This window comes from Pseudalkalibacillus sp. NRS-1564 (assembly GCF_050467905.1).
Classification (GTDB): Bacteria; Bacillota; Bacilli; order Bacillales; family Guptibacillaceae; genus Guptibacillus; species Guptibacillus hwajinpoensis_B.
In genome coordinates, this window is the sequence record NZ_JBITPM010000032.1 from 1 (window position 1) to 115,343 (window position 115,343).

The following is a 115,343-nucleotide window of genomic DNA, read 5'->3' on the forward strand; positions in this document are numbered from 1 at the left end:
TATTTATGTCCCAGCCTCTTCTTTATTTTGTTAGCACTTCACTCATGATGGCATGTGTGTTTTGCTCACTATCTTCAAAAAACGCCATCCACGTTTCAACGTCATCTGTTTTCGCAACTAGGTGAGGTTTACTAATGAAAATCACCCCATTCTTCATTAAACGTTCGTAGCTTTTCTCAATATGACTTACTTCAAAATAAAGAACTGAGCTTGCATGTGCGAAAGTTTCTTTCTCTGGAATACTTAGTAGCAAGCGCAGCCCATTACAATCAAAAAAAGCCATCTGATTTGTTTCAAATAATAATTTAAGTTCCAAATGCTCTTTGTAGAATTGGACCGCTCGCTCCATCTTTTTGACGGGAATCGCTATTTGGCTCACCTGTTTGATCATAAGAGAAATCGTCCTCCTAATTATCTGGTTATTTTCTATTTCTCTCCAGTCCGTTGAATCTCCTCTAATCTTTCGTTTAGGTAATAAGAAATCGGGAATAAAGGATAGTACTAGAGGAGGGTATCCTTTTATGAGAAATTTGATTAAAAAAGCGATTAAATACGGTCCCATTATTTATCCGATTGTAAAGAAAATGCGAAATAAAAGAAGAACAAGGTAACCTAAAAATCCCCGGGAAATTTTTCCCGGGGATTTTTAATGATAGTTAATATGTGGTTACTTGGAATAATTTTTGAAGAATATACATGACATATTTATAGGGGGAAAGAGAGTTTTGATATTTTTCGTAGTCAGCTGTATAGGTTCCATCTTTATTTGACCAAATTCGCTCAAAATAGCGGTCAACATCCTGGACGACTTTAGTATCGTTAGGTGCTTTTAAATGAATATTCGTTTCCATATTGTAATCATCCAGGTTTCTAGAGGTATAGTTGCCTGATCCACCGATGATTGTGCTCTCTTTATTTCCTTTTATATACAATAGTTTTGTGTGAAATTGCTCTTTATTTGTGTCATACCAGCGGATTGTAAGATGCTCACTTCCTTGTTTCTCTAGCTCAGCTGTCACAGGAAGGTTAGGTAAGCCGATTTTTTGCTGTCCAAAGGCATTTTGATTGGGATCTAGTACGAGACGTACGTCGACCTCTCGTTCGGTTGCGTCAACAAGCGCATCAACGATATCCCGGTCTGCCAGATAAAACATTCCAATATAGATCAGCTCTCCTTTTTTGGCATCATCAATAGCTGTCACAACACTATCCTGAATTTTACTTTCTGTCACAATTTGAGCTTTAACATTAGAAGCAGCCTCGGGACTCTCATCGGTCAACTTAGTGTCTGGAAATGACGATACGTTTCCTCCAGAATAGGCAGCAACTGCTTTTTCAGTTTCGATAAGGTCATTTAGAATCTCGCCTTTCACTTTAAAGGCAATGTTAGAATGAAAACCGCTCGCATCATGAGGATTTGCAGACATGATAATACCCGCATCTTCTGTAGTCACCGTTTTACGATGGTTCGCTTTCACATTAAGCAATTCTAGATAAGATCGTGCAGTGACTTTTGGTGCTGAAGGTGCCATTGGGTTTGGAAGCCATCCTTTGCCTTCTTGCCCAAACCAGGTGATCCCCATTCTCCAAAGCCCTGAATAAAATAAGTTTGGATCTCGCAGCCGATCAAGATCAGTGAAAATAACTTCGGCGCCCATTTCCTTAATTTTATTTATTTGGTCAGCCTCGTGAGATCCATATGTTGTGTTCACTTCATCGCTAATGAGGACAACCTTCAGGTTAGGCTTCGCCTTCATTACTTCAACTACTGTATTCGCTAAGTCTTCACTGATTTTTGGATAATCTCTTTTCCCGTCCGTGTATCCGTTAAATAAGAAAAGGTCTAAAATAAGGAAATCATCGGCTTCTTGAATCGTACTGTTGATTTCATCAAAAATACTATGATCATAAACTTCTTTCTCCTTTTTGTCGTAAGTTAAGTCAAAAAGAAACTCGATGTCTTCATCATTTATTTGATGAACTTCACCTGCGTAGGATACGCCTTCAGGTAAAGGCTTGAAGCGGTGATAAGTGATAACGCCTACATAAATAACTAAAAATATAATGAATATCATCCAACGTTTTTTGCGATACCATGATCGTTTCTTCAATTGTAGTGCTCCTCAATTTCTATTTTCTCTTTATATACCCCGCGCCGTACAAATGTATCCCTCCTCTGAATGTGTTTTTTTGCATGCTGTAAGGTTGTTTCCATACCAAATTCCGCCGTATACTGTTGGATAAACAGCTGAAAGACAGAAAGCGGGTTTTGCATAATGACAGTTGAACATCATACTTATCATTTTGATGCCTATCCGATGTTTGCGTTTGTCCCAATGGGAAAGAAAAATAAACGAATTAGAACGGTAGGTCAGAAAGTACAAAAAGGCATGATTCATCGTCTTCACGAACATGTGAAACGGAAGGTTGGCGCTCTTACCCAGGAAGAGAAGCAGAAGTTGCAAACGTTTCTTGAACAGGAAAACGAAGCCGTTTTACCTATTCCTTTAAATAAAGAAGATGAGCTTTACCCACATCTTATCAAACCAAAGCAATTATTGTGGCAAACTTTTTCACCGATGCATGGCCTCCCCATCCATAACAATTCTACTTATCAAGAGTTTTATTTACAGTTATCAACGGAAGATCTTGATCGTCATCTCGATCGGGTTATTCGAGATTACCTTTTTGCGCGGAGTTAGCTGAAAAGTCTCGTGTAGAATGGGAAGAGCGCATTATAGAGGCGTATCAACTTCATCCGTTTCTTCAATTGGCTAGAGAGAAAGAAAACGTTGTAAAAGCGGTTGAAAGGATGAATCACTCGCCTCTTATCTCCCTTTTAAATTCTCCTGAAGATCTTGCTTACTGGCGACACCGAGTCGACATTGTGATGAGACCTTACCGCGAAGTTCCAGATGAATGGTTATGGTCCGAAAAGGGAGTTTGTCATCATGAGAAGAAGATGATGCTTCACCCTTCTAGTGGTGATGTTGAATTTTATTGTGAGGCCTGCGGATATGCGATTTATTATGATATAGAGGAAAACCTTGTCCATTTTAACGAGGAAATTGACATTGACCGTGCGAAGAAACGTATCGGAACGATTGAACGACAATTCAATGAAATGGTAGACAAGACTCCACGTTTAGTAGAAAAAATAGAGGAAGTGTCTCAAGCGATTCAAGCATTCAAGCCGTATGCACCGCTTTATGCTGAAGTGCTACAAGTTCAGCATACTTTATCAGAAGAAGAACTTGCTTTATTTGAAGCGCCATCTACGGTTACGGTTTATCAGCAGCTCAAAAGCGTGAGACTGCCAGAAGATCGAGCAGGCTCACCACTTATTTGGTTTTCCCATGTATTAACCGATACCATAGCACCTTTTAAGCCTCGGACAGTTTTTCCGGATTTGGATCAAAGAGAAATCACCTTTGTTCGAGACTACCTGGAAAAAGTAAAGTCAATCAGTCAAAATGTCCCTTCGAATGAGGAAGAGTACATGAATGTAAAGCAACATACGATGACAATTGGCGAGATGAAGTTATTGCTTCACTTCATTATCGGGCATGAAAATGAGCCACTTCATGTGCTCTCAAAAGTCTTTACCGGACAAGCAACAAATGCGATACGAGCACAAAGACTACATGAAAATGAGGTGTTCGGTCTTTTACAGAATTGGCAAGAAAAACATGTTGTCAAAGGGATCAAATACATGGAGAAAGACGGCTTGCTGCTTAAGATCTCCAAAGGCTATGGGCTGACAAAGAAGGCCAATCGAATGTTAAGTAGAGAGGGCGAATAGCTCAAAAAGACGATGTGAGTATCATCGTCTTTTTTTTGACGAAATGAATTTTCGGTGTGAAAGGACCTGATTATACTACCTAAAGGGTTTGTGGACAGGATGAAACCTTTTATCGTACGTTTCGTAGAAATAAGTAGAAGTTTACATATGGAGGGGATTGTATGGAACACGGACCGGGAAAAGTACTTTCTTTGAAAGGATTGACGAAGTGGTACGGAGAAAAGCTCGTTCTAGATAATATTGATCTTGATGTTTATGAAGGGCAAATTATTGGTTACATTGGTCCGAATGGGGCTGGTAAGAGTACCACTGTTAAAATCATGCTCGGATTAGAAGCTACTTACGCTGGTGAAGTTGAGATATTTGGAGAAAATATTAAAAAGAATAGCGTTGATTATAAAAAGAGAATCGGGTATGTTCCAGAATCGGCGGACCTTTATGATAACTTATCTGCCCAGGAGTACCTAACGTTTACAGGTGAACTCTACGGATTAGATGCTGATACAGCGGAATATAAAGCTAGATTGCTGATGAGAGTGTTTGAGCTTGAAGACGTTTATGAATCTCGTATTTCATCCTACTCAAAAGGTATGAAGCAAAAAGTCTTACTGATTTCTAGCTTGCTTCATGACCCTGATATTCTTTTTCTCGATGAACCGATCAATGGTCTTGATGCGAATAGTGTCATGGTATTTAAAGAAATCCTTGCTCAGCTTGCGGCTCAGGGGAAAACGATTTTCTACTCTTCACACATTATGGAGGTCGTTCAGAAAATTAGTAGCCGTATTCTCCTTCTAAATGATGGCAAGATTGTTGCGGATGGAAGCTTTGAACAGCTTCGTCAAAAAAATAAAGAGGGCTCACTTGAGGAGATATTTAATCAATTAACAGGTTTTAATGAGCATCAAAATCTTGCGGGAGATTTTGTGCAAATCGTGCAGCGTGAAGATGTATGAAGAACTTTCCAACACTAAAGATTCTTGACCTCTTTCGGTTCCTATTTGAGCGGCTGGATATTGATTATCCAACCTTGCGTCGAATACTTCAGGTAAAGCTAACGATGGATGGGAGACGCCCTACTACGATAATGAGCCAGAACATGAGTGGGAACAAAAAGAAAGATTCCAACCAGTTTCTTAAATCACTCTGGTTTTATGCTTTTATTGGGCTAACGTTGATTCCGATCCTGTTTTTTGGTGACAATTTTATGTTTCAGATGAGCTTGATTTTCGGTGTTTTAATGTTTTTAATTATGACGGCGATGATCTCAGATTTCTCTTCTGTTCTTTTAGACGTTCGAGACCAAACGGTTATTGGCACAAGACCTGTCGATCGTCGAACGATTAGTGCAGCACGGGCTGTCCACGTTACGATATATTTATTTTTCTTAACGGCTGCGATTGTTGTTGTTCCACTTATTGTAGGAACTGTGCAGTATGGAATTTTATTTGGAGTGTTATTTGTCGTTACAGTGTTTTTTAGTGATTTGTTAATTGTGGCGCTGACAGCGCTGCTGTATTACATCATCTTAAAATTTTTTGGCGGAGAACGCTTAAGAGATGTCATTAATTATGTGCAAATAGGGTTATCGATCACCATCGTAGTCGGTTATCAAGTACTTGCTCGTGCTTTTGAATTTGCGGGATTACAGGTAGGCTTTTCACCAACATGGTGGAATCTCCTTTTACCGCCAGTTTGGTTTGGCGCACCGTTTGCTGTAGTGTTGAATGGGGCTAACGGAGCTTATTACTATATCTTTATCGCATTAGCTATTTTGATACCACTAATCGCTCTGTGGCTATATTTATCATTGTTACCTACGTTTGAGAAGAACCTTCTTAAGCTCATCGATCAGACTGGCCCATCGAAAAAGAAGACATTTAAGGGAATGGAACATTTGGCTTCATTTATCACGCGAAGCAGAGAAGAGCATGCGTTTTATCAATTTGCGGGGAGAATGCTAAAGAATGAACGTGATTTAAAACTGAAGATCTATCCTTCTCTTGGGTTTGCTATGATCTTTCCTTTTGTTTTTCTGTATAATAGCTATTCTGCTGGGCAGTCATTTGAAGCCCTTACTTCAGGTAACTCCTATTTAACGATTTATGCGAGCATGATGATGGTTCCGGGAATAGTGATCATGCTTCAATATTCGAGTAAAAGTAAAGGGTCATGGATTTATCATGTCACACCTATACAAAATTCTGGCGTGATTATTAAGGGTACGTTAAAGGCTTTTCTACTTCGCCTATTTGCACCTGTGTTTGTGGCTATCAGTGCGATTTATACCTTTTTATTCGGTGTTCGAATTATTCCAGATTTGATCATCGTATGCTTAATCGCTCTTATTTATAGCGTCATTTGTTTTCGAATATTGAAAGGCACGCTTCCTTTTTCGGAGCCTTTTGAATCAGCCGGGCAAAGTGATGGTTGGAAGACTATCCCGTTTGCGTTATTGATCCCTGTATTCTGGGTCGTACACTTCATACTAACCAAAGTTCCATTCGGTACCTGGGCGTATCTCCTTGTTCTTGCGTTTATCTTACCGCTTATTTGGAATAAGGGATTGAAACATAGCGAGTGACAGGCACTCCCCGATTCCTGTCGAATCAATAACCCACCTCATCATGAGGTGGGTTATTTAGTCTCCTAGTGCTAAGATGATCTATACTGAGGTTTTCAATTTGCGGGCGTATATCCACATGATGATGGCTGATAGTGCCATTAAGATAAATAAGAAGATATACGTTAGCTGGAATGATTCTGTACTATATGTTAATCCGTTAAGTTCAAGCATGATCCCACCAGCTACAGATCCTGAGGCGCTCCCAACAAATTGTATGAGCTGCTTCATACCAATGCCAGTGGCGATCTCTTCAGAAGGAAGAATGCGCGACACCTCGTTCGTTGTACTAGATGAAAGGCTTGAGAAGCCGAAACTTGTGAACATATAGCCAATCATAATCATGTATTCATTTAGAGGTGATAGGAAGTAGAAAATCACGGTGGAGATGAGAAGCAGACCGTGAGCAAGATAAATCACTTTCATGTTTCCGTATCGATCAAGTAGTCTTCCAACATAAATAGCGGCAACTGCTGAAAGCATGGCGCCTGGAAAAATAATATACCCTACGACAGAAGGTCCTTTTTCATAAACGTTCTGAAGCATGAGTGGCATAAGAAGTAAAATGGCAAAGTGGGTTGTGAACCCAAGATAGCTCATATACAATAGCTTTCGATATCCTTTGTTTTTAAAAAGAGACGGTTGAATAAAAGGAATATCTGTTCTTGTAATTCGAAGCCAGAGGAGTCCGCCTACGATAATGCCCAGAGCTAAAAACAGCCAATTAAAAGTTGAAATATAGAGTAGAAAGCTTGTAACAGTAGCCCCTGTCAATAGTCCTCCTATAATGTCAAAGCTTCCTTTACGAACCTCCTCTTCCGGAAGACGACGAAAGAGAATTGGTATGAGTAAAACTACAAATAAAGTTACAGTGAAAAGATAATTCCAATCAAGATACTCCGTTACGACGCCCCCAACAACAGGGCCAAGTCCGAACCCGAGAGATGATGCTGAAGCAATCATGGCCATCGCCCGTCCGCGACTTGAAAATGGAATGAATCGTCCCGCAAACACCATAGATAGTCCAGGAATTGCAGCTGCTCCGGTTGCTTGTAAAAGACGTGCAGCTAATAGTAGTGGAAATGTCTCTGAAAAGAAGCCAAGAACTGATCCGAGTCCAAATATGACAATCCCTGCAATTAAGAGGCGTCTGATCGGTAGATAATCCGATAGACGAGTATACGTAATCGTGAAAATTGCGAGGATAATGGAGTATCCAGACACAATCCAGGCGCCATCTGCAGGGGAAAGGTTAAATTCAGTTAATACATTTGGTAAAGCAACATTAAACATTGTTGTATTCATGACAACAAGCCAGACCGCCACACTTAAAAGAAGAATGGTTTTGAAATAGCTTGAAGTTGTTTTCTCGTTCATTAAAACCCTCCTGATGCGTTAGTAAAGCACCAGCTTATTGTAAACGATAAGCGCATGATTCGTCTCATTTCACGGTTTCAATGAAATTAACTCTTTTCTTTCTTCATCTTTTTAGCCAACATTTCTTTTGCCTGGTTATAGGTAAGCCCTGAATTTGCATTAAGACGTTTCACTGTCTCAATATCCGTTCCTGTTTTCGTTTTCACCATTCATCACCACCTTTCGTCGTTAGTTTCTGAATGAATCAATCCAATTATCCAGAGGGAAGTTCGGTTTATGGAGCAGGTAGGTTACGTGATATAATGCAAGCAGATAAAAAAACTCGAAAAGTTAGGATGACACGATGAGGAACGAACGAAGCGTGCAGGTGCAAGCAAAGCATCAAAAGAAATTTTTTAAAGGATATCCCCTTATATTCAAGGAAGCGATTGAGAATGCAGACGTCTTGAAAGAAGAAGGGACGATTCTAAGACTAGAAGATGAGAAAGGTCAGTTTATTGCAAGAGGCTATTATGGAAGGCAAAACAAGGGGTATGGCTGGGTGCTCTCACAAAATGAACAAGAAGCAATTGATCAGGACTTTTTTGTGAGGAAAATCCAGCAAGCCCTTCGTCATCGTACTTCGTTCTTTGAAGATCCAACAACAACGGCATTTCGTGTGGTGAATGGGGAGGGAGATGGCCTGGGAGGCGTAACCATCGATTATTTCGACGGTTATTATCTTATTAACTGGTACAGTGAAGGGATTTATTCGTTTAAAAATGTTGTAGTAGAGGCGTTAAAACAGCTTGTGGATTTTAAAGGTATCTATGAGAAGAAACGCTTTGACGCGAAAGGTCAATATGTAGAAGATGATGATTTTGTTGAAGGAGAACGTGGCGAATTCCCGCTAATTGTGAAAGAAAATGGTGTGAACTTTGCTGTGTATTTAAATGAAGGTGCCATGGTTGGAGTATTTCTTGATCAGCGCCCTGTTCGAAAGTTAATCCGTGATCAATACGCGAAGGGGAAAACAGTATTAAATACGTTCTCCTACACAGGTGCTTTCTCGGTATTTGCGGTTGAAGGTGGCGCGACGGGTACAACAAGTGTTGATCTTGCTAATCGAAGCTTGAATAAGACGATCGAGCAGTTTAGCGTTAACGACATTGATTATGAAGAACAAAACATCCTCGTGATGGATGTATTTAAATATTTTAAGTACGCCGTTAAAAAGAATTTATCTTTTGATATGGTGATTCTTGATCCTCCAAGCTTTGCACGTTCTAAGAAACATACATTTAGTGCTGCTAAAGATTATAAAGATCTGTTGAAAGATGCGATTTCAATTACGGAAGATAATGGTGTGATTGTCGCTTCAACGAACTATAGCGGCTATGATATGAAGAAGTTTAAAGGGTTTGTTGATCAGGCATTTAAAGAAACGAACGGTAAATATGAGCTGCTAGAAGAATTTACACTACCTGAAGATTTTCGTACGATTAAAGAGTTTCGTGAAGGAAACTATCTTAAGGTTGTTTTCATAAAGAAAATTAAATAGGGTATTTGCGTTTCACTGATATCTATTAACGGGGATAAAAAGATAAAGATCGTTGAATAGAGGGAGAGGTCGTACTCATGAAACTAATTGTATTCGGAGCTACAGGCGGTACAGGAAATGCTTTTGTGAAACAGGCCATTGCAGCGGGCCATACCGTCACTGCATTTGTTCGAACACCTTCAAAACTTGAAACGACTCACAAAAATTTATCAGTTGAAATTGGCGATGCGATGCAGTCTGCTGATGTGAAGCAGGCGATAACTTCTGACGTTGATGCCGTTATTTCATGTTTGGGTGCTAATGGACTTGGAAAAACAACAGATCTTTCTACAATGACGGCAAATATCCTCGATGCGATGAGCATTCATGATGTAAAGCGGATCGTTTATATGGCTTCTGCTGGGATTAATAAAGAGATTCCTGGAGTGACAGGGTTTGTTGCAGGCAAACTGTTGCAGAACGTCCTTGCTGATCATCGAAGAGCAGTCGACCTTCTTGCTGCAAGTGAAGCAGAGTGGACAGTGGCTCGTCCAATAGGATTAACGAATGATGATCGGACTGGAGAGTATCGGAAAGCGCGAAGTGGCATTCCAAAAGGCGGACGTCGCATCGCTCGATCAGATGTAGCTGATTTTATGCTTCATACCGTAACAGATCATCTCTACATTCGAGAATCGATCGGACTTGCATACTAAGAACCGTGAAGCTTAAGCTTCACGGTTCTTTCGTTATACGAATACCTTCTGGGAATGAATGACGCGCTCGCCAACTGCGCGAATTAATTCTGGTGGAAGTGGATAATTGAGAGCAGCAGGATCCATTTTTACCGCTGCGATTGTAGCGTCAAGTGCATCAAGCTTAATGTCATAATCTTTGAAATTAGCTGGAAGACCAACGTTCTGCTGCATTTCTTTTAGTTTATGAATGACAGCTTGTAGCAACGTGTCATTATTCTTGCCGGTTGTCTCTAAATGAAGGGCACGAGCAAGTTCCTTTATTTTTGGGAGATAGAGATCAGGGAGCATTTCCATTACAACCGGAAGAAAAACGGCATTCGCAAGGCCGTGTGGAATGCGGAAAAGAGCTCCGTACGCATGCGCAAAATTATGCACAGGAATGGCATTAAGGGCGAAGCTAAATGCCGTTATACCCATCATACTCGCTTGGAGCATTTCCATACGTGCTGTGAGGTTATCTCCCTGGTTGACGGCAGTTGAGAGATGTGACTCAATCAAGCGAATAGACTGGAGGGCATAAGCATCAGTTAGCGATGTGGCTGATGGTGAGGCGAATGCTTCAATTGCGTGAGTTAACGCATCAAATCCAGTAAAAGCCGTAATAATAGGTGGTAATCCCGTTGTCAATTCTGGATCCAATATAGCCATATCGGCATTAATAAATGGATGAATAATGTTTGTCTTCATCTTGATTTCTTCGTTATAAATCACGGCAATAGGAGATACCTCTGATCCTGTACCAGCGGTTGTAGGGATCGAGATGTGGGGAATTGGTATATGAGTGGCCTCTGGCCAGGATAAATAGAGAAGTCCTCCTGGAATAGCTTCTTTAATATCTGTTAATCCGTTGTGAAGGGCGTATTTCACCCCTTTTACGGTGTCCATCACGCTGCCACCGCCAACAGCGAGTAGCCCATCCGCACTTACTTCCCTGGCAAATTTAAGCGCTGCATTAACATCATGACTCCCTGCATCTTGATTGATATCAAGATAAATCCCTGCAAGTTCAGGGCCAGTCCCATGTGGTGTCAGATCGAATATCTCTTTGATCTTTTCAACGACACCAGCTTTTTCAAGTCCGTGGTCACTAAAGAGAACCACACGCTTTGCTTGAAGTCCTCTGAACAGATCGGGTACAAGTGCCCGAGTGCCTGCCCCGCTATGAATGGCCGTTCGAAGCAAATATTGAGAATATGTTAATGTCATACGGTTTTACCTCCTTTATTAAGATTGGTTAGAAAAGAGAAGACTGTACCAATTTCTCCGTTCGATTTCTGGCACCATGGAGGTGTGCACATGCTTCACCTGAGTATATGCGTCAAGAGAATGCTTGCCCATTTCTCTACCAATGCCACTTTGTTTGTATCCGCCAAACGGTGCATCATTTCTGAGCATATGCCAATCATTTATCCAAACAACACCGGCACGCAGTTTTCTTACGACCTTAAAGGCTTTATTCACATCAGTTGACCAAACACCTGCTGCTAGTCCGTAAATCGTATCGTTCGCCATACGGATGGCATCATCAACATCGCTATACCGGATAACAGAAAGCACAGGCCCGAAGATTTCTTCTTGGGCGATCGTCATGTCGTTCGTGACATCGGCAAAAATTGTTGGAGAAATAAAATGTCCTTTCTCACAGCCCTTCACGTTAACTTCATTCCCGCCACATATAAGACGAGCCCCTTCCCGCTTACCTTTCTCAATGTAAGATAAGATAGCTTCTTTTTGCGTAGCAGAAACCACCGGACCCATATCTGTCGCCGGATCAATTGGATTCCCAATCACAAGCTTCTCAGAAAGCTCTTTGAGTCCATCGATTACCTGATCATACAGTTTATCTGGAACAAAGAGTCTCGTTCCGGATTCGCACAATTGACCAGAGTGAAGGAAGACACCGAACAGACTGCCAGGAAGGGCGATTGAAAGATCTGCATCATCCAGGATAATGGAAGGTGATTTCCCACCAAGTTCAAGCGTTGTGTTCTTCACTGTTTTAGAAGCTAAACTCATAATGTGACGTCCCACTTCAGTAGAACCAGTGAAAGCTATCTTATCGACTTTGGGGTGCGTAGCGAGTGGTTCACCAACGTCTTTTCCACTACCCGTGACAACATTTATCACTCCTCTGGGAACTATTTCAGAAATAATTTCAGCGAGACGGAGCGTTGTAAGTGGTGTATAACTCGCTGGTTTAATAACGATGGTGTTCCCCATGGCAAGCGCAGGTGCGATCTTCCACGTTGCAATAAGCATAGGCATGTTCCATGGCGTTATGGCGGCACAGACGCCGATTGGCTCACGCCAGATAAAGTTATGAGCTGGTCCTGGAAACGGAGGAGATGGCAGTGTTTCTGAATAGGTGTAATCGAGCACAAATTTACCGAGAGTCTGGAATAGATCCACCATCTGAATGATGTCATTGGATCCAAGTCTTCTAACGGTGCCACCTGAAGAGAGCGCTTCTAAGGCAACAAGTTCTTCTGCATTTTCCATGATTTTCTGAGCGATGGAGTAAAGGACTTTCGATCGCTCTTTTGGAGGCATCTCCCGCCATTCTTCATTATCGAATGCTTTGGATGCTGCCTCTACAGCCCGGTCAACATCTTTAGCGTTACCGCTCGTTACTTTTGCGATTACATCTCCAGTAGCAGGATTCATCACCTCGAACAGTTGACCACTTTCTGAAGGAGACTATTCTCCATTAATAAAAAGCGGAAATGACTTTATTTCTACGTTTACTGACATAGCTCTTCCTCCTTTACTTTAAAGAACGCCAACATCGGATTCAGAAGTACGGTAAATCTCGTTGATGTCTTTTCCTTTTGCGCGTGCAAGGATGTCCATCCTTACCGATAGCTGTTTCATAGAAAAGGCCATTGTGGCATCAAGTGTATTTCCGAATGCGCTATGTGTTTTTTCTCCTATTCCTTCCTGTGTTAACTGATCTGCAAGTGGGGCGAGCTGATTCATCTTATTTTGCACAATCTCAAAGAGGTGGGGATGTTCAGCAATCAGGCGCTGTAACAAGAAGGTGCCATAGCCGATATGACGTGATTCATCTTTTTTCAGCAATCCAACGCCTTTCATTAATCCTGGCATAACCTTGGCTTTATCAAGAGATTCGTAGAAAGAAAAATAGCCTGTTTCAGCAAGAACCCCTTCCACAAACATATTGTAGACAGTAGAAGCTTCAGCTAGCGCTTCAGGAGAATGGTCCTGTTGGAGTTTCCCCATTGCTTCCGGTAATATAGAATAAAAAATTTTCCGATAGGTGTCGGAGTGAAAACGGGACAGGTCCCCGGTTTGACCAATCTCATTTAGAAATACACGAAAGAATTCCGTGTGCTTTGCTTCCTCAAAAAGAAAAGTTGTTAAGTACATCTCTTCTTCTAATCTTCCTTCTTTTGCGATCACCATGATTAATGGCAGAAGGTCCAATGTGACTGCTTCTTTACCAGCCTGAAATTGAGAAATAAGTCTCAGTATCTCTTCTTGTTGATTCCCGGTTAGAAACTGCCGATCTTTTACGTCTTGAGTAAAATCAATCTCTCTTGGGTCCCATCCGCCAAATTTCTTCGCTTTTTGATAAAGACGAAATGGCAGGGAATCTTCCTGAAGTCCGCGGTTGCTTGTCGTTATCATTTCTTTCCGCATCTTTGACCACCTTTCAATACTTGCGATTTAATCTAGCAAATTTTATAATGAAGGAGCTATCTTAGAAAGCGCTTACATATACAGTTTAACGATTTTTGTACGGCAGTTCGATTCCTGAAAAGATAGGGGTGAATCATGTCGATGCATGAGGAAACGTGGATGCGATCTTTTCATCGGATGTTAGAGATGAAAGATCCAATCCAACGTTGCGAAGTAATGATTAAACAATGTCTTGCCCATTTTCCATTCATGCGTGCCAGTCTCTTTACTTTTTCCTATTTTACAGGTGTTGGAGAAGGCATTCTTCGCGTTGATCGTAGTGGAGTGTTTTCTATGAGCGCTATACGTGAGGATATACGGCGCATCCCACCCATTCAACGAGTCCTTCTAAGTAACAAGCCTTCTTTCCTGGTGATGGATCAGCATCATCAGCTCTTCCCCACAGAATATATCGAAGCTTATGATTTAACATCTGTCTTAATTATTCCATTAAGCATTGAGCGAATTGCTATTGGCTGTGTCCTAATTGATAAAAACGAAGAGGGTGTTACGGTTCATCAAGGGCTTATTGATGATGTGATGATTTATTTTCAACAGGCACTTGCTTATATGCTCCCACCAATCTCTCGGTCACCCAATCCCTTAAGCAAACGTGAAACAGAAGTTCTTCAATATGCAGCTGATGGCTACAGTACGAAAGAAATGGCCAGGTTATTACGAATCAGTGATTTTACAGCGAGAGATTATATAAGTACGGCGATTCGAAAGTTACAAGCTAATCATCGTGCCGAAGCAGTTGCAAAAGCATTAAGAGAAAAATGGATTCTGTAACTAACGGAATCCTTTTACTTTCCCTTGAATAGTGATGGAATTTTCAGTAAACTTTAAATACTAACCAGTTGGTATTTAAACGAACATAAGGAGGAATATGCGATGACCACTGTTGAGGAGAAGATTCACTACCGTACTTGCCCGCTCTGTGAAGCCACATGCGGCTTAGAAATTCACACGGTGAATGGAGAAGTAACGCATATTGAGGGTGATAAGAAAGATCCTTTCAGTAAGGGATATTTGTGCCCGAAAGGATTTAGTTTAAAAGAACTTCATCATGATCCAGAGCGCATTCGAGAGCCAATGATTCGAAAAGGAACAGAGTGGTTTACAGTAAGCTACGAGGAGGCTTTTAAGGAAGTTAGGAAAGGGCTTCGTCGTGTGATTGAAAAGTATGGTCGCGATGCAGTGGGCGTCTACCTCGGTAACCCTAATGTTCATAATCTCTCAGGTTTACTTTATTTACCTCTCTTTCTTCGTGCTCTCGGTAGTCGAAATCAATATTCAGCAAGCACAGTCGATCAGATTCCAAAGCAGCTAGCAGCTGAGTTTATGTATGGTAGTGATTTCAGTATACCGATCCCTGATATCGATCGAACACAGTATTTTCTTGTGATTGGAGCGAATCCAATTGTTTCAAATGGTAGCTTAATGACAGGACCAAATATGAGAGGAAGGCTGAAGGCATTACAAGATCGCGGTGGGCGTCTTGTGGTTGTTGATCCCATTCGTACAGCCACAGCTAAAGTAGCAGATGATCATCATTTTATTAAACCAGGAACAGATGGTTATTTTTTGTTTAGTATCCTCCATACGTTGTTTGATGAAAAGTTAGCGAAGGAAACTCACCTATCGGGTCATGTGAATGGACTTGAAACAGTGAAAGAGCTCGCGAAAGATTTTCCACCTGATAAGGTTGCTTCGATATGTGGTCTCGATTCAGAAACGATTCGCGCCATTGCAAGGGATATTTCTTCCGCAACGTGTGCTGCTGTGTATGGAAGAATGGGGACATGTACACAAACATTTGGCACAGTAAATAGCTGGTTGATTGATGTGATCAATGTTGTGACAGGTAATCTTGATCGCGAAGGTGGTGTTATGTTCACAACACCTGCAGCCGGTGGCAAGACATCTAAGAAAAAAGGCTACCGATTTGATCGCTTTAGAAGCAGAGTGAGCGAACTGCCAGAAGTACTCGGTGAGCTTCCAGTTGCGTGTTTAGCCGAAGAAATGGATACGCCAGGGGAAGGACAGATCCGTGCATTTGTAACTGTAGCTGGTAATCCTATCTTGTCAACACCAAATAGTAAGCGTTTACAAAACGGCATTGAAAATCTCGACTTTATGGTAAGCATTGACTGTTACCTGAATGAAACAACAAGAAATGCTAACGTGATTCTTCCAGCTCCTACACCACTTGAACGCTCACACTATGATCTTTCATTTTATCAACTGTCTGTTCGAAACATTTCTCACTACTCGCCTCCTGTTTTCGAAAAGAAAGAATCCCAGCTGGATGAGTGGGAAATCCTCCTAAAGCTCGCGACATTAGTTGGAGAAGAAGAGCCTGATGACAATGCAGCAGCGAAATTAGATGAGAAATCGATTCATTACCTCATTAAAAAAGACGTGCAAAATGAACAATCGCCCCTTTTCGACCAGGATCCGAAAGAAATTATTAGCGTCCTTCAGGTCGGAATTGGTCCAGAGAGAATGCTTGATTATATGCTTAGGTCAGGTCCTTATGGAGACCATTTCAAAAAGCAAGGTGGTTTAAGTCTAAATAAACTTGAACAAAACCCGCACGGAATTGATTTAGGAGCGTTAAAGCCAAGAATTCCTGAAATATTACTGACTCACACAGGTAAGGTTGAGTTAGCCCCTGAAGTCATTGTAAAAGACGTCGCAAGGCTTAAAGAAGAATCATCTGAACAAGTAGATATGGTATTGATCGGTCGAAGAAATTTACGATCAAACAATTCCTGGATGCATAATTTGCCTGTTCTTATGAAGGGGAAGGATCGCTGTACGTTATTGCTTCACCCAGAAGATGGCAAGCGACTTGATCTTCATGATGGTGACCTCGCACAAGTTCAATCAGATACAGGTAGTCTTGAAGTAAATGTAGCATTAACAGAAGACATTATGCCTGGAGTAGGCAGCATCCCACATGGATATGGTCATAACCTAGATGGGACGAAAATGACGGTGGCTAAGGAAAACAAAGGCGTCAATACGAATATATTAAGTAATGAAAAAAGACTTGATGCTGTTTCAGGAACAGCTGTATTAAATGGTATACCGATTGTCGTTAGAAAAGCAAAAAGTGGGAGGAATGAACATGGCTTTGTACGCTCTGAATCTATTTAACGTAAAAGATGGAGAAGAATATGCTGAATACGCAAAAAGGGCAGAGGAGCCAGTACGTAAATACGGAGGGAAGGTTGTTGCGATTGGCAAGCTACATTCATCACCAGAAGGGGATATCGAGCCGAGACAAGTGATGATGCTTGTTGAATGGAAATCCAAAGAAGGTATATACAAATATGTAAGTGATCCAGATCTTGAGGATTTGCATCCACATCGTGAGCTTGGGGTCGATGATTTTGTCTGGCATTTATTTGAGAAGTTAGATGATTTGAGACCCGTCCTAAAATAAGCAAAGCCCCCGCACTTTAAAATGCGGGGGCTTTGCTATTTTCTATTCTTCGATTGGGAACCAGCCTGGTACGCTAAAAATGGCATTCCAAAGTGGATCAGGTAATACAAGTTCTTGCTGAGCGTCTTTTCGTAACGTCACTCGAATGCTATCTTCGTCACCGTTTTGAACTTTCTCAACCCAGTTCGGTTCCATAATCATTTCACGGCCAAGAGCGATAAGAGGTACACCAGTCTCAAGCGCTTCTTCCACTTCAACAGGGGTATGAAGTGAGCCGACACCAATGACAGGAACGTTGTGACCAATTCGTTCTTTAATCATCTCCATGCGTGGTGTAGCATCTTCTTCGCGCATTGAACCTTGATAGAAGTCGGATAGTGAAACGTGAACATAGTCCAAGTTCCGTGAAGCAAGTTCATCAACAAACTGAAGCGTATCATCCATTGAGATTCCAGGATTTTCGCGTTCTTCAGGTGAGATCCGATAGCCAAGAACGAAAGCGCCATTAGCATGTTTTTTGATTGCTTCCTGAACAGATTCTAGAACAGCTAATGGGAATTTCATACGATTTTCAAGGCTGCCACCCCATGTGTCTTCTCTGCGGTTAGAATGCGGAGAAAAGAACTGTTGAAGAAGGTACGTATTGGCACCATGAAGCTCAACACCATCAAACCCAGCTTCGATAGCTCTTCGCGTTGCTTCGCCGAAAGCACGAATTGTTTCTTGAATTTCGTCTTCTGTCATTGCACGAGGAGTTTTCGAACCTTCACGCTCAGCGGGTACAGCACTTGCGCTAAGAATTTCTTCATTCGGAACGAGCTCAGGAGGGCACATTCTACCTCCGTGGAATATTTGTAGAATCGCCTTTGCACCTTCTGCATGAATGGTGTCAGCTAATTTCTTCAAACCAGGAATCTGTTCATCACGGTTAGCGCCAATTTCACCAGCAAAGCCTTTCCCGTGTGGGAGCACATAAGCACATGCCGTAATAACTGCGCCAACTCCACCAGAACGCTTTTCATAATAAGCAAGCTCTTGTGCGGATACTGTACCATCATCATTTGATAAGAAGTTTGTCATTGGAGCAAGCATGACACGGTTTTTTAATTCTACGCCAGAAGGTAGAGTATAAGATTGAAGCATTTTTCGATTCATAGTCATTGTTGTCCTCCTTTTAATACACGTACTGTAATTCCAACTCTTACAGTTTAGCATGACAGCTCATTTCTTGTCTTTCAAAGTGCTTTTATGATGTGTCAGTAAAACCTATAAAAAAACCCGCCAATGATGGCGGATTTTAGTATGAGGCTATATTCGTTTAGAAGAGATTGCCTCTCGCATAAGCTGAAGAGAGTGCTTAGATTTTTCTTTTCGAGCGATCATGACGTTCACATAAAGCGCATCAACAAGACTTAGCTGTGCAATTCTTGATGCGAGCGCTTCAGAGCGGAAATCGGTTTCTTGTGAAACAGTATAAAGAGGAATATCAACCTTTTTACTTAGTGGAGATGTCGCCAGGTTTGTGATGGCGATCGTCGTTGCACCTGTTTCTTTTGCGATGTCAGCAACACGAAGCATATCTTTGTTCGTTCCAGAATGAGAAATTAAGACAGCCACATCGCTACTTGATAGCTGAGAAGCGGACATGATTTGTAAATGTGCATCACTGTATGATGTGGAGCGTAATCCTGTTCGAATAAACTTATGCTGGGCGTCCATCGCAATAATCCCAGAACCACCATTTCCGTAGAATTCAATATGAGTTGCATTTAATAAAATCTGCACAGCTTGATCAATGGTTGCATTATCGAGTATGTGATACGTATCTTCAAGCGTTCGTATGTTGGAACGGAGGACCTTTTCTGCTACCTCTTTCGTTGAATCCGTTTCTGTGATGGTCTCATGGATATCCTGAATGGGATTCACGATTTCCGCAGCAAGGGCAATTTTCATCGCTTGAAAGCCTTTGAAGCCAATTCGCTTACAAAAGCGGAAAACGGTTGCATCTGCAACGTTTAAATCTTCTGCCACCTGATTAATGGTACTATGGATAATTTTATTAGAATGGTTCAAAATATAATCCGCCACCTGTCGTTCTTTTTCGCTAAATTGCGAATAGGAAGAGCGAATTCTTGGAAGGCAGTGACGGGTTTCCGTATCGGACATTTACATTCTCCTCTCTATCAATCCTGATTGTATAATTGTAACCGATTACAATTAAGATGAAAATAGATTCCACTCAACCAATTGAAACAAAAAATATTTAATGTATAATTAAATTATAGGAAAAAATATTTCATTCACTTAAGGAGTTTTTAATATGAACGTCGGATTAATTGGTTTAGGTAAAATGGGATACAACCTTGCTTTAAACTTACGTGATCATGGACATAACGTTGTTGTAAATGATGCTAATGATGAGCAAGTACAAAAAATGAACGAAGAAGGTTTTAATGGGAAGTCTTCTCTTAAGGATGTTGTAGAAGCGCTAGAAACGCCTCGGATTCTTTGGATGATGGTTCCTGCAGGTGAGATTACTCAAGCTGTGACAACAGAATTGTCGACACTTCTTGATCGTGGTGACATTGTCATTGATGGAGGAAACTCTCACTACAAAGATTCAAAAAGCCGAGGTGAGATGCTCCTAGAAAAGGGAATTTCTTTCTTTGATGTTGGGACAAGCGGTGGTAAGTCAGGAGCTCGTAATGGCGCTTGTACAATGATTGGTGGAGATAGCGAAGTTTTCAAAACGATCGAACCACTGTTTAAAGATATTTGTGTAGAAGATGGTTACCTTTATGCGGGAGAATCAGGTAGTGGACACTTCCTAAAAATGGTTCATAACGGCGTCGAATACGGTATGATGCAGTCCATTGCAGAAGGATTCGATCTATTAAGCAAAAGCGAATATGATTTTGACTACGAGAAAGTAGCGCGCGTATGGAATAACGGTTCTGTTATTCGCTCATGGTTAATGGAATTAACAGAGCAGGCATTCTCTAAAGATGCTAACCTTGATGAGATTCGTGGTGTTATGAACTCATCAGGTGAAGGGAAATGGACAGTAGAAACAGCTCTTGATCTTCAGACAGCAACGCCTGTTATTGCTCTTGCATTAATGATGCGCTATCGTTCTTTAGAAGACGATACATTTACAGGTAAAGTTGTAGCCGCGCTTCGTAATGAGTTCGGCGGTCACGCAACTGAAAAAAGCAATTGATTTGGAAGATAAAGGAGGAAGCATGTTTGTATAAACATGCTTCCTGATCTTTTCTTACCAAAATATCTTGCGTTAATTGAACACGCTTACAGATTACCATCTTAGGCAAGTTCGTAATAAGGACTACGAAAAGCTATACTAGTCAGTGAATAGGTCGATTACAATAACGATGTAGGAGGAATGGCTCATGACGATGAACAAGCAATATATGATCGGTGTAGATATCGGTACGACGAGTACAAAAGCCGTTCTATATAAAGAAAATGGGCAACCCGTTTCAAAACATAACGTGGAATATCCATTGTATACACCAACACCAGCAACAGCTGAGCAAGATCCTGAAGAAATTTTGTTAGCTGTAGTGGAGTCGATTCGAAAAGTGATTCAAGATAACTCATTAAAAGGGGAACAGGTAAAGTTTGTTTCATTTAGCTCAGCTATGCACAGCTTAATTGGGGTAGATGAAAAAGGAAAACCACTTACAAACTGTATTACATGGGCAGATAACCGAAGTGCGAAGTGGGCAGAGAAAATAAAAAATGAGATGGACGGTCACGAAATTTACCGCCGCACCGGAACGCCTATTCATCCAATGTCTCCCCTGTCCAAGCTTGTTTGGCTAAAAAATGATGAAACAGAATTGTTTCAATCAATATCAAAGTTTATTTCCATTAAAGAATATGTTTTCTACCGCTTTTTCGAGGAATATGTCATTGATTATTCCATTGCTTCAGCAACAGGATTATTTAATTTGGAGCAGCTCGACTGGGACGTTGAAGCATTAAAAATCGCTGGAGTGACAGCAGATCAACTATCAAAACCCGTTTCAACTACTCATATGATGACTGGTTTAAAAGCGCCTTATATTGAAGAAACAGGATTAACTTCTTCAACGAACTTTGTAGTTGGTGCAAGTGATGGTGTGCTTTCAAACCTTGGCGTTAACGCAATTGAGCCAGGTGTCGTTGCTGTAACAATTGGAACAAGCGGAGCGATTCGAGCGGTAACAGATCGCCCTGTAACAGACCCTAAAGGACGAATTTTCTGCTATGCATTAACAGAAGATAAATGGGTAGTTGGCGGCCCTGTGAATAATGGAGGAATCACATTCCGCTGGGTTCGTGATCAATTCGCCGCATCCGAAACAGAAACGGCGAAACGACTTGGGATTGATACGTATGAAATCCTAACAAGAATTGCAGAGCAGGTTAACCCAGGTGCCGATGGACTTCTATTCCATCCTTATCTTGCGGGTGAACGTGCACCACTATGGAATTCCGATGCACGCGGAAGCTTCTTTGGTCTTGCCATGCACCATAAAAAAGAACATATGATTCGAGCAGTACTAGAAGGCGTAATTTATAACTTATATAGCGTTCTTCTTGCATTAGAAGAACTAATAGGAGAGCCTAAACAAATTAAAGCAACAGGCGGCTTTGCGCGATCCGCACTATGGCGTCAGATGATGGCTGATATCTTTAACCAAGAAGTAACCGTTCCAGAAAGCTACGAAAGCTCCTGCCTCGGTGCAATCGTTCTCGGTAAAAAAGCACTCGGCGAAATCGATTCACTAAGCATCGTATCCGACCTCGTCGGAGACACATTCAGCCATCAACCAAAAAAAGAAAACGTAGAAACCTACGCCGAACTACTACCAATCTACATCAGAATCTCAAGAAATCTAACCGAAGAATACACAGCCATAGCCAACTACCAAAATAAAAAATTGGGGAAAAACTAAAGCGGCAAAACCCCGTTTAGACCCGGCAGACACTGGAGCCTTTCAAAATGAACACGTCCTTTGTGTTCAGGTTGAAAGGTGAAGTGGCCGAGGGTCTGGGGTTTTGCAGCTAGCAGAAACTAAAGCGGATGTGCCACGCTTAGACCCGTCAGGCACTGGAGGCCTTCAAAATGAACACGCCCTTTGTGTTCAGGTTGAAGGCCGAAGTGACCGAGGGTCTGTGGCACAGGAGCTGGATGAAAACTAAAGCGGAAACACACCGTTTAGGACCGGCAGGCGCTGGAGCCTTTCAATATGAACACGTTTTTTGTGTTCAGGTTGAATGGTGAAGCGACCGAGGTTCTGGTGTGTTGTAGCTGGATGAAACTAAAGCGGCAAAACCCCGCTTAGACCCGTCAGACACTGGAATCCTTTCAACACCACACAAAAAGACAGCCCGATTGGGCTGTCTTTTGTTATCCATCGAGCATTAATGCTTAATGGCTTCCTTCAATATTACCGTTGCTTGATCTAACTCGACGTCTTTCGTCAAAACGATCTCGCTTATGAGAAACTGCTGGGCATTCTCCAGTAGTTTTTTATCGTCGGTTCCGAGCGGTCTTTTCTTGTTAAGGGCAACGAGCTCACGGATCACTTCCACGTGATTGTGGATGTCTCCCGTTTTAAGCTTGTTCATATTATCCCGGTAACGCTGGTTCCTATTAGCACTGGGCTCTTCTACGTCAACTTCTTCATTAAAAGAAGTTAGCACTTCGTCCATCGTACTGACATCAGACACTTCACGAATCTTCAGGTTTTCCGTCTTACCTTTTGGAATCATCACCTGAATATCACGAAAAGGCATATTAAGAATATAATAGATCTGAGTTTCGCCCAGTATTTCTTTTTCCTCAATTGCTTCGACTATACCTGCACCGTACATGGGATAAAAAATCTTATCGCCTACCTCAAACAAGCGCCCACCCCCAAATTTATAAATTATAGCACATCTACTATTATAACATAAACAATTAATTTGTACGAATGTAATATTTTTTTCGTTGTAGCGGTATGTTTGATTGATCAGTGTCAACTCCATTACAATAATAGACATATATGGGCTTAACTAATAATGGAGGCGTTTACAAAATGAGGATTGGAATGATTAGTTTCTGGCACGTTCATGCAAAAGATTATGCCAAAGAGGCGCAGATTCATCCTGATACAGATATAAAAGCGATCTGGGATGAGAACGAAGAACGTGGAAGAAAAGAAGCGCAGGAAAGAGCGGTGGAGTACATAAGTGATCTAGACGTCCTTCTTAATCGAGAAGATATCGATGCTGTTGTAGTGAGCTCACCTACAAACATGCATAAGGAGATCATCATTCGAGCAGCGAGGGCAGGAAAGCATATCTTTACTGAAAAAGTCCTAGCGGCTAAAGAAAATGAGGCGCTGGAGATTCTAGAAGCGGTGAATGAGGCTGGGGTAAAGTTATTTGTTTCTTTGCCCCGCGTTTATGATGGTTATACGGAAGCTATTCAGCAGTTGATTGAATCAGGTGATCTTGGCGACATCACACAGACACATGTACGCCTTGCTCATAATGGAGCGACTGCTGATTGGCTTCCACAGCATTTCTATCAGAAAGAAGAGTGTCAGGGCGGAGCATTAATCGACCTTGGCTGTCATCCATTGTACTTAACGAGGCTATTCCAAGGAATGCCGCAACGTGTCACAGCTCAGTTCGGTTATGTAACGGAGAAAGAAGTAGAGGACCAGGCTGTCGTGACATTTGGATATCAAAGCGGTTCCTACGGTATTGCAGAAACAGGGTTTGTAAATGATCACTCCCCATTTACCATTGAAATAAATGGCACTAAAGGATCAGCGGTATATGGCATGCCAGAGAAGGTTTTACTAAAGAAAGTATCTGATCAGTGGGAAGAGGTAGCGGTTCCAGATGACCGCCCATCCCCATTCTTTCAGTGGATCGACCACATTCAAAAGGATATCAAAACTGATGAAAACCTAGGACTTGCCCTTGAATTAACAGTGCTGATGGAGGCTGCTTATCGTGCGGAGGAGCAAAGGCGTGAAGTCGTCATCACTAACCGATAGTTTAACGTACGTTTTTAGGAAGTGAATGTGTTACACTAACTTCGACTAACGATAATGAGGTGTCTTATGAATACATTTTTACAATACAATCCAACTCGTCTTTATTTCGGGAAAGATCAGATCACTCAATTGCAAGGTGAACTTAAATATGGTGCGAAAGTTCTTGTTGTATATGGTGGAGGAAGTATTAAACGAAACGGCGTATATGATGCTGTCATGTCAGAACTTAAAAAAGTAAATGCAGAGGTGCATGAGCTTTCTGGTGTTGAACCAAACCCACGTTTAACAACAGTTGAAAAAGGTTCTGCCATCTGTAAGAAAGAAGGAATAGACTTCCTTCTAGCCGTTGGTGGTGGTAGTGTAATTGACTGTACGAAAGCGATCGCGGCAGGTGCCCATTACGAAGGTTCTGCATGGGATTTAATCACGCAGAAGGAGCCGATTGAATCAGCTCTCCCATTTGGTACGGTATTAACTCTAGCTGCAACTGGATCTGAGATGAATTCAGTTTCTGTTATTACAAATTGGGAAACAAAAGAGAAGCTCGGTTGGGGTTCTCCTCATGTATTTCCGACGTTTTCGGTACTAGATCCTACTTATACATTCTCGGTTCCGGAGAATCAAACGGTGTATGGCATTGTTGACAGTATGTCACATGCGCTAGAGCATTACTTCCATCGTACAAACAATACACCAATGATCGATGGATTTATTGAATCACTTCTTCGCACGGCAATTCAAACTGGTCCTAAGCTACTAAATGATCTTGAATCATATGAACATCGTGAAACGATGATGTACATTAGTACAACAGCCTTTAACGGAACATTAAGTAATGGTACAGATGGTGGGGACTGGGCAACACATCGAATCGAGCATGCGGTATCTGCTGTTTACGATATTCCTCACGGAGGCGGATTGGCGATTCTATTCCCGAACTGGTTAGAACATGTTCTTAAAGAAGATCCTTCCCGCGTGAAACAGCTAGCGGTAAACGTTCTTGGCGTTTCATCAGAAGGGAAAAGTGATCAAGAAGTAGCAGTTGAAGGGGCGAAAGCGCTTCGTGAGTTCTGGAATTCACTTGGCGCTCCATCACGTCTTGCTGATTACGAAATTGACGATGCTGAATTTGATGGTATGGTTGAAAAAACATTTATTAAGCCAGGCGTTGGCACTTATAAAGAACTGGATCGTGAGAGCGTTCGAGATATTTTACAACGTTCTCTATAATTCAAAAGCAGCATGGCGATTTTGCCATGCTGCTTTCTTCATATCGTCTATTCATCTATATTAATATGGCGAAACTCTCCTACATGAAAAAGTCCGAGGTCCGTTAATTTTAGCTCCGGAATAACAGGGAGGCTTAAAAACGAAAGGGTAAGAAAAGGATTGAAGTGATCTGGAGCACCAATTTCCTTTAATGCTTTTTCGATTTCTTCAAGTTCCTCTATGACAGTAGGATAGTCTTTATCCGAAAGTAGTCCAGCTATTGGCAGCGGTAGCTTACCAATCACTTTCTTTCCTCGAATAACAGCCAACCCACCTTGCATTTCCTGAATAACTTCTGCAGCCTTAATCATGTCTTCATCGTTCGTTCCTGCCATAATTAAGTTGTGCGAATCATGACCGACGGTTGTTGCTATTGCCCCATCATGAAATTGAAAACCTTTCACGACCCCAAGGCCAATGTTGCCTGTATGATGATGGCGCTCAATCACAGCAAGCTTCATAAGGTCTTTTCTAGAACAAGAAACAAACCCACCATTTTCATCATGATCAACCGTTAATTTTCTGGCCTTTGTAACTATTTGATTAGGAATGAGTTCAATAACATTCGCTTCTTCCTTCGAAACGGCTAGGTTCAGGTGATCTTTTCTTAGTGTGGGGAGATGAACAGAGCTTGTAATTCGATTCGAAGGAGTAACCTTTGTTCCCATTTTTGTCTTTCCAGACTCTGCAACAAGTTCTCCAGCACGATAAACATGAGAGATAGAAAAGGACTCAATGTCATCGAGCAAAAGAAAATCAGCATCAAGGCCGGGCGCAATAGCCCCTTTCGTTGATAACCCAAAACATTCAGCCACATTTAATGATGCCATTTGAATGGCAAGAAGTGGATCTACTCCTTCTTGAATAGCAAGTCGAATATTATGATCGACGCTTCCTTCATTGATCAGGTCATCGATATGTTTATCGTCTGTACAAAACATGAATCTTCTAGCGTTTCGTTCAGTTACAGCGGGAATGAGTTGTTTTAAGTTTTTGGCTACGGATCCTTCGCGAATGAATACATACATCCCACGTTTTATCCGCTCGAGCGCTTCTTCAGCCGTGATGCATTCATGATCCGTCGTAATTCCTGCCGATTTATAAATGTTTAGAGCATTGGAATGGAGCCCAGCGGCATGTCCGTCTATTTTCTTGTTTTGCGCATCGAATAACTTTTGTATCATAGAAGGTGAAGTATGAGCGACTGAAGGATAATCCATCACTTCAGCTAGGCCAAGGACGCGGCTGTGCTCATAGAAAGGTTTGAGATCTTCGGCAGAAAGGGTGGCACCTGAATTCTCAAAGGAGGTAGAAGGCACACTTGAGGGAAGCATAAAGAATATATTCATCGGAACGTTTTCAGAATCCTGAAGCATATAAGAAATACCTTCGGATCCGCAGACATTCGCTATTTCATGGGGGTCAGTGACAATTGTCGTCACTCCACAAGGAAGAACAGCATTGGCGAATTCGGAAGGGGTGACCATTGCGGATTCGATATGAACACGAGCATCGATTAGTGATGGTACGATGTATTTCCCATCCGCATCAATAATATGATGACCTTCGAAATCTCCAAGTCCAGCAATCACACCATCAACAATAGCTACATCTGTCTTAATCAGCTCTAGGTTGTAACTATCTAATACAATTCCATTTTTAATCACAAGATCTGCAGGGCGTTTCCCCGCAGCTGCTTGAACTCTTCTGGTTAACTTCTCCATTATTATTCTCCTCTCATTTAGACAGAGGATGACATATTCGCATTGCCAGAATTGTCATCGTAGTCAAACCATTTACGGTAGTTTGGTAGAAACCTTTGGACCTTATCTCCAAATTTATACGAAACCTGGTACGCATTATTAGCGTATTCTATAGATCTCTTGAACTCTCGTCAATAGCATCTGTCATCATCTCGAAAAAATACTTTCATATTCATATTGATAAATGGGTGGAATACAAGTAAACTACAAGTAAGAACATCTAAATAGACAAAAGAAAGCGTTTTTTTTATCGAAAATTAGGCAAACGTTTGCACTTTACTAACTTTAATTAAAAGATGAGGGTGTAGAGACATGAATAGAATCTGGTGGAAAGAAGCAGTGGGCTATCAAATTTATCCTCGTAGCTTCCAGGATTCAAATGGTGATGGTATAGGTGATTTACAAGGGGTTATTCAAAGACTCGATTATATAAAAAATCTTGGCATTGATGTAATTTGGATTTGTCCCATGTACAAATCTCCAAACGATGACAATGGATACGACATTTCTGATTATCAGGATATAATGGAAGATTTCGGTACAATGAAAGATTTTGATGCGCTTCTAAAGGAAGTGCATAAGCGAGATATGAAGCTGATTATTGATCTCGTATTGAATCACACAAGTGATGAGCATCAATGGTTTATCGAGTCACGGTCCTCGAAGGAAGATCCGAAGCGTGATTGGTATATTTGGCGTGACGGTAAGAATGGCAAAGAACCGAATAACTGGGAAAGTATCTTTGGCGGTTCAGCATGGGAATACGATAGGAAAACAGATCAGTACTATCTCCATGTTTTCTCAACAAAGCAGCCAGATGTAAATTGGGAAAATCCCGCTGTTCGTGGAGCGCTTTATGATGCGGTGAATTGGTGGCTTGATAAGGGGATTGATGGTTTCCGTATTGATGCCATTAGTCACATTAAAAAACGCCCAGGATTCCCGGATATGCCCAATCCTGCAAATGAAAAATACGTCTCTTCCTTTGATATGCATATGAATCAGAAGGGTATTCAAGAATTTCTTCAAGAATTTAAGGATGAAACGTATTCTAATTATGACGTGATGACGGTTGGAGAAGCCAACGGCGTAAGCATTGATGAAGCTGATCAATGGGTCGACGAAAAAAATGGGAAAATGAATATGATTTTTCAATTTGAGCATCTTGGGTTATGGGATGCAGTAGATAAACCTGAACTTGATATCGTATCTCTCAAGTCGGTGCTGACACGCTGGCAGAAAGGGCTTGAAAACAAAGGGTGGAATGCATTGTTTGTTGAGAACCATGATAAGCCACGTGTAGTATCAACATGGGGGAACGACAAGGAATACTGGCGAGAAAGTGCGACTTCAATGGGAGCGATGTACTTCCTCATGCAAGGAACGCCTTTCATTTATCAGGGACAGGAAATCGGCATGACAAATGTTCAATACCCTTATATTGAAGATTATGACGATGTTGCAGATAAAAATCGCTATCGCATCCAACGTGAAGCTGGTGTATCACACGAATCGATCATGAAAGTGATTTGGGCTTCTTCTCGTGATAATAGTCGCACACCAATGCAGTGGAACAGCGACTATAATGCTGGGTTTTCTTCAGGGACCCCGTGGCTAAAAGTCAATCCGAATTTTGTAGATATTAATGTACAAAAGCAAGAGAATGATGCCAACTCTATTCTAACTTTCTACAAAAAAATGATTCAGCTGAAGAAAGAAAACCTAGTTTTCACTTACGGGACCTATGATTTGCTTCTTGAAAAGCATCCGCAGCTTTATGCCTATACGAGAACAACAGAAGAAGATCAAGTTCTTGTTGTGACGAACCTATCAATAGAGCCAGCTGTATTTGAAACAGGACTGGTTCTAGAGCAAGATCAATTGCTTCTGAATAACTATCCTGTTGTGCAAGAAGTAAATGATTCGATTAATTTAAAGCCTTATGAAGCGAGAGTTTATCGAATAAATCGCTAATACAGACAGCCGATTCAATCGGCTGTTTATTTATTTTATAGAAATCATTTACATTTATAAATGATAAATGCAATCTAATAATTTCCAAAAATGTAGAATAAAGAGGGTAAAAAAGAATAGATTTCTTGAAAAATTTACCGTATAGTGTTGATTAGTGGGAAGTATGACCCAATTCTATCTTTTCACAGAATACGAGTTTACTAGGGGAGGATTAAAATGAAAAAGTTAATCGTAGCTTTATTCTCAGTAGTTGCACTATTTATGTTCATGGGTACTGGAACTTTTGCAGCAGAAAATGATCACAGTGATATTTTACAGAAAATTGAAGAAACAAATGTTAAGATTGAAGAAGAGATTCAAACAGCACAGGTTAAAGGTAACAAACTATTGTCAACGCTTTCTCTTGAAACAACTAAGCTTGATGCAACACTCGCTACCGCTCGTCAGGATGGGAAATCAGACGCTGAAATTGCTAAGATAGAGAAAGAAGTAAAGACTAAGAAAGCTGAACTTACTTCTAAATACAATCAAGAACTTGATAAACTAATTGACAATCTAATTGATAAAACAAACAAAATGACTGCAGACATGATTGCAGAAGCTGCTAAAGAGGGCATTCAGGCTGAATGTTCATGGGTGTACGTACAAATTGGAGACCGCTGGGTATGGGTTGATCCGATTCAAATCGTAGGAGTCTAATTGAAAAGCATCTCTTCTGAGATGCTTTTTATTATATGCATTGTACTATATAATAAGTTACATAAGAAATGTATGTTCATGGGAGGGGGGATAACTTGGATGGGCTATCTATAGGACGTAAAGAAGATTATTTGGAAGAGGTAGTACAAGAATCTGCAAAGCTAAGCTTGCTGGCAAGAGGATCTGGAATAGAGGTTATGAAACAAGTAGTTTACGAAGGAACTGTTTTTTATTTATACCCAGGGAATAATCCGGATAGTTTTGAGTTTTTCTATATATTAGAAGGAGAACTTGTGTGTGAAGATTTATCATTAACCCTAAAAAAAGATGATTACTTTTTTGTAAAAGATCTTAAAGAAATAGCGTTCTTTGAGGCGGCTTCAGAAGTTTCAATGATTTGGATGATAAATGAATCTGTTTTCCACCTTATTAGTCAAAAAGTTTCTAAGTTGCTTGAGGTAGTTAGTAAAGTTGAAGAAAAAGATCGCTATACCTTTAAACATAGTATTAGAGTTCAAAATTCAAGTATAAAGATTGGAAAAAAACTGCACCTTTTAAAAGGTGAATTAGATACTTTAATTGTAGCATCTGTCCTCCACGACGTAGGTAAAATTAATGTTCCTGAAGAGATTCTCAACAAAGCCGGCGGGCTAACAGATGAAGAATATGACATTATCAAAAAGCATCCAGCCGATGGAGCAGAGATGGTAAAGGATACGTATTATTCTGATATTAGCACCATCATTCACCAGCATCATGAGCGGTTAAATGGTTCTGGCTATCCAGATGGTTTAAAGGATGAAGAAATTACAATTGGCGCGAAGATCATCGGTGTCAGCGATTCCTACGACGCGATGACAGATGATCGTTCATATCGAAAAGCGTATACGCCGGAATATGCAGTGAATGAATTAAAGCGTCTGTCAGGTGTCTTATACGACGCTGAAGTGGTTAATGCTCTTGAAGCAGTTTTAATAGAAGAAGGCATTTTGAATAGCAACTAGTCGAAGGAAGATGGGGTACATCTTCTTTTTTGTTTGTTAAAAAGGCGATTATATTTCCATTGTTTCACGTGTAACATCGAAGCTGGTATGATAGTAAATAGAAAAGAATCGATATTTGAGGAGATTGGTATTGTGGGTAAACAGCTTATTCTTGCAGAAAAACCCTCTGTTGGACGTGATATTGCGAGGGTATTGAATTGTACAAAAGGTGGAAATGGTTTTCTTGAAGGAGACCGTTATATCGTCACATGGGCGCTTGGTCATCTTGTGACACTAGCTGATCCAGAAGTTTATGATGAAGCATACAAGACGTGGAAGCTAGAGGACTTACCGATGCTTCCTGCCCCACTGAAGCTAGTTGTTATTAAAAGAAGTGGGAAGCAATTTAGCGTTGTAAAAACGCAAATGAATCGGAAAGATGTTAGCGAAATTGTTATTGCCACTGATGCGGGACGAGAAGGGGAGCTTGTGGCACGATGGATTATTGAAAAAGCACGTGTCCAAAAACCGTTAAAAAGACTTTGGATTTCTTCTGTAACGGATAAAGCGATTCGTGATGGTTTTAAGAATTTGAAAGAGGCAAATCAGTACAAGAACCTATACCAGGCAGCTGCAGCTAGGTCTGAAGCGGATTGGTATGTAGGTCTTAATGCAACTCGAGCGCTTACGACAAAATACAATGCACAGCTTTCTAGTGGCAGAGTACAAACACCAACGCTTTCGATTATTGCAAAGCGAGAGGAAGAAATAAAAGCCTTTGAGCCTGAACGCTATTATGGGATTTCTGCTGTTGTGGATGGTTTTACATTAACTTATCGCGATGCGAAATCGAATGATTCGCGCGTATTTGATCGAGACAGAATAGATACTTACCTAAAGAATTTATCGGGCAAACCAGCTCAGATTGAAGAAGTGAAAAAAGCTAAAAAAAAGACGTTCGCTCCAGGTTTATATGATTTAACGGAATTACAGAGAGACGCTCACAAACGCTATGGCTTCTCTGCAAAGGAAACTCTTTCAGCTACACAACGCCTGTACGAGCAGCATAAGCTCGTCACATATCCTCGAACAGATTCTCGCTTTTTGTCTTCTGATATGAAGGATACGTTAAAAGAACGACTAGAAGCAGTGGCACCTTATGAGAAAACGGCTAGAAAAGTACTTGGGAACCCAATTCAAACTGGAAAGCACATTGTTGACGATCGAAAAGTTTCTGATCATCATGCCATTATTCCTACGGAGCAAACACCCATTATTCGCGAACTTAGCGATAAGGATCGTAAGGTTTATGATCTCATAGTAAAGCGATTTGTGGCAGCACTATACTCTCCATTTGAATACGAACAAGTCACGGTTGTTGCGAAGATTGGCCAAGAGCGTTTTGATGCGAAAGGCAAACGTGTTCTTTCAGCTGGTTGGAAAGAAGTTTACGATACTGAAGAAGCGGATGTCATTCTTCCAGAGCTAAAAGAAAAACAGGAACTTCGAGTTCTTTCTCTTACAAGAACCGAAGGAAAAACAAATCCGCCGTCTCGTTTTAATGAAGGAACTCTTTTAACTGCAATGGAGAAGCCAGCTCAATTTCTTGGTAATCAGGATAAGAAGCTAGCCCAAACCCTTGGTGAGACAGGTGGGCTAGGAACCGTTGCAACGCGTGCAGATATAATTGAGAAATTATTTAATAGCTTTTTGATTGAAAAGAATGGCAAAGACTTAACAATTACATCTAAAGGAAAGCAATTGTTAGACATTGTCCCAGACGAATTACAATCCCCGGCTCTAACGGCAGAATGGGAACAAAAGCTTGAAGCGATTGGAAAAGGCGAACTATCGAAGCAGGCATTTATTGAAGAGATGAAGGCTTACGCAAATGAAACGGTTCAGAAGATCAAATCAAGTACGAAGAAATATAAGCACGATAACGTGACGGGAACGAAATGCCCCGAATGTGGTAATTTAATGCTCGAAGTGAAAAGTAAGAAGGGGAAAATGCTCGTTTGTCAGGACCGAGAATGTGGGTACCGTAAAGGGAAAAGTAAAGTAACGAATGCTAGATGTCCTAAGTGTAAGAAAAAGCTCGAGCTTCATGGACAGGGAGACGCACAGACATTTATATGTAAGTGCGGTCATCGTGAAAAGCTATCGACGTTTAATGAACGACGGAAAAAGGAAAAGAATACCAAAGCAACGAAGAAAGACGTATCAAAATATATGAAAAACCAGGGCCAGGATGAACCAGTTAATACAGCTCTTGCTGATGCTTTAGCGAAATTAAAACTTGATCAAGATAAATAACAGGAAGCAGGGGGACCTGCTTCTTTTTTCATAGCGATGTTAATATTGTAATGACAAAATAATAAGATGGGGGGAATAGGTTCGTTTTGTAGTTTAGAGGGTAATACTCCATTCACAGTACATCCCTTGTCAGTAGGAATTCATTACTAATAAAAGAGTAGATAGTTGCCTTTAACAGGTAATTACGTATAAAATGACGGCAGGTAATAGACTTTCCATCTTTTTTACTAATATATACAAATTAGAGCATATTTTCAAACATTTCTGTTCACTTCGATTATAGTGAAGTTATATACAAAGGACAGAATAGAAATGAAGAACTAGCAGTTGTTAAACATAAGGAGGCTATCCATGGTCGATTCGATTTTATTTAATATTATGCTTGTGGGTGCCCTTGGCATCTTTTCACAGTGGATTGCCTGGCGTTTTCACTTCCCTGCCATTGTCGTTATGTCCATCATTGGATTGCTTGTCGGTCCGCTTTTTGGATTACTTCATCCAGAAGATGTATTTGGTGACTTATTTGACCCGTTTGTATCTATCGCAGTTGCTATTATTTTATTTGAAGGAAGTCTAAATCTTGATTTTCGTGAGATTAAAGGGCTTGGAAGACCGGTTGGAAGAATTGTAACGATAGGAGCTTTTCTAGCGTGGCTCCTTGGTTCGTTATCAGCCCATTACGTTGCAGGTCTATCTTGGGGCGTAGCATTTGTTATTGGTGGATTATTTATTGTCACTGGCCCTACGGTCATTTTGCCGTTATTGAGGCAAGCCAAACTAAAACCAAGACCCGCGAAAATATTAAAGTGGGAAGGGATTATCGTTGATCCACTTGGGGCTCTTCTCGCTGTATTTGCATTCGAAATTATTAAATTCTTAAAAGTAGAAGAAGCAACGGCAACCGTCCTACTTGTCTTTTTCTTAGGATCCCTTTTTGCGACATTATTTGGCTTCTTATGTGGTCGCGGAGTAGGTTGGATGTTCGAGAAAGGTTATGTACCTGAATTCTTGAAATCTCCAGTCGTGTTCGCAGTGGTGATTCTTTGTTTCGCAGTGGCTGATGAAATCACGCATGAAACTGGACTGCTTGCTGTTACGGCAATGGGTATTACTCTTGCCAACATGCATATCTCTTCGATTGATGATATGAGGCATTTTAAAGAAAATATATCAGTGCTATTGATCTCGACGATTTTCATCATGCTAACAGCTTCTTTATCAGTTGACACTTTGCTTGAAATTTTCCATTGGCAAATACTGGTATTCGTAATTCTGATGTTATTTGTAGTAAGACCACTATCCATTTGGTTATCAACCATTGGAACGGATTTATCATGGCAAGAAAAAACGCTTGTTGGCTGGATTGCGCCGCGAGGTATTGTAGCATTAACCGTAGCGAGCTATTTTGCTAGTGTTTTACTTGATGCAGGATTTGAGGATGCAAAAATATTAATGTCGCTTACGTTTGCATTAGTATTCGCTACTGTTGTGGTTCACGGCTTTTCTATTCGTTGGACTGCTGAGAAGCTTGGACTAGCGAGTGATGGCCAGCCCGGCGTTCTGATTGTTGGGGGTAGTACGTTCTCTACGGCATTATCCAAAACGCTGAAAGACCTTAAAATCCCTGTATTAATTACAGACTCATCATGGCAAAGGCTGCTTACAACGAGAAAAGCAGGAGTACCTTTTTATAGAGGAGAAATACTCTCTGAGCAAACAGAGTATCGCCTTGATCTCACCCCTTACGAGTATATGCTTGCAGCTACGGAGCTCGATTCTTACAATGCGCTCGTTTGTACGACGTTCGTTCCGGAGATTGGTCGTAATAACCTCTTCCAGTTAAGCTTACGTAACGATCGAGGAGATGACCTTGAGGAGCTTGTTCACACGATCGGTGGACGTGTAGCCTTTAAAGAAGGAGCTACATGGGAAAGCCTGAATCGTAAGGTAGAAAGTGGGTATGTTTTGCGTAAAACAAACATCACTCAGCAATATGCTTATGATCAATACCTTGAAGAAAGAGACGATGAAACGATCATGCTCTTTGTGAAAAAGCCATCTGGAAGTTTGGAGTTCTTCGCCCATGACTCTCAAACGAGAGCTGAAGCAGGTGATGTTATTGTTAGTTTGATGCCACCTAGTAAAGAATTTAATCGGATTAGAGAAAAGCTTGAGAAGCAGCGATCCGATGAGAAACTAGAAAAAGATAAAGAACAGAAGAAACAGAAGGAAGAAAATGAGTAACAGCCCCCATTTGGGGGCTTTTTGGTTATTTTCATTTAGTGTTTAGGCTCATTAGAGTGACAGGCACCGGCTAAAAACCCCTCTAAAAATCGGCCAATTCTTTCTTTATAAAATTCACTCGGTCTCGGATGTATTGAAGTATAAAGTCAGGTTCGGAATCAAAGTAGCTTAGTTTATTTTTTAGAAAAGTATCGTTAAGGGCATAAGGTCTCAAAGTCTGGTGAAGTTCATTGATCTCTTTTTCAAGTTCTTTGGTGGTAAAGAATGTTTCGATTGTTTGCTCAAGTTTTAATTTGTATCGAGCTCTAAAGGTAGGACAGGCTAGTAGTCTCGCTGTAAGCGTATTGTAGCCACTGATGGGGATATAGTCATGTTCCATCATTCTTCCGTTAATATCTCGCCCCCACGTAGCGTCATAATCCCATGGAATAACTTCAAACCGATTGGTCTCCCTGTTTTGATAAAGGGCGTAGTTTTGAATAAAGGCGTCAAAGTTTTGTGTGCAAACGACGCCACATAGCCAGCTCAAATATTTTTCAACGTCTATTAAATTGTTTATTTCAGTTATAAACTTTTCTTGTGATAATGTGTTGATTTTATATAGAAGAATTTCAACTGAATGATCGTCTGATTCCAATCCATATTTTCTCATATATCCATCAAGCAATGATTTCTTCGGTTTGTAATCATCAGGTCGAAGGAGTGAAAAATTGGCGTCATCATTTTGAGCATAGTAAATGGGCCCATCTGGTAGGTTATGATTGTTAAGATAAAATTCATCTATCGAATCCAGTTTTAAATAGATGCTTGAGAAGAGGTTATTGTGTGTGAGCATAATGTGTTCAGCATTAGGAGTTAGTACATTCAATTTATGAAATAAATTGAAAGAAAGCTTACTTCTTAATAATGAATAATCATTGAATTCGGCATTTAAGTGCAGTGTTTTTTGATGATGAAATAAGTTCTTGTCATTAAACTCAACCATATAGGATTTTTTTTTGAATTTTCGCGTGTGTGCGCCACGATAAGTTGTTTTCACCTCATAATTCGTTTGGTCTACTTGTAAAACAGCTGGTACAAGTTGATCGCTCCATTTATCTTTCTTTAGCTTTTTCATACCTTTTTTATCGATCGATAAATGATAGTGTGGAATGCTCATACGTCACTTCCTTTATCCTTTTCCTACTCATAACAAGATATGAGGTCATATGAGATCATGCCACTTAAATGGGAGAGAGTGGAATTTTCCGTAGGAACTGAACAAGCTCTTCATTTCTTCATATCATATAGTAATGCTAAAGCAGAAGATAAGGGAAGGGAGCAAACAGTGTTGAAGAATGTTTCAATGAATGTAGAGGTGCTATTACAACAAGCTCAGGAAGCAGGTCTTGATGAGTTTCTTATTCAAAACCCGATCGAAGCTAGAGGTGGAAAGCGTAAGTCAGGGAAGAAATCTGGTCGTCGTTCAGGTAAAGGTTCAAGCGGTTGTCGTAGTCGTCGCTCAAGTGGAAAACGTAGCTCAGGGAAGCGTTCACGTTCAGGACGTCGTAGCTCAGGAAGACGTTCAGGTAGGCGTTCAAGCGGCAGACGTAGCTCAGGCAAACGCTCGTGCGGCGTGCGCTCTGGACTTTTCTCGACAGGGAGACGTAGCAACCGACGCAGCCGACGCAGCCGACGCTCAGGTAGGCGTTCGAGCGGCAGATGTAGCTCAGGAAGACGATCAAGTGGCAGACGTTCAAGAGGACGTCGTTAGATAATATTTGCTTTCATTTAAAGGACTGATTTTTAGAGATCAGTCCTTTTGATGTGGTATGCTTTTAAATAAAAAGAGTGGAGGTAGTGCCATGTACGATGTCACGATCATTGGAGCTGGAGTTAGTGGTATTTTTATGGCATATCAGTTAACAGAGCTACATCCAGAATATAAAATTATGTTAATCGATAAAGGAAAGAAGCTTACCGACCGAAATTGTAGGGCTCGTTCACAACAAGAATGTTCTTGTGACGTTTGTGACCAATACATAGGGTTTGCTGGGCTAGGTAAATCAGAAGGTAAATTTAATTATACGAATGATTTTGGTGGAAGTCTCGGTAGAAAAATAGGTACTGCTCAGTCGGAAAAATTGATGTGGGAAGTCGACCGCATTCTTTGTTCTTTTGGCGGGGACAAGGCTGAGCTCTATCATACATACAGTTCGGAGTTAGAGGAGAAAGCCAAAAACGTAGGATTAGATGTGTTCACGACATCAGTTAGACACCTTGGAACAAACCTTTCTTTTGAAGTGTTTCAAAATTTGTATGAGTATTTGTTAGAAAGAATCGATTTAAGATTTGAAACGGACGTTTACTCGATTGAAAAAGCAGAATACTTTGACATAGATACCTCAAAAGGAATCATGAAAACAAAAAATGTTGTTATCTCGACAGGCAATAGCGGAAGTGAGTGGATGTATGCCCAATGTGAACAGTTTGGTCTCGTGCCTGGTCCTGCTCGCCTTGATTTGGGTATCCGAGTAGAAATGCGAGGTGATCAGCTCACATCCATTTTGAAGGATACGTTCGAAACGAAGCTTCATATCCAACGAGAGGCATTTGAAGGAACGACGTACTGTATGAACCCAAATGGGAGAATCATAAGGAAATATCAACACGGACTTGTTATGCCCGATGGACAGAATAAAAGGGAAAAGAATGCTCCAGGAAACAACTTGAACTTCACTTTATTTGTTCCTTCTTTTTATTCTTCGAAAGAGGAAGCGGATCACACTGCACAGCAAATTATTAGGGGGATTAATAGAGAAAGGGATCGAATTGTTGTCCGGCGTCTGCGGGATTTAAAAAAACATAAGGCTACAACTTCGACAACCCTAAGTTCGAATTCAATTGTTCCTTCCCTTGATGGAGAAGCTGGGAACTTGATAGACGAAGTGCCCAACATCTATCTTCGTGCGCTTCAGGAGTTTCTTGATTGCCTCGAAAAGTTGATCGCTGAGCCAATTGATGAAGAGACGTTATTATATGGTATGGATGGGAAGTTTTATGAAGCTAAGATCCAGACAAATGAACAATTTGAAACAGAGATAGAAGGGTTCTTTTTGATCGGAGATTGCTCTGGTGAAACGCATTCTCTATCACAGGCAGCAGCAAGCGGTTTATATGTTGCAAATTTGATGTAAGAAAAAGATCGGCTCTATGGCCGATCTTTTGATTGCTTATTATGACGCAGATGATTCGGATAGTGCTTTTTCACGTTTTGATAGAAATTTCAAAGTGAAGATGGCAAATGCGAGCAGAGCAATACAGGTTAACCCAAGGTACAAGTTACTAAAAATAAGATTACTTCCTGATCTTGAAAGTGGATTCATTGAAAAAGTAACGTTTTTCATTTCAAGAAGCCTTCCGAAAATAGCTGAACTAAAAGCGCCAGCAAGGAAGTTCAATAAATTGAAAACCCCCATTCCTACACCATTTTGATTATCAGGTAGAATGGAAGACAGAAGATCAGCTGTTGAACTTTGGATGAGTGGAAACCCAAGATAAGCTATTAATAGACAAGGTGCAATGACCCATGCGTTGTAACCTGAAAACGTTGAGATGAAAAATGTTCCACTTGCGATCAGAAGAAGCGCTATTTTTACAACAAGTATTGCGCCACGCTGTTCGATGATTTTACCACCGATTTGGCCGATTAACCCAGCAGCCATTGCCCCGGGAAATAAGACAAGACCGATATTTAAGGTTGATAGCCCGTTAAGCTCTCGCAACATAATCGGGATGACGAAGATCAATCCAAAGAGCGCGGAAGTTCCAAGGAAACTAGTTAACACGGTAATCGTGTATTTGGTATTTTTCAATATAACGGGATCGATAAATGGGTGTGTAATCGTAAACGTTCGCCATAAGAATAGAATGAAAAAGACGGTAAAGAGGACGAGTAAATACCAAAGGAACGTTGTAATATAGAACAACAATGATGCTACCGATACGGCCATAAGCGCAGCACCTGGTAAATCAATAGATCCTGAACGCTTTTCTTCATTGGGTAGCCATTTTCTAAAGAGCGGAATGGCAAATACAGTCGCAACAGAGAAAAGGAAAAGGAAGCGCCAATTCAGCGTACCTCCTACAACGCCACCGATGATGGGACCTACACCGGAAGCAAAAGCAACGGTGGAAGAGATCAGTCCAAACACTCTTCCTTTTTCTTTAGGGAGAAACCGAATCGGAACAATAAAGGCAAGCGCTGGAATCGTTGCGCCACCAATTGCTTGAAGTATTCGTGCTGCTAGAAGAGTAGGATAGTTGGGAGAAAGAAAACCAATAAAGGCCCCTGTAGCAAAAATACTAATCCCTATAGTAAAAAGAGTTTTGATTGGATAGATATCGGCTAGCTTACCGTACATAAGAGAGCCAATGGCAAATACAAGAATATATCCAGTTAACACCCAGCTTACTTCTGATGGACTGAGATTAAAAGATGCAGCAATATCCGGAATGGCAACGTTGAACATCGTTCCATTCATAACAGCAAAAGCTAGGATCGTACAGACAAGAATAATTAGTTTTTTCCGCGCTGATGCATCTAAATTTTCATGTTCATAGTGGTCTGTCATAGCAGCCCTCCTTTAAATAAAGTTATTTTTTAGAGTATCTATTAACGCTATTTATTTAGTATCACGAAATAACACACACTCTTCTACATCTTAGAGGGCATTACATTAGAAGTAAACTGAGAAGACTTACAAAATCGGCCCTCTACACATATTTCCAGTTATAGACAACAGCAGTGAGATCGATTATGATGAATGAAGGAAAGACTGTCATGATGGAGGAACGGTTATGCCAACAATTAAGGATGTAGCAAAACGAGCAGGTGTTTCACGAACAACAGTCTCGCGAGTGCTGAATGACAATGGTTATGTTAGTCATGAAGCAAGGCAGCGCGTCGTTGAAGCAGTGGAAGAGATGGGATATATTCCGAGTGCACATGCGAAAACAATGCGTACGAAGCGTTCGGGCGTTATAGGCGTTATTCTGCCAAGAATCAGTACTGAAACAGCCAGTCGTGTTGTTAATGGGATCGAGAATGAGCTTGCGGCCAACGGTTATCAGATTCTTCTAACCAATACCCAATTACAGCCTGAGAAAGAAATACAAAATATAAAGCTATTAAAAAGTCGTCAGGTGGACGGTATTATTTTGCTTGCCACAAATCGGAACCAAGAATTACTTGATACCATTTCAGATGCTTCTATTCCTTTTGTTGCAATTGGACAGGAATTAAATGGCGTCATGTCTGTCGTATACGATGACTATCATTCTTCATATAGTGTGACAGAGTCACTTATAGAAAAAGGTCACCGCCACATTGGTTTTATAGGTGTACCAGAAACAGACCATGCTGTTGGGATCGTGAGGAAGCAGGGTTACCTTGATGCAATGAAAAAGCACGGTTTAAAAGTGGAAAACGGTTGGATTCAATATGGGAACTTTACCTTTGAGTCTGGCTATGAAGCTGCCAAACAATTAGTGAAGGAATCTGAATTAAAACCAACCGCTATATTTGCCGTAACGGACCGCATGGCGATCGGAGCGCTTGGCTTGTTGAAAGAGCAAGGAATTCGCATTCCAGAAGATATGGCATTATTCGGTATCGGTGCTTCTGACTTATCCCGCCATGTGACGCCTGCATTATCAACTGTGGACTATTTTAATGAGGATGCTGGACAGAAAACGGCTCAGCTTATTTTAGAGCAGCTATCAGGGAAAGTTTTGGAAAAGAAAAAACTTAAACTTAACTATAGACTTATTGAAAGGGATAGTGTATAGTAACTAGTGAAAGCGATGTCAATTTCTTTTTAACCAATGTGGAATCGTTCACATATCACTCATTATTTAATTACTTAACGATAGTCTAAGAAGGGCGAGGAAATGAAAACGCTTTTTTTGCCAAGTATGGAATCGATACCATGCGCAAGATAAAATGTGAAGGGAGTTAATGATATGGCTACAAACCGTGAGATTGCTCAGGAAGTCATTGATGCTATTGGTGGACAGGAGAATATTCAATCTGTTGCTCATTGTGCTACAAGACTAAGAATTATGGTACACGACAAAGAAAAAATTGATCAAGAAAGAGTAGAAGGGGTAGAGAAAGTAAAGGGTGCTTTCTATAATTCTGGACAATATCAGGTTATCTTTGGAACAGGGACTGTTAACCGAATTTATGATGAGGTGACAGCGCTAGGAGCAACTGGTTCTACCAAGTCCGAAATTAAAGAAGAATCAGCAAAGCAAGGAAATGCATTTCAACGTGCGATCCGCTCATTTGGTGATGTGTTCGTTCCTATCATTCCAGCGCTTGTAGCAACAGGGTTATTTATGGGACTACGCGGCCTTTTGCTTCAAGAAGAGATACTTGCTCTTTTCGGCTTAACACCAGGAGATATCTCAGATAACTTTATTCTATTTACAGAAGTTCTAACGGATACAGCATTTATCTTCCTACCAGCGCTTGTAGCATGGTCAACCTTCCGAGTGTTTGGAGGAAATCCGACGATCGGTCTCGTACTCGGATTGATGCTTGTTACGCCTGCTCTTCCGAACGCATGGGAAGTAGCGGCAGGAAATGCAGAGCCACTTAAGTTTCTAGGGTTTATTCCAGTAGTAGGCTATCAAGGTTCGGTTATTCCCGCTTTTGTTGCAGGTTTACTTGGAGCGAAGTTAGAAAAACGAATTCGTAAAATAGTACCAGAAGCACTGGATCTTATTTTAACACCGTTCCTAGTATTGTTAATTATGATTACTTTGTCACTATTTGCGATCGGACCTATATTCCATACGGTAGAAGAGTACATTATGGATGGTACGATTTATATTCTTGATCTTCCATTTGGTCTAAGTGGTTTAATCATTGGATTCTTCCATCAAATTATTGTTATTACAGGTGTTCATCACATTTTCAACTTCCTTGAAATTCAGTTGTTTGAAAACCTTGGCTACAATCCATTTAACCCAATCATTTCAGCGGCGATCGCAGCTCAAGGTGGGGCAGCACTTGCTGTAGGGCTGAAAACAAAGTCTAAGAAATTGAAAGCATTAGCTCTTCCATCTTCTTTATCTGCTTTTCTTGGAATTACAGAGCCGGCGATCTTTGGTGTCAACCTCCGTTATATGAAGCCATTTATCATGGGATTAATCGGTGGTGCAGTCGGCGGATTCCTCGCATCACTCTTTAAGTTAAAAGCGACGGGCCTTGCAGTTACTGTTATCCCAGGTACATTACTATTCTTGAATAGTCAGATTGTATTGTATCTACTTGTTAACATTATTTCGATTGGGATTGCGTTTGGTCTTACATGGGCATTTGGCTACAAAGACGGTATGCTTGATAAATAATAGCGAAGGGGATCCTCAGTAAAGCGGATCCCCTTTTTCAAAATTTTAATGAACTAGGTGATTTTTATGATGGATCGAAACGAGCAGCTAAAAGATCTTGCAATGAAAGAAATAGAAGCACAACGTGAAACAGTTGAAAGTGACTACCGCCGCTCAGCATTTCACTTAATGCCTCCTGCAGGGTTATTAAATGATCCAAATGGTTTTATACAATGGAAGGGCGTGTATCACGTTTTCTTTCAATGGATGCCTTTTAAAACGGATCATGGCGCTAAATTCTGGGGACATTATACGTCGACAGACCTCATTAACTGGGAGCTTGCCCCAATTGCCTTAGCCCCTGGGGACTGGTACGACAAGAATGGCTGCTATTCGGGAAGTGCGGTCGTCTCTGAAGATAAATTGATGCTTTTCTATACTGGGAATGTAAAAGATGAGCACGGAAATCGTGAAACTTATCAGTGTCTGGCTGAGTCAGAAGATGGGATTCACTTTGATAAAAAGGGCGTAGTATTAAACTTGCCTGAGGGATATACCCCTCATTTTCGAGATCCAAAAGTGTGGCAGCATTTAGATAAATGGTACATGGTGGTTGGTACGCAGAACCTAAATGAGGAAGGTCGAGTCGCCTTATTCGAATCAACCAATTTAAAGGACTGGATGTTGAAAGGGGACGTTACAGCTTCTGGGGAAAAACCGATTGGTGATTTAGGGTTCATGTGGGAATGCCCTGACTTATTTAAGTTAGATGAGAAGGATATTCTTCTCTTTTCTCCACAAGGGCTAAAGCCTACAGGATACTTGTACCAAAATGTCTATCAAACTGGGTATCTTTCTGGAGAAATGAATTATGTGAGTGGAAAGATGAATCACGGATCGTTTACAGAGTTAGATCGAGGTTTTGAATTTTATGCACCACAAACGACACTTGATGAGAACGGAAGAAGGCTGATGATTGGTTGGATGGGTGTGCTTGAGCAGGGAGAAGAGCATCATCCAACAATCGAACACAAATGGATACACATGCTAACCATTCCGCGAGAGCTTTCTTACGAAGGGGATAAACTTATTCAACGTCCTGTGAAGGAATTAGAAGCGATGCGGCAGAAGGAAATGAAAAAAGAATTTACTCTTTCTAATGAAGAAAAGGAATGGGAGGAGTTTCACGGAACCACGTATGAATTATTTCTTCATGTACAGAAAGTGGAAAGCTCGTTTGCTGTTAACTTCCGAAACAATGCAGAGATGATGTACGATGCTGATATAGGAATATTAACGTTTAAACGAAAGAGTTTTGTTGATGGAAAGGATGAGTTTCGAAGCTGCTCCATCGATCAAGTGCATAACCTTAGATTCTATGTCGATTCATCCTCGATTGAAGTGTTTGTTAACGACGGTGAGGAAGTGTTTACATCAAGGTTCTTCCCTGAAGAACATGATGTAAGTCTTACCTTTAAAGGTAACGGCTTTGTAGATGTGCAAGCGACAAAGTGGCTACTTGAAGCAAAATAGCAGAAAACCCCTCTGACCAAATCAGAGGGGTTTTCATATTGGATGGTGCTATTAAACGGAGCGAATAATTCCGCCCTCTACACGCTGAGCTGATCCATTTATCGCTGATGATAATGGGGACGCGAGAAAGGCTACTGTGTTTGCCACTTCTTCGACTCGTGCAAAACGTTGAATTAACGATGTTGGTTCGTTGTCTTTAAAGTAGTCTCGTGTAAAGTTATCAAGATCTTTCTTTTCTTCGGCAGCTGCGCCTTCCATGAAGCTTGCTACGCCATCTGTCCATGTAGGACCTGGTAGTACAGAGTTAACAGTAACATTTGAGCCTTTTGTTATTTCAGCAAGTCCGCGTGAGAAGCTAATTAAAGAACTTTTCGTTACCGAGTATGGAAGCATTTGGGATAGTGGTTTAACGCCTGCTTCACTCGCGATATTCAGGATTCGTCCTGTATCCCTTGATAGCATAGCAGGGAGAAATTCGCGACTCAGTCTCACGGCGCTAATGACGTTTGTTTGGAAATAACTCATCCACTCTTCGTCTGATACGTCTGTGAACGGCTTAACTTCGAATGCCCCCATATTATTAATTAAGATGTCGAGCTGACCAATCTTGTTTACTTCTTCAATGAGTTGCTTACTTTCGTCTTGCTTTGAAAGATCTCCAACCACACCGTGTACATTTCCGAGTGATGATAGTTCCTTTACCACATCCTGTACACGCTCATCCGTACGTCCGTTAATAATAACTTCTGCACCTTCTTTTAATAATGCTTCCGCAATTCCTTTACCTATTCCGGATGTTGATCCTGTAATAAGTGCTAGTTTGTCAGTTAATTGTAAGTTCATGATATTCTCCTTTCAAAATACAGTCATACTTTATCAATTAGTCTATTGAACAGACAACGATCGTGCCTGAAAAAAAAAGAGACGAGTAAAGCAAGCGCTGTTATATCCATTAAAGTTAAATCGTTCCACAAATTTGAACAAAATATGTATGGAATGTGACAAAAAAGTGATAAATACATGAGCAACTTTTGACATCTTGTGACACCTGTCACATTTATGAAAGGAACCTGCTACAATAGCCAATGGTAACAGTTGTTTCTGTCATTTTTTGTTTAAAATCTACTTAACTAATATATAGGAAGAAAGGAAGGTGGCCTGGCGGTGAAGCGAATGAAATCATTTTTTGCGCTCAGTATGTTTCTTGCAGTGATGGTATTGAGTGGCTGTAGTAACTTAACCGTTCTTGATCCAAAAGGACCTGTAGCAGAACAACAAGCGAATTTAATTCTTTTCTCTATTGGCTTTATGCTGTTTATTGTTTTGGTCGTGTTCGTGCTATTTACACTCATCCTTGTTAAATATCGTGAGCGTAAGAGTGGTCCTGAATACGAACCTCCACATATCGAGGGGAATGTGTTCCTTGAAATTGTTTGGACTGTAATTCCGGTAATTATTCTTATTGTCCTTGCAGTGCCGACTGTACAAACGATTTTTGCACTAGAAGAGGCACCGGAAGCGACGTCTCATAAAGATCCAATCGTGATTCATGCGACATCAGTCGATTGGAAATGGGTGTTTAGCTATCCAGAAGAAAATATTGAAACGGTGAACTATCTTCATATCCCTGAAGATCACCCAATTCTATTTAAATTAGCATCGGCAGATTCAATGGGATCATTTTGGATTCCGTCACTTGGTGGGCAGGAATACACAATGTCTGGCATGATGACAGAACTTTATTTGCAAGCTGATGAAATTGGTGAGTATCGCGGACGTAATGCCAACTTCACTGGTGAAGGATTTACTGAGCAGGTATTTACTGTAACAGCTGAATCTCAAGAAGATTACGATGAGTGGGTAGAAGAGGCGCAAGACGCACCTGAACTTACTCAAGAGAAATACAATGAGTTGATGCTTAAAGGTCATACAGAAGAGCAGACATTCTCAGAAACTCACCTTCAGTGGGTTGATCATGGAATGGACGCTGAATACGCAACAAAGGTCCGTAATGGCGAATCAACTGATGAAGATGAGTCCTCAGAAATGGATCATTCAGAAATGAACCATGAAGACTCTGAAAAAGATTCCGAGGAACACTCGCATTAAGAGAGGAGGAAGACACCATGAAATTGGATGAATTTTTTGTCACCGGGGATCCGCTGATCTATGGGGCGGATGTATCAATTGCACTAACATTGATTGGCGCAATCTTCGCCTTAACGTATTTCAAAAAGTGGAAATGGTTATGGACGGAATGGCTAACCACTGTTGACCATAAAAAACTCGGTATCATGTATATCATCGCGGCAGTTCTTATGCTTTTCCGCGGTGGTGTAGATGCCATGCTCATGAGGGCGCAATTAACGGTTCCAGATTCAAGCTTTTTGGATGCGAACCACTATAATGAAATATTTACAACGCACGGAACAATCATGATTATTTTCATGGCTATGCCGTTCTTAATTGGTTTAATAAACGTTGTTGTACCATTACAAATTGGTGCACGAGACGTTGCTTATCCGTTTTTAAACGCAGTAAGTTTCTGGACTTTCTTCATGGGGGCTATGCTCTTTAACATTTCATTTGTTATTGGTGGATCTCCATCTGCTGGTTGGACAAGTTATGTTCCATTAGCTGGTCTCGAACTAAGCCCAGGAGTAGGGCAGAACTATTACTTACTCGGCTTACAAATTGCAGGTATCGGTACATTATTAACGGGTATTAACTTCCTCGTTACGATTTTGAAAATGAGAGTACCATCTATGAAGCTTATGCAAATGCCTATGTTTACATGGTCTTCATTAATTACGATGGTTATCATCATCTTTGCATTCCCGGTTCTTACCGTGGCACTTGCACTTATGACGTTTGATCGTCTGTTTGGAAGTCACTTCTTTACAATGATGGATGGCGGTATGCCAATGCTTTGGGCAAACCTCTTCTGGATTTGGGGCCACCCTGAAGTGTACATTGTTATTCTTCCGGCGTTTGGTATGTTCTCAGAAATTATTAGTACATTTGCACGTAAGACACTTTTCGGTTATAAAGCAATGGTTTATTCCATGGTCGTTATTGCCGGACTAAGCTTCCTAGTATGGGTTCACCACTTCTTTACGATGGGAGCAGGTGGAGCAGTTAACTCATTCTTCTCCATCACTACGATGTTAATCGCCGTTCCGACAGGTGTGAAGATCTTTAACTGGCTATTCACTCTGTACAAAGGGCGAATACGATTTACGACAGCGATGCTTTGGTCGCTTGCCTTTATCCCGAACTTCGTTATCGGTGGGGTAACAGGTGTTATGCTAGCGATGGCAGCTGCTGACTATCAGTACCACAATACGTACTTCCTAGTTGCTCACTTCCACTACGTGCTCATCTCGGGTACTGTATATGCTTGTTTTGCTGGTCTATACTTCTGGTATCCAAAAATGTTCAATCACCGTTTGAACGAGCGTCTTGGTAAATGGAGTTTCTGGATTTTCGTTGCAGGATTTAACTTATGTTTCTTCCCGATGTATTTCCTAGGTCTTGCAGGAATGCCTCGTCGTATTTACACATATGGAATTGGAGACGGATGGATGAGCTTGAACGTACTTGCTACGTTCGGTGGTATGCTAATGGGAATCGGATTCTTGATTCTTGTTTATAACATCTACTATAGCTTCCGTTACTCTCCACGTGAAACAACTGGTGACCCTTGGGATGCTAGAACACTTGAATGGTCAACACCAGCTCCAGTACCGCATTATAACTTCGCTCATCTTCCTGAAGCGAAAGGACATGATGCATTCTGGATTATGAAAGAAGAGAAGAAACAAGGGAAAACACCTGAGAAGAAACCTTATAAACCAATTCATATGCCTAGTTACTCTGGCGTGCCGATTGTGATGAGTGTATTCTTCTTTATTGCAGGATTTGGTATGGTATTCTCTTGGAACTGGATGTCGATTCTTGGACTAATTGGTGTCCTTGCAACAATGGTGATCCGTTCATTTGATTATGATAAAGGTTTCTACGTTAGCGTAGAAGAAATAGAAGAAGATGAGAAAAAAACTACACTATAAAGGAGGCGTGAAGCATGGAATCAGTCGAATATTCTCCTAACACGCCTTTAGAATATCAGTCGGAAACTGGCCGACTGAATATTCTAGGCTTCTGGATTTTCCTCGGTGCCGAAATCGCTTTGTTCTCAACGCTGTTTGCTACTTATCTAGTATTAGTTGGTCGTACAGCTGGCGGTCCAGGACCAGAAGAGCTTTTTGAAATTAGTGGTGTGTTAATTGAAACATTTTTGCTACTAACAAGTAGTTTCACATGTGGACTTGCTATTCACTATATGAGAAATCATTCTCTTAAAGGATTGTTTCTCTGGTTAGGTATTACTCTCGCATTAGGTTTAGGATTCCTAGGATTTGAAATTTATGAATTTGTTCATTACATTCATGAAGGTGCTGCACTAACAACGAGTGCATACTGGTCTGCCTTTTTCGTATTAGTCGGAACGCACGGTGCCCACGTTACTATGGGTATTGCGTGGATCATTCTTATCTTGATTCAGTTAAAACAGCGCGGGTTAACACCTGACACAACAAGGAAGGTCTTTATTTCAAGTTTATACTGGCACTTCCTTGACGTTGTGTGGATCTTTATCTTCACAGCAGTCTACTTGTATGGGATGGTGATGTAAGATGGCCTCAAACAACGAGCAGACAAATAGTCATAGCCACTTCCCATGGAGCCACTTAGTTGGTTTCGGTCTATCGATCGTTTTAACATTACTTGCTTTATGGGTCGGATTCGCTTCAGACTTTAGTTTTAGAACGATTATGATTATTGTTGTCATCCTGGCATTGATTCAGGCAGCGATTCAACTCTTAATGTTTATGCACATTACTGAGAGTGATAGTAGCCGAATTCAGGTCGGAACGATTCTTTACGCAGTTTTCATTGCGGTTGCAGTCGTTGCCGGTACAATCTGGGTTATGTCATTCGGCATGCACAATATGAACATGTAATTAAAAAACCGTTGTTTCCCTCTAAGGGAAACAACGGTTTTTGTTTAAAAGTTAAGTTGTTTTATTCTTCTGTTTGTGGCATCTTCTTTGCAAGCTGACGTTCCTTAAGAAATGGACGAGCAAAGATAAGGTAAGCAGCTATGTGTGCAAATAAAACGTTAATCGCAAAAAGTGTAATAAAGAGTGTATGTGCTACCGGAGTCATACCGCCACCAATGTAGAAAATTAGCAGTGCCCAGATTGCCACAATAAACGGTGTGTGAACCAATGCAAGCTTCTTATAATCCTGCCACAGAAACAACGGTGTAGCCGTGATAACGAAAAGATAGACCATATAGACATCCATAGTGAACAACTCCTTTTAGTGATACCGCTTACAAATTAAACTTGTGTCGAATTAAAGGATAATTTGTGAATGTTTTGTTACAATTAGTATACCACAATTGTTTGAAAATTCTACATATATTTGAGATTTTTTTGCGATCACTTTATGATTTAAGAAAATGAATGAGAAAGTAGGGTTGATGATGAGCAGGGTTTCATTTCTTATTATATGGCTTGGATTCATTTTATATTCTGTTTTTCTAGCACCGGATGGCAATGGTTCTTATCTCTCAGACCTCCTAAAGATGAATGATCCAGACGCAGGTTTACTTGCTATGTTTTCCTTACTTGGCGTTTTTCCAGCGGTATTTGCTATTCTTCTTCTAAGGAATGATAGTGGATCAGTTCCAGCATGGCCATTTGTTGTAGGTTCTTTTGTATTAGGTGCTTTTAGTTTGCTTCCCTACTTTATTTTAAATAAAAATAAAGAACGTTCGAATCGAACACCAAATAAGGTGAGGAAATTTCTTCAATCGAGAGGTCTGTCTATTGTTCTAATCGGACTAACTTTTGGTTTGATGATGTATGGGCTTTTTGCAGGAGAGGCGACTATTTACCAAAAAGCTTTTCTGGAATCAAATTTTGTTCATGTGATGACCATTGATTTTCTTGTATTAACCGGGCTTTCAATCGTTGCTTTAAGAGATCGAGATGGGGTAGCGGGATGGATCGCGTTGCTTCCCATTATCGGCCCATTATCTCTTGTCATTACTAAAAACGGTAAGGAGCGAAAACATGCGTAAATTAGAAAAAAACGAAGTAATCGATGCAGTACGACTTTCAGAATATGCGTTCCAATATACAGTGCCTAAAGAAGAGTTAGATGAAAAAATCAAAGGGTATAGCGAGCATGAAATATGGGGCGATTTCGAGGGGGATGAACTTGCTGCGAAGCTACATTTAATCGATTTTGAAACTTGGCTAGGCGGAAAGAAAATAAAGATGGGTGGCGTTGCATCAGTCGCAACTTATCCCGAACATAGAAGAGGGGGAAGGGTAGCACGTCTGCTTAGAAATGGTCTTTTTGAAATGAAACAAAAAGGCCAAACAATCTCTTTTCTCCATCCATTTCAAATTTCTTTTTATCGAAAATTTGGATATGAAGTTTTGAATAACTGGAAGAAGGTAGAGTTGAAAGCGCAGGATCTTAAGCCTCTTCTTGCTGTAAGTGGAAAAGTAAGACGTGTTGAACTTGATGACGTCTTTGAAGTTCTGAATCCTGTTTACGAAGCGTTTGCGATTCGCTTTAATGGTATGCTCGTTCGAACGGAAAATTGGTGGAAGGAACGTGTTTATTCGAAAGGTTTTCGTTTTGCTACTTATACAAATGAAGAGGGGTGTATATCCGGATACATTTATTACAAAATAGAGAATCGAACATTAGAGGTTGAAGAAATGGTTTGTTTAGATGGGGAAGCAAGAAGAGGATTGTGGAATTATCTCTGTCAGCACGATTCTATGGTTGATCACGCTACGATTCTAACAAATGAAAGCGACCAGTTCACTTTTTTATTAGCCAATCCTAAAGTGAAAACAACGGTCGAGCCGTACTTTATGGCACGCATTGTTGATGTCGAGAATTTTCTTAGAGAATATCCGTTTACGTTAAAGTCAGGTGAGACTCTCTTTCTCCATATTACGGATGATCAGGCAGAGTGGAATAATGGAAGCTATCTGATTGATGCTGAAGGAGTGAGGGTATTTAAGGGAGATAAATTGAATGCAGCTTGTGCTCATCCACCAAAACGAGGCCTTCGATGTACCATTAATACGCTAACTTCTGTCTTGACTGGCTACCAAGATCCTTTCTTTCTTTATGAAGCTCGTTTATTAGAAGGATCAAAGGAAGATGTAGCGCGGTTGCAACGCATACGTTCCGCAAAGGAAACAAATTTCATGGACTTCTTCTAATGAAAAAATCCATTCTCTCATACGATGAGAGAATGGATTTTTTGCTTCAATCATGGACTTCAGTCGAAGCTTCTTTTTCAGCCTTCATATTTCCAATATATATTAAACGTAAAGCGACAAGCATTAATAAGATAGCAATCAATCGTTTTACATCAAAGGAAACTTGTAAGCCACCGAACCAACCAAAGTGGTCAATTAGCATTCCCATAGATAGCTGACCGATTACGGTTGAAATATTAGCTGCAATGACACCAATCTTTGGAACAGCAAGAATCGTAAGAAAAAGATAACCTACTCCAAACCAAACGGCACTAAGCTGCCATTTCGGCGCTTCAAGTATTTTAAGCAAATCTCCATTCCCAAAGAAAAGAATGACGATAAATAAAATCATAGCCCCAGTGATAAAAGTAATAAATGTACTCTCAAATGTTCCTGCTTTTTTACTAAAAGCCCCATTGATGGAAGATTGAGCGCTTAGAAAAATACCGCCAAAGACAGAGGCGAGTAGAATAAGAATCGACATCGATTAAACAACTCCTTAAAAGATTAAGATAAGAGCAATGGCCATTAATAAAACGGCCATAATTTTTTCCTTTTTTACCTTTGTTGCTTTACTTCCCAACCAGCCTTTATGTTCAATAATCATGCTCATAGCCATCTGACCTACAATGACACTGATCATCGCGAGACCTACACCTACGATAGGGATACCGATGACAAGAATGGTTAAATAAATGACGCCTAGAAAACCTCCGGATAGCTGCCACTTCGGTGCTTTAAATGTATAAGATAGAGATCCTTTTCCGAGAAATAGCACAACAATCCCAATAATGATTGTACCTACAGCAAAATTATAGAAGCTGCTCTCTAATTTTCCGATTGACTTGCCTAACTCTCCATAGATTGCTCCTTCTACGCTTAAAGCAGCACCGGCTAGTAAGGCGAGAAGATAAATACCAATTTTCAAGCTGACCAACTCCTGACAAATTTATATTTCGAGGAATGTCGATATGTTTACTAAAAAAAAGAGAGCTTAGAGCTCTTTTTCAATAAAAGCAGCGACTTGTTGAATAGTGGATTCATTTCTACGGTAATAGGTCCACTTTCCATGTCGCTCAGACTCTAGGAGTCCGGCTTTTTGCATCATGGATAAATAATGTGAAACGGTCGATTGGGACATGTTTGCTTTTTCTTGAATGTCGCCAACGCAAACGCCGCCTTTTTCACTGATGTTTTTAGAAAGGTGTGCGGTTGGTTTCTCAAAATGATCCATTGGATTCTTGAGCCACATTAACATATCAATACGTGTTTCATTTGCCAGCACTTTAAAAATATCGACGTAATTTTCCATGGCTTTATACTAATCGATGATCATCGATATGTCAAACGGTTTGCAAATCCTTTACCTTAAGAGAGAGCGGCATCAATTAAATCGAATAAGGGTATTCTGTTTATTAACAATTTAGAGACAGAAAGATTAAGACCAACTGAGGCTAGTTATGATGGACGAAGCCTTTTGTAAGGATAACTAATAGAGGTTAAATGAAACTGTAAACGAGAGGCGAGTAAACAATGACACGTATCGTAACATTATTCGTACTGATTCTTATAGCTGGATTATTAAGTGTAGTAAGCGCGAAAGGATGGCCTTCTTCTATGAAGGATGCAGCCAAGAAGAGTGAATGGGTAGGTTCATGGACAGCAAGCATGCAGGCCCCAGCTAAAGATGGAAATTCTCATGAGGGATTTAAGGATCAAACAATCCGATTAATTCTTCGCCCGCATATGGAAGGGGACAAAATGCGAATTCGATTATCCAATGAATTTGGTTCACTTCCTTTATCTATAAAAGAAGTGAGAGTTGCGACATCTAGGGATGGCGCAAATATTGAAAAGGAGACCGATCAGCTTATTACATTTGGTAGCAAAGAAGCTGTAACGATTCCCCAAGGAGAAACGCAATATAGCGATGCGATTGACTTTCCGGTAAGTGCAGACCAGAATGTAACGGTTAGTTTGTATGTAGATCGTGAAACAGGCCCAACAACGTGGCACCAGCGTTCAAATCAAACGGTATATATGTCTGAGAAAGGAAATCATGCCGGAGATGTAGAGGACTCTGCATACACATCAAAAGAAGAAGCCTGGTTCTGGCTAGACCGTTTAGAGGTTGTGCCTGACGAATCTGTAGAAGGATCTGTCGTTGTAATGGGAAGCTCAATTGCAAACGGCAACTATTCCACGTTAAACGCTAACCGACGTTGGCCAGATTATCTTGCTAATCGAATGAATGCGAAAGACGCTGACGTAAAAATGTCTGTATTAAATGCAGGGATTTCTGCTAACCATTTAATCAATAGTGAAGAAGGAAAAGGGCAGAATGCATTTGCAAGATTAGAACGAGATGTGCTAAGTCAAGAAGGGATCAAAGGTGTTATCCTACATGAGGGCATTAATGATTTAAGACACTATCCTGAATATGATTCAAAGAAAATCATTGATCGAATGAAAAAAATCATTAAAGCAACTCACGAAAAGGGTCTTCCCATATATGGAGGTACATTAACTCCTTATAAAGATTCTAGTATGTTTACAAAAAAGGGAGAAAAGACCCGCCAGGAAGTGAACGAGTGGATTCGAACGAGCGGAGAATTTGATGCTGTCATTGATTTTGATAGAGCATTAAGAGATCCAGATGATCCAGAAAAGTTTCTCTCGAAGTATGATTCTGGGGATCATTTGCATCCGAATGATGAAGGGTATAAAAAGATGGCAGATGAGGTGGATTTTTCGATATTTAAATAAAAGTAATCCTTGCTAAAAGAACGAATGTTCGCTAAACTTAGGTTATCAACCGAATATACGTTCTCACATCATGGTATGGCTTCCACTTTCTTAGGGGGAGCCATCTTTTTTTGGAGGAGGGAAAGGGAATGGAAAATGAGTACGTGTTGAAGCAAATGGAGAAAGATATGAGGGAAGCGATGACGCGATTTTCAACAATGAAGAAAAGAAATGGTATGAAGACAATTGTCCAAAGACAAATGCAAGGTAGTCGTCAGTGGAAAAAGGATATTTAGTGAAGCGTCGTTGTTGCTATCCTACCTTGACAAACCGTGAGTAAATTGATATTTTTGTTAAAATATATTTTCTTATCCAGAGAGGTGGAGGGACTGGCCCTTTGAAACCTCAGCAACAGGTCCATTGGATACTGTGCTAACTCCAGCGGGTGATAAACCTGATAGATGAGAGCCTTCGGTTTTATTTTGTCAGTTACGCACTCCATTCGAGTGCGTTTTTTTGTTTTTCTGGATGGAAAAGTAAGGAGAAATAATATGGAAAGCAAACAGGGTTTTAAAAGGGAGATGAAATCAAGACATGTAGTGATGCTCTCACTCGGAGGGGTCATCGGTACGGGATTGTTTTTAAGTTCTGGCTACACGATCCAACAAGCTGGTCCTGTTGGGACGATCCTATCTTATCTGGTAGGCGCACTTGTCGTTTACCTGGTCATGCTGTGCTTGGGAGAGCTAGCGGTTCATATGCCTGAGACAGGTGCGTTTCATAGCTATGCGGCTCAATACATTGGCGGAGGGACCGGTTATACAGTTGCCTGGTTGTACTGGCTAACCTGGACAGTTGCGCTAGGTTCTGAGTTTACAGCTGCGGGTATGCTCATGCAGAGGTGGTTTCCACTTATTAGTGTATGGATTTGGAGCGGCTTGTTTGCTGCAGTGATCTTCATTTTAAATATTTTGACTGTGAAATTTTTTGCGGAGAGTGAGTTCTGGTTTGCCCTTGTAAAGGTTCTGGCTATTGTGTTGTTCATTATTTTAGGTGCCGCAGCAATCGTAGGGTTTATTCCAATGGAATCTGGTGCGAATGCATCGTTATTTGCTAACTTTACAAATGAAGGGATCTTTCCGAATGGGGTATTTGCCATATTAATGACGATGCTGGCAGTGAATTTTGCTTTCTCTGGAACTGAACTCATTGGAATTGCAGCTGGAGAAACAGAAAATCCTGCGAAAACCATACCAAAAGCCATTCGCACCACGTTAATTCGGCTCATTCTATTCTTTGTCGGTTCAATCTTTATTTTATCAGCTCTTCTCCCAGCATCAGAAGCTGGAGTTCTAGAAAGCCCATTTGTTGCAGTACTTGAAATAATTGGAATTCCATATGCGGCAGATATAATGAATTTTGTTATTCTTACAGCCATTTTATCCGCTGCAAATTCAGGGTTATATGCTTCGTCGAGAATGCTCTGGTCACTTTCAGACAAGCAAATGATTTCTCCTATTTTTGCTAGGCTCAACAAAAATGGTGTCCCTCTTCCTGCTGTGATATTAAGTATGTTAGGCGGAGCACTAGCACTACTTTCAAGCATCATTGCGCCAGATACCGTTTATGTGGTGCTTGTCTCTATTTCCGGGCTTGCTGTTGTCATTGTATGGATGAGTATTAGTGCGTCACAATTTCTTTTTAGAAAGAAATATGTAAAAGAAGGAAAATCCATTAAAAACCTTCGTTATCGAACGCCTTTCTATCCTGTCGTTCCGATTCTAGCCTTCTTGTTATGTCTGGCTTCCTTGATTGGCATTGCTTTTGATCCGACCCAGCGAGTGGCATTGTACTGTGGGATACCGTTTATTGCACTATGTTATGGAAGTTACTATTTAACAAAACGAGTAAAGAAAAGGGGAATAAGTAATGTGGCAGAATCAAAATCCTATTAAGGCAATTTTAGAAGATTTTAATTTGGTAATATTGGACGGGGCCCTTGCGACAGAGCTCGAAAAATATGGGTGTAACTTAAATGACCCACTTTGGTCTGCGCGCGTTTTGCTTGAAAATCCAGAGCTCATCTATCAGGTTCACCTCGATTATTTCCGTGCAGGTGCAGATTGTGCCATTACATCAAGTTATCAGGCTACAATGGAAGGATTAACATCTCGAGGTTTAAGTGAAGGAGAGGCAATGGACTTAATAAAGAAAACAGTTTTTCTCGCACGAAAGGCCCGTGATGATTTCTGGGAGCGAGAGGAAAAGTTGAATCGCCCAAAACCTTTTATCGCAGCTTCCGTTGGACCTTTTGGGGCGTACCTAGCTGATGGATCGGAGTATCGAGGCGATTACAATGTTAGCGACGAGGTACTTACCGCATTTCATCGCCCAAGAATAGAAGCATTAATTGAGGCAGGTGCTGATGTTTTAGCATTTGAAACGATTCCATCATTTCAAGAAGCGAAAGTTTTAAGTTGCCTATTACAAGAGTTTCCATCCACTTATGCTTGGCTTTCCTTCACCATTCAAAGTGAAGAAAAAATGAGCGATGGAACATCTTTAAAAGCATCTTCTCAATACTTTAAGGAAAATGGGCAAATTACGGCAATCGGCATTAACTGTGCGTCTCCTTCGCTTGTGACAAAAGCGATTTATCAATTAGTTTCTCGAACCGATAAACCGATTATTGTGTATCCTAATTCAGGAGAATTTTATGACGCTAAGACCAAAACATGGCGGGAGGGTGAGTCGTGTGATGGAATTGTCGATGGATCAAATGAATGGTTTCAAGCAGGTGCACGATTAATTGGTGGGTGCTGTCGGACAAGTCCTGAACAGATCAAGCGACTTTATGAAAAATGGCGACAGTAGAAAATCAAATGAAAGGAGATAACGGCTGTGCCGTTATCTCCTTTCATTTAGTGAATTTAGTTTAAAACGGATTCGTCGCCCACTGCAATGACTGCTTTATGAAAATCCGTGGGTGCAACTTCAATTGACCTACCATATATTCGGCAAGGTCCTCAGGCTGCATGTATTTCTCTTTATCTTGCTCATCAAGCTTGTCACCAAAGACGAGTTCAGTCGCAACAAGGCTTGGATTAAGAGTAAATACACGAATGTTATTTCGACGAACTTCCTGCATAAGCGCTTCGGTCATCCCTTGAATGGCGAATTTAGAAGCACTATATGACGTAGATCCAGCAGTCCCTTTTAAACCACTACTTGACGAGATTGTGATAATATCACCGCTGTCTTTTTCGATCATTTGTGGAAGAACAGCCCGTGTTACATGATACGTTCCATAAACATTTACTTCGAATGTTTCCTTCCAGTCATCGGGTTCAATCTCTAAGAACGATCCGTAACGTCCCATTCCAGCATTATTGATCAAAATATCTGCCGAGCCGAGTTCGTTTTTCAAGTGATCGATGGCTTTATTGACTTCCTCAATCTCTGCAATGTTAGCAGGGGCAACGATCGCTTTAACTCCGTAAGATTCTGCTTCCTTAGCGACTTCGTTTAGCTTGCTTTCGGTTCTAGCGATCAAGCCAACACGAACCCCTTCACTTGCAAGCTGAAGAGCTGTCGCGCGTCCGATACCGCTACTTGCGCCTGTAATATACGCAATTTTTCCTTTAATTGTTTGTCCCATTTTGTATCATCCTTTCTCCAATTTCCTACTTTCTAGTCTATAGCTAGCAGAGCAGAGATTCAAAGATTAGCAACCGCTTTCTAAGTTTAATAAAAGCATCCGCATGTTTAACTATAGTCCTTAACGGTTACAGTTACTGTGGAAGCGAAGAAAAGCTAAATCAATATAAATCGACTAAACATAAAAAAGGAGTTTTTACATCATGCGTAACCAATTAAAACATTACATCAATGGCGAATGGGTTGAATCAACAGGTTCAGAAACACATGAAGTAATCAATCCAGCAACAGAAGAAGTGATCGGTAAAGTTAGTCTTGGAACAAAGGAAGATTTAGATAAAGCGGTGAAAGCAGCACGTGCGGCATTCCCTTCTTTCTCACAAACAAGCCGAGAAGAACGTGTGAAAATGCTTGAAGACATTGCGGAGGAATATGCCAACCGTAAAGAAGAAATCATTGACGTGATTACACAAGAACTCGGTTCTCCACGTTCAATTTCAGAGAAAGTTCATTACAACATGGGCTACCAGCATTTCTCCGAAGCAGCAAAAGCATTGAAAGAGTATTCTTTCTCAGAAGATCGTGGCGATCATACAATCTTTAAAGAGCCCGTTGGCGTCAGTGGCCTTATCACGCCATGGAACTTCCCAACAAACCAATCGTCAACGAAAATTGCGAGCGCATTTGCAGCAGGAAGCACAGTTGTCTTAAAGCCTGCTGAAATTACACCATTTGCGGCGATTATCTTAACAGAAATCTTTGATAAAGTAGGCGTGCCAAAAGGTGTGTTTAACCTTGTGAACGGAACAGGTGAGACGATTGGTGACGGCATTAGCTCACATCCTGATATCGACTTTGTATCTTTCACTGGTTCAGCAGGTGTTGGTGAAAAAGTAATGAAGAACGCTGCAGAAACGATCAAGACAGTAGCACTTGAACTTGGAGGCAAATCTCCATTTGTCATGCTAGAAGATGCAGATATTACTAAAGCGGCTAAAGCTGCGGTTAGCCATATTGCAACAAACTCCGGTCAGGTTTGCTCGGCGGGGACTCGAATGATCATTCCAGCTTCTCGAAAAGAAGAATTTGAAGAAGCTGTGAAAAACGTACTTCCGGAATTCCCAGTAGGTGATCCTAATGGAAACAACTATGTAGGACCACTTGTTTCTGAAAAGCAATGGAATACCGTGCAGTCTTACATTCAAAAGGGAATTGACGAAGGCGCGACACTCATTGCAGGTGGAACTGGTAAACCAGAAGGTCTGGAGAAAGGCTACTATGCAAAACCAACCATCTTTACAGATGTGAAAAATGACATGGTGATTGCACAAGAAGAGATCTTTGGTCCTGTTATGTCAATCATCACATATGAAACAATTGATGAAGCGATCGAAATTGCAAACGACGTTGTTTACGGGCTTGCTGGTTATGTCTTTGGTGAAGATAAAGAAACACTTCGCAAAGTGGCAACAAGCATCCGTGCCGGTCGTATTAAAGTGAACAATGCTGATATGGACTTCTCAGCACCATTCGGTGGATACAAGCAATCTGGTATTGGCCGTGAGTGGGGGGACTTTGGAATTGAAGAGTACCTTGAAACAAAAGCAGTACTAGGATTCCCGTCTTAAGTAAAATTAATAAAGTATGAAAAAGAGCAGTTGCCATAAGGGCAGCTGCTCTTTTTGGTTTGGATGTAGATAAAAATAGGCGCAAATCACTGATTTAGGTTTGTCATGAAACAATTGAAGCATCTTTTTAATTTTGCTCAAAACACCATTTTAAACTGAAGAAATGATAAATTTGTTTTGTATGAATTTAGGAGGTGTGAGATGTTTCTCTTGTTTTTGATCGTGGCGAGCAGCGTAGTTGGACTTTTATTGTTGTCCTTGCATGAAATCGGGCACATCATTGGTTTTGGTATGATTGTAGGTTGCTTGCTTCGAGGGCTATATTTACTTCATGAGATTAATCGAAAGCTTGATTTAAGAAAGAAATAAGTTTTGTAAGTTGAGTAGTTTAAGACCGAACTGTGTTGTTCCTATAAATAATTTACATATCATCATCAAGATTTTACCATCCAGCGATCTGGAATACCATTTTATGTTAAAGTTTAAAGGAAATAAGTATTCTATTAAAATGTGAATCAATAGGGGGCTGTGTTTTGACGAAAAGAATTTATTTTCTTCACGGGTTTATGGGGACAGGGGATTTACACTTTGAGCATCAGAAAGCTTTTTTTGAACGTGATATGGAGGTCGTAGCATTTTCCTTACCAGGTCATGGTCATTCAACTATTCCTGCATGTGAAAACTATTTTGAAAGTGCTTTAGAGTGGGTAATGGAGGAAGTAAAAAACAAAGGACCAGGGTATGTTGTTGGATTATCTTTAGGTGCTTCATTAGCCATCCATCTAGCCATAAAATGGCCGGAACTTGTAAAGGGCGCAGTTTTAACAGGCTATACCCCGTTTATACCGGACGATTTAAAGAGCATTATGGAAGAGCAATATACATATTTCAATAACATTCAAGAAAACGATGAAGAGACTGCCGCTTCTTTTAAGCAAATTCACGGCGATAAATGGTTCGATACGTTACAGAAAGTAAATAAAATAATGACTTTTCATTATCCGAGCGTTTCAGAAAATGAGATTGCTGAACTTGAAGTACCGCTTATGGTGCTTAACGGAGGAAATGAGCTTTATGAAGTAGAAGCTATTCAATTTTTGAAAAGAAGCAATGATAAAATAAACGTTGGACTAATTCCTGATGCTGGTCATACGGCCAATATGGATCAACCTGATCTATATAACAGCATGGTTCAACAGTTTATTAACAAATGAGGTAGAGGTGTTCAATTGAGTGAGTTTATTCTGCAAAAAGAATCAGCAAGGTTAGTAATCAGACCATTAAAAATGGAAGACTATCAAAACTGGTTACGGGAATTTAATGCAAGGCATCCTTCGCAACACGCCTATGATCCTGGGAAGATGGATATGAGTCAGTGTACAGAAGAGTGGTTTAGAGACTTAGTGAATAAGCACCAAGAATTAGCCATAAATGATACAGCCCACGTGTTTGGTGTTTTTCATATAGAAGATGGCACCCATATTGGAATGGTTGATTTTTCAACGTTAGCAAGAATGAATTTTCAATGGGCACGGATCGGCTATACGATCCATAATCAGTATTGGCGAAAAGGATATGGCAAAGAAGCGGTGAGCGCAGCGCTTCAGATTGCTTTTCATGATCTTGGTTTTCATCGCATCGAAGCCCATATTAACCTGGATAACAGTCCATCGACTAAGCTAGCCCAAAGTGTGGGCATGGTGTATGAGGGTGTGAGGAAAGGATTCATTTATGAGGATGAGAAGTGGACGGATCAATTGGTTTATGCAATGACTGCTGAAAAAGAAATAGAATAACAAAAAGACCATCCTTTTACCCAGGATGGTCTCTTCCGTCTAAATAGCATCATGCTTTTCTTCTAAATTATTTTTCGCTAACGAACGCTTGATCAAGGTAGCTCCTACAAATACAGAAATGAGTAGGGCAGCAACGATGATAAGGAATAGAACGTTAGAAGATAGAAGTTCAATCAAGCCACCGAGAAGGAGTCCAACTACACCGAAATCTGAATCTCCGAACGTCGTTCCTTGAAATCCAAGTGAACCAAGCACTGGCAGAAGTAGTGCTGGTAAGAAACTGATGATTACACCATTAGCCATCGAGCCAAATACTGCTCCTTTACGCCCGCCAGTCGCATTACCGAATACGCCAGCTGCGGCACCGGTAAAGAAGTGAGGCACAAGACCTGGGACAATCACTTTTAGACCTAAGATCGGTAGAAGGAACATGCTGAGAAGTCCTGCGACAAAGCTAAAGAAGAAACCGATGATGACCGCATTGTTTGCGAATGGGAACACAGATGGAGCATCAAGTGCTGGAATCGCATTTGGTACGATTTTATCTGCAATTCCTTTAAAGGCTGGCACAATCTCAGATAGGAGCATTCTTACACCAGCTAAAATGATGTACACTCCAGCTGCAAACGTTAACGCTTGCATAAATGAGAAGACTAAGAAGTTTGTTCCACCGCTTAGCTCGGATTCGATGAACGCAGGCCCTGTGAAAAGAGCGACTACGAAGAAGAGAATCGCCATCGTGAGAGAAACGGATACAGATGTGTCTCGCAAGAAATTAAAAGACTTAGGTACTTTAATTTCCTCAGTAGATTTAGAGTTTTTACCAACTGCTTTTCCGACAGCAGCTGCGATTAGATAACCGAACGAGCCAAAGTGGCCGATTGCGAAATCATCGCTACCTGTAATTTTTCTTGTGTAAGGTTGCAGTAGGGCAGGTAAGAGGACCATCAGAGAACCTAGAATAATTGAACCAGTGACGATCATGGTTACGCTGCTAAAGCCACCAGTTGAAAGAATAACAGCAATCAGACATGCCATGAACATGGTGTGATGACCAGTTAAGAAGATATACTTAAAAGGGGTAATGCGTGCTAGAAGAATGTTTGCTACCATTCCGAAAAGCATAATCATCGCTGTTTCTGCGCCGAACGCATCCTGTGCTAATGCAACAATCGCTTCATTATTCGGAATGATTCCTTGAATTTCAAAAGCGTGATCAAACATACTACTAAAGTTATTAAGGGAGGCGACAAGCACACCAGCGCCTGCCCCCAGAATGACAAATCCCATGATCGTTTTTAATGTACCTGATATAACATTTGCGACGTCTTTCTTTTGAAGAAGGAGACCAATAAGGGCAAATAACCCTACAAGAATCGCCGGTGTTCCTAGAATATCTTTCATTATAAGATCGACCATGATGTTATGCCCCTTTCAAATTTGCTTCAATCGCCGTCCTTAGTTCCTTTTTATCCATTAAATTATTTAGCTTAATGAAATTTCGCTTGCCGTCTTCTAGATTTTCAACAATCTCCGTTGAGCCTAAGAAGTAATCGGCGTTCTCAGATTTACTAGTTGTAAGATCTGTATGATCAACCTCAGCTTCAATTCCAAGCTCGTTTAGAATGCTTTTCACGTTCATTTCTACGATAAAGCTGCTTCCTAATCCATTACCACATACAACAAGAATTTTTTTCATTTTTATTCTCTCCCTTAGTTTGAGTATTTTGATACGAGTTTAATAATTTCTTCTTTTTCCTCTGCACCATAAATCTTTTCTAGGTTTTCTTCTTCTGACAGCAGCTCCGAAAGTTGAGCGAGAGCTTTTAGGTGCGTTTCGTTATCTACTGCAGCGAGTACGATTAACAACTTTACCTGATGCTTTTCTTTAGATGAAAAGGGAACCTCTTGATCTAATCGAAGCAAGCTCATACCAACCGTATTCACACCTTCTTCTGGACGGGCATGAGGAATAGCGATTCCTGGAGCGATGACTACATAAGGCCCCAAATCTTCTACATTTTTGATCATAGCATCGATATAAGAAGAGGTAATTTGCTCTGTCGCAAGGAGGGGCATAGCTGCTGTTTTGATCGCTTCTTTCCAATCTGCTGTCTGCGTAGCAAATTGAATGGTTTCTTCATGTAGTAAGTCATTTAACATAGGTCGTTCAAACCTTTCTATTGATAAGCTGGTTGGTGATGGAGCAAATAACTGATGTAATTCATTTCTTAGTTCTTTCTCATTCGTAATCGTGCCATGTTTTTTCATGATTTCAACGATCATATCTGGGTTCAAGTCAGTTTCTTCATGAGAAGTTGTTTGTACTTCCTCCATCCAATGAAGGATTTTCTCTTTTCCCTGCTGTGTCAAAATGGGATTCACCGTTAAGACAGGTAACGTGTCATGTTCCAATGGTGATGTTGAGAAGACATAATCCACGTCGTAGTGGTTTTGTATGAATTGTCTTCTTGATACTGTCCCGATGACTTCCACATTTGTGAGAAGCTTTTCAAGCTGTCCTCTTAAAATATTTGATGTACCAATCCCTTTTTCACAAACAATAATCGCTTTTCCGAACGTCACTTCCGGAAGCTCTTCCTTCTGCATCCATGCTCCAAAGTGCATCGCTAGATAAGCGAGCTCATCATCTGGTAGCTTTTGAGACATCATCAATTCGATCGGCCAAACTGCACGTTTCGTAATGGAAAAGACATCTGGATATTCCTGTTGTACCGACTCTGTTAGTTCGTTTGTAATTGGAACATGATATTTCAATCGATAGTACGTTGGTTTAAGGTGAAGAAAAAGAGCTTCCTCTAGTTCATTGCGCTGTTCGAATAAGACACAAGCGTAAACTTGAAATTCATTAACGATCTCTCTAACAACTTTTCTAAGCTTGTTACTTTCAAGACTACCAACAGTGCCTACTTCAGAATAATTGACCCTTGAGCCAAGAAGGTGCATCGTGATAAAACCTATCTCATCCATTGATAGTGAGAGTTTGAATTGAACTTCTAATTCTTTTGCAATGCTCTTTGCTGCTTCAAATTCTCTCGTTGAACAAACAGCGTGTTTTTCATCTGGATCGAGCTGGATGCGATGCTCGCCTTTCAAACGTTGAAGAAGAACGACAAGCTGAATGGCTAGAACATGGATCGTATCGTCCGTTAGCTCTACTTTTAGAATCGGCTCAGCATTCATAATGATTTGCTTCATCGGTATGAGGTGTGAATAGGTGTGTTCATCACCATTCTTTAAGAGCGGATAAAGAAAATTCGTCATTTCGGTTAATTGTCCATTGGTGAGAACCTCGGACAGAAAACGACTCAATATTCTCCTCTTGTTTTCCTCTTTACCTTCCACTACATAGCCGGTTGTTCTTTCAAATTGTAAAGTTAATGTTTCCTCGGCCAGAACTTTTTTAACAAGCTTTAGATCTTTAGCGACTGTGCCGCGACTTACTTGAGTACGTTCCATAAAGTTCTGCATAAAGACTGCCTTATCGTTTGTTAAGAGTTCAACGCCAATTAAGGTGATGCGTTCCGGTTGAGAATAGTGGTACTGCCATTCTTTTAGTTCCTTCATCAATTTAGGAACGGTCTGTTTGGTCTCTTCAGAGAGATAGTATCCCATTCCTTGTTTTGTTTGGATAATGGGTAGCTTGTTCTCATCTAGCCAATCGTTAATTTTTTGTAGGTCATAATGAACAGTTCGTTTTGATATTCCTAATTGGTCAATGACATGATCAACCGTAACTAACTCTGTTGCATTCACGAGCTTTGTTAGTAAAAATGTGCTTCTTTCATCAAGTGACATGGAGATCTCCAACTCCCTTACAATTGCAAAATGATACGGATGAAACAAATCATGATTTGATATTGCTAAGTATATAGGCGATAGGGTTAATATGAAAGGGTTTGCAATGTGTTGTTTTTGTATTTTGTCAATTTGCAAAAGTGAACAGATGTGAAATTGGAATGTGTTTGAAGAGAGAAATTCGAATCAAATTCTAGAAAGAACCGTATATGTATGGAGTCAGTAGATTAACAAATAGGTAGGTGATATACTAACCAAAGAATTAAAAGAATCGATTCATTCTTTGGTTTTTCCACCCCCAATTTTCCTAGAACCTTTTTAGATAATAGTCTTATAACTTCGCTTTATAAGGAGATGGAATACTTATGAACATATCCCAAGAAAACTTTGGAACGTTAAATGGTCAGGATGTAACATTATTTAAGTTGCAAACGAAAAGTGGTTTTGAAATTTCTTGTATTGATTATGGTTGCATTATTACTCGCATTCTCAGCCCAAATAAGAATGGACAACTTGAAAATATAGTACTGGGTTATGACACCCTGGAAGAGTATCTAACTTGTTCCAATTATTTTGGGGCCGTTATTGGGAGAGTAGCTGGAAGAATTGAAGGCGGTTCCTTTGAATTGGGTGGAAAAGAATTTCAATTACATAAAAACGATGCTAACAACCATCTTCATGGAGGCAGTAGAGGGTTTAATAGCGCAATTTGGGATGCCAAAGTGATTCAAAATCATCAGGATGAGGGGACTATTGAATTTAAATATCATAGTGCTGATGGAGAAGAAGGTTATCCGGGCAATGTAGAAGTTGTTGTACGTTATACATTAAACAATCAAGATGAATTAACGATTCATTACAGTGCTACTTCTGACAAAGATACGATCATGAATTTAACAAACCACACTTATTTTAATTTAAGTGGGGATTTGAAGGAAGATGTGTTGAATCATTCTTTAAAGTTGAAAAGCAATTACTACCTAGAGTTAAACCGTGACATGATACCGACTGGAAAGCTATTAAATGTGCAGGGAACGTCTTTTGATTTTCGAGAGGGGAAAAAATTGAGTGAGGGTGTGAATAATCCTCATGAGCAGAATTTATTAGTAGGTGAAGGGTATGACCATCCTTTTATCCTTGAAGATCATCAAGAAATTGTATTAAGTTCTGCAGGACGGAAGCTGACCGTTGCTACGAGCGAGCCTTGTGTTGTGCTATATACAGGCAACAGCATAAGTGAAGGTTTCAAAATAAGAGAGGTTCCTTCAAAAAAATATTTAGGGGTATGTCTCGAGACGCAAAAACATCCCAATGCTATTAATCAACCAGAATTTCCGTCTGTTGTGCTAAGTGAAAACACACCATATGAATCAAAAACATGCTATAAATTTCAAACTAGGTAACCATAAATCCTCATCAAGTCCTTTTATATACAATGGTGTTAAAAGTACTATTTGTATCTCATATAGGATCTATCTTGATGTTATTGGAATCTTTTCTGATTCGTTATAGTTTGTCTCTCAAAACCAAGAAGCCTTTTATTCGGAGGCTCCTTGGTTTTTTATATAAAAATGTTTCGATTTATACAAACTGGGAAATCAAGGTATAGGTGAAAGAAACTGGTGATTACGAAAACCATCAGGTAGTTCCATACATAATGTAACGTCAGATCCCTAGCCTTCTCTTGCCAAAAAAATGAATTGGAGTGTTTGGATGTTAAAGAAGTTAGCCCCACTATCGTTAGCAGCAGTTGTTTTTGTAGGTGCCCCGTTTCACACCTCTGCAAAGGAAATGAGTGCGACGGACATTCTAAAGCAGTCGAATGAAGCAATGACTGAAATCGAGAGCTATTCTACAAAAACAAATATGGAACAATCGATTCCTCTTAAAGGTGAAACGATGTCCATTTCTAGCGAATCTGAAGCGGACATAACGCTGAAGCCTTTCGCAATGCATCAGGTTGTGACAACACAATCGCCTGAGGAAGGTGAAGTCTCACTAGAGTCTTATTGGACAGAGGAAGGTTTCTACCAGGAAGATCCTGAAAAGGGCTGGATTAAGATGCCTGAAGAACTGACGCAAGGTTTAGAAGAGCTTCAAAGCATGACGATGGTGGAAGGCCAGATGTCGCAAGCCGAAGAACTTGGTGAAGAGATGAGCGTTGAAGAAACTGGCGAAGGATTCGTTTTAACATATGAGGGCGACGGCAAGACGTTAATGGAAGCATCTATGAAAATGTTTGAAGAGAGTATGTCAGGTGAAGACTCCGGGTCAATGAAAGGACTTATGGAGCAGATGACGATTAATGATTTTAACTATGAAGTGACGATCGATAAAGAGACTTATTACATGAAGCAATTATCAATGGACATTGATATGGTTATGGAAATCGAGGGAGAAAGCATGAATATGACTCAATCGATGGAAATGTCGGTAGACAACTATAACGGTGTTGATGAAATTACCGTTCCAGCTAATGTGATTGATTCGGCGAAGCCATTGGAGGGCGGACAAATGCCTGAAACGGCTACTGCCAATCCTATGCTTGCCTTAGGTGGAGCGTCTCTAGCTGTAATAGCAGGTGGCCTATTGGTTTTCAGAAGGAAAACACGTACTCAATAATCTATTGTGAAGAACCGCAAAGCATGATGCGGTTTTTTCCCTTTCTATAGGACGAGCAATTGAGGTGGAGAAATGAACAAAGTTTATGTTGTTTTGATGTGTGCAGGTCTATTTATAGCAGCCTTCTATGGCTATGAGTGGTGGCAGTCCACGCAAGCAGTTGAGCAAGTAGATGCTGAAGAGACGGAGCAGTGGAATACCGAAGAAGCAAGCACAGTTCAGGAAATAGAAACGACTAGTAGCCAATCAAAAGAGCAAGACGTGATAATGACTAATGAAATAAATGCTAATGAGAAGGGCGAGGAAGTTGGTCGACTAATTATCCCTGCAATTGAAAAAGGATTTACTACTTATTGGGGAACAGATGAAGAAACGTTAAGTCAAGGTGTTGGGATGTACGTAAGTCAGTATACAACGACACCTGATCAGGGCCGCCATACCGTATTAAGTGGACATCGGGACACCGTTTTCACTGGTTTGAATAATGTTCAGAAAGATGATCCAATCTTTTTTGAATTCGATGGAAAACGATATGAGTACATCGTTGTCGGAATAAAGGTTGTTGATGAGGACGACAGGACGGTTATTGTCGACAAAGAAGAGGCGACATTAACGTTAACGACGTGCTATCCTTTTGAATTCATTGGGCACGCCCCTGAACGATATGTGATTCAATCTGAACTAGTGAACGTGATGGATATGTAGGTAACCCCGCCAGATAAACGAATGAAGCATATAAAAAAGTCCTGCCGTCTAGCAGGACTTTTTTATATGCGGGAAAGGGATGTAGAGGGTCGTAAACGCGGTCTGATCTCCTGGACAAGATGATCGCCTTTTCCTAATTCATTTAATTGTAATAAAGTATGCGCAATGTTTTCTTCTACTTCATACGTTAGTCCTGTGTTGTAATCAATTAGAAAATACATCTTTCCATCTTCAACTGTTCCGGATAAGAGCTCGTACTTATCGTATTCAAAATGGACCTCTGTTCCGTATTGCGTCATCTCAAGGTACGTTTCGAAAGGGGTGACGGGGAATACTTCTAATTTACTCATGTTCATCCTCCAGCTATTTTAATAGATTTTAATAAGCAGTCTATCCGAGTTTATCCTTCTCTATACATGAAAAAAGAGATTTAAAGAATGAAAGTTTTGTAGAGTGGGTTAAGCTCAGATATTTGGAGGTTAAAGCTAACATTTTGACTTATAGCTTATAGTGCTGTATCTTATTTCCTAGTAATTATATACGAATAATTCACATTCCTTTATTAGGAGGGAAATCATGAAGAATGTAATGAGAGGCTATTTGAATGCTTCGTTAATAGTAAAAATCACCGTTGCGCTAGTTCTCGGTATTATAGTTGGTCTTGTTTTTGGCAAGGATGCGGCCATTCTCGCTCCGCTTGGAGATTTATTAATTAAATTGCTATCGTTTCTTATTATCCCATTAATTCTATTTACATTGATTGTTGGTGTCAATCAAACGAAATTGAATAATCTCGGCCGTATGGGAGGTAAGGTGTTTCTATACTATGTTTTAACGTCTGCTTTAGCTATCATCGTTGGACTAACAGTAGCGACGTTATTTAATCCAGGTACAGGATTATCAATCGATCCTAACCAATCATTTGACGTTCCGGATAATCTTGGGATTGTAAGTGTTCTTTTAAATATCGTGCCATCAAACATCGTTACAGCGTTTAACGAGATGAACCTACTTGGAATTATTTTTACTGCTTTTGCTTTTGGTATCGCGATTTCTGCGCTGCGAAACTCAGAAGAACACGGTCAGCTCGGTGAGCACCTATATAAAGTAGTTGAAGGCTTGAATGAAGCGACTTTTAAAATTATGAATGTGATTCTGCAGTATGTTCCAATCGGGATTTTTGCAATCATTGCGAAAACAATTGGAAATCAGGGGTTGGATACGATTCTCTCGCTCGGAAACATGATAGCTGTCCTTTATATTGCTTTAATTGTACAGATCGGAATATATGTACTGTTCTTGCTATTATTCAAAGTAAGTCCGAAAGAATTTTTTAGTAATGCAAGTAAGCCGATGATCACCGCTTTTGTTACGCAAAGTAGCTCTGGCACATTGCCACTTACGATGAACGCGGCGAAAGGGCTAGGGGTTTCGAAAAGTTTATATAGTTTTAGTTTGCCACTAGGTGCCACGATTAATATGGATGGAGCGGCAATCCGAATTGCGATATCTGCGGTGTTCGCTGCAAATGTCGTTGGCTCGCCGCTAAGCTTTACAGACATGTTGATGGTCGTTATCGTTGGAACACTTGCCTCAATTGGTACAGCAGGTGTCCCTGGTGCAGGAATCGTCATGATCGCCACCGTGTTTGCTCAGGTTGGGTTACCGATGGAAACCGTTGCTTTATTAACAGCCGTGGATGCCTTAGTTGGAATGGGTGCCACTGGTCTTAATGTAACGGGAGATCTTGTTGGTGCTTCGATTATTAATCGAAAAGAAAGATTGGCAAAAGGGAAGACAGCTGAGTAATAAAAAGTCGGGCGATGCCTGGCTTTTTATTTTGGGCTAAATTTTATCTTAAAAAGGATAAAGACGATAGTGCCTGTATTTGTATCCGCTTCCTAAAAAACTTATAGGCTAAATCTTACCCCGGTGTAAGAATAATCCATTTACTTTTAAGAATCTAAATATTAAGATAACAATAACTTTAGAGCTTTCATGCAGAAAAGGAAATGGGGGATACGGGTGTCAGATCAACTTAAGGGGATTTGGAAAGATTGGAGATTGCATTTACTTGTGTTTGGAATTGTTGCATTAACAGAATGGATTGGCGTTTTTCAATTTACAGTAGGGCCAGGCGTTATTCTATTATTGCCAATGCTGTACGCCATGCTTATTGGACTCGGTCTGTTTTTTACACCAGTTGTTAAAAAAGCGCAGGCGCTTCATGCTGAACCGTTAATTGTGCTTGGTGTAACGTTACTTATCGCAAAAATCGGCGTGATTATTGGACCGTCTCTACCGAAATTAATCGAAGCAGGTCCCGCTTTGCTTCTGCAGGAATTCGGAAATTTAGGTACGATATTCATTGCTTTGCCAATTGCTGTTTTTCTTGGACTGAAGAGAGAAAGCATTGGCATGGCGCATTCTGTAGCAAGAGAGCCAAACGTTGGGCTGATTGTTGATAAATATGGCTTTAATTCACCTGAAGGACGAGGGGTTATGGCCATTTATATATTTGGTACAGTCTTTGGGGCAGTATTTATGGGAGTGATATCTGGGTTCCTTGCGACAATTACACCGCTCCATCCATTATCGTTCGCAATGGCTTCTGGGATTGGAAGTGGAAGTATGATGGCCGCTGCAAGTGGTTCGCTCGTTGCTGCTTTTCCTGCATTTTCAGACGACATTATTGCATTTGCAGGTGCGAGCAATTTGCTGTCGCTCTCAACAGGCTTATACATGAGCATTTTCATAGGTCTTCCTTTAACAGAAAAAATGTATCAGCTGCTAACAAAAGAAAAGTCACCTCAGGCGAGCATGAGGAAAGGAGCATAAGATGCTATTAAAAAATGTACAAGAGTGGACGTTATTATTAGTGATTTTCGGCTTGATCGCAGCTGTGGGAAACTGGATTGGGTATAGTGTGTTTCCGGTCTCAGCTTTACCTGGTATGCTCGTTTTAATTGTCATTTGTTTAGCTGGACTTATTCTTCAGCACGTTCTCCCTGTGAATATTCCAAGTGTTGCTTACATTGGTATTATTGGAATTCTTCTTTCGATGCCAATCATGCCAGGTTCTGAATATGTCGTAAAGTGGACGGAAAATATTAATATTCTCGCCCTTGCGACTCCTATTTTAGCTTATGCTGGTATAGCAATCGGACGCTCCTGGACAGATTTTGTGAAGCTAGGCTGGCGAAGCGTTGTGGTCGCTATGTTTGTCATGGTAGGAACGTTTCTAGGTTCTGCCCTCATTGCTGAAGTAGTTTTGAGAATGCAAAACATAATCTAATCAGAAAAAACTTCCAATGCGGAAGTTTTTTTATTGGAAAAGAACGGGACTTTTATATGCGACAGAGCTTTTCGAGGCATTCAATTGAGTGACAGTAGGTTTTCGCGACGTTTCCTGTCAAATCAGGAGCGGGTAACGAAAATAGGGACAGGGCTGAATCATTTGTAAACCAATCCTCTCGATTGGGAGGCTCATGACTGACTTCCTTCCAAACAGATAAAAGGGGGCTATAAATACGCGGCCCTTCTGTTAGCATGCATTTTTCCATGGTGCGCTTTTCTCCCGGTATTCCTTCCTTTACCGGATGGAAAAAATGTGGCCAAAAGTCTTTTCGTGAACCAGTATGTGGACGATGTGATGCCCAATCTAAAATGGCATTGAAGATTTCTTGCTTAGAAAAGATAAGCTGGTAGAGACGCTTTCCAAGATGGATCCGTTCCTTAACATAAAGAAAATGATTGGCTGTTTCCCCAATTAGCTGAATGGAGCTATTATCATTTCTCGGAAATAAAATCACGTTCATATTGAAAACATTTTGTAGTTGAAAAGGCAATGTTTTAAAAACTGATTTATGGAAGACATCATCCTTTATTATGCGTGAATCGATGTAGTGTTGTTCATTGATAATCAGGGCTGTTGAAAGGATATCACGGTCCTTTTCAATCCAGAACCTTCTCCAAACAACACTCATAAAAGAAGAGACGTGAAAAGCAGATAGTAGGTGAAAAAGTGGTTTCCTTCTTTTAACACTTTCTTGATAGACAAGAAGCTGAGGATAGGCATCCTGAAAAATAAGCCAGTTTCCTCGTTCCAAAAAAGAGAAGAAGGATATCTGCTGATCTACTGATAATAGGTGGGGGAGATATTCACCTTGTAGATCAGTCATTGTCCATCCTGCATTCCGAGATACGAGATGGGCAAGGAAAGCCCAATGAATTTCTGGATGTTGGAAAAAGAAATTCAGATAAGCTTTGGTTCGAGTGACGTTATTTACATTTGCACGCTCTGTTTTTTCACGAATGGCTTGAACGAGCTGCTGCTCCTCCGCCGAAAATGAGGTGGGAGTTGAATGATTGATCGCGTTTTTTAACTCGTATATGAGAGGAGCAGATAGACTCTTTTTCTTTTGTGGTAGAAAGAATGATATTAAGGACTTCACAACTTTTCCACTCCCTTGTTTGCCTTTCTATATACGTATGAATGTAGAATCAGGAAAGAAGAAAGTCTTTCGAATGGTTTTGTTAACAAGGGATGCCTACTTCGGTGAGTGAGATCAAATTGTACATACTTGCAACACAAAAACTGGTTGTGATTGTGTGTTTCCTATCTTCCTTTATCTACCACTAAACTCTGGATAAGTGTATGATAGAAGTATTCATAACATTTGCACGTTCATATTTTCACTATTTGGCTCATTCACACGAGTAGAAATGAGCACGTTGAAGGAGGCCTAATTGCTACATGTCTCATGGCCGATTAAAAAGAGAGCTTCATTCTGAAGAGCTTCTCGAAATTATCTTTGATTATGCGTCTCGTATCACGATTGAGAACAATCTGGACCGACTTCTGATGCTTATGGAAGATATGGGAAGGGATATGACCGTTGCTGACAGATGTACACTCTGGCTATACGATGAAAAAACAGATGAATTATTGGCAAGAATTCCTCATGGTATGGAGAAAATTCGTGTTCCTGCCACGAGCGGACTTGTAGGCTACGTCTATCAAACAGCAAACTCACTCGTAATCGATGATGCTTATGAGGACAAGCGGTTTTGTGCAGAGTTGGATGTGAAGACAGGCTACCGAACGAAGTCTGTCATGATGATTCCTCTGACGAATAAGCAAAATCAAAGGCTTGGAGTCTATCAGGTCATCAACAAATTAACCGCCGATGAAGTATTTACAGCTCAGGACGTAAAGTATTTAAGCCTTGCAGCTTCTTATACAGCTCAAGCGCTCGAAGCTGTGTTAACGAACATTGAGATGGAAGAGGCTCAACGAGAGATCATTTTCAAAATGGGGGAAATTGGGGAAGTTCGTTCAAAGGAAACAGGAGCTCACGTTAAGCGAGTAGCGGAGTATGCAAAGTTTCTAGCGATGAAATGCGGATTGAGTGAAGAAGAAGCTGATCTCATTAAAGTAGCTTCACCGATGCATGACATCGGGAAGGTAGCCATTGCCGATGCGATTTTAAATAAGCCTGGTAAACTATCAGAAGAGGAGTTCATTGCAGTAAGGGAACATGCTAATATCGGCTATAACCTTTTGAAAAATTCTAATCGCAGTATACTAAAGGCAGCGGCCGTTATTGCCAAGGAGCATCATGAGCGCTGGGACGGCAAAGGTTATCCAGAGGGGCTAAGTGGCGACGACACCCACATCTATGGACGGATTGTTTCTGTTGCTGATGTTTTTGATGCGCTCGCTACGGATCGTCCTTATAAAAAGGCGTGGAACGCAGAAAAAATCCTCGCTCATTTTAAAAAGGAGCGAGGATGTCAGTTTGATCCTAATCTTATTGACGTTTTTTTAGCAAATATGGACGGTTTTCTCCAGATCAAAGAGCAATACGAAGATTAAGAAGCAACAAGAGCGCCCGCGGCGCTCTTTATTTTTGTAGAGAATGAAGGTTAGAAAGTTCCTGTGCGAGCGTTTCAGCGATGGCTTTCATCCCAGAAACACCTGCTTTTTTCTCTGCATCGGCATTGTAGTTCGTATTTGTATTCACATCATAAGTAAACAAATCGCCACGCTCATTTTGAATGCATTCAATTCCTGCAAAGGCGATGCCGTTGGCTTTTAAGAATGCTTCATAATTGGTCAAAACAGGATGATCGAAGTTTTCAATGATTTCAAATTTAGGAGCGGGTTCTTCTGTTGTCGGACAAAAAGAATCACCAACCTGACAAGCATCAGCTGGACATAACTCAAAACCTTCAGACGTATCGACACGAACGGCATAGAGGAATTTCCCGCCGACGAACTCACAGCGAGTAATCGAAGCGTCAGGAGCCTGAATGTACTGCTGAAGCAATGTGATCCCATCAATCGAATCTTCAAACGCATCACTCATCACATAGCCCTTCAACGTCTCTTGATTGTTAAAAAGCTGAACGCCGAGTCCTTTTCCAGCTCGGTTATGCTTCGTAATAAATGGCTCAGAAAATTCATCAGCTGCGTTCACAAGATGATCCTTTCCGACAGCGGCAATCGTTTTTGGTGTAACGACCCCATGTTTTCTAAGGGCTGAGTATTGGGCAACTTTACTGACTTCAAGGGCTAGTGCGCGGCTATCGTTTAATACTCTCCGCCCATGACTCTCAAGCCATGATAGTACTGCTGCAGTATATTCGGGTGCATAGCGATGATCACGAGTGTGGGAGGAAGCACTCATCCGATTATAGAAAACACCATCTGGTGGTACGTCACTTAAGTCAAAATTCCCTTCGCTCAGAAACCAATCTTCATATGGGACGTTAAACTGTTCAAGTTCATGCTTAAGGGGTTTTGTCCATTCCTCGTTCTCATGAATGATATATATTTTTGCGCTCATCTAATAACCTCCTTTTTAAATAACCGTTAAAACCTATCATTTTACTCAAGTGTAAAGGAGTTTTCATCATAATCCCAGTGAAAACGTTCTATCACCTGTCCCAAAATAAAAAAGCAGAGCTCGTTGGCTCTGCTTTAAAAACTAAATTGCCCAGTTTCCTTTGCGGAACACTGGTTCACTTGTCCCGTCTTCTTTGATTCCGTCAATATCCATTTCTTTTGACCCGATCATAAAGTCGACGTGCGTTACACTTTCGTTAGCTCCTGCCGCTTTAAGCTCTTCTTTCGACATGGTTTTTCCACCTTCAAGACAGAAGGAATAAGCATTCCCAATCGCAAGGTGATTCGAAGCATTTTCATCGAAGAGCGTGTTGAAGAAAATGATTTCTGCATTCGAGATCGGTGAATCATGAGGAACGAGCGCAACTTCACCGAGATAGTGTGCACCTTCATCCGTTTCAATTAGATGCTGAAGTGTTTCATTGCCGTTCTTCGCTTCTGCTTTTACAATGCGTCCTTCTTCAAAGGTAAGCGTGAAGTCCTCAATGACTGTTCCGCCGTAGCTAAGGGGCTTTGTTGAGGAAACAACGCCGTTCACACCAGTTTTATTCGGAATTGTAAACACTTCTTCTGTTGGCATGTTCGCAACAAAATGATCGCCTTTCACATTCTCGCTGATTCCGCCAACCCACTGATGAGCCTTTGGAAGTTCAATAGTGAGGTCTGTTCCCGGCGCACGATAGTGAAGTTTGCTGTAATGCTTATTGTTTAGATAATCTACCTTTTGTTCAAGGTTAGCACTGTGCTCTTTCCATGCCTGAACCGGATCGCCAGTTGAAACACGAGTGGCCTGGAAAATGGCTTCCCATAACTTTTCTTCCTGTTCTTCCTCTGGTGCGTCAGGGAACACTTTCTGAGCCCATCCTTTAGAAGGAACGGCAACAACTGACCAGCTATTATGATCAGACATCATATAGTTGCGGTACCCTTCCATCGCCTTGCCTGCTGTCTTGCTTGCATTCGAAATGCGTTCAGGGTCTACACCTTTTAAAAGGTCTGGATTAGAAGAGGTGATTGAGAGAAAAGCCGCTCCATTCTCTGCCATCTCTTCAAAGCCTTTCGCTTTCCAGGTCGGAAATTCCTTGAATGCTTCGTCAGGTGCTTTGTCAAACTTAATACGAGTTAAGGTTTCATCGTTCCATTCAACGTGGACATTTTTAGCTCCAGCTTCATAAGCGCTTTCAGCAATGTTCCGAACAAATTCGGCTGATGTCAGAGGAGCGTTTACAACAAGAGTTTGTCCTTGTTGAATATTTACACCTACTTTAACCGCTAAATCTGCGTATTTCTGTAGATTCTCTTGAAACGTAGCCATAGTCGAAGATCTCCTTTTTCACGTAGTTATACCTTTAAATTGTAGCAGATTTCTTGATTTTTAGTAAATTATTCCCTGATTACCTACTCATAAAGCAAGTTTCTGGCAATAAACCGTCCATTTCGGATATGTTATATGTAAAGTGAAAACTTCCATCAGAGGGAGGTGCTTCATTTCCTTCTGATGGTTAGATGAACCAATCGGACCTTTAGTAGCACTTAAGGGTAGAATAAATCTTCTATATTGGAGTGGTAGAGAATGAGTACGAATTATGAGCTTGCAACATTTGCTGGAGGCTGTTTCTGGTGTATGGTTGAGCCATTTGAAGAAATGCCGGGCGTTCAAAGCATCGTATCTGGCTATACAGGCGGAGAGAAGCCTTATCCAACATACGAAGAAGTCATTTCGAAAACTACCGGTCATGTTGAGGCCGTTCAAATTACCTTTGATCCTAACGTCTTTCCATACACTAAACTACTTGATCTATTTTGGCGTCAAATTGACCCAACAGATGCAGGAGGACAGTTCTTTGACCGCGGTGACACGTACATTACAGCGGTTTATTATCATAATGAAGAGCAAGAGAAACTGGCTGAAGAGTCTCGAAAAGAGCTAGAAGAAAGCGGACGCTTCTCAAAACAGATCGTGACAAAAATCCTCCCAGCCAAGCCATTTTACCCGGCTGAAGATTATCATCAGGATTACCATAAGAAAAATCCTGCCCACTACAATCGCTACAAAAAAGGATCAGGTCGCGCTGATTTCATAGAGAAAAACTGGGCATATGAGAAAAACGATGACGAACTTCGCAGTCGTTTAACAGATATTCAATACGAAGTGACACAAAAAATGGAACAGAGCGTCCGTTCCAGAATGAGTATTACGATAATGCCAAACCAGGTATCTATGTTGACATTGTTTCTGGTGAACCATTGTTTAGCTCAACGGATCAATATGATGCTGGCTGTGGCTGGCCAAGTTTTACGCAGCCGATCAACAATCATTTTGTGAAAGAAAAGAAGGATTTCAGTCACTTTATGATTCGAACGGAGGTGCGAAGCAAGGAAGCTGATTCTCATCTCGGTCACGTATTTAATGATGGTCCTTTAGAGAATGGTCTTCGCTATTGCATTAATTCAGCAGCAATGAAATTCGTTCCAAAAGAAAGTCTTGAAGAAGAAGGGTACGGCGAATACCGAGTTCTATTTGAATGAGAAAAGTTGATGTTGCGATTGTAGGCGGCGGTATTGCTGGAATTCTTGCAGCAAGGAAATTAACCGAAGACGGGATTAATGTATTAGTACTTGATAAAAGCAAAAGTGTCGGTGGCCGGCTCGCAACGAGAAGAATAGGAGATGGTCGAGCTGATCATGGGGCACAATTTTTCACCGTTCGAACAGATCAGTTCCAGCAATTTGTCGATGAATGGGAACAGAACCAATGGATATCAAGGTGGTTTGGAGACAAACATGCAAGATACAAAGCGACAAACGGTATGAATCAATTAGTAAAGAACCTTGCTAGTGGAGTACCGCATCAATTAAATAGTAAAGTTGAGCGAATTGAGCGAGCTGAAGAAGAGTACGTCGTTATTTCGGAGAAAGGTGAGCGAGTCCAGGCAAGCCTTGTACTACTTACTCCACCAGCTCCCCAGACGCTTCAGCTTCTTGAAGCGAGTGATGTTCAAGTATCGGATCAATCGCTTCAGTCGCTCAACCAAATAACATTCGATCCTGCGGTAGTTGGCCTTCTGACTTTAAAAAAAGAAGACGAAACCAGGCTACTTCCTGAAGGGCATAAGGATTCAGGTTTGCCTGATGGCATCGAGCGTATGGTTGATAATCGTGTAAAAGGTATTTCGGGTGAACGTATTATAACGGTCTATGCAACTCCTGATTTCTCAAAGAGTTTTTATCACTATGAGGATGAAGCTGTTTTGGCTGATATGCTGAAAAAGATAGAGCACTTGCTTCCCCTTGAGTCGTTGGTGTCTCAACAATTAAAAAGATGGCGTTATGCTCAAGCAGTGTACGTTCATGATCATCCGTTCCTAAACGTTTCTGATAAAGAGGCTGTCTTTGTAGCAGGGGATGCATTCTTACATGAAAATGATCAAACCGGACGAACGCGAATCGAAAGTGCTGTATTATCAGGATTAGCTGTAGCAGAAGAAATAAAGCAGTTGATGAACAGGAAGACTTCCACGTGAAGTCTTCCTTTTTTCTGTATTCATCTTGTTCGAAAGTTTTGAAAACAGCCTATTGTTTCGTAACTTTTGCGTTATAATAAATGTAGTGGAAAAATTTTCATACTTGAAATAAATCAAGGTGAAAAGGGTGAAATAATGAATGTGATAACAGAAAACGACCATATAATTGAAAAGATTTTATCGCTTTTTCGATGGGTTTTTCTCCTCATTGCAGGGGCATATTATTATATTTTATTACAGGGAAATAGCATCGCTTTTTTGAGTTTGCTTATATTTGGTTTTGTTTATATGGCAGTCGCTGAATATGCGCTTCATCGAACGCCTTTAAATTCAAAACGATACCACTATATGACGAAAGTGAGTGTCGCTTTTGATTACGTCGCTTTTCTATGGCTTATTGTGTTAACTGGAGGCGGAGGGAGTCCACTCTTTCCCATCGGATATTTAATTATTCTCCATGTTGCAGTGTATTGGAAATTTAGCGGAGGTATGATTGCAGCGCTGTTTCTAGGTGTTGGTTATACAGGAGTTCTTATTTTTAGCGGTTATTCGTTTACGGGGGAGGATCTAATTTCATACCTTCTAGATTTTATGTTCCTTATATTTATGGGGATTCTTGGCGGGATTATCGTTTCGAGAGAACGGAAGATGCGCTCTAAGAATACTCAATTAGAAGACATTGCGCGGAAAGATTTTTTAACGGATCTATACAATCATCGCTCCTTTCAAGAAGATTTGCGTCACTGTGCGGAGCGAGAGAAGCCGATCCTCGTTGTTATTGCCGATTTAGACTATTTTAAATCAGTAAATGATCAATTTGGGCATCTAGTTGGCGATAATGTGCTCCGTAAAATAGGCGAAGTATTAAACAAACAAATTGGAACAAAAGGCAGAGCGTATCGATATGGCGGAGAGGAATTAGCTATTTTGTTGGATGCTGAGGATGTAGAAGAAGCGAGAGAATGTTTGCTAAATATTCAAGTAGTCATCAGAAACATGACGTTCACCGCAAAGGGTGAATATTTTAGTGTGACAATGAGCTTTGGAACAGCACTTTATCCTCTAGAAAATGGCATTATTCCATGCATGAAACTCGCAGATGAGCGGTTATATCTCGCAAAAAAACAGGGGAGAAATCGAATTTATTGGTATGATCAATATACTGAAAAGGATCACGTCTACTAGCGTGATCCTTCTTTATTTATGATCGAGGTAACGATATGTTTAGATGAATTTTCGAAAAGTGAGAAGTAGTTCAGCACATGCCGACTTGGAAACAATTCTTTCTGAATGACGGATGCCGGCTTGCCATCGTTATGTTTTGCAAGAACCTGGTCTTGAATGGAAAGAAGATAGTAAAGCTTTTCTTCCAATCGTCTGCGCCCGTTTTGTAATATACCAGCATGCGAACAAAAAACGGTCTCAAACTCTTGTGATAGTACTTTTTGGAGCGATTGAATGACCTCTGGGATTGATTCAAAAGCGAAAATGCTTTTTGGCTGACTCATGACGTAGAGATCACCTGTAAACAGCCAGCCTCGTTCCTTCTCAAGAAGGGCCATGTGATCTGGCGCGTGACCGGGCGTGTGAAGTAAATCAAATGTATGATGCTTTGTTACGATTCGATGCTTGATTCCCTTAGCTTCGAATGGTTTTCGGGAGCCCCAGAAAACGCGGCGATAGAGTGGGAGATGAGGTCTCGCACGACACAGAGGAATGCCTTCAGGATGAATATACATCGGTATTCCTGAAGAAAGCATCGAAGCATTGCCTGTATGGTCCTCATGGTGATGCGTTAAGATTATTTGGGTATAGTTCTCCTTAGAGAGAAAATCCATTATTTCTTTTTGAAGGCGGCTAGGTCCGCAGTCGATTAAGAGCTCATCTACAAGGTACATATATACGTTCATCCGAACGCCCCCAAGCTGAAAAGTCCCTTTTACAGCCTTAACCCCCTCGAATTCTGAAACGGTGAGCACAATCCATCACACCTTCCGCTAATCTACTTCTAGTATAGCGATTTTTGAGGAGAAAAAAACCTTCTCTCCTAGTTGGAGTGGTGTGGATATTGGCTAAAATTTGATTTTATTGTCCGAAATCGAAATTTATTGGCCAAATATAGATTTTATTAGCCAAATTCCATTTTTATTGGCCAAAACGCTCAAACAGTAAAAAGAGCTGCCGACACTCGGCAGCTCTTTCCAGTGATTGAAGCTTACTTCGCGATTGCTTCTAGCTCCACTTCCATATTTCCGCGCGTTGCTCTTGAATAAGGGCAAGTTTGGTGTGCCGCTTCAACAAGTTCGTTTGCTGTTTCTTGATCGACACCTGGAATTGTAACGTGTAGCTTCGCACTAAGTCCGAATGCGCCGTCTTCTTCTTTTCCGATTGATACGTGCGCTTCTACTACCGTATCTTTGATTTTAATTCGCTTCATGCGTGCGACCATATTTAAGGCGCTATCGAAACAAGCTGCATAACCTGCTGCAAACAATTGTTCAGGATTTGTTGCTTCTCCTCCCTGACCGCCAAGTTCTTTTGGCATACGAAGGTCCATGTTGATGACGCCGTCCGATGATTCTACTTTACCCTGTCTGCCGCCGTGTGCTGATGCTTTTGCAGTATATAACGATTCCATAATAAAATTCCTCCTAATAATTTAAGTTGTGCACAATTTAATTTTACAAGATTAAATATATCTCATCGTTATTTATCTGTCAACAGAAAGCGATCATGTTGACATAACAGCCAAATCGGGATAAGTTGATTGTGCACAACTTATTGTAAAGAAGGGGTTATCATGAACCATAACGAACAATTAAAACTAGAGAATCAGCTCTGTTTTTCTGTATATGCTTGTTCAAGGGAAATTACGAAGATGTATCGTCCTTATTTGAACCAGCTTGATATTACGTATCCTCAATATCTCGTTCTCCTTGTTCTTTGGGAAAAACATGAAACAACCGTTAAGGCGCTTGGCGCGGAGCTTTATTTGGACTCAGGCACGTTAACTCCCCTGCTAAAAAGAATGGAAGAAGCGGGTCTTGTGATGAGAGAGCGTTCGAAAGAAGATGAGCGCAGAGTGATGGTTCGTTTAACATCAAAAGGGGAAGGGTTGAGAGAGGAAGCTTCGATCATTCCAGACGCTATGGCGGCAAACAGTGGTTTATCAAAAGAGGAATTCACGAAGGCATTATCTGGCTTTCAACAGCTGTTGGACCATATTCATTCCGTGAATGAAAAATAGTAGCAATTTTCCAGATTAAGTTGACATAAGTTATTGGAATTAAGTATAATTATCTCGAATTCAAGATATTACGATTTAAGGGTGAACGTTATGAATGATAAAGATCGTGAGCTTTCACTAAAGCTATTCATTGTCCTGGCTAGATCGAATCGCTCTGTTACAGATCATATTAAAACGGATATTCAAAGCTATGGATTAAATCCAACGGAATTTGCCGTGCTTGAGTTGCTTTATCACAAAGGAAATCAGCCGCTACAGCAAATCGGTGAGAAAATTCTACTTGCGAGTGGAAGCATCACCTACGTTGTCGACAAGCTTGAAGGAAAAGGGTATCTGAAGCGCAATCCATGTCCGAATGATCGACGGATCACACATGCTGTTATCACGGATGAAGGTAAAAAGTTAATGGATCGAATTTTTCCTAACCATGAGAAACAAGTCCAGTCGATCTTTGCCGGTTTGGATGAGTCTGAGAAAGAAACGGCCATTACACTACTGAAAAAACTCGGTCACTATGCAGAGGAGCTATAAATTCCTCTTTATTTCTTAATATGATCCAAAAAACCAGCTTCTCACATTATGTAGAGAGGCTGGTTTTTTTGAGTGCTTTTGTTTCCTGCATCGCTGTCACGCCAAGCAGGCCAAATAAAGAGAAGCCAAATGTGTTCACGAACCCATGGAAAAAGACCATTAAAGGGATACCGAGAATAACGGTTTCATTCACATGAGCAAACCCATAAATCATAGCGGAGCTCATCGAGAATAGCAGAGAAGCGAATGAAATTGAGAGCAACATTTGAACGGAATAATCCAATGTTGGCACTAAATAGACGAGACAAAGAATCGAAAAAACGATGAGCGGTGTTACGAATTCAACGACTGAAATAAACTCAAGAACGGGCAACGAATCCGATAGTGTAATACCAACCGCAATGAAAGGTGGTCCGAATAGAACAAAGATCGCAATCGTTTTAAACCACGGCTGAATGGAAGGTGCTTTTTTTAGAAGCATTTTCCCGATGAACGCCATCGTAATGGGTGTAATGAAAGCGGCATAGTGGAAATGAATAGATGTGAGCAGTACGATTACATCACTAAAATGGAGAATCTGGATGCCTGACCGATGTAGAATGAGCCAGAGTCCCCCAATGCTTATGTACATCAACCCCAGTTGAATGAGAACTTCAAAAATTGTGCTTCTCTTCCATGTTTGGAGGAGACGAGAAAATCCGTATAGCGCAATTAAAATCGTCGTAAGAAACCACGGAACGGCTAGAAGTACAGCGAGCGTTCCCTGTTCAATAAAGAAGGAAACACCAGCAAGAACAGCTGATGGAAGCTGAATCCAGGTGGCATAACGATAAAAGGAGTTCTTTCTCTGTGGGACGAGATTTAAGGTTAACGGCACAAGTACAAGATAAGCGAACATTAGTAACATCATGACATATTGAAGTGTATCGATTGGAGTTGTGAGTAATTTCGTGACAACGAAGGCTACCCAAAGAAATAGACCGGCAAAACTGCTTGTTTTCATTATGATTTCACCTCTCTTTTAGTGTACGATGAAGAGAAGTGATAGAAAAGGAAATTCTGGGAAGAGAGGCGATTGAAATGGATCGAAAGCCAGTACTAGGTTTTGTTGGGATTGGTGTAATGGGAGAAAGCATGGTTCGGAACTTAATCAAAGCGGGATATCGCACGCTTATCTCAACGCGAACAAAAAGCAAGGCAGAAGCGCTTATTCAAGAAGGGGCAGAATGGCAAGATGAAGTGAAGGACGTGGCAGCGAATGCTGACGTAATCATCACTATGGTCGGCTATCCTAAAGATGTAGAAGAGGTCTACATAGGTGAGAAAGGGATACTAAAACATGCTAAGCCGCATTCGATTCTAATTGATATGACAACTTCTAGCCCGGCTCTTGCTGAAGAAATCTATCAGCATGCCCTATCAAAACAGCTCTACGCGCTTGATGCGCCTGTATCAGGAGGAGACGTTGGGGCGAAGGAAGGGCGACTCTCCATTATGGTTGGTGGAGAGTTAGAAGTGTACGAAAAAGCTCAACCGATTTTCGAAGTGATGGGACAAAATATTGTTCTTCAAGGCCCAGCAGGCGCGGGACAGCACACAAAAATGTGTAATCAAATTGCCATCGCAAGTAACATGATTGGCGTTTCTGAAGCGATTGTTTATGCGGAAAAGGCGGGATTGAATCCGACAACAGTTCTTGAAAGCGTAGAATCTGGCGCAGCTGGCAGCTGGTCGCTAAGCAACCTTGCGCCAAGAATGATTTCAAATCGATTTGAGCCTGGCTTTTATGTGAAGCATTTTATTAAAGACATGACGATTGCTCTTGAATCTGCCAAGCAAATGGGCATGCTGACACCTGGCCTAGAGCTTTCGAAAAAGCTCTACGAAGATCTTGCTGAGCGTGGAGAAGAAGATAGTGGTACACAGGCACTTGTAAAACTATTTCGCGATGCCTAATTGAAAACGAAAGACCCGGAGCATATGCTCCGGGTCTTTCGTTGATTATAAAGGGAAGTTTCCCTCTGTTATCGAATAAACTGTGGTAAACGCTTATTTATCTTTTTTTGGGGTTTGTCGATTTCTTCTGTTACAACAAACGCAAGATCATCATTTCCGAAAAGGGATAGGACGCCAATCACCGTTTGATCTGGGATATGCTCTGATTCTTCTTTTGGTACAACGAGTTCAATGCTTTGTTTAAGAGCAGGGTTATTCACCTGATCTGGATAAGCTTTTGCGTAAAGCGTTTCTGGATTTAAGTCATTGTTTACACACCACTGAGCAAAAACAAGAATCATCATGTTTTCATCACGCTGATAGTTTTCAATCACTTTGTCTTGTATGTCTTTTTGGTCCATAGGACGACCTCCGTTTCATTACTCTACCGCTAGTGTACTCGCAGCTAGAATATGTAGCAAGTCTGTCATTTGTAAAATGATCATGAAGAATGTTCCAGCCTGAAGAAAGAGGTGTCACGACCTGCTATGCTGAAAGGAATTGAACATCATGGAGGCAAAAAGATGAGAAAAAAAGAGATTCGTAGCTGGATGATGTATGATTTCGCTAATTCTGCTTTTGCAACGACGATGATGGCAGCAGTACTCCCTGTCTTTTATTACGATGTCGCTGCCAAGAATATTGACCAAAGCCTTGCCACATCATATTGGGGCTATTCGCAATCCATTGCCGTTCTAATCGTAGCTTTTCTTGCCCCGATCCTTGGTGCTATTGCTGACTATTCTAATTCAAAGAAAACATTTTTGCGCTTTTTTGCTTATATGGGAATGATTGCGAGTGTTTTAATGGCTTTCGTTGGTGAGGGCGGATATTTATTTGCTTCTATTCTACTAATCTTTGGAACAATCGGTTTCTCAGGTAGCAACGTCTTTTACGATGCATTCTTACCCGAGATCGCAAAAGGGGAGGAGATGGACCGCATCTCAGCAAGAGGCTACGCTTTTGGCTATATTGGCGGCGGGCTTCTGCTTCTCGTTAACCTGATGATGATCTTAAATCCATCGTGGTTTTTCCTTCCGAATACGCTTGTCGCGACGCAGCTTTCATTCGCAAGTGTTGGAGTCTGGTGGTTTGTTTTCTCGATCCCAATGTTCAAAAACGTGCATGAAGTTGAGCATAGTCAGCCGAAATTAAGCGGCTCCTACGTGACAATCGGTTTTAAAAGACTTCGCACAACCTTTAGGGAATTGAACCACTATAAACAGCTGCTTCTTTTTCTAGTCGCTTTCTGGTTATTTAATGATGGCATTTCCACTATTATTAAAATGGCGACGATCTATGGAAGAGATATCGGAATAGGAGCGAATGATTTGATTGCAGCGCTCCTCATTACGCAGTTTGTAGGCATACCGTTCGCCTTCTTGTTTGGCTACTTAGCGAAGAAAATTCGCCCGAAACGAGCGCTTATGCTAGCACTATGGATATATGTGGGCATCGTTTTACTAGGATACTTTATGACAACTGCTACGCATTTCTATCTACTTGCGATCATGGTCGGCTTCGTTCAGGGGGGTGCCCAAGCATTAAGTCGTTCGATTTTTGGAAGTATGGTTCCGGATCATCGTCATGCAGAATTTTACGGTTTCTATGGGATTTCAGCTAAATTTTCAGCGATATTCGGTCCGTTTCTCTTTGCCTTCGTTGGTCAGGTAACAGGCTCAAGTCGACTTGGGATCGTATCGCTAGTTGTCTTTTTTCTAGCAGGCATCTATTTACTTAGTAAAGTGAATATCGAAAAAGGGAAAGAGCAGGCGAAGGTTGTGATGGTGAATGAAGGAGTGGATATGTAATTAGCAGAATCGCGGAATTAATAATGGTTTTCGCGGAAAAAAGTGAGATATCGCGGAATTATTGAGAAAATCGCGGAATTAAGTGGTTTTCTCTACAGTTCGCACTAGGTAACAGACCACAAATAAGGCTCTGAGCAGTATAACACTGCTCAGAGCCTTCCTATGACATGAAACCCCTTACAAAATGGGGTCGAAGTGCTTTAACTCAAGTGAAAGCGTGCAATCTTTTCCTGTGTCATATGAGCGGTTGCCGATTTGTGTTTTTAATTCAGTTAGGCAGTTTTCTTCGTTGTGCCAGTAATCATGAATAAGAGGCAGGATACTTGTTGCTTCTTCTTCCGCTTGCTCAAGCAGCTCTTCAAAGGTCGCGGTGGATTCCTCGTCTTTAATAGCTGGATGGATCCAAGTGGTGCCTTCACGATTTAAATAATCTTCATTGCCAATTTGTTTTCGATAGGAAAAGGAAGAGACTTGTTTCTTTAAAAGTTGATTTTTCCATCCGTGTGGATCGAATAATATTTTTAGCGCAAGGACCATATCCCGATAAGATTGAGTAATATAGTCGTCTGGCATACGTTCAGCCGTTTCTGGATAAAAGGTTTGGATCAATTCATACAGCATGAGTTCAATAGGAGGATAGAGTGATTTGCCAATGTGAATCTCTTGGTAAACGGGTGTTTTCCACGTTTCTACATCTTTGTATTCTTTCATCAAAATGGTATCTATAATAATTTCAAGCTGTTGATGTCGGTTGCCTTCAAGACCGGCACGATAGTGGATATAAGGATGCGTGTTTCGATCAAGAATATGATGTGTCACAAAGCCAAGGATATATGCGCGAAGCATCGGATCGTCCTGCTTTCCGTATTCAATCATCTCCATGAGGAATGAACCACAATGATCTTGATGAAGAACTGATCCCGCTTCTTGAACAGGCTTATTCTTTTTCCAGGGCCAGAAATTATGATAAAAGAAAGGGTCAGGTCCCTGTGCACCAAGTCGAAAGAAAGGCAGGTCACCTTCGATCGTATTCCATATGCCGGCTTCCATCGCAGCTTCTTCTCCGAATAAAATATGTGTCCAGACATTTGGCATCGATTTATCCCCTCCTTATATGTCTTTCTATTAGTATACTTGAAGAGAACCTGTCTTCTTGCCATAATCTTCAGAAAACATTTCTCTTTCTTTTTCCCTTAAATTCATAAATTCAAGCATATTAAAAGCCCGGCGCAGGCCGGGCTACACTTCTTACTTTATTTACTTAAAAAAACGTCTTCAATATCATCAAGCATCAAGTTAGCCGAAATGACGCCACCAGACGTATTCCAGATCGCATCACTCACCTCATGAACGTTACCGTCTTTGACAACTTGAAGGTTATTCCATAATGGATCATTTGTCCATTCTTCCGCAGTGGAATTCGCTTCGCCGTCTCCCGCTTCATACGTGAAGTAGAAGAGCACGTCGCCATCCATTTCTGGAATACGTTCTTTCGTTACTTCTTCAGCAAAATCTTCTTTTTGCTGTGATTTTGGACGATCAAAGCCTAGCTGCTCAAGGATAACGCCAGAGAACGAGTCTTTGTAATAAATTCTTGTTTGGCCAGCTAGAAAACGAACAACCGACACTTTTTGATCAAGCTCATCGCCAAGTTCTTCACTCATGGAGTCAATGCGGTCGGTGTATGCACTCATCACTTCTTCGCCTTTGTCTTCCATATTTAGTGCTTTAGCGTAGAACTTGAAATTCTCCTGCCAGTCGCCTTTCAACGTTTCTGAGTAGACGGTTGGAGCGATCGCGCTAAGCTGATCGTAGATGTCTTCTTGACGTAGTTTATTTCCGATAATGAGATCAGGTTTAAGTGCAGCGACAGCTTCAAGATTCACTTCACTTTCTGTTCCAACGACTTCAACATCTTTCATATCGTCCGAAATATGCTCATACCACGGGTCGCCGAGCCATGATTGTACTGCCCCAACTGGTGTTACTCCCATAGCAAGTAGTGCTTCTGTTCCTTCATTAGTTAAAATAACAACTTTTTCTGGCTTCTCTGGCACTTCTGTTTCACCCATTGCATGTGAAACCGTTCGAGTAGACTCTTCTTCTTGCCCACTAGAGTTAGTAGCGTTTTCATTATTCCCACCTGTGCCGCACGCAGCAAGGATCATAAGTACACTTAGACTAACGATGAGCCATCCTTTTTTTAACATATGTATATCCTCCTTGTCATTGATAATCGTTTTCATTTACGATGTAATCATACTGAATTGTCACAAATTAGTCAACAGGTAAATGAGAGTGATTCTCATATTCATTGACACGTTTTCATTCTTTTCTTAAACTTAAAAAGGATGATAAAGAAAGGGATTAACCTTTATGACGCATAAATTACACTCGATGAATAAAAAATGGTTCGGATTAGCAGTTGGCTTGTTGCTTGTCATAATACTGATGCTTGCGAGCGTGGTCTATGGCTTAACAAGTATTACATGGACAACGGCCTGGCAAGCCTTTACGCAGTTTAATGGAAGCAATGAACATATTATCATTATCGAAAATCGCGTTCCGAGAGCACTGATCGGGGCTGCCGTAGGCGCAAGTCTTGCTGTCGCGGGTGCTTTGATGCAGGCGATTACTCGAAATCCTCTTGCTTCGCCGTCCATATTAGGCGTAAATGCGGGGGCGAGTTTTGTGATTGTGATTGCGGTCACCTTTTTCTCTGTTACGTCACTTGCAGCATTTAGCTGGTTAGCGTTTCTTGGAGCTGCGTTCGCCTCCATCGTCGTGTACGTGCTTGGCTCATTTGGTAGAGAAGGGCTTACACCGATGAAGCTGACCCTTGCCGGTGCGGCCATTGCGGCGATGTTTTCCTCATTAACGCAAGGAATGCTTGTGTTGAATGAGAAAGCGCTTGAAGATGTTCTCTTCTGGCTTGCTGGCTCGATTGAAGGGCGCAGTTTAAATATGCTTTACTCGGTTATTCCTTACATTGGACTTGGCTTAGTCGGTGCGCTTTTGATCAGTCCGAAAATTAACACTTTGGTGATTGGAGAAGACGTTGCAAAAGGACTTGGGCAACGTACTCTGCTTGTCAAAGCTTTCGCAGCACTTTTTATCGTTTTTCTTGCCGGAGGATCAGTAGCCGTAGCCGGACCGATTGGTTTTATTGGCATCGTCGTACCACACGTTGCTCGTTTTTTTACAGGACCGGATTATCGTTGGGTCATTCCGTATAGCGCAATCATTGGGGCGATTCTTTTGTTATCAGCTGATATTGCCGCTCGGTACGTAATTATGCCACTTGAAGCGCCGGTTGGTGTACTAACGGCTGTCATCGGAACGCCATTTTTCATTTATATTGCTCGAAGGGAGTTTAAACAGCTATGATGAAATATACTTCCTTTCGAATGAAAGCTGTTTCTTTTCTACTAGATCGCCGCTCGCTTTGGGTAATAGCAGGACTGACTGGCGCTGTTATCATCATCGCATTACTTAGTATTGGCCTTGGGGAGATATTTATGACCCCGGATGAAGTGTTAAAGGCGCTATTTGGTTATGGGAATGAGATGAATGAGCTTGTTGTGAAGCAGTTCCGCTTTCCTAGGATCGCCATGTCCATTTTGGCTGGAGCGGCCCTTGCTGTATCTGGCGCTATTCTTCAAGGAATGATTCGAAACCCACTTGCGTCACCTGATATTCTTGGCATCACTTGGGGCGGTGCACTTGCGACGATTGGTTTTCTAACGATCTTTAGTGATAAAGCGAATGCCCTTACGGTAAGCATTCAATGGTTGCCGCTCGCTTCCTTTATCGGCGCTATTTTAGCAGGATTTCTTGTGTTTGGATTATCATGGAAAAATGGTATTTCACCGATTCGATTAGTGCTGATTGGGATCGGGTTAACTGCATTATTGCAGGCGCTAACGACATTATTGATGATTATCGGTCCTATTTACAGAGCGTCTGATGCAAACATCTGGATTACGGGCAGTGTCCACGGAACGAACGGCCAGGATGTTCTGACGCTGCTGCCGTGGGTAGTCGTTCTGATGATTATTTTAATGGTTTACTCAAGACGGGTGAATTTGCAAGAGCTTGGGGATGATGTAGCAAGAAGTGCAGGAGCGATGCTTTTAAAAGACCGCATTGCGTTACTGTTAATTAGCACGGCGCTTGCAGGAGGGGCTGTTGCATTTGCTGGTGGAGTCGGATTCGTAGGTTTAATGGCACCGCATATTGCGAGAAAGCTCGTCGGATCGTCTTTCGGTGTAGTTGTGCCGGTGGCTGCGCTTGTTGGTAGTATACTTGTGATGATTGCTGACTTAATTGGCCGCACGCTTTTTTCACCTTTGGAGGTTCCGGCTGGTGTATTCACAGCGGCGATTGGAGCACCGTATTTTATCTATTTATTGATTCGATCGAGAAACAAATGATGAGGAGGTGGCGACGTGTACGCACTGCAAACGAAAGATTTAACGCTTGGATATGGAGAACAAACCGTTATCGATCAGCTGAACTTATTGATTCCTAAAGGAGAGATGAGCGTTCTCATTGGTGGAAATGGATGTGGCAAATCAACGCTATTACGAAGTCTAGCTCGACTTCTAAAGCCGCATTCTGGAGGAATTGTTCTTGATGGAGAGGCTATTTCGAATAAGCCAACAAAGGAAATCGCTCGGAAAATGGCTATCCTTCCACAGTCACCAGTCGCACCTGAAGGCCTCACAGTTCTGCAGCTCGTTAAGCAAGGACGGTATCCTTATCAAACGTGGTTTAGTCAATGGTCTGAAGCGGACGAAGATGCCGTTCAAAACGCGCTAAAAGCAACGCACATGGAAGAGTTTGCTGAGCGTAATGTTGATTCCCTTTCTGGAGGACAGCGGCAACGTGCCTGGATTGCGCTTACCCTTGCTCAGGATACGGATATTATTTTACTTGATGAACCAACAACGTACTTGGACCTCGCTCACCAAGTGGAAGTACTCGATTTACTTTTTGAATTGAATAAAGAAGATAACCGGACCATTCTAATGGTTCTTCACGACTTAAACCTCGCTTGTCGCTATGCCGACCATATTATTGCTGTGAAGGATAAGGGCATTTATGATCAAGGAAAACCAGAAGAGATCGTGAATGAAGAGCTTGTGAAGCATGTGTTTGGGCTTCAATGTGACATTATCGAGGATCCGCTATTCGGTACACCGCTTTGTGTACCACATGGCAAAGGGAGGAAGGTAAATGGTCGCTGAGCACCCGGTGTTTACGAGAGACGAGAAAGAAAGACTGAAACAGTTTCGCCTGACTGTGGGTGAAAGCAGTGCAAGTTTAGTGCAGCTACACGATGAGCATCACTTAAAAGGTCTTCTTGAAAAGCTCGTGGAGGATGGCCATTTTCCATCTATAATTGTGGCGGGATCACAGTTTATGAAAAGATATGGTTTTATGACGGTTTTGCCGATACTGTATGCTTTTACGATGTGGGATAAAGCGATTCTGGCTGGAACTGATGAGCTTTGCTATGAAGTTGATACAGATGCGGAGCTCTGGATGATGAAGCTTATGATTGATAACGACGTAGACGTCACCATTATTCAGAAAGATCGTGTTGAAATAAGAGCAGCACTTGCCAATAAACTGATTAACGAGAACCTTGCTCCATTTATTGAAGCAATGGTGAAAGCGACGAAATTATCAGCGGCGATTCTATGGGAGAATGTGTCCATTTACTTGTTCTGGCTCTATGAAACTCTGATCCCATCTGAAGGAAATGAGGAACAAGTGCGTCGAGCTAAAGAAGACTTTCATTTCCTTCTCAAGGAGTTTAACTGCACAAGTTTCACCTGCGGCGCAAACCCGTTCATGCCGTATTATTCAGAGAAAGTGAAGCGTGAAGAAGGAGAGATCCGCTTCCGCCGTACTTGCTGTTTGTACGATCAAGTATCGGAAGGTGGCGCGTGCTGTAAGACGTGTCCTAAAGCGCGCTAGGAGTGGTGACAGGCACCACCCGGTTTAGCTCGAATCCTGTCGAAATAGCTTGGCGTCCCCCGAACGGGGGTCGCCAAGCTATTTTTTCGGTTTTCTTTTGTAGGTGTAGCTTCTTATAAAGAGATAAAGACCGGTAATGATAATTCCGCCACCAATCCATTGCATCGTATGCAATGTTTCGCCAAGGATAAAATAGGCGAGAATACTAGCGCCGATCGGTTCAAATAGGATACTCATTGAAATGACATTCACGCTCACCCACTTCACAGCCCAATTTAATAGAGAATGACCGAGAAGCGTTGGGAATATCGCGAGCAGGATGAAATATCCCCAGTCTGGAGCTGGATAAGAAAAGAACGGGTAGCGTAATACAACGTTATAGATGATAAGCGTAAGAGCAGCGATCCCGTAAACGATAAAGGTGTATGGCATCAGATCCAGACGCTTTCGAATGTTCTGACCGAACAAGAGGTATCCAGTTACCATGGCACATGCCGTCAGGGCTAAAAGATCTCCCCACAGAGCCATTCCACTAATCTTGAAATCCCCCCAGCTGATCACAATAGAGCCGGTCACAGCGGTCACCCCTCCAGCAATAGCTAGAAGGGTGAGTTTTTCTTTGAAGAAAAGATACGTACCGATAAAGGCAAACAGCGGCTGTAATGTGACAAGAACAACAGAGCTTGCAACGGACGTGTAGTTGAGCGACTCAAACCAGAGAATAAAGTGAAAGGCGAGACTAACGCCTGCAAGACTTCCGAATCCCCAATCAGAAGCTTTAATATGACGAAAGGCGTTTCGATAGCTTCGTAGGATAATCGGTAGCATAATAAGAATGGCAAAAACGAGACGGTACATCGCAATAATTGAAGCTTGAGCAGTTGCTAGCTTGACGATGACGGCGGAAGTGGAGATAAATAGGATCGCGATCATAATGGCGATGTATGGCTTCGTATGTTGGTTTTTAAACAATGGGATTCAATCCTCCATTACGACTTAAACGAGTTCTGCTTCAGCCTCGGCTTTTTGATCATGCTGCACACAGCGGTTATACCCGCCGATGCGCTGTTCAATTTGCTCCCCTAGCTGAAAAAGCGCTTCTTCATGACCAACGCGGCTTACTAGCTGTACACCGATTGGAAGGCCTTCTTTACTAGTTCCGATTGGAATTGTAAGAGAAGGGAGCCCCCACACATTCGCATACGCAATGTAAGGCATATAGTTCAAGAAAGTTTTACGAATGGAGAAAAGTTCTTGATACAATTCTCCGTGAAGCGGTGCCGGTGAATGATAGACTGGCATAATTAAGATTCGGTCGTCCAAATAATCTTCTAAAATCTCATCTCCACGCTTTAGCGAAGCATGGATTTGTTTAATTTGTTTTTGGTTAGGCTTGAAAAGCTTCGTTCCAATAAGCGCCCACGATAAGTAGGGATGTACATCTGAACTACGGAAAAGCTTTTCCTTCATGTATTCACCGATTGGACTTGCTTTATCGTTTTCTAACATAAGCTTAGCCATATCGGCTCCCCCGTCGATCGACATCATTTGTTGCCACATGAGAGCGGCTTCTTCAAAAAATGGGGGGGTTGCCTGCTCTTCAGAAAGCTCGCCATCAAACGCATCCCTTATGGTTGTGATCAATTGAAACGTTTCACGATTAATCGGATAGCGATGGTGAGGAACTGGGTAGACGAGTTTAAAATCTGCAAGGTTACGTTCAGGTGGTTGTTCATGAGCGATAATCTGGTTAATCAATCTCGCATCTTGAACAGACTTGCTCATCGCACCAATTCCTAGCATGCGTTCTTGCTCTGGCTTATCAACAAAAGGAAAATTTCCTTCTTGAGATACCTGACGATTGCCGGATTTAAAGCCAATAATGCCATTAAAATGTGAAGGGAATCGAATCGAGCCGCCGATGTCAGCACCGAGACCAACTGCGGCACCGCCTGCAGCGATCAAAGCACCTTCCCCACCGCTGGATCCACCTGCTGTTCTTGAGGTGTCCCACGGGTTATTCGTTCTGCCGTAATGCTTATTATCCGTTTCCTGACAAAAACAAAGGGAAGGTGTATTCGTTTTTCCGAGTATGATGGCACCTTCTTCGCGAAGGCGACTGACAACTTCAGCATCTTTCTTCTCGCGAGATCCTGCACGATACCCGAGGCCACCTGTTGTCGTCATGTTCGCTACATGAAAGCACTCTTTTACACTAATTGGAACGCCAAACAGTCGCCCTTTAGCATCTCCTGTAGTGAGGGTATAATCTGCTTTTCTAGCTTCTTCTATAGCTTGATCAAAGCGATCTTCTACAAGGCAATTTAAGGCTGGGTTAATGGCATTCAGGTGATCAATATACGTTCTAACGGCATGGTACGATGAAATTTCTCTGTTGGAAATCTTCTTCGATAGGGACAAGGCATCCATTTCTAATAGTTTCATGCTATCCCTCCATATTTTACCGGCCTACCCTCCGGCATCAGTACATTACTGTATTCGTCTTGAACGTACAAAATCCTTTAAATCGAGACGTAACTCAATAGAAAAGGCATTTCATCTATGTCGAAATGCCTTTTCCCTTCAGCCTTACAACGCAACGGAAGATTCTGAAGGAAGAACACCATAAAACACGTTACGCTCATTTGTTTTCGGATGATAGTAAACGAGTAAAATGGTTTTCTGTATTTGCCCGTCTTCTGAGCTCGGTAACAGATCGATTACTGTATGCTTATACAGGTCTCGTTCTGATAGGTTTAACGCTTGATAGTCTTCTCCAAGCAAAGCTGGTTGTTCATTTACAAGCTTCAATAGGGCGTTTTCTTCTTCTTTCTCAAGGCGATCACGCCACCACACCGTACGAGGCTTCTTTTTGGACTTTGATAAGTAATCGATTTTCATAAGCGATGTGACACGCTCATGATGAGCTGGAGCATGCTTCTCAATAAAGTCAGCCAGGCGTCGGAATAAATCTTCTAGCTGATGCCCAATTCGTGACCAGCCTTTTCCTTCCCAATGGCTGCCGAAACCTTGGAAGAAATCAAATGGAGATTGGAAAACTTCTGTGACAAGATACTCAATTGTTGCGTCCATACGATGATCATTCCAGTATTTTTCTAGCACGTCTTCTACCTGCTTAATGCGAATAACGTCATCAAAGGAAAGAACGTTATTTCCAAGAATTTCATAAGGTGCATGATCCATGTAAAGATAGCCATGTTTCTCAGCGCTTAGACGGACACCTGTGCCGCGTAGCATTTTCAAAAAGCCAAGCTGCAGCTCTTCCGGACGGAAGGAGAAAACGTCGTTAAACGTTTTTCGGAAAGAAGCGTAGTCTTCTTCAGGAAGTCCAGCGATTAAATCAAGGTGCTGATCAATTTTGCCGCCGTCTTTCACCATTGTCACCGTTCGTGCCAACTTCTCGAAGTTTTGCTTTCGCATCACGAGTTCATTTGTTGCATCGTTGGTTGATTGAATACCGATCTCGAATCGGAAGAGTCCGGGCGGAGCTTCGCGATTGAGAAATTCTAGTACTTCAGGTCGCATAATATCAGCAGTGATCTCGAACTGAAACACACAGCCAGGGCGGTGTTCATCAATAAGGAATTGAAACATATCAATCGCGTAGTTTCGTCTAATGTTAAATGTTCGATCAACGAACTTAATCGTTTTTGCCCCATTATCCATTAAGAAACGCAGCTCTTCCTTCATTCGATCTACAGGAAAATACCTTACGCCAACTTCAATAGAGGATAAACAGAATTGACAGGAATAAGGACATCCCCGACTCGTTTCAACGTAAGTGACGCGGCGACCGAGATCAGCAAGGTCTTCTTCGAATCGAAAAGGCGATGGAATCTCACTTAAGCTTAGTTTTGGTGCTGGTGGATTAATATGATTACTTCCATCTTTTCTGTAAACAATCCCTTTTACGTTTTCAACTGATTCTCCTGTTTCAATTGATTGAAGCAGTTCTTTAAACGTCACTTCTCCTTCTCCCATAACAATATAATCAGCCTGAGGAATACGATCGAGCCACTCATACACATCATATGAGACTTCAGGACCGCCAAGTACGATCGTGAGCGATGGATTTACTTTCTTTAACATTTCAATGACAGGAATCGTCTCTTCAATGTTCCAGATATAGCAGCTAAATCCAATGACATCAGCTTTCATACTGTGGAGGTCACTTACAATATTCATAATCGGATCTTTAATCGTATATTCTGCCATTTGTACATCATAATCTGGGGCAGCAGAGGCTTTCAAATACCGTAATGCGAGACACGTATGGATGAACTTCGCATTTAACGTACTTACTACAATCTTCATTCTTTTCCAACTCCTGATCGTTAATTTCTCTATTATATCACCTTCATCACAAATAATTTAGATAGGTTATCGTGATCATTTGTCGGCATATTCGGAAAATATTTGTAATGAAAGCGTTTCCGTGAGAAAATAAGTGAAAAAATAAGGAGTGAGCTAATTGGAACTTGCTTCATTAACGCCTGAACACCCTTTTTCGGAACAAGACTTTGAATACACAGCATTACTGCCGAGTTATCGTGTCGATTTAAGGAATCCGAGGAATGAACAGCTCGATCGCTTTGTGAATGCAAATATGGTAAGCGACTGGTCGCAAATGTCTTGGAAACAGGTAGGAAGGCCGTTTGAAGTGAAGAAGCTCGCGAAAGAGCGTCTAGATTGGGAGTCTGAACATAAGCAGGATATGCCTGTGAAAACCTCGTGGGAGTTTTTTAATCGCTCATTTCACAATCTATTTATGCAAGATGTACCTGCCGAACAGCAGCGCTTGAAGTCTTCTCTAAAAGATAGCTTCAAAGGCTTTCATCTTCGTGATGTCAAGAATGGCCTGGGGGAGATGGTACGCTTATCTCTCTGGAATTATGTGCACCGCATCGAGGATGGGATTTGGGATCCGCGTGGAAAGCGAGCGCTTTTTGAAGGACTTGATGTAAAAAATCCTCGTATTCTCTTTCTTGGTGCTGCCGAAGGGTATGAAGCAATGCAGCTTCATGCGATGTATCCGGGTGGAGAAGTTGTCATGGTAGATTACGATGCCTTCTGTAAAACAGATCGTTTTGCTCATTTTCCGAATACGTATCCCTTTCTTGGAACAAATCCACAAACGGGCGGACCAAAAGTTTGGTACAAAGACCAAATGAACATTAGCTATCTTGTAAAAGACATTCGTGATCTCGATTTTCATAAAGAGTTTGATATTGTTCTAAGTGTAGGCTTGCTCGAACATGTGCCGGATGAACATAAACCAGCCATTTTAGAATGGCATCGCATTTTTGTAAAAGATGATGGATACGTCATTATGACAACACCTCGAAATCAGATGAAATCGCGTCTTTATTATCATGTGATGGCTGATATGATGAATCATACGTATCGCGAGCTAATGGATATCCGTCAAATGGGACTCTATGCGTATGAAAACGGCATGGATATTGTAAGGCACGGCTATATTAAAGTGCATAACGGCATTATTGCAAGAGCGCGCTGATTACTAGCGATTCTTGCTTAACTATGATAAAAGTGAGGTGAGACAACGAATAGGAGGGATAAAATGAGTGTTCATTCATTCACTGCAGAAACGCTTCAAGGGAAAGACATGCCGCTATCAGAATATAGCGGAAAGGTTCTTTTAATCGTCAACACAGCTAGTAAATGCGGGTTAACACCACAGTATGAAGGACTTCAGGGGCTGTATACGTCGCTTGAGGACAAGCCGTTTGAAATTCTAGGCTTTCCTTGTAACCAATTTGGAGAGCAAGAGCCTGGATCGAAGGATGATATTGAGGAATTTTGCTCCATTAATTATGGCGTGAGTTTCCCAATGTTTGCGAAAATCGATGTAAACGGTAGCGATGCTCATCCTCTTTATCGCTATTTAACGCACGAAGCGCCAGATGTTGAACACGGCGACATTCCCTGGAATTTTACGAAGTTCCTCGTAAATCAAGATGGTCATGTCGTGAAACGCTATGAGCCAAAGACAGAACCAGCCGCTATTAAGAAAGATATTGAGGAAATGCTCTAAAAAGGTTCGGAATTTGTCGAAACGGGGTATATCATTTCTGAGGTGATAAATCAAAATGAAATGGTGGATTCCGTTTTGCTATATGATTGGCACGTTTTCAGGAGCGATGCTCAGTGGATGGAGCATGGACCGTGAATGGGATGTGTTTCCTTCATTTGCGATGGCAATTACAGCATTTTTCTTAAGCACTTTATATATTGTCGTTCGCGACGTCGTTCCAAAAGTCTTTGATGAGACCCTACGCAATTAGTGCGCAGGGTTTTTTAATTACCTATTAACAGCTCATGTCGAATGGATGGAAAGGTGGTTTGGCTTCGTATAGAAATTCCGATCGACCATGCTCCCATCTCCACGCAGCATAAGCAGCAAGACACGCATCAAAAGAATGCGATGATTCGAGTGCTTTTTCTGGAATTCCTGTTACCCCATCTTGCTCGAGAAAGTACTTTAGCTGATAGCGATGTTCCATTTCTGATTTATAAGCGAGAATAGATTCGATATTGGGTGTTCGCAAACCGATCGCGGCTCCAGGATGCACTTCCACAATAGTAGCATGTGGTGAAAGCGTCCTCGAGAGTGAGATTCCTCTAAGCGTTAAATAAACCATTCGCGTCATCGTTGGCGTCATAATCGATCCGCTTCGCATCCCGATTTTAACGACCGCTTTTCTAAGTGCTCTGTCTGCAGGTCGATCGCCACCACCTGGTTGGTAAGAAAGTGGGGCATCGATTCCAATGATTGTGTTATGTGTGAGCTTTCCTTGCTGATAAATGTCCTCATCTGTTGCCCCTTCGATGAGCTGATGAAAGGAAAGCTCGGAATCATCTCCATGGAAGATCGCTATAGAGGTATCCTTTGTATTAGATGGTCCTGATAAATCAATTCCGATAAAGCGTTTCATAACATCTCTCCTTTCGCTTAATTAAACAATAAGTGGAAAATGGGTTCATGTAAACGAGTAGTGTACGTTATAATGGAGGAATAGAAACGGACTGATTCGTATGATAGATATCAAGCACAAAGTATTTAAATTTGTTGGTGGACGAATTCTTAAGACGGGACTGGCTGCATTTTTGACGGCGTGGATTTGTGATGCGCTCGGCCTTCCTGTTCTCTTTGCTGTGATTACGGCAATCGTAACGGTTGAACCCACCGCATCGGATTCCATTAAAAAGGGTATCGTGCGTTTTCCAGCCGCTGCAATCGGGGCTGGATTTGCAATGCTATTTGAATCCATGCTCCATCAATCACCCTTCACTTATGCGCTAGCCGCAACCTTCACACTTATTGCCTGTCATAAGCTTGGACTTGATGACGGTATGCTTGTTGCAACGCTAACAGCAGTTGCGATGATTCCCGATACATCAGGAGAGTATATGATATCTTTTGTAGGAAGATTGAGTACGACGCTCATTGGGATTGTTGTTTCAACAGCAGTAAACTACTTTGTTATGCCACCGAAATTCCATACTATGATCAATCAAGGTGTAAAGCGACTGTACCGCAACGCTGGTGATTTACTAGATCAAATTATCGCAGATCTTCCGCATGCCAAAAGACAAACACTCGTATATCAGCGCTTAAGTCGTGACCTTGAACGAACATACAAATTAATTGCCTATCAGCGGGAAGAGTGGAAATACCGCAGGCACAGCATTCATGAAGTTCGCACCTTTTCTGTTGTTCTTAAAAAACTGGAATACTTGCAGAAGATCCTTTACCATCTTGGAAATATGCTATTTACCGATACGAAAAATGGCATTGATCCCGAAGATCATAGCATCATTATTGAAGCCGGTCGTTCGATCTCCAAAGCTTTTCATAACCCTTCCACGCAGCTGACACAGGAGCATATCGATAGCATTGAAAAGCTCGATCAGCTATTTCATGATCTCGATGATTCAAGAGAAGAAGCGACAGACCCTCGCCATCATTTTACAGGAAAAATGATTGTGATATTTGAGTTGCTTTCCTTGAATGATGTGATTGATGATTTGTCGATTCTAGAAGAAAAAGAGAGTCGGTACATGAACAGAGGTAAAAAACGTGACGCTGATCTTTGAAGAAAAGTGGGACCGTACGATAGCTGACAAAGATCGTAAACGAATCCAGGACATTTATGACGAGAACCCGATCCAAGAAGGAGAGCTTCAGTTTGTTCCAATTCGAGTAGCTTTTAATCATCGTAATGAACTCCTGGCTTCTGTTTGTATTCTAAATGGTATGGGTGATTGGAAATTAGATGATCGCCTGCTCTCTTATTTTGAAGATAACAACTTAGTGGCAACAGAACGGTTTACCCATAAGTTAACCGTTCCATCTCATTCAGCTGTACCATGGACGTTTATTTTTCCGCCAGAGACGATGATTCGACAAGCTTCTCTCAAGAACTGGAGTATTTCCTGATTATTTTACAAGCGAAAACAAATTTTAGGCCACTTTTTACTATATTTCGTTTTCATTCGACGTTATTGATCTGAATCGGTAAAGTCGAATGCAAACGAAACGAGTAGAAATGTGGCTTTTTTTGTTTTATAACAGTTTTCCTTTTTGGAGGGTGTTCTAATAACCTGTACCAATTAAAGGAACAATATGATATAGTAAATTTGAAATTTTCTAACTATTAAAGGGGGAGAAGTTGCATGGGAAAGAAAAGAAGACTTAGTTTATTCGTTATTGTACTATCTATAGCGATGGTGCTTGGAGCTTGTGGAGGTTCTGATTCAGACGGAGAAGCAAACGGATCTCCTTCAGAGCTTAGTTTATTAACGGGAGGAACGGGAGGTACGTATTTCCCACTTGGCGGTGAACTCGCAAATATAATTCAAGATGGAACCGATATTGAAAGTGCCAATGCACAGTCATCAGGTGCTTCTGTTGAAAATATGCAAATTCTCCAGGATGGCGATGCAGATATCGCATTTACTCAAACAGATATTGCGGCATACGCAACAAACGGTGAGTTAATGTTTGAAGATGGAAAAGTGGACAACATCCAGGCGATTGGAACACTATATCCTGAAACGATTCAAATCGTAACCCTTCAGGAGAGCGGCATCGCTTCTGTGGATGATTTGAAAGGAAAGAAAGTTTCCGTTGGAGCACCAGGTAGTGGAACATATGCGAATGCGGAGCAAGTGCTAGCTGCTCATGATATTACGATGGAAGACATCGATGCTCAGCATCTTGCATTTGATGAGTCTACTGAAGGGATCCAGGATGGCACAATCGACGCTGCTTTTATTACTTCTGGTACACCGACTGGTGCAGTAGAAGGCTTGTCTGCAGTGAAGCCAGTGAACATTCTTCCAATCGAGCAGGATAAAATTGATAAGCTGATTGAAGAGCACCCGTATTATGCAGAAGATACGGTGAAAAGTGGAACGTACGGTCTTGAAAGTGATGTGAAAACTGTCGCAGTTCTTGCGATGCTTGTAGCTCGTTCAGACCTTGATGAAGATTATGTGTATCAAGTAACGAAAGCGATCTTTGATAACTCTGATAAAATTACGCACGCTAAAGGTGAGTTTATTACAGCTGATACAGCGCTAGAGGGTGTTGGGATTGACCTTCATCCTGGTGCTAAGAAATACTTTGATGAAAAAGGTGTCGAGTAAAGTAGCGAATCTACAAAAAAGGATGTGACGGACGCAGGTGAAAAGCCTGCGTCTTCTTACTATGAAACCTTCCGATTCAACGAAACAATTCATGTACCAAACGACAATTGCGGTTGCCCTTATTTTAGTCGTTTTTCTTTACCCATTTTTTCCTGTAGTGGCGCTCGAAAAAGGAGAGTCAGGCAAAGTTCTGGCATATGTTCCTTTTGAGGATGATCCGGCTAACTTCGACATTCGCTATACGCATTCTGTGCACAAAACACCTGTTCAGGAGTCTTATTATGTATCTGAATCTGGTGAGATTGTGCAATACGAACTCTCATACGAGAATTTTGCCATCGGAATGCCTTCAAATGCGGATGCAGGGGAACGATTTGTCCAGGATAAGGATGGATACAAAATTAAAGATATGAACAGGAGATTTCCGTTTATTGATATGAGAACGGGTCAGGTCGTCGCAAATCACGTGCTTCTTGTCCAAGATAAAGAGATTGAATTAAGTCGGATCATTGAGCCTGGTTCATGGCTTCACCTTGAATCAGAAACAATCAGTTTATGGCAGTGGATGAAAGGAGTGAACGTGCTTGAGTGAGAAAGATCAGCCTCCGAAAACGAAGCAAGACAAAGAGCAGATGACAGATGAACAAACGCAGGAATTAATGGCGAAATTCGATCCCGAAGCAGGTCATCGTAGGCTGACAGGTATAATCGGATGGATCTCACTTGCTGGTCTCGTAGGCTTCTCCGTTTTCCAATTATACACAGCTATTTTCGGCGTTTTTACAGCACAGCTTCAGCGATCCATTCATTTAGCGTTCGCGCTAGGACTAATTTTTCTATTATTTCCTGCTTCCAAAAAGAAGCTGCGTAATAAGACAAAAGGGAAGTTTCAAGTTGCCTGGTATGATGGTTTACTAGCCATTATTGGTGTTTACGTTGGGATGTATTGGCCTTTAAATTTCGATGAACTTGTGTATCGGATTGGACGCCTTACAACGCTTGATTTAATTGTAGGGCTTTTAGCTATCCTGCTTGTTCTTGAAGCAACGCGACGGGTGGTAGGGCTTCCGATTACCGTGATTACGTCTATTTTCTTGCTTTACTCTTATTTCGGACCTTATATGCCGGGATTTTTGCAGCATCGTGGATTGAGTATGGATCGCATTATTCGCTCGATGTACTACACGACAGAAGGAATTCTTGGAACGCCGCTTGGGGTGTCTTCCACATTTATTTTCCTTTTCCTCCTCTTCGGAGCTTTTCTCGTCAAAACAGGGGTTGGTCAGTACTTCAATGATCTTGCTCTCGTTATTGCAGGAAAACGGGTTGGAGGACCGGCAAAGGTAGCCATTTTCTCAAGTGCGCTTCAAGGAACCATTAGCGGAAGCTCAGTTGCGAATGTTGTGACCTCGGGTTCATTTACGATACCAATGATGAAGCGACTTGGGTATCGGAAGGAATTTGCTGGTGGAGTAGAGGCAGCAGCTTCTACAGGTGGTCAGCTTATGCCGCCAATTATGGGCGCAGCGGCGTTTCTAATGGTGGAATTTATCGGTGGTGGCATCACCTACTGGGAAATTGCCAAAGCGGCTGCGATTCCTGCGGTCCTATATTTTACGGGTATTTGGATCATGACTCACTTTGAAGCAAAGCGCATTGGATTAAGAGGTTTGACGGAAGATGAAATGCCAAACCGAAAAGCTGTACTTGCGCGGATCTATCTTCTTTTTCCGATCGTCGCTGTTATCTTCTTCTTAATGTCAGGCACGTCCGTTACGCGTGCAGCTCTTTATGCGATTTTGTCAGCGATTATCGTTGGAGCAATTAATAAGGAAACTCGTATGGGAATCGGCGATTTCATTGATGCCCTCGCGAATGGGGCAAGAACCGCACTTGGAGTGGCGGCTGCAACCGCTGCAGCGGGGATGATCGTAGGTGTAGTAACTCTAACAGGACTTGGGTTAAAGCTTGCGAATAGTCTTGTTTCGCTTTCGGGTGAAAATTTGTTACTCACCCTTTTCTTTACGATGATTGCCTCTCTTATTCTTGGAATGGGGTCTCCAACGACCGCAAACTATGTTATCACGTCAACAATTGCAGCTCCGGCATTGATTGTATTATCTGTCCCTGAGCTATCGGCGCATATGTTTGTGTTCTATTTCGGTATTGTCGCAGATATTACACCGCCGGTTGCGCTCGCTGCATTTGCGGCAGCAGGTGTATCGGGGGGTGAGCCGCTCCGGACAGGGGTTCAATCAGCTAAGCTCGCGATTGCGGCATTTATCATTCCATACATTTTTGTGCTCTCACCCGAGCTCATGATGATTGATACAACGTGGCAAAGTCTTCTTTGGGTACTTTTTACGTCATTAACGGGAATGATTAGCATCGGCGCAGGTATGATTGGTTATTGGTACCGTCGAACTGTTTTAGTTGAACGGATCGCTGCTGTAGCGGCAGGCGTAATGCTTATTTATCCAGAAGGTTCTACAGATCTCATTGGACTCGGGCTATTTATCACTCTGTTAGCTCTTCAGTTCTTGATCAAGCAGGACGGTGGAAAGAAAGAAGTTGCGAATGCATAAATCGAAAAGTCGCTCCTACTAAGAGGGCGACTTTTTCTATGTGAAAAACGCTAGGATCTGCTGATTCCCGGTAGAAGAAGAGTGTGATATGATGAAAGCGTCGTCATAAATAGAAATTCGTTTGATGAGAAAGGACTTCCCTTCTTTTTATCGAAGTGGAACCTGTTAGCTTATACTCTGAAGGAGGATCACAATGGATTATCGAATTGAACGAGACACAATTGGAGAAATCAAAGTACCAGCAGATAAAATGTGGGGTGCTCAAACTCAACGAAGCAAGCAGAACTTTAAGATCGGTAACGAACAAATGCCGCTTGAGGTTGTGAAGGCATTTGCGATTTTGAAGAAGAGCGCAGCACTTGCAAACCAGCGTCTTGGCAAGCTTGAAGATGAGAAAGCTGAAGCCATTGTGAAAGCAGCGGACGAAGTGATCAACGGCGATCATAATGAACATTTCCCACTTGTTGTGTGGCAGACAGGAAGCGGCACGCAGTCCAACATGAATATGAATGAAGTACTTGCATACCGTGCAAATGAACTTTTACAACAACAAGGAAGCGAAGCACGTGTTCATCCGAATGATGACGTGAATAAGTCCCAATCTTCCAATGATACATTTCCAACAGCACTGCACGTTGCGGCAGTTCTTTCTGTTGAGGATCATCTTTATCCAACCCTTATTGAATTAAAAGAAACGCTTTATCAAAAAATGAAGGATAATGAGCATATTATTAAAATCGGACGTACTCATCTTCAAGATGCTACGCCACTCACGCTTGGACAGGAAATTAGCGGCTGGCATCGCATGCTGGTAAAATGTGAAAACATGCTGCTTGAGAGCGTTAAGTATATGAAAGAGCTTGCGATCGGCGGTACGGCGGTTGGAACAGGATTGAACGCACATCCGAAGTTCGGTGATATGGCGGCCGAGGAAATTAGCAAAATGACGGACAAGACGTTCGCATCTGCTGAGAATAAATTCCATGCGCTTACAAGTCATGATGAAGTAGTGCATGTCCATGGCACGTTGAAAGCTCTAGCGGCAGATCTTATGAAAATCGCAAACGATGTGCGCTGGCTTGCAAGTGGACCGCGCTGTGGTATTGGTGAAATTACAATTCCAGCTAACGAGCCAGGAAGCTCGATCATGCCAGGGAAAGTGAACCCAACACAAAGTGAGGCGCTCACAATGGTAGCGTCGCAAGTGATGGGGAATGATGCGACAATTGGTTTTGCGGCAAGTCAGGGGAACTTTGAGCTGAATGTCTTCAAGCCGGTCATTATTTATAACTTCCTACAGTCTTCTCGCCTCCTTGCGGACGGCATGAAGTCGTTTAATGATAACTGTGCAGTTGGCATTGAGCCAAATGAAGAAGTGATCCAAGATTATTTGAAGAATTCACTTATGCTTGTGACAGCTTTGAACCCACATATCGGTTATGAGAACGCAGCGAAAATTGCGAAAAAAGCCCATGAAAATGGAACAACGCTACGTGAATCTGCCCTTGAGAGCGGTTTGCTCACAGCGGAGCAGTTCGATGATATCGTACGTCCTGAAGATATGATTGCACCAAAAGAATAATAGGAAAAAGCGGGATCTCTGGGATCCCGCTTTTTTGTACGGCGAAAGCAGCCCAAAACCTCCGGCTGTTTCACCTTTTAGAATGATACAAAAAGCGTCTCATTCTAAAGGCTTCCAACATCCTACGGTTTTAAACGGGCTGCTTTCGCTTTTCGTGTCTAGCTACAGTGGCCCAAAACCTCCGGCTGTTTCACCTTTTAGATTGAGACAAAAAGCGTCTCATTCTAAAAGCCTCCAACATCCTACGGATTTTAACGGGCTGCTTTCGCTTTTCGTGTCTAGCTACAGTGGCCCAAAACCTCCGGCTGTTTCAGCCTTTAGATTGAGACAAAAAGCGTCTCATTCTAAAGGCTTCCAACATCCTACGGTTTTAAGCGGGCCACTTTCGCTTTTCTTTCAGGAGTGGAAAGCGTTTACACTTTCCGAGGTAAGATGGCCATGATGCCTTTGTAGATCAAGACAAGTGCAAATAGCAGCGCTGCTAGAAAGCCAACAACTTCGAAGACCGGATTAAGACTCTCGAGGAATGAATCTGCCTCAGACAAACGAAGTAATGCAAACCCAGCAATCATAGCGGCTACGAAAAGCAATGTTCGATCCAACATATCAGCACTCCCTTTGAAAGAAATATTTTTAGTGCCCTACAAATATATGCAGTGTGAGACGAGCGAAGAACTATTTTATTTTGGGGTCTGCCCCCTCTCTGTCCCCCTTTACGTACATTTATCCTCTTCCAACGGACAAAGAGTAAAATTCTTTTCATTTTGTTGACGGAATGAAAGAGTGCGAGACGTCTATATAAGTGAAAGCAGCGAGGTGAGAGTAGTGAAGCAAAACCTTGTAGAATGGCAGACGGAAGAAGGATTTCGTGATGTGGTAAGCAACTATGCGAATGGACTTTATGCGGTCGCTTATAGTGTTCTTGGGGACTATCATCTTGCACAGGATGTTGCGCAGGAAGCGTTTATTAAGGCCTATTTGAAGCGAAACACGTTGGAAAGTCCTGAGAAGGTGGGGAGCTGGCTAACAAGTATCGCTCGAAATTTGAGTCTGGATATGAAGAGGAAACGAAAACGAATGGTTCAACTACTGGAGCATTCATTTCATGAGAAGACACTTGCAAATATGCTTGAAAAGAAAGAGACAGAGACAAGCGATTTGGTTTGGCATGCGCTGAATGAATTAAATGAAGATATTCGCACCCCTGTCGTTCTTTACTATATGGGTGGCTATTCGATGGGGGAAATTGCTTCGATGTTAGAACGCTCCACCTCTGCAATTGAAAGTTGTATTCGAAGAACTAGATCAAAAATGAAAAAGGAGCTGTTTGAAATGGTTGAAAAGAATATGAGCGAGCAAAACGTTGGGGAAGAATTTGAGCGAAAAGTGTTTAAGGAAATACGTCTCCGTAAGGCGCTTTTCGATCAAGTTGAATTAACGAACGCAAACTTCATGAATTCGAACTTAGCACAATCAATCTTTTCTGACGCTTATATGGTAGAAGCGACCTTTACAAATATGAATATGAGCGGTATTTCTTTCCGAGATATTGACCTTAGCGATCTTAAAATCGAAGATGCACAAATGGGAGGGGCTGTTTTTCGTAATATCGGATTACCCCCTGAAGATCACTTTGCGGCAGGAAGAAGAGAGGAGCACATGCCAATTCTTTTCGAAAACTGTGATCTGCATGGGAGTACGATAACAGATTGTAACTTAAAAAATGTGAAGATCGAGAAATCTGAGGTAGAAGGTATGACAATTGATGGGATTTCGGTGGAAGAGCTGTTGAAGGTTTATGAGGAGAAGAACGAAAAATAAAAGAGCCGTTGATCTCAACTGAGATCAACGGCTCTTTCTATATCAATCATTTATTCTTACTTCCACTCTTTCACTTTATCAGTGTCCGTTACAAATAAGAAAATCTTACCTTTGTCCATTTCTTCTTCATAGCGTTCAGATTCATCTTTGGAAAAGCCGATTTCTTGCATTTTGGTGCGCAGTTCGTCGCCTTTCTTACTAAAGACATTTTTCAAGCTGCTGAGACCCATTTCCTTTTTGCCGATTGTATTCGCATCAACGCTGTCTGCTACGCGCTCTGTGCGGTCATCGTCATGGGAAAGCACGTAAATATCATCGTTAGCTACACCGATGTTTTCTAGCTCTTCAATGTCGCTTTTTAATTTCTCATCATTTTGGTATTCGCGTACTACTGGTCTACTCACAATATTGCCTCCTTCAAAGATTGTTCTGCTTTTTTGATCTCACATGTACTATACACGCTCAGAAAAAGTTCTAAACGAGAAATTTGCACATCAATGTGCTGCGTGATTATAGCAATGTAAGGCATAATAAGTTCAAAAGGTAGTGTGATAGGGTATAGAAAGATTAGAACAATCCAAAACAGGAGGCGATCGAAATGAGTTCAGAACAATTAGGCGTAAAAGAAGGGAAGCTTGCTCCGTGTCCAGATAAACCAAATTGTGTGTCAAGTCAAAGTACGGATGAGAAGCATGGGATGAAGCCGATTCCATTCAATGGGACGGCAGAGGAAGCAATCGCAAAAATAAAAACTATCCTAATCAATCGAAAGCGAACAGAAATTGTCGAAGAGAGGAAAGACTACATAAGAGCGGAGGAGAAATCAAAGCTGTTTAAATTTGTCGATGATATTGAGTTTTACATTGATACAGCAAATGAGAGCATTCACTTTCGTTCTGCTTCACGGACTGGATATTCAGATATGGGAGTTAATAAGAAGCGAATGAATGAAGTTAAAGAAGAATTTCAGAAAGCATAAAACAACAGGTGCCTATGCGGCACCTGTTGTTGATTTATCAGAAGTCATTCGCTTCCTCATTTTCTTCTTCTAGCGTATCTTCATTCTCATCTTCTCGGTCATCTTCTTCTCGTTCTGAAGAAAGGAACCAGCCTCCTAGTGCAATCGCAACAAGAACGCCCCAGAATGTGATTTTCCATGCGGGTTCTTTCGGGAAATCCTCAGCAAGAATGCCGAGGTTTGGATGAGCGAGCGTATAAATCGCAAGCTTTACCCCTACCCATCCAACAATCACGAAAGCAGCGGTTTCTAAACCTGGCTTACGGTGCAAAAGCTTCACAAAGTAATTAGCAGCGAAACGCATAATGATTAGCCCGACAATTCCACCGGTTAGAATAACGAGAAATTGTCCACCATCCATACCGCCAATTTTTGGTAGCGTTGTATGAGGTAGCGTTAGAGCTAACGCTACAGCAGCTAGAATGGAGTCCACGGCAAATGCGATATCAGCAAGCTCCACTTTTAAAACCGTCGTCCAAAAACCAGGTCCCTCCTCGGACTTTTGATTTTCTTTGTCCTTCTCTTTTCGATCGCTGAGTAAAAATTTTTTCATGATGTGATTTAAACTGAGAAACAAAAGATAAATCGCTCCAATGGCTTGAACTTGCCAAATATCAACGAGAAAGGAAATGATGAAGAGAGAACCGAAGCGGAAAACAAATGCTCCTCCAAGGCCATAAAACAATGCTTTTTTACGTTTTTGTGGGTCAAGATGCTTCACCATTATGGCCATGACAAGGGCGTTATCTGCTGCCAGCACACCTTCAAGACCGATCAGAACAATGAGCACCCACCCGTATTCCAGTAAAAGACCAACATCCATGGTTATCTCTCCTTTACCTTCTCATTAGTATTCCCAGTTGGACAGTCCCATACTAGAAAATACATGCTTTAAAAGGTAGATCTATCCTATATACGATTTCACTCGGAAAATCCTTTGAAATCTTTTATCGTTTTGAAATGATGCCAAAATGGTATAAGGTAAAGAGTGGAGGTGGAAACATGCGTTTAGAAAATAAAAAAGTAATCAGTCTTGTTCATCATGAATTTGAAGATTTGGAGCTTACTTACCCGTACTATCGTTTAATTGAAGAAGGGGCAACGGTACATTACGTTGGTGAGAAAGCAGGAGAGAAGTATATTGGTAAATATGGTGTTCCCGTGGTTGCCGATTATGCTTATGAAGATATTAATCCTGCCGATTACGACGCGATCCTTGTTCCTGGTGGATGGGCGCCTGATAAGATTCGCCGTTTCCCTGAAGTGTTGAAAATGGTTCAGCATATGGAAGAAAATAAGAAGCCAATCGGCCAGATTTGTCATGCTGGTTGGGTATTAATTTCCGCAAAAGTACTAGAAGGAAAGAAAGTGACAAGTACGCCAGGCATTCGTGATGATATGGAAAATGCCGGTGCGACTTGGATTGATGAGCCCGTTGTTGTTGACGGACATCTTGTATCTGCGCGTCGCCCGCCAGATCTTCCACAGTACGGAAAAGCCTTTGCTGATATTTTAGCGAAATAATATAAAAAGCTCACTCCTCATAAAATAGGAGTGAGTTTTTTATATTATTCTGTTACGCGATCCAGTTTTCCAGTTGCAGGGTCAATCACAAGCCCGTGAACAGGAAGATCCTTTGGAAGAAGCGGATGATTCTCAATCATTGATACGCTACCGCGCACGCCATCTTGAACCGTTGTAAATCCTTGTAGCCATGAGTGAAGGTCAATCCCTACGTGCTTCATAGAAGAAACAACTTCTTTTGTTACACTGTCTTCCATTTTGTGTAGCAACGCATCAGGATCTACTTTGCCCATTCCACAGTCATGATGCCCAATAACCCAAACTTCTTCCGCCTGAAGTTCATATACGGCTACAAGAATACTGCGCATAATACTGCCAAATGGGTGACTCACGACAGCACCGGCATTTTTAACGATTTTCACATCACCGTTTTTTAGATTCATCGCACGTGGAAGAAGTTCTACAAGACGCGTGTCCATGCAAGAGAGGATCACGATCTTTTTATCGGGAAGACCTGTTGTTTCATAAGGGACATACTCTTTATTAGCGACAAATTCCTCATTAAATTTTAATACTTCATGAAGGGTATCCATAATATTATCTCCTTGTCCTTTTAATTTTTTTCATTTGGCATGCAGTTTGGTACACTAGTGATAAAGATCCTTCACTTAAAGGAGTTTATCGATATGAAAGATATACCAATTGATCAGCTGGTTCAACAAATGAATGCACGAATGAAACAGCTCACATACAATGTGGAAGAAAATGATGCCGATGTCGATGGCATTCGAGAAGAGCTGATTGCCATTAAAACTTACTGTGACATGCTGCTACAAGCATCGGGAAGTCATAGGTCTAAGCCTGCTGCCACCGCTGGAATTAAACCGATTCAGCAGCAAGCTGCCGCACCAGTTCAACAGTCGCTTTCATCAAAGCCGATGAAGGACGATGATGCGAACGAGGACTCGATTTTTGATTTTTAAGTGAAGCCGCCAAAGAGCGGCTTTTTTGTTTGGCGTTTTTATACGCCGAACGCATTCGGATAAATAACTTCTCCACTAACATCTTTTAGCGCGTCTTTCTTAAGTTCTTTTACCATGAACGCATCTCCTGCATTAAAGGGACCAGAAATGTTCTGCTCAGAAGCAGGGGTGAAGCCGAATCGCGGATAATAGTCCTGGTGGCCAAGCACGAGTACGTGACGATATCCAAGCGAAGTAGCTCTCATCATGCCATCTTTGATCAACATGCCCCCAACTCCTTCTCCCTGGAATTCGGGAACGACTGCGACAGGAGCAAGGGCTAGGGACGTGAGATTTCCTTTTTCTGTTGAGATGGTGATTTCACTAAAAAGGATGTAACCAACCGGATTCCGTCGATTATGTAGCGCGACAAGCGAAAGCTCAGGAACAAAGTGCGCAGACTCCCGAATCCTACTGACTAGCTTAATCTCATCTTCTCCACCAAATGCTTTTTGTAAAATGGTTGAGATGTCCTCATGATCTTGTAACTTTTCTTCACGAACTTCAATCATGTTTCCATCTCCTTTTCTCTATCTTATTTTTTCAAAAATGAAAATAAAAAGCAACAATATTGCCGTACATATCTTCTTACCACTATTTCCCGGGGAACCAATTCAAATTCAAACAAATTTACGCTAGCGAAAAAAAGCCCTCGAACGAATCGAGGGCTTTCGTGTGCTTATTGGAAAAATGGATATTGACGGCGTTCTTGTTGAACGGAAATCCATTTAACAGTTGTAAATTTATCGAGTGCCCATTCACCACCGAAACGGCCAAGACCTGACTCTTTTTCACCACCGAATGCCATATGTGCTTCATCGTTCACCGGCTGGTCGTTAATGTGGACCATGCCCGTTTCGATTTGCTGAGCAACCTGAACACCGCGGTTTAAGTCGCGAGAGTGAACTGAGCCACTAAGGCCGTATGGAGAGCCATTTGCAATTTCGATCGCTTCGTCTACTGTGCTAAATTTAATGATTGGCGCAACAGCACCGAAAATTTCATCTTTTGCGATCGGCATGTCATTCGTTACGTTTGTTAGAATAACCGGATGCATCACGTTACCTTCTACTTCGCCACCAAGAATCTTCTCAGCGCCCTGTTCAAGAGAAGCGTTTAGTGACTCTTGAATGCGTTCAACTGCGTCGTTGTTGATGAGTGGGCCAACAGCTGTTTTCGCGTCAGAAGGGTCGCCTACTTGAAGAGAAGCTACTTTTTCTTTGAAGGCTTCAACAAATTTGTCGTGAATGCTTTCATGCACGATAATGCGGTTGATCGCCATACAAATTTGACCCTGGTGCAAGAATTTACCGAACGCCGCTGATTCAGCTGCCTGATCGATATCCGCATCATCAAGAACGATAAACACGTTGTTACCGCCGAGCTCTAGCGCCGTTTCTTTAATGTTCTTACCTGCAAGTTCACCGATATGTTGACCAACTTCAGTTGAACCTGTGAAGGAAATCAACTTCGGAATCGGGTGTGTGACGAACGCATCGCCGATTTCAGAACCTCGTCCAGCTACGACGTTTAGTACGCCTTTCGGAAGTCCTGCTTCTTCAAATAGTTCAGCAATTAAGAACCCAGCAGTTACTGGCGTTTCAGATGCTGGTTTTAGAACAACCGTGTTACCTGTTGCGATCGCTGGTGCAACAGAACGCATAGAAAGGTGAAGCGGGAAGTTCCACGGTCCGATGACACCGATGACGCCTTTTGCGCTTTTATATATGCGGTTTTCTTTACCTGGTGTATCAGAAGGTGCGATTTGTCCCTTCATACGGTATGGGAACGATGCAGACTCTTTTACAACGCGAGTAGCTGCTGCCCATTCAACATTTGCTTTGATTTTTGTACTGCCAGATTCTTTCACTAGCCAGTCAACGATTTCTTCTTTTCGTTCTGTCATGAGCGCCGCTACTTTATCAAGAATTTGCTGGCGCTTGCCTGGTGTTGTTTGTGCCCATGATTTTTGTGCTTCTTTTGCCGTTTTATAAGCTTTATCTAGATCTTCTTCAGATGCTGAATTTAATGTAAAAATTTCCTCGCCTGAAAATGGATTATAATTTGTTACAGTTTTGTCACTAGAACCCTTAACCCATTCACCGTTAATATATTGCTTTGTATATGTGTTAGCCATGAGTCATCCTCCTTTAGTGTACGTTAGAAAAGGTTCCCGAATGCTTAAAGGATTAAACATACTAGCATACAAGAATGTTTTTCCAACATAAAAAAGGCGTGAAGGGACAAATTGATAGTAATCCCTAAAGAAAGGAGGGAGACAGAATGCCGGAACCAATCCCGTTTTTTTATCCAGCAGAGGCTGATGCTATAAAAAATGCACATGATGCTTATAACGTATATGTAAACGACGATTATGTGGGCGATAAAATTTTGTTCTCTCACTGTGAGAAAATTGAAGATCTAAGCGAATATTTGAATCAAAAAGGCTTCTATAATTTCCAAGCGGAGGTTGAAGGAGATCATTACCACCTGCAAATGAACGAGCAGGATCAGGGGGAGCTTGTGAAGGATGAGCTCCACAGCTACCTCCGACTGCACTAGCGATGGATTCGCTCCCAAATCCGAAGCTTTCGCTCAGTCTGTCTTGCCGCTTCCTGTGCTTCTTCCACCGTTACTTCTGTAAAACGGATCTTCCCACCAGGTGGCAGCTGAGCAATAAGTGGCAAATCAGGACCAATCACCGTTCCAATCCGTGTGTACCCACCTGTCGTCTGTCGATCCGCAAGCAAGATAATCGGCTGACCGTTCCCAGGCAGCTGGATGCCGCCAACCGGAACTCCATCAGAAATGACGTTCGCTTCATGATTTGTTTCCAAATCAGAATGAAGTCGATAACCCATTCGGTTGGATTGAGGTGAAACTTCATGAGTGGAAGAGAAAAATTGTTCCACAACTTGAGCTGAAATCTGTTCATGGTGTGGTCCTTTCACGACGCGCACTTCAATATCACGATCATAATCAGGAATCTCGGTGAAAAAAAGCCCGGTTCCTGCTTTTTGTTTCACAGGTTTACCAACGAGTTCATCTCCCTTTTGAAGGGGACGTCCGAGTCCAGCTGGCTCATAAACGGAGCGACTTCCCATATATTTTTCTGAATGGAATCCACCTGAAACGGTCAGGTAGGCACGAACCCCTTGTCGCGGCTGACCAAATTCTAGTACCTGTCCTTTTTTTATATGCACAGATTTCCAGAGCGGAATGCGTTTCCCGTTCACCATGGGAGACAAATCCCCTCCCGTTACAGCGACCACAAAAGACTCTTCTGCAATCAGCTCAGGTCCTTGCATCGTAACCTC

Annotated in this window: 111 protein-coding genes, 1 pseudogene and 2 riboswitches (1 of these 114 running past the window's edge); of the genes and pseudogenes, 69 read left to right on the top strand and 43 right to left on the bottom strand. The window is 41.5% G+C overall.

Translation table 11 applies throughout. The annotated features are described in order from the left end of the window. Positions 1–22 precede the first annotated feature (22 nt). Together ACIFPW_RS14935 and ACIFPW_RS14940 are read right to left on the bottom strand one after the other, a co-directional pair. On the bottom strand, positions 23–391 hold the full coding sequence (locus ACIFPW_RS14935) for a VOC family protein (RefSeq protein WP_303532760.1): 369 nt from the start codon (positions 389–391) through the stop codon (positions 23–25). Between the two features lie 265 nt (positions 392–656). After that, complete coding sequence (locus ACIFPW_RS14940; RefSeq protein WP_430245437.1) at positions 657–2,111, bottom strand: phospholipase D family protein; 1,455 nt, start codon at positions 2,109–2,111, stop codon at positions 657–659. 165 nt (positions 2,112–2,276) lie between these two features. Here ACIFPW_RS14940 and ACIFPW_RS14945 point away from each other — a divergent pair, with 165 nt between their 5' ends. From ACIFPW_RS14945 to ACIFPW_RS14960, 4 genes are all read left to right on the top strand, one after another. Then, positions 2,277–2,702 (top strand): hypothetical protein, encoded by a 426-nt coding sequence (locus tag ACIFPW_RS14945; RefSeq protein WP_430245438.1) that lies wholly within the window; start codon positions 2,277–2,279, stop codon positions 2,700–2,702. A 35-nt stretch (positions 2,703–2,737) separates the two neighbouring features. Next, a complete protein-coding gene (locus ACIFPW_RS14950) occupies positions 2,738–3,802 on the top strand; it encodes an RQC-minor-2 family DNA-binding protein (protein ID WP_430245610.1) in 1,065 nt (354 codons plus the stop codon). Positions 3,803–3,963: 161 nt separating this feature from the next. Further along, on the top strand, positions 3,964–4,758 hold the full coding sequence (locus tag ACIFPW_RS14955; protein ID WP_430245440.1) for an ABC transporter ATP-binding protein: 795 nt from the start codon (positions 3,964–3,966) through the stop codon (positions 4,756–4,758). Then, the gene (locus ACIFPW_RS14960) at positions 4,755–6,386 is read left to right on the top strand and encodes a hypothetical protein (protein WP_430245442.1); all 1,632 of its coding nucleotides are present in this window, start codon (positions 4,755–4,757) and stop codon (positions 6,384–6,386) included. The genes ACIFPW_RS14955 and ACIFPW_RS14960 overlap by 4 nt, the downstream gene beginning before the upstream one ends. Positions 6,387–6,467: 81 nt before the next feature. On the opposite strand, the gene ACIFPW_RS14965 is transcribed toward ACIFPW_RS14960, so the two are convergent. Both ACIFPW_RS14965 and ACIFPW_RS14970 read right to left on the bottom strand, forming a co-directional pair. Next, positions 6,468–7,802, bottom strand: a complete 1,335-nt coding sequence (locus tag ACIFPW_RS14965) for an MFS transporter (RefSeq protein WP_430245443.1) — start codon at positions 7,800–7,802, stop codon at positions 6,468–6,470. Positions 7,803–7,888: 86 nt separating this feature from the next. Continuing rightward, positions 7,889–8,011 (bottom strand): hypothetical protein, encoded by a 123-nt coding sequence (locus ACIFPW_RS14970; protein ID WP_255622932.1) that lies wholly within the window; start codon positions 8,009–8,011, stop codon positions 7,889–7,891. Positions 8,012–8,145: 134 nt separating this feature from the next. Between ACIFPW_RS14970 and ACIFPW_RS14975 the strand changes: the two genes are divergently transcribed. After that, positions 8,146–9,342 (top strand): class I SAM-dependent rRNA methyltransferase, encoded by a 1,197-nt coding sequence (locus ACIFPW_RS14975; protein WP_430245445.1) that lies wholly within the window; start codon positions 8,146–8,148, stop codon positions 9,340–9,342. Positions 9,343–9,419: 77 nt separating this feature from the next. Continuing rightward, positions 9,420–10,037, top strand: coding sequence for an NAD(P)-dependent oxidoreductase (locus tag ACIFPW_RS14980; RefSeq protein WP_430245447.1), 618 nt, complete (start codon positions 9,420–9,422; stop codon positions 10,035–10,037). Positions 10,038–10,070: 33 nt separating this feature from the next. Here ACIFPW_RS14980 and ACIFPW_RS14985 read toward each other — a convergent pair whose 3' ends face one another. The 3 genes from ACIFPW_RS14985 to ACIFPW_RS14995 all read right to left on the bottom strand — a co-directional run bounded on the left by ACIFPW_RS14985 (position 10,071) and on the right by ACIFPW_RS14995 (position 13,739). After that, positions 10,071–11,285: an iron-containing alcohol dehydrogenase gene (locus ACIFPW_RS14985; protein ID WP_430245449.1), complete on the bottom strand. Its 1,215-nt coding sequence runs from the start codon at positions 11,283–11,285 to the stop codon at positions 10,071–10,073. An 18-nt stretch (positions 11,286–11,303) separates the two neighbouring features. Next, positions 11,304–12,755 carry an aldehyde dehydrogenase family protein gene (locus tag ACIFPW_RS14990; protein ID WP_430245612.1) on the bottom strand — a complete coding sequence of 484 codons (1,452 nt, stop codon included), beginning with the start codon at positions 12,753–12,755 and terminating at the stop codon, positions 11,304–11,306. Between the two features lie 93 nt (positions 12,756–12,848). Then, positions 12,849–13,739: a R2-like ligand-binding oxidase gene (locus ACIFPW_RS14995; RefSeq protein ID WP_430245450.1), complete on the bottom strand. Its 891-nt coding sequence runs from the start codon at positions 13,737–13,739 to the stop codon at positions 12,849–12,851. Between the two features lie 135 nt (positions 13,740–13,874). On the opposite strand from ACIFPW_RS14995, the gene ACIFPW_RS15000 reads away from it, so the two are divergent. The 3 genes from ACIFPW_RS15000 to ACIFPW_RS15010 all read left to right on the top strand — a co-directional run bounded on the left by ACIFPW_RS15000 (position 13,875) and on the right by ACIFPW_RS15010 (position 17,232). Continuing rightward, on the top strand, positions 13,875–14,570 hold the full coding sequence (locus ACIFPW_RS15000; RefSeq protein WP_430245452.1) for a LuxR C-terminal-related transcriptional regulator: 696 nt from the start codon (positions 13,875–13,877) through the stop codon (positions 14,568–14,570). A gap of 102 nt (positions 14,571–14,672) precedes the next feature. Continuing rightward, on the top strand, positions 14,673–16,943 hold the full coding sequence (locus tag ACIFPW_RS15005) for a molybdopterin-dependent oxidoreductase (protein ID WP_430245454.1): 2,271 nt from the start codon (positions 14,673–14,675) through the stop codon (positions 16,941–16,943). Next, on the top strand, positions 16,915–17,232 hold the full coding sequence (locus tag ACIFPW_RS15010; RefSeq protein ID WP_430245457.1) for a DUF1330 domain-containing protein: 318 nt from the start codon (positions 16,915–16,917) through the stop codon (positions 17,230–17,232). Before ACIFPW_RS15005 ends, ACIFPW_RS15010 begins: the two co-directional genes overlap by 29 nt. A 42-nt stretch (positions 17,233–17,274) precedes the next feature. On the opposite strand, the gene ACIFPW_RS15015 is transcribed toward ACIFPW_RS15010, so the two are convergent. Both ACIFPW_RS15015 and ACIFPW_RS15020 read right to left on the bottom strand, forming a co-directional pair. Beyond that, on the bottom strand, positions 17,275–18,387 hold the full coding sequence (locus tag ACIFPW_RS15015) for an NADH-dependent flavin oxidoreductase (protein ID WP_430245614.1): 1,113 nt from the start codon (positions 18,385–18,387) through the stop codon (positions 17,275–17,277). A gap of 153 nt (positions 18,388–18,540) precedes the next feature. Continuing rightward, positions 18,541–19,398 (bottom strand): MurR/RpiR family transcriptional regulator, encoded by an 858-nt coding sequence (locus ACIFPW_RS15020; protein ID WP_194218202.1) that lies wholly within the window; start codon positions 19,396–19,398, stop codon positions 18,541–18,543. A 154-nt stretch (positions 19,399–19,552) separates the two neighbouring features. Here ACIFPW_RS15020 and gnd point away from each other — a divergent pair, with 154 nt between their 5' ends. Then, complete coding sequence (gene gnd / locus ACIFPW_RS15025) at positions 19,553–20,452, top strand: phosphogluconate dehydrogenase (NAD(+)-dependent, decarboxylating) (RefSeq protein ID WP_303532733.1); 900 nt, start codon at positions 19,553–19,555, stop codon at positions 20,450–20,452. Between the two features lie 208 nt (positions 20,453–20,660). Further along, positions 20,661–22,193 (top strand): gluconokinase, encoded by a 1,533-nt coding sequence (gene gntK, locus ACIFPW_RS15030; RefSeq protein ID WP_430245616.1) that lies wholly within the window; start codon positions 20,661–20,663, stop codon positions 22,191–22,193. Positions 22,194–22,662: 469 nt separating this feature from the next. Here gntK and ACIFPW_RS15035 read toward each other — a convergent pair whose 3' ends face one another. Then, positions 22,663–23,148 (bottom strand): CarD family transcriptional regulator, encoded by a 486-nt coding sequence (locus ACIFPW_RS15035; RefSeq protein WP_194218204.1) that lies wholly within the window; start codon positions 23,146–23,148, stop codon positions 22,663–22,665. Between the two features lie 173 nt (positions 23,149–23,321). Between ACIFPW_RS15035 and ACIFPW_RS15040 the strand changes: the two genes are divergently transcribed. Together ACIFPW_RS15040 and ACIFPW_RS15045 are read left to right on the top strand one after the other, a co-directional pair. Beyond that, entirely contained in the window at positions 23,322–24,293 is a 972-nt protein-coding gene (locus ACIFPW_RS15040) for a Gfo/Idh/MocA family protein (protein ID WP_430245459.1), read from the top strand. Between the two features lie 66 nt (positions 24,294–24,359). Next, positions 24,360–25,523 carry an iron-containing alcohol dehydrogenase gene (locus ACIFPW_RS15045; protein WP_194218205.1) on the top strand — a complete coding sequence of 388 codons (1,164 nt, stop codon included), beginning with the start codon at positions 24,360–24,362 and terminating at the stop codon, positions 25,521–25,523. A 47-nt stretch (positions 25,524–25,570) separates the two neighbouring features. Here ACIFPW_RS15045 and ade read toward each other — a convergent pair whose 3' ends face one another. After that, complete coding sequence (ade, locus tag ACIFPW_RS15050) at positions 25,571–27,286, bottom strand: adenine deaminase (protein WP_430245462.1); 1,716 nt, start codon at positions 27,284–27,286, stop codon at positions 25,571–25,573. Between the two features lie 40 nt (positions 27,287–27,326). Then, a riboswitch (purine riboswitch) is annotated at positions 27,327–27,428 on the bottom strand. A gap of 209 nt (positions 27,429–27,637) precedes the next feature. Between ade and ACIFPW_RS15055 the strand changes: the two genes are divergently transcribed. From ACIFPW_RS15055 to ACIFPW_RS15075, 5 genes are all read left to right on the top strand, one after another. Then, the gene (locus ACIFPW_RS15055; RefSeq protein WP_430245463.1) at positions 27,638–29,299 is read left to right on the top strand and encodes a glycoside hydrolase family 13 protein; all 1,662 of its coding nucleotides are present in this window, start codon (positions 27,638–27,640) and stop codon (positions 29,297–29,299) included. Between the two features lie 216 nt (positions 29,300–29,515). Beyond that, positions 29,516–29,998: a hypothetical protein gene (locus ACIFPW_RS15060; RefSeq protein ID WP_430245465.1), complete on the top strand. Its 483-nt coding sequence runs from the start codon at positions 29,516–29,518 to the stop codon at positions 29,996–29,998. Positions 29,999–30,093: 95 nt separating this feature from the next. Further along, entirely contained in the window at positions 30,094–31,002 is a 909-nt protein-coding gene (locus ACIFPW_RS15065) for an HD domain-containing phosphohydrolase (protein ID WP_430245467.1), read from the top strand. A gap of 132 nt (positions 31,003–31,134) precedes the next feature. After that, positions 31,135–33,297 (top strand): DNA topoisomerase III, encoded by a 2,163-nt coding sequence (locus ACIFPW_RS15070; protein ID WP_430245469.1) that lies wholly within the window; start codon positions 31,135–31,137, stop codon positions 33,295–33,297. A gap of 351 nt (positions 33,298–33,648) precedes the next feature. Continuing rightward, positions 33,649–35,541, top strand: a complete 1,893-nt coding sequence (locus tag ACIFPW_RS15075) for a cation:proton antiporter (protein ID WP_430245471.1) — start codon at positions 33,649–33,651, stop codon at positions 35,539–35,541. An 82-nt stretch (positions 35,542–35,623) separates the two neighbouring features. On the opposite strand, the gene ACIFPW_RS15080 is transcribed toward ACIFPW_RS15075, so the two are convergent. Further along, complete coding sequence (locus ACIFPW_RS15080) at positions 35,624–36,700, bottom strand: CotH kinase family protein (protein WP_430245473.1); 1,077 nt, start codon at positions 36,698–36,700, stop codon at positions 35,624–35,626. A 232-nt stretch (positions 36,701–36,932) separates the two neighbouring features. On the opposite strand from ACIFPW_RS15080, the gene ACIFPW_RS15085 reads away from it, so the two are divergent. Then, positions 36,933–37,298, top strand: coding sequence for a hypothetical protein (locus ACIFPW_RS15085; RefSeq protein WP_430245475.1), 366 nt, complete (start codon positions 36,933–36,935; stop codon positions 37,296–37,298). An 87-nt stretch (positions 37,299–37,385) separates the two neighbouring features. Then, positions 37,386–38,717: an NAD(P)/FAD-dependent oxidoreductase gene (locus tag ACIFPW_RS15090; RefSeq protein WP_430245477.1), complete on the top strand. Its 1,332-nt coding sequence runs from the start codon at positions 37,386–37,388 to the stop codon at positions 38,715–38,717. A 39-nt stretch (positions 38,718–38,756) separates the two neighbouring features. Here the strand turns inward: ACIFPW_RS15090 and ACIFPW_RS15095 are convergent, their stop codons facing one another. Further along, positions 38,757–40,154 carry an MFS transporter gene (locus tag ACIFPW_RS15095; protein ID WP_430245478.1) on the bottom strand — a complete coding sequence of 466 codons (1,398 nt, stop codon included), beginning with the start codon at positions 40,152–40,154 and terminating at the stop codon, positions 38,757–38,759. 226 nt (positions 40,155–40,380) lie between these two features. Here ACIFPW_RS15095 and ACIFPW_RS15100 point away from each other — a divergent pair, with 226 nt between their 5' ends. From ACIFPW_RS15100 to ACIFPW_RS15110, 3 genes are all read left to right on the top strand, one after another. After that, positions 40,381–41,370, top strand: a complete 990-nt coding sequence (locus tag ACIFPW_RS15100) for a LacI family DNA-binding transcriptional regulator (RefSeq protein WP_430245480.1) — start codon at positions 40,381–40,383, stop codon at positions 41,368–41,370. Positions 41,371–41,544: 174 nt separating this feature from the next. Beyond that, the gene (locus ACIFPW_RS15105; protein WP_430245482.1) at positions 41,545–42,939 is read left to right on the top strand and encodes a sucrose-specific PTS transporter subunit IIBC; all 1,395 of its coding nucleotides are present in this window, start codon (positions 41,545–41,547) and stop codon (positions 42,937–42,939) included. Positions 42,940–43,008: 69 nt separating this feature from the next. Next, positions 43,009–44,451: a sucrose-6-phosphate hydrolase gene (locus ACIFPW_RS15110; protein WP_430245484.1), complete on the top strand. Its 1,443-nt coding sequence runs from the start codon at positions 43,009–43,011 to the stop codon at positions 44,449–44,451. Between the two features lie 51 nt (positions 44,452–44,502). Here ACIFPW_RS15110 and ACIFPW_RS15115 read toward each other — a convergent pair whose 3' ends face one another. Continuing rightward, positions 44,503–45,294 carry an SDR family NAD(P)-dependent oxidoreductase gene (locus ACIFPW_RS15115; RefSeq protein ID WP_430245485.1) on the bottom strand — a complete coding sequence of 264 codons (792 nt, stop codon included), beginning with the start codon at positions 45,292–45,294 and terminating at the stop codon, positions 44,503–44,505. Positions 45,295–45,624: 330 nt separating this feature from the next. Here ACIFPW_RS15115 and qoxA point away from each other — a divergent pair, with 330 nt between their 5' ends. From qoxA to qoxD, 4 genes are read left to right on the top strand one after another with little or no spacing between them, the layout of a single operon-like run. Further along, on the top strand, positions 45,625–46,560 hold the full coding sequence (qoxA, locus tag ACIFPW_RS15120; protein WP_194218220.1) for a cytochrome aa3 quinol oxidase subunit II: 936 nt from the start codon (positions 45,625–45,627) through the stop codon (positions 46,558–46,560). Positions 46,561–46,577: 17 nt separating this feature from the next. After that, the gene (gene qoxB, locus ACIFPW_RS15125; protein ID WP_303532711.1) at positions 46,578–48,521 is read left to right on the top strand and encodes a cytochrome aa3 quinol oxidase subunit I; all 1,944 of its coding nucleotides are present in this window, start codon (positions 46,578–46,580) and stop codon (positions 48,519–48,521) included. Between the two features lie 14 nt (positions 48,522–48,535). Further along, positions 48,536–49,144, top strand: a complete 609-nt coding sequence (qoxC, locus tag ACIFPW_RS15130) for a cytochrome aa3 quinol oxidase subunit III (protein WP_303532709.1) — start codon at positions 48,536–48,538, stop codon at positions 49,142–49,144. 1 nt (position 49,145) lies between these two features. Continuing rightward, on the top strand, positions 49,146–49,472 hold the full coding sequence (gene qoxD / locus ACIFPW_RS15135) for a cytochrome aa3 quinol oxidase subunit IV (protein ID WP_194218223.1): 327 nt from the start codon (positions 49,146–49,148) through the stop codon (positions 49,470–49,472). A 61-nt stretch (positions 49,473–49,533) separates the two neighbouring features. Here qoxD and ACIFPW_RS15140 read toward each other — a convergent pair whose 3' ends face one another. Beyond that, positions 49,534–49,818 (bottom strand): spore morphogenesis/germination protein YwcE, encoded by a 285-nt coding sequence (locus ACIFPW_RS15140; protein ID WP_165998911.1) that lies wholly within the window; start codon positions 49,816–49,818, stop codon positions 49,534–49,536. 157 nt (positions 49,819–49,975) lie between these two features. On the opposite strand from ACIFPW_RS15140, the gene ACIFPW_RS15145 reads away from it, so the two are divergent. After that, positions 49,976–50,599, top strand: a complete 624-nt coding sequence (locus tag ACIFPW_RS15145; RefSeq protein ID WP_430245488.1) for a hypothetical protein — start codon at positions 49,976–49,978, stop codon at positions 50,597–50,599. After that, complete coding sequence (locus ACIFPW_RS15150) at positions 50,592–51,767, top strand: GNAT family N-acetyltransferase (protein ID WP_430245489.1); 1,176 nt, start codon at positions 50,592–50,594, stop codon at positions 51,765–51,767. Before ACIFPW_RS15145 ends, ACIFPW_RS15150 begins: the two co-directional genes overlap by 8 nt. Positions 51,768–51,813: 46 nt before the next feature. Here ACIFPW_RS15150 and ACIFPW_RS15155 read toward each other — a convergent pair whose 3' ends face one another. The 3 genes from ACIFPW_RS15155 to ACIFPW_RS15165 form a co-directional block, all read right to left on the bottom strand. Further along, positions 51,814–52,290, bottom strand: coding sequence for a DMT family transporter (locus ACIFPW_RS15155; protein ID WP_430245491.1), 477 nt, complete (start codon positions 52,288–52,290; stop codon positions 51,814–51,816). Between the two features lie 15 nt (positions 52,291–52,305). Continuing rightward, positions 52,306–52,734, bottom strand: a complete 429-nt coding sequence (locus ACIFPW_RS15160) for a DMT family transporter (protein WP_430245493.1) — start codon at positions 52,732–52,734, stop codon at positions 52,306–52,308. A gap of 66 nt (positions 52,735–52,800) precedes the next feature. Further along, positions 52,801–53,118: an ArsR/SmtB family transcription factor gene (locus ACIFPW_RS15165; RefSeq protein ID WP_165998901.1), complete on the bottom strand. Its 318-nt coding sequence runs from the start codon at positions 53,116–53,118 to the stop codon at positions 52,801–52,803. A gap of 221 nt (positions 53,119–53,339) precedes the next feature. On the opposite strand from ACIFPW_RS15165, the gene ACIFPW_RS15170 reads away from it, so the two are divergent. The 4 genes from ACIFPW_RS15170 to mmuM all read left to right on the top strand — a co-directional run bounded on the left by ACIFPW_RS15170 (position 53,340) and on the right by mmuM (position 57,425). Beyond that, positions 53,340–54,572, top strand: a complete 1,233-nt coding sequence (locus ACIFPW_RS15170; protein ID WP_430245495.1) for an SGNH/GDSL hydrolase family protein — start codon at positions 53,340–53,342, stop codon at positions 54,570–54,572. A 128-nt stretch (positions 54,573–54,700) separates the two neighbouring features. Then, complete coding sequence (locus ACIFPW_RS15175) at positions 54,701–54,847, top strand: hypothetical protein (RefSeq protein WP_165998898.1); 147 nt, start codon at positions 54,701–54,703, stop codon at positions 54,845–54,847. A 69-nt stretch (positions 54,848–54,916) separates the two neighbouring features. Beyond that, a riboswitch (SAM riboswitch) is annotated at positions 54,917–55,019 on the top strand. A gap of 83 nt (positions 55,020–55,102) precedes the next feature. Next, on the top strand, positions 55,103–56,506 hold the full coding sequence (gene mmuP, locus ACIFPW_RS15180; protein WP_430245497.1) for an S-methylmethionine permease: 1,404 nt from the start codon (positions 55,103–55,105) through the stop codon (positions 56,504–56,506). Next, positions 56,481–57,425, top strand: coding sequence for a homocysteine S-methyltransferase (mmuM, locus tag ACIFPW_RS15185; protein WP_430245499.1), 945 nt, complete (start codon positions 56,481–56,483; stop codon positions 57,423–57,425). The genes mmuP and mmuM overlap by 26 nt, the downstream gene beginning before the upstream one ends. A gap of 61 nt (positions 57,426–57,486) precedes the next feature. Here the strand turns inward: mmuM and ACIFPW_RS15190 are convergent, their stop codons facing one another. Further along, a complete protein-coding gene (locus ACIFPW_RS15190) occupies positions 57,487–58,209 on the bottom strand; it encodes a 3-ketoacyl-ACP reductase (protein WP_430245501.1) in 723 nt (240 codons plus the stop codon). 202 nt (positions 58,210–58,411) lie between these two features. Between ACIFPW_RS15190 and ACIFPW_RS15195 the strand changes: the two genes are divergently transcribed. The 4 genes from ACIFPW_RS15195 (at position 58,412) to ACIFPW_RS15210 (ending at position 61,632) form a co-directional block, all read left to right on the top strand. Further along, positions 58,412–59,836, top strand: coding sequence for an aldehyde dehydrogenase family protein (locus tag ACIFPW_RS15195; RefSeq protein WP_430245503.1), 1,425 nt, complete (start codon positions 58,412–58,414; stop codon positions 59,834–59,836). A 201-nt stretch (positions 59,837–60,037) separates the two neighbouring features. Continuing rightward, on the top strand, positions 60,038–60,205 hold the full coding sequence (locus ACIFPW_RS15200; RefSeq protein ID WP_430245505.1) for a hypothetical protein: 168 nt from the start codon (positions 60,038–60,040) through the stop codon (positions 60,203–60,205). A 164-nt stretch (positions 60,206–60,369) separates the two neighbouring features. After that, complete coding sequence (locus ACIFPW_RS15205; RefSeq protein ID WP_430245507.1) at positions 60,370–61,050, top strand: alpha/beta fold hydrolase; 681 nt, start codon at positions 60,370–60,372, stop codon at positions 61,048–61,050. A gap of 15 nt (positions 61,051–61,065) precedes the next feature. Further along, a complete protein-coding gene (locus ACIFPW_RS15210; RefSeq protein ID WP_430245509.1) occupies positions 61,066–61,632 on the top strand; it encodes a GNAT family N-acetyltransferase in 567 nt (188 codons plus the stop codon). A gap of 39 nt (positions 61,633–61,671) precedes the next feature. On the opposite strand, the gene ACIFPW_RS15215 is transcribed toward ACIFPW_RS15210, so the two are convergent. From ACIFPW_RS15215 to ACIFPW_RS15225, 3 genes are read right to left on the bottom strand one after another with little or no spacing between them, the layout of a single operon-like run. Further along, positions 61,672–63,051 (bottom strand): PTS ascorbate transporter subunit IIC, encoded by a 1,380-nt coding sequence (locus tag ACIFPW_RS15215; protein ID WP_430245511.1) that lies wholly within the window; start codon positions 63,049–63,051, stop codon positions 61,672–61,674. A gap of 4 nt (positions 63,052–63,055) precedes the next feature. Further along, entirely contained in the window at positions 63,056–63,331 is a 276-nt protein-coding gene (locus tag ACIFPW_RS15220; protein ID WP_430245513.1) for a PTS sugar transporter subunit IIB, read from the bottom strand. A 14-nt stretch (positions 63,332–63,345) separates the two neighbouring features. After that, a complete protein-coding gene (locus ACIFPW_RS15225) occupies positions 63,346–65,451 on the bottom strand; it encodes a BglG family transcription antiterminator (RefSeq protein ID WP_430245515.1) in 2,106 nt (701 codons plus the stop codon). A 365-nt stretch (positions 65,452–65,816) separates the two neighbouring features. Here ACIFPW_RS15225 and ACIFPW_RS15230 point away from each other — a divergent pair, with 365 nt between their 5' ends. From ACIFPW_RS15230 to ACIFPW_RS15240, 3 genes are all read left to right on the top strand, one after another. Then, the gene (locus ACIFPW_RS15230) at positions 65,817–66,854 is read left to right on the top strand and encodes an aldose epimerase family protein (RefSeq protein WP_430245517.1); all 1,038 of its coding nucleotides are present in this window, start codon (positions 65,817–65,819) and stop codon (positions 66,852–66,854) included. 310 nt (positions 66,855–67,164) lie between these two features. Next, the gene (locus tag ACIFPW_RS15235) at positions 67,165–68,073 is read left to right on the top strand and encodes a DUF6612 family protein (RefSeq protein ID WP_430245519.1); all 909 of its coding nucleotides are present in this window, start codon (positions 67,165–67,167) and stop codon (positions 68,071–68,073) included. A 72-nt stretch (positions 68,074–68,145) separates the two neighbouring features. Beyond that, positions 68,146–68,778 carry a class D sortase gene (locus ACIFPW_RS15240; protein WP_430245520.1) on the top strand — a complete coding sequence of 211 codons (633 nt, stop codon included), beginning with the start codon at positions 68,146–68,148 and terminating at the stop codon, positions 68,776–68,778. Between the two features lie 62 nt (positions 68,779–68,840). Here ACIFPW_RS15240 and ACIFPW_RS15245 read toward each other — a convergent pair whose 3' ends face one another. Beyond that, positions 68,841–69,128: a hypothetical protein gene (locus ACIFPW_RS15245; RefSeq protein ID WP_194218238.1), complete on the bottom strand. Its 288-nt coding sequence runs from the start codon at positions 69,126–69,128 to the stop codon at positions 68,841–68,843. 226 nt (positions 69,129–69,354) lie between these two features. On the opposite strand from ACIFPW_RS15245, the gene ACIFPW_RS15250 reads away from it, so the two are divergent. The 3 genes from ACIFPW_RS15250 to ACIFPW_RS15260 all read left to right on the top strand — a co-directional run bounded on the left by ACIFPW_RS15250 (position 69,355) and on the right by ACIFPW_RS15260 (position 72,073). Beyond that, on the top strand, positions 69,355–70,587 hold the full coding sequence (locus tag ACIFPW_RS15250) for a dicarboxylate/amino acid:cation symporter (RefSeq protein ID WP_430245522.1): 1,233 nt from the start codon (positions 69,355–69,357) through the stop codon (positions 70,585–70,587). A 216-nt stretch (positions 70,588–70,803) separates the two neighbouring features. Continuing rightward, positions 70,804–71,616, top strand: coding sequence for a DUF3100 domain-containing protein (locus tag ACIFPW_RS15255; protein ID WP_430245523.1), 813 nt, complete (start codon positions 70,804–70,806; stop codon positions 71,614–71,616). 1 nt (position 71,617) lies between these two features. Next, on the top strand, positions 71,618–72,073 hold the full coding sequence (locus ACIFPW_RS15260; protein WP_194218241.1) for a hypothetical protein: 456 nt from the start codon (positions 71,618–71,620) through the stop codon (positions 72,071–72,073). Between the two features lie 52 nt (positions 72,074–72,125). On the opposite strand, the gene ACIFPW_RS15265 is transcribed toward ACIFPW_RS15260, so the two are convergent. Beyond that, a complete protein-coding gene (locus ACIFPW_RS15265) occupies positions 72,126–73,232 on the bottom strand; it encodes a DUF2515 family protein (protein WP_430245525.1) in 1,107 nt (368 codons plus the stop codon). Between the two features lie 302 nt (positions 73,233–73,534). On the opposite strand from ACIFPW_RS15265, the gene ACIFPW_RS15270 reads away from it, so the two are divergent. Continuing rightward, entirely contained in the window at positions 73,535–74,656 is a 1,122-nt protein-coding gene (locus ACIFPW_RS15270) for an HD domain-containing phosphohydrolase (RefSeq protein ID WP_430245527.1), read from the top strand. Between the two features lie 28 nt (positions 74,657–74,684). On the opposite strand, the gene ACIFPW_RS15275 is transcribed toward ACIFPW_RS15270, so the two are convergent. Then, positions 74,685–75,629, bottom strand: a complete 945-nt coding sequence (locus ACIFPW_RS15275; RefSeq protein WP_430245529.1) for an ATP-grasp domain-containing protein — start codon at positions 75,627–75,629, stop codon at positions 74,685–74,687. A 141-nt stretch (positions 75,630–75,770) separates the two neighbouring features. Continuing rightward, positions 75,771–77,003: an aminopeptidase gene (locus ACIFPW_RS15280; RefSeq protein ID WP_194218245.1), complete on the bottom strand. Its 1,233-nt coding sequence runs from the start codon at positions 77,001–77,003 to the stop codon at positions 75,771–75,773. Positions 77,004–77,261: 258 nt separating this feature from the next. Here ACIFPW_RS15280 and msrB point away from each other — a divergent pair. From msrB to ACIFPW_RS15295, 3 genes and pseudogenes are all read left to right on the top strand, one after another. Then, a pseudogene (msrB, locus tag ACIFPW_RS15285) lies at positions 77,262–78,217 on the top strand (peptide-methionine (R)-S-oxide reductase MsrB). Then, complete coding sequence (locus ACIFPW_RS15290) at positions 78,214–79,212, top strand: NAD(P)/FAD-dependent oxidoreductase (RefSeq protein ID WP_430245531.1); 999 nt, start codon at positions 78,214–78,216, stop codon at positions 79,210–79,212. Before msrB ends, ACIFPW_RS15290 begins: the two are co-directional and overlap by 4 nt. Positions 79,213–79,347: 135 nt before the next feature. Continuing rightward, positions 79,348–80,397, top strand: coding sequence for a GGDEF domain-containing protein (locus ACIFPW_RS15295; protein ID WP_194218248.1), 1,050 nt, complete (start codon positions 79,348–79,350; stop codon positions 80,395–80,397). Here the strand turns inward: ACIFPW_RS15295 and ACIFPW_RS15300 are convergent. Further along, complete coding sequence (locus tag ACIFPW_RS15300; RefSeq protein ID WP_430245533.1) at positions 80,394–81,122, bottom strand: MBL fold metallo-hydrolase; 729 nt, start codon at positions 81,120–81,122, stop codon at positions 80,394–80,396. The two genes, ACIFPW_RS15295 and ACIFPW_RS15300, sit on opposite strands and share 4 nt — an antisense overlap. A gap of 305 nt (positions 81,123–81,427) precedes the next feature. Next, positions 81,428–81,850, bottom strand: a complete 423-nt coding sequence (locus ACIFPW_RS15305; RefSeq protein ID WP_194218250.1) for an organic hydroperoxide resistance protein — start codon at positions 81,848–81,850, stop codon at positions 81,428–81,430. Positions 81,851–82,012: 162 nt separating this feature from the next. Between ACIFPW_RS15305 and ACIFPW_RS15310 the strand changes: the two genes are divergently transcribed. Both ACIFPW_RS15310 and ACIFPW_RS15315 read left to right on the top strand, forming a co-directional pair. Continuing rightward, a complete protein-coding gene (locus tag ACIFPW_RS15310) occupies positions 82,013–82,459 on the top strand; it encodes a MarR family winged helix-turn-helix transcriptional regulator (protein ID WP_194218251.1) in 447 nt (148 codons plus the stop codon). A gap of 81 nt (positions 82,460–82,540) precedes the next feature. Then, complete coding sequence (locus tag ACIFPW_RS15315; protein WP_276511785.1) at positions 82,541–82,990, top strand: MarR family winged helix-turn-helix transcriptional regulator; 450 nt, start codon at positions 82,541–82,543, stop codon at positions 82,988–82,990. A gap of 46 nt (positions 82,991–83,036) precedes the next feature. On the opposite strand, the gene ACIFPW_RS15320 is transcribed toward ACIFPW_RS15315, so the two are convergent. After that, the gene (locus tag ACIFPW_RS15320) at positions 83,037–83,993 is read right to left on the bottom strand and encodes a YndJ family protein (RefSeq protein WP_430245536.1); all 957 of its coding nucleotides are present in this window, start codon (positions 83,991–83,993) and stop codon (positions 83,037–83,039) included. Between the two features lie 77 nt (positions 83,994–84,070). Here ACIFPW_RS15320 and ACIFPW_RS15325 point away from each other — a divergent pair, with 77 nt between their 5' ends. Further along, complete coding sequence (locus ACIFPW_RS15325; RefSeq protein ID WP_430245538.1) at positions 84,071–84,946, top strand: NAD(P)-dependent oxidoreductase; 876 nt, start codon at positions 84,071–84,073, stop codon at positions 84,944–84,946. 68 nt (positions 84,947–85,014) lie between these two features. Here the strand turns inward: ACIFPW_RS15325 and ACIFPW_RS15330 are convergent, their stop codons facing one another. Next, positions 85,015–85,347, bottom strand: coding sequence for a hypothetical protein (locus ACIFPW_RS15330; RefSeq protein WP_430245541.1), 333 nt, complete (start codon positions 85,345–85,347; stop codon positions 85,015–85,017). Positions 85,348–85,509: 162 nt separating this feature from the next. Between ACIFPW_RS15330 and ACIFPW_RS15335 the strand changes: the two genes are divergently transcribed. Further along, complete coding sequence (locus ACIFPW_RS15335) at positions 85,510–86,796, top strand: MFS transporter (RefSeq protein ID WP_430245543.1); 1,287 nt, start codon at positions 85,510–85,512, stop codon at positions 86,794–86,796. Between the two features lie 177 nt (positions 86,797–86,973). Here the strand turns inward: ACIFPW_RS15335 and ACIFPW_RS15340 are convergent, their stop codons facing one another. Together ACIFPW_RS15340 and ACIFPW_RS15345 are read right to left on the bottom strand one after the other, a co-directional pair. Beyond that, positions 86,974–87,891, bottom strand: a complete 918-nt coding sequence (locus ACIFPW_RS15340; RefSeq protein ID WP_430245545.1) for a zinc dependent phospholipase C family protein — start codon at positions 87,889–87,891, stop codon at positions 86,974–86,976. Between the two features lie 158 nt (positions 87,892–88,049). Then, complete coding sequence (locus tag ACIFPW_RS15345; RefSeq protein WP_430245547.1) at positions 88,050–89,006, bottom strand: ABC transporter substrate-binding protein; 957 nt, start codon at positions 89,004–89,006, stop codon at positions 88,050–88,052. A gap of 166 nt (positions 89,007–89,172) precedes the next feature. Between ACIFPW_RS15345 and ACIFPW_RS15350 the strand changes: the two genes are divergently transcribed. The 4 genes from ACIFPW_RS15350 to ACIFPW_RS15365 are packed head-to-tail and all read left to right on the top strand — an operon-like array spanning position 89,173 to position 92,781. Continuing rightward, positions 89,173–90,183 carry a FecCD family ABC transporter permease gene (locus ACIFPW_RS15350; RefSeq protein ID WP_371017894.1) on the top strand — a complete coding sequence of 337 codons (1,011 nt, stop codon included), beginning with the start codon at positions 89,173–89,175 and terminating at the stop codon, positions 90,181–90,183. Then, positions 90,180–91,229, top strand: coding sequence for a FecCD family ABC transporter permease (locus tag ACIFPW_RS15355; protein WP_430245549.1), 1,050 nt, complete (start codon positions 90,180–90,182; stop codon positions 91,227–91,229). The genes ACIFPW_RS15350 and ACIFPW_RS15355 overlap by 4 nt, the downstream gene beginning before the upstream one ends. A gap of 15 nt (positions 91,230–91,244) precedes the next feature. Further along, positions 91,245–92,045, top strand: a complete 801-nt coding sequence (locus ACIFPW_RS15360; RefSeq protein WP_226615848.1) for an ABC transporter ATP-binding protein — start codon at positions 91,245–91,247, stop codon at positions 92,043–92,045. Beyond that, positions 92,035–92,781, top strand: a complete 747-nt coding sequence (locus ACIFPW_RS15365) for an IucA/IucC family C-terminal-domain containing protein (protein ID WP_430245552.1) — start codon at positions 92,035–92,037, stop codon at positions 92,779–92,781. Before ACIFPW_RS15360 ends, ACIFPW_RS15365 begins: the two co-directional genes overlap by 11 nt. A gap of 78 nt (positions 92,782–92,859) precedes the next feature. Here the strand turns inward: ACIFPW_RS15365 and ACIFPW_RS15370 are convergent, their stop codons facing one another. From ACIFPW_RS15370 to ACIFPW_RS15380, 3 genes are all read right to left on the bottom strand, one after another. After that, positions 92,860–93,753, bottom strand: coding sequence for a DMT family transporter (locus tag ACIFPW_RS15370; protein ID WP_430245554.1), 894 nt, complete (start codon positions 93,751–93,753; stop codon positions 92,860–92,862). Between the two features lie 24 nt (positions 93,754–93,777). After that, complete coding sequence (locus ACIFPW_RS15375) at positions 93,778–95,226, bottom strand: amidase (protein WP_430245556.1); 1,449 nt, start codon at positions 95,224–95,226, stop codon at positions 93,778–93,780. A gap of 144 nt (positions 95,227–95,370) precedes the next feature. Next, positions 95,371–97,116: a B12-binding domain-containing radical SAM protein gene (locus ACIFPW_RS15380; RefSeq protein WP_283153277.1), complete on the bottom strand. Its 1,746-nt coding sequence runs from the start codon at positions 97,114–97,116 to the stop codon at positions 95,371–95,373. 157 nt (positions 97,117–97,273) lie between these two features. On the opposite strand from ACIFPW_RS15380, the gene ACIFPW_RS15385 reads away from it, so the two are divergent. From ACIFPW_RS15385 to ACIFPW_RS15395, 3 genes are all read left to right on the top strand, one after another. Continuing rightward, positions 97,274–98,320, top strand: a complete 1,047-nt coding sequence (locus tag ACIFPW_RS15385) for a class I SAM-dependent methyltransferase (RefSeq protein ID WP_430245558.1) — start codon at positions 97,274–97,276, stop codon at positions 98,318–98,320. A 63-nt stretch (positions 98,321–98,383) separates the two neighbouring features. Then, positions 98,384–98,857 carry a glutathione peroxidase gene (locus tag ACIFPW_RS15390; protein WP_430245560.1) on the top strand — a complete coding sequence of 158 codons (474 nt, stop codon included), beginning with the start codon at positions 98,384–98,386 and terminating at the stop codon, positions 98,855–98,857. Positions 98,858–98,912: 55 nt separating this feature from the next. Continuing rightward, positions 98,913–99,107: a hypothetical protein gene (locus ACIFPW_RS15395; RefSeq protein WP_194218264.1), complete on the top strand. Its 195-nt coding sequence runs from the start codon at positions 98,913–98,915 to the stop codon at positions 99,105–99,107. Between the two features lie 24 nt (positions 99,108–99,131). Here ACIFPW_RS15395 and ACIFPW_RS15400 read toward each other — a convergent pair whose 3' ends face one another. Next, positions 99,132–99,758 (bottom strand): DUF429 domain-containing protein, encoded by a 627-nt coding sequence (locus ACIFPW_RS15400; protein WP_430245561.1) that lies wholly within the window; start codon positions 99,756–99,758, stop codon positions 99,132–99,134. Between the two features lie 100 nt (positions 99,759–99,858). Here ACIFPW_RS15400 and ACIFPW_RS15405 point away from each other — a divergent pair, with 100 nt between their 5' ends. From ACIFPW_RS15405 to fumC, 6 genes are all read left to right on the top strand, one after another. Beyond that, positions 99,859–100,920: an FUSC family protein gene (locus ACIFPW_RS15405; protein WP_430245563.1), complete on the top strand. Its 1,062-nt coding sequence runs from the start codon at positions 99,859–99,861 to the stop codon at positions 100,918–100,920. Beyond that, positions 100,904–101,263, top strand: coding sequence for an SLAP domain-containing protein (locus ACIFPW_RS15410; RefSeq protein WP_430245565.1), 360 nt, complete (start codon positions 100,904–100,906; stop codon positions 101,261–101,263). The genes ACIFPW_RS15405 and ACIFPW_RS15410 overlap by 17 nt, the downstream gene beginning before the upstream one ends. A gap of 236 nt (positions 101,264–101,499) precedes the next feature. After that, a complete protein-coding gene (locus ACIFPW_RS15415; protein ID WP_194218268.1) occupies positions 101,500–102,474 on the top strand; it encodes a TAXI family TRAP transporter solute-binding subunit in 975 nt (324 codons plus the stop codon). 37 nt (positions 102,475–102,511) lie between these two features. Then, positions 102,512–103,066, top strand: coding sequence for a DUF1850 domain-containing protein (locus ACIFPW_RS15420; protein WP_430245568.1), 555 nt, complete (start codon positions 102,512–102,514; stop codon positions 103,064–103,066). A gap of 40 nt (positions 103,067–103,106) precedes the next feature. Then, complete coding sequence (locus tag ACIFPW_RS15425) at positions 103,107–105,059, top strand: TRAP transporter permease (RefSeq protein ID WP_430245619.1); 1,953 nt, start codon at positions 103,107–103,109, stop codon at positions 105,057–105,059. Positions 105,060–105,252: 193 nt separating this feature from the next. Beyond that, positions 105,253–106,641, top strand: a complete 1,389-nt coding sequence (gene fumC, locus ACIFPW_RS15430; protein ID WP_430245570.1) for a class II fumarate hydratase — start codon at positions 105,253–105,255, stop codon at positions 106,639–106,641. Between the two features lie 413 nt (positions 106,642–107,054). Here fumC and ACIFPW_RS15435 read toward each other — a convergent pair whose 3' ends face one another. Further along, positions 107,055–107,246, bottom strand: coding sequence for a hypothetical protein (locus ACIFPW_RS15435; RefSeq protein WP_098445502.1), 192 nt, complete (start codon positions 107,244–107,246; stop codon positions 107,055–107,057). A 220-nt stretch (positions 107,247–107,466) separates the two neighbouring features. Between ACIFPW_RS15435 and ACIFPW_RS15440 the strand changes: the two genes are divergently transcribed. Next, entirely contained in the window at positions 107,467–108,462 is a 996-nt protein-coding gene (locus tag ACIFPW_RS15440; protein WP_430245572.1) for a sigma-70 family RNA polymerase sigma factor, read from the top strand. A gap of 56 nt (positions 108,463–108,518) precedes the next feature. On the opposite strand, the gene ACIFPW_RS15445 is transcribed toward ACIFPW_RS15440, so the two are convergent. Continuing rightward, entirely contained in the window at positions 108,519–108,866 is a 348-nt protein-coding gene (locus ACIFPW_RS15445; protein WP_194218273.1) for a general stress protein, read from the bottom strand. Positions 108,867–109,060: 194 nt separating this feature from the next. On the opposite strand from ACIFPW_RS15445, the gene ACIFPW_RS15450 reads away from it, so the two are divergent. Beyond that, the gene (locus ACIFPW_RS15450) at positions 109,061–109,441 is read left to right on the top strand and encodes a DUF1499 domain-containing protein (RefSeq protein ID WP_430245574.1); all 381 of its coding nucleotides are present in this window, start codon (positions 109,061–109,063) and stop codon (positions 109,439–109,441) included. Positions 109,442–109,478: 37 nt separating this feature from the next. On the opposite strand, the gene ACIFPW_RS15455 is transcribed toward ACIFPW_RS15450, so the two are convergent. Next, positions 109,479–110,303, bottom strand: coding sequence for a TerC family protein (locus ACIFPW_RS15455; RefSeq protein ID WP_430245576.1), 825 nt, complete (start codon positions 110,301–110,303; stop codon positions 109,479–109,481). 179 nt (positions 110,304–110,482) lie between these two features. Between ACIFPW_RS15455 and ACIFPW_RS15460 the strand changes: the two genes are divergently transcribed. After that, positions 110,483–111,004: a type 1 glutamine amidotransferase domain-containing protein gene (locus tag ACIFPW_RS15460; protein ID WP_194218276.1), complete on the top strand. Its 522-nt coding sequence runs from the start codon at positions 110,483–110,485 to the stop codon at positions 111,002–111,004. A gap of 44 nt (positions 111,005–111,048) precedes the next feature. Here ACIFPW_RS15460 and ACIFPW_RS15465 read toward each other — a convergent pair whose 3' ends face one another. Next, a complete protein-coding gene (locus tag ACIFPW_RS15465) occupies positions 111,049–111,597 on the bottom strand; it encodes a beta-class carbonic anhydrase (protein ID WP_194218277.1) in 549 nt (182 codons plus the stop codon). Positions 111,598–111,690: 93 nt separating this feature from the next. On the opposite strand from ACIFPW_RS15465, the gene ACIFPW_RS15470 reads away from it, so the two are divergent. Then, positions 111,691–111,987 carry a DUF5327 family protein gene (locus ACIFPW_RS15470; protein ID WP_430245579.1) on the top strand — a complete coding sequence of 99 codons (297 nt, stop codon included), beginning with the start codon at positions 111,691–111,693 and terminating at the stop codon, positions 111,985–111,987. Between the two features lie 38 nt (positions 111,988–112,025). Here the strand turns inward: ACIFPW_RS15470 and ACIFPW_RS15475 are convergent, their stop codons facing one another. After that, positions 112,026–112,538: a GNAT family N-acetyltransferase gene (locus ACIFPW_RS15475; RefSeq protein WP_430245581.1), complete on the bottom strand. Its 513-nt coding sequence runs from the start codon at positions 112,536–112,538 to the stop codon at positions 112,026–112,028. Between the two features lie 167 nt (positions 112,539–112,705). Then, a complete protein-coding gene (locus tag ACIFPW_RS15480; RefSeq protein ID WP_430245582.1) occupies positions 112,706–114,163 on the bottom strand; it encodes an aldehyde dehydrogenase family protein in 1,458 nt (485 codons plus the stop codon). A gap of 146 nt (positions 114,164–114,309) precedes the next feature. On the opposite strand from ACIFPW_RS15480, the gene ACIFPW_RS15485 reads away from it, so the two are divergent. After that, positions 114,310–114,588, top strand: coding sequence for a hypothetical protein (locus tag ACIFPW_RS15485; protein WP_194218284.1), 279 nt, complete (start codon positions 114,310–114,312; stop codon positions 114,586–114,588). Here ACIFPW_RS15485 and ACIFPW_RS15490 read toward each other — a convergent pair. After that, a protein-coding gene (locus ACIFPW_RS15490) for a biotin-dependent carboxyltransferase family protein (protein ID WP_430245584.1) crosses the window boundary here: on the bottom strand, positions 114,585–115,343 show its 3' portion. It continues 165 nt past the right edge of the window; only the last 759 of its 924 coding nucleotides appear in the window; its start codon lies off the right edge, out of view — the gene reads right to left on this strand; it ends in the stop codon at positions 114,585–114,587. The genes ACIFPW_RS15485 and ACIFPW_RS15490 overlap by 4 nt on opposite strands.

Coding starts and splice junctions, on each gene's coding strand:
- ACIFPW_RS14935 (WP_303532760.1), bottom strand. CDS start 391: ATGATCAAACAGGTGAGCCAAATAGCGATTCCCGTCAAAAAGATGGAG.
- ACIFPW_RS14945 (WP_430245438.1), top strand. CDS start 2,277: ATGACAGTTGAACATCATACTTATCATTTTGATGCCTATCCGATGTTT.
- ACIFPW_RS14955 (WP_430245440.1), top strand. CDS start 3,964: ATGGAACACGGACCGGGAAAAGTACTTTCTTTGAAAGGATTGACGAAG.
- ACIFPW_RS14960 (WP_430245442.1), top strand. CDS start 4,755: ATGAAGAACTTTCCAACACTAAAGATTCTTGACCTCTTTCGGTTCCTA.
- ACIFPW_RS14965 (WP_430245443.1), bottom strand. CDS start 7,802: ATGAACGAGAAAACAACTTCAAGCTATTTCAAAACCATTCTTCTTTTA.
- ACIFPW_RS14970 (WP_255622932.1), bottom strand. CDS start 8,011: ATGGTGAAAACGAAAACAGGAACGGATATTGAGACAGTGAAACGTCTT.
- ACIFPW_RS14975 (WP_430245445.1), top strand. CDS start 8,146: ATGAGGAACGAACGAAGCGTGCAGGTGCAAGCAAAGCATCAAAAGAAA.
- ACIFPW_RS14980 (WP_430245447.1), top strand. CDS start 9,420: ATGAAACTAATTGTATTCGGAGCTACAGGCGGTACAGGAAATGCTTTT.
- ACIFPW_RS14985 (WP_430245449.1), bottom strand. CDS start 11,285: ATGACATTAACATATTCTCAATATTTGCTTCGAACGGCCATTCATAGC.
- ACIFPW_RS14995 (WP_430245450.1), bottom strand. CDS start 13,739: ATGCGGAAAGAAATGATAACGACAAGCAACCGCGGACTTCAGGAAGAT.
- ACIFPW_RS15000 (WP_430245452.1), top strand. CDS start 13,875: ATGTCGATGCATGAGGAAACGTGGATGCGATCTTTTCATCGGATGTTA.
- ACIFPW_RS15005 (WP_430245454.1), top strand. CDS start 14,673: ATGACCACTGTTGAGGAGAAGATTCACTACCGTACTTGCCCGCTCTGT.
- ACIFPW_RS15010 (WP_430245457.1), top strand. CDS start 16,915: ATGGCTTTGTACGCTCTGAATCTATTTAACGTAAAAGATGGAGAAGAA.
- ACIFPW_RS15015 (WP_430245614.1), bottom strand. CDS start 18,387: ATGAATCGAAAAATGCTTCAATCTTATACTCTACCTTCTGGCGTAGAA.
- ACIFPW_RS15020 (WP_194218202.1), bottom strand. CDS start 19,398: ATGTCCGATACGGAAACCCGTCACTGCCTTCCAAGAATTCGCTCTTCC.
- gnd (WP_303532733.1), top strand. CDS start 19,553: ATGAACGTCGGATTAATTGGTTTAGGTAAAATGGGATACAACCTTGCT.
- gntK (WP_430245616.1), top strand. CDS start 20,661: ATGATCGGTGTAGATATCGGTACGACGAGTACAAAAGCCGTTCTATAT.
- ACIFPW_RS15040 (WP_430245459.1), top strand. CDS start 23,322: ATGAGGATTGGAATGATTAGTTTCTGGCACGTTCATGCAAAAGATTAT.
- ACIFPW_RS15045 (WP_194218205.1), top strand. CDS start 24,360: ATGAATACATTTTTACAATACAATCCAACTCGTCTTTATTTCGGGAAA.
- ade (WP_430245462.1), bottom strand. CDS start 27,286: ATGGAGAAGTTAACCAGAAGAGTTCAAGCAGCTGCGGGGAAACGCCCT.
- ACIFPW_RS15055 (WP_430245463.1), top strand. CDS start 27,638: ATGAATAGAATCTGGTGGAAAGAAGCAGTGGGCTATCAAATTTATCCT.
- ACIFPW_RS15060 (WP_430245465.1), top strand. CDS start 29,516: ATGAAAAAGTTAATCGTAGCTTTATTCTCAGTAGTTGCACTATTTATG.
- ACIFPW_RS15075 (WP_430245471.1), top strand. CDS start 33,649: ATGGTCGATTCGATTTTATTTAATATTATGCTTGTGGGTGCCCTTGGC.
- ACIFPW_RS15080 (WP_430245473.1), bottom strand. CDS start 36,700: ATGAGCATTCCACACTATCATTTATCGATCGATAAAAAAGGTATGAAA.
- ACIFPW_RS15085 (WP_430245475.1), top strand. CDS start 36,933: ATGAGTTTCTTATTCAAAACCCGATCGAAGCTAGAGGTGGAAAGCGTA.
- ACIFPW_RS15090 (WP_430245477.1), top strand. CDS start 37,386: ATGTACGATGTCACGATCATTGGAGCTGGAGTTAGTGGTATTTTTATG.
- ACIFPW_RS15095 (WP_430245478.1), bottom strand. CDS start 40,154: ATGACAGACCACTATGAACATGAAAATTTAGATGCATCAGCGCGGAAA.
- ACIFPW_RS15100 (WP_430245480.1), top strand. CDS start 40,381: ATGCCAACAATTAAGGATGTAGCAAAACGAGCAGGTGTTTCACGAACA.
- ACIFPW_RS15105 (WP_430245482.1), top strand. CDS start 41,545: ATGGCTACAAACCGTGAGATTGCTCAGGAAGTCATTGATGCTATTGGT.
- ACIFPW_RS15110 (WP_430245484.1), top strand. CDS start 43,009: ATGGATCGAAACGAGCAGCTAAAAGATCTTGCAATGAAAGAAATAGAA.
- ACIFPW_RS15115 (WP_430245485.1), bottom strand. CDS start 45,294: ATGAACTTACAATTAACTGACAAACTAGCACTTATTACAGGATCAACA.
- qoxA (WP_194218220.1), top strand. CDS start 45,625: ATGAAATCATTTTTTGCGCTCAGTATGTTTCTTGCAGTGATGGTATTG.
- qoxB (WP_303532711.1), top strand. CDS start 46,578: ATGAAATTGGATGAATTTTTTGTCACCGGGGATCCGCTGATCTATGGG.
- qoxC (WP_303532709.1), top strand. CDS start 48,536: ATGGAATCAGTCGAATATTCTCCTAACACGCCTTTAGAATATCAGTCG.
- qoxD (WP_194218223.1), top strand. CDS start 49,146: ATGGCCTCAAACAACGAGCAGACAAATAGTCATAGCCACTTCCCATGG.
- ACIFPW_RS15140 (WP_165998911.1), bottom strand. CDS start 49,818: ATGGATGTCTATATGGTCTATCTTTTCGTTATCACGGCTACACCGTTG.
- ACIFPW_RS15145 (WP_430245488.1), top strand. CDS start 49,976: ATGAATGAGAAAGTAGGGTTGATGATGAGCAGGGTTTCATTTCTTATT.
- ACIFPW_RS15150 (WP_430245489.1), top strand. CDS start 50,592: ATGCGTAAATTAGAAAAAAACGAAGTAATCGATGCAGTACGACTTTCA.
- ACIFPW_RS15155 (WP_430245491.1), bottom strand. CDS start 52,290: ATGTCGATTCTTATTCTACTCGCCTCTGTCTTTGGCGGTATTTTTCTA.
- ACIFPW_RS15165 (WP_165998901.1), bottom strand. CDS start 53,118: ATGGAAAATTACGTCGATATTTTTAAAGTGCTGGCAAATGAAACACGT.
- ACIFPW_RS15170 (WP_430245495.1), top strand. CDS start 53,340: ATGACACGTATCGTAACATTATTCGTACTGATTCTTATAGCTGGATTA.
- ACIFPW_RS15175 (WP_165998898.1), top strand. CDS start 54,701: ATGGAAAATGAGTACGTGTTGAAGCAAATGGAGAAAGATATGAGGGAA.
- mmuP (WP_430245497.1), top strand. CDS start 55,103: ATGGAAAGCAAACAGGGTTTTAAAAGGGAGATGAAATCAAGACATGTA.
- mmuM (WP_430245499.1), top strand. CDS start 56,481: ATGTGGCAGAATCAAAATCCTATTAAGGCAATTTTAGAAGATTTTAAT.
- ACIFPW_RS15190 (WP_430245501.1), bottom strand. CDS start 58,209: ATGGGACAAACAATTAAAGGAAAAATTGCGTATATTACAGGCGCAAGT.
- ACIFPW_RS15195 (WP_430245503.1), top strand. CDS start 58,412: ATGCGTAACCAATTAAAACATTACATCAATGGCGAATGGGTTGAATCA.
- ACIFPW_RS15200 (WP_430245505.1), top strand. CDS start 60,038: ATGTTTCTCTTGTTTTTGATCGTGGCGAGCAGCGTAGTTGGACTTTTA.
- ACIFPW_RS15215 (WP_430245511.1), bottom strand. CDS start 63,051: ATGGTCGATCTTATAATGAAAGATATTCTAGGAACACCGGCGATTCTT.
- ACIFPW_RS15220 (WP_430245513.1), bottom strand. CDS start 63,331: ATGAAAAAAATTCTTGTTGTATGTGGTAATGGATTAGGAAGCAGCTTT.
- ACIFPW_RS15225 (WP_430245515.1), bottom strand. CDS start 65,451: ATGTCACTTGATGAAAGAAGCACATTTTTACTAACAAAGCTCGTGAAT.
- ACIFPW_RS15230 (WP_430245517.1), top strand. CDS start 65,817: ATGAACATATCCCAAGAAAACTTTGGAACGTTAAATGGTCAGGATGTA.
- ACIFPW_RS15235 (WP_430245519.1), top strand. CDS start 67,165: ATGTTAAAGAAGTTAGCCCCACTATCGTTAGCAGCAGTTGTTTTTGTA.
- ACIFPW_RS15240 (WP_430245520.1), top strand. CDS start 68,146: ATGAACAAAGTTTATGTTGTTTTGATGTGTGCAGGTCTATTTATAGCA.
- ACIFPW_RS15245 (WP_194218238.1), bottom strand. CDS start 69,128: ATGAGTAAATTAGAAGTATTCCCCGTCACCCCTTTCGAAACGTACCTT.
- ACIFPW_RS15250 (WP_430245522.1), top strand. CDS start 69,355: ATGAAGAATGTAATGAGAGGCTATTTGAATGCTTCGTTAATAGTAAAA.
- ACIFPW_RS15260 (WP_194218241.1), top strand. CDS start 71,618: ATGCTATTAAAAAATGTACAAGAGTGGACGTTATTATTAGTGATTTTC.
- ACIFPW_RS15270 (WP_430245527.1), top strand. CDS start 73,535: ATGTCTCATGGCCGATTAAAAAGAGAGCTTCATTCTGAAGAGCTTCTC.
- ACIFPW_RS15275 (WP_430245529.1), bottom strand. CDS start 75,629: ATGAGCGCAAAAATATATATCATTCATGAGAACGAGGAATGGACAAAA.
- ACIFPW_RS15280 (WP_194218245.1), bottom strand. CDS start 77,003: ATGGCTACGTTTCAAGAGAATCTACAGAAATACGCAGATTTAGCGGTT.
- ACIFPW_RS15290 (WP_430245531.1), top strand. CDS start 78,214: ATGAGAAAAGTTGATGTTGCGATTGTAGGCGGCGGTATTGCTGGAATT.
- ACIFPW_RS15295 (WP_194218248.1), top strand. CDS start 79,348: ATGAATGTGATAACAGAAAACGACCATATAATTGAAAAGATTTTATCG.
- ACIFPW_RS15300 (WP_430245533.1), bottom strand. CDS start 81,122: ATGAACGTATATATGTACCTTGTAGATGAGCTCTTAATCGACTGCGGA.
- ACIFPW_RS15305 (WP_194218250.1), bottom strand. CDS start 81,850: ATGGAATCGTTATATACTGCAAAAGCATCAGCACACGGCGGCAGACAG.
- ACIFPW_RS15310 (WP_194218251.1), top strand. CDS start 82,013: ATGAACCATAACGAACAATTAAAACTAGAGAATCAGCTCTGTTTTTCT.
- ACIFPW_RS15320 (WP_430245536.1), bottom strand. CDS start 83,993: ATGAAAACAAGCAGTTTTGCCGGTCTATTTCTTTGGGTAGCCTTCGTT.
- ACIFPW_RS15325 (WP_430245538.1), top strand. CDS start 84,071: ATGGATCGAAAGCCAGTACTAGGTTTTGTTGGGATTGGTGTAATGGGA.
- ACIFPW_RS15330 (WP_430245541.1), bottom strand. CDS start 85,347: ATGGACCAAAAAGACATACAAGACAAAGTGATTGAAAACTATCAGCGT.
- ACIFPW_RS15335 (WP_430245543.1), top strand. CDS start 85,510: ATGAGAAAAAAAGAGATTCGTAGCTGGATGATGTATGATTTCGCTAAT.
- ACIFPW_RS15340 (WP_430245545.1), bottom strand. CDS start 87,891: ATGCCAAATGTCTGGACACATATTTTATTCGGAGAAGAAGCTGCGATG.
- ACIFPW_RS15345 (WP_430245547.1), bottom strand. CDS start 89,006: ATGTTAAAAAAAGGATGGCTCATCGTTAGTCTAAGTGTACTTATGATC.
- ACIFPW_RS15350 (WP_371017894.1), top strand. CDS start 89,173: ATGACGCATAAATTACACTCGATGAATAAAAAATGGTTCGGATTAGCA.
- ACIFPW_RS15355 (WP_430245549.1), top strand. CDS start 90,180: ATGATGAAATATACTTCCTTTCGAATGAAAGCTGTTTCTTTTCTACTA.
- ACIFPW_RS15365 (WP_430245552.1), top strand. CDS start 92,035: ATGGTCGCTGAGCACCCGGTGTTTACGAGAGACGAGAAAGAAAGACTG.
- ACIFPW_RS15375 (WP_430245556.1), bottom strand. CDS start 95,226: ATGAAACTATTAGAAATGGATGCCTTGTCCCTATCGAAGAAGATTTCC.
- ACIFPW_RS15380 (WP_283153277.1), bottom strand. CDS start 97,116: ATGAAGATTGTAGTAAGTACGTTAAATGCGAAGTTCATCCATACGTGT.
- ACIFPW_RS15390 (WP_430245560.1), top strand. CDS start 98,384: ATGAGTGTTCATTCATTCACTGCAGAAACGCTTCAAGGGAAAGACATG.
- ACIFPW_RS15395 (WP_194218264.1), top strand. CDS start 98,913: ATGAAATGGTGGATTCCGTTTTGCTATATGATTGGCACGTTTTCAGGA.
- ACIFPW_RS15400 (WP_430245561.1), bottom strand. CDS start 99,758: ATGAAACGCTTTATCGGAATTGATTTATCAGGACCATCTAATACAAAG.
- ACIFPW_RS15405 (WP_430245563.1), top strand. CDS start 99,859: ATGATAGATATCAAGCACAAAGTATTTAAATTTGTTGGTGGACGAATT.
- ACIFPW_RS15415 (WP_194218268.1), top strand. CDS start 101,500: ATGGGAAAGAAAAGAAGACTTAGTTTATTCGTTATTGTACTATCTATA.
- ACIFPW_RS15425 (WP_430245619.1), top strand. CDS start 103,107: ATGACAGATGAACAAACGCAGGAATTAATGGCGAAATTCGATCCCGAA.
- fumC (WP_430245570.1), top strand. CDS start 105,253: ATGGATTATCGAATTGAACGAGACACAATTGGAGAAATCAAAGTACCA.
- ACIFPW_RS15435 (WP_098445502.1), bottom strand. CDS start 107,246: ATGTTGGATCGAACATTGCTTTTCGTAGCCGCTATGATTGCTGGGTTT.
- ACIFPW_RS15450 (WP_430245574.1), top strand. CDS start 109,061: ATGAGTTCAGAACAATTAGGCGTAAAAGAAGGGAAGCTTGCTCCGTGT.
- ACIFPW_RS15455 (WP_430245576.1), bottom strand. CDS start 110,303: ATGGATGTTGGTCTTTTACTGGAATACGGGTGGGTGCTCATTGTTCTG.
- ACIFPW_RS15460 (WP_194218276.1), top strand. CDS start 110,483: ATGCGTTTAGAAAATAAAAAAGTAATCAGTCTTGTTCATCATGAATTT.
- ACIFPW_RS15465 (WP_194218277.1), bottom strand. CDS start 111,597: ATGGATACCCTTCATGAAGTATTAAAATTTAATGAGGAATTTGTCGCT.
- ACIFPW_RS15470 (WP_430245579.1), top strand. CDS start 111,691: ATGAAAGATATACCAATTGATCAGCTGGTTCAACAAATGAATGCACGA.
- ACIFPW_RS15475 (WP_430245581.1), bottom strand. CDS start 112,538: ATGATTGAAGTTCGTGAAGAAAAGTTACAAGATCATGAGGACATCTCA.
- ACIFPW_RS15480 (WP_430245582.1), bottom strand. CDS start 114,163: ATGGCTAACACATATACAAAGCAATATATTAACGGTGAATGGGTTAAG.
- ACIFPW_RS15485 (WP_194218284.1), top strand. CDS start 114,310: ATGCCGGAACCAATCCCGTTTTTTTATCCAGCAGAGGCTGATGCTATA.